General features: G+C 66.9%; 100 protein-coding genes, 1 tRNA gene and 1 pseudogene (3 of these 102 cut by a window edge). 41 read left to right on the forward strand and 61 right to left on the reverse strand.

Features of this window, described 5'->3' with window-relative positions:
* Positions 1–6, forward strand: partial view of a hypothetical protein gene (locus tag NZL82_RS13425; RefSeq protein ID WP_261270261.1) — the final stretch only. The gene continues 420 nt to the left of window position 1, outside the view; the window shows 6 of its 426 coding nt (coding positions 421–426); its start codon lies beyond the left edge, outside the window; its stop codon occupies positions 4–6.
* Here NZL82_RS13425 and NZL82_RS13430 read toward each other — a convergent pair.
* From NZL82_RS13430 to NZL82_RS13445, 4 genes are all read right to left on the reverse strand, one after another.
* On the reverse strand, positions 1–755 hold the 5' portion of the coding sequence (locus tag NZL82_RS13430; RefSeq protein ID WP_261270262.1) for a sulfite exporter TauE/SafE family protein. The gene continues 4 nt to the left of window position 1, outside the view; the window shows 755 of its 759 coding nt (coding positions 1–755); it begins with the start codon at positions 753–755; its stop codon lies beyond the left edge, outside the window. The two genes, NZL82_RS13425 and NZL82_RS13430, sit on opposite strands and share 10 nt — an antisense overlap.
* A gap of 250 nt (positions 756–1005) precedes the next feature.
* Positions 1006–2190, reverse strand: a complete 1185-nt coding sequence (gene rlmN, locus NZL82_RS13435; RefSeq protein WP_261270263.1) for a 23S rRNA (adenine(2503)-C(2))-methyltransferase RlmN — start codon at positions 2188–2190, stop codon at positions 1006–1008.
* A gap of 127 nt (positions 2191–2317) precedes the next feature.
* A complete protein-coding gene (locus tag NZL82_RS13440) occupies positions 2318–2791 on the reverse strand; it encodes an invasion associated locus B family protein (RefSeq protein ID WP_261270264.1) in 474 nt (157 codons plus the stop codon).
* Complete coding sequence (locus tag NZL82_RS13445; protein WP_261270265.1) at positions 2788–3447, reverse strand: histidine phosphatase family protein; 660 nt, start codon at positions 3445–3447, stop codon at positions 2788–2790. Before NZL82_RS13445 ends, NZL82_RS13440 begins: the two co-directional genes overlap by 4 nt.
* 141 nt (positions 3448–3588) lie before the next feature.
* Between NZL82_RS13445 and NZL82_RS13450 the strand changes: the two genes are divergently transcribed.
* From NZL82_RS13450 to NZL82_RS13475, 6 genes are all read left to right on the forward strand, one after another.
* Positions 3589–4197, forward strand: a complete 609-nt coding sequence (locus NZL82_RS13450; protein ID WP_261270266.1) for an outer membrane protein — start codon at positions 3589–3591, stop codon at positions 4195–4197.
* 151 nt (positions 4198–4348) lie between these two features.
* Positions 4349–5464 carry a DNA polymerase III subunit beta gene (gene dnaN, locus NZL82_RS13455; protein WP_261270267.1) on the forward strand — a complete coding sequence of 372 codons (1116 nt, stop codon included), beginning with the start codon at positions 4349–4351 and terminating at the stop codon, positions 5462–5464.
* A gap of 219 nt (positions 5465–5683) precedes the next feature.
* A complete protein-coding gene (gene recF, locus NZL82_RS13460) occupies positions 5684–6727 on the forward strand; it encodes a DNA replication/repair protein RecF (protein ID WP_261270268.1) in 1044 nt (347 codons plus the stop codon).
* A 353-nt stretch (positions 6728–7080) separates the two neighbouring features.
* Positions 7081–9573: a DNA topoisomerase (ATP-hydrolyzing) subunit B gene (gene gyrB, locus NZL82_RS13465; protein ID WP_261270269.1), complete on the forward strand. Its 2493-nt coding sequence runs from the start codon at positions 7081–7083 to the stop codon at positions 9571–9573.
* 133 nt (positions 9574–9706) lie between these two features.
* Positions 9707–10468 carry a class I SAM-dependent methyltransferase gene (locus NZL82_RS13470; RefSeq protein WP_261270270.1) on the forward strand — a complete coding sequence of 254 codons (762 nt, stop codon included), beginning with the start codon at positions 9707–9709 and terminating at the stop codon, positions 10466–10468.
* Between the two features lie 68 nt (positions 10469–10536).
* A complete protein-coding gene (locus NZL82_RS13475; RefSeq protein WP_261270271.1) occupies positions 10537–11022 on the forward strand; it encodes a DUF1440 domain-containing protein in 486 nt (161 codons plus the stop codon).
* Between the two features lie 40 nt (positions 11023–11062).
* Here the strand turns inward: NZL82_RS13475 and NZL82_RS13480 are convergent, their stop codons facing one another.
* The 8 genes from NZL82_RS13480 to thiD form a co-directional block, all read right to left on the reverse strand.
* Positions 11063–12097 (reverse strand): sensor histidine kinase, encoded by a 1035-nt coding sequence (locus tag NZL82_RS13480; RefSeq protein WP_261270272.1) that lies wholly within the window; start codon positions 12095–12097, stop codon positions 11063–11065.
* A 14-nt stretch (positions 12098–12111) separates the two neighbouring features.
* Entirely contained in the window at positions 12112–12555 is a 444-nt protein-coding gene (locus NZL82_RS13485; RefSeq protein ID WP_261270273.1) for a response regulator, read from the reverse strand.
* Positions 12556–14055, reverse strand: a complete 1500-nt coding sequence (locus NZL82_RS13490) for an ATP-binding protein (protein WP_261270274.1) — start codon at positions 14053–14055, stop codon at positions 12556–12558.
* A gap of 51 nt (positions 14056–14106) precedes the next feature.
* Positions 14107–14868, reverse strand: a complete 762-nt coding sequence (locus NZL82_RS13495) for an exonuclease domain-containing protein (protein ID WP_261270275.1) — start codon at positions 14866–14868, stop codon at positions 14107–14109.
* A gap of 40 nt (positions 14869–14908) precedes the next feature.
* A complete protein-coding gene (folP, locus tag NZL82_RS13500) occupies positions 14909–15964 on the reverse strand; it encodes a dihydropteroate synthase (RefSeq protein ID WP_261270276.1) in 1056 nt (351 codons plus the stop codon).
* Between the two features lie 139 nt (positions 15965–16103).
* Positions 16104–17243 (reverse strand): DNA methyltransferase, encoded by a 1140-nt coding sequence (locus NZL82_RS13505; RefSeq protein ID WP_314732891.1) that lies wholly within the window; start codon positions 17241–17243, stop codon positions 16104–16106.
* 260 nt (positions 17244–17503) lie between these two features.
* Complete coding sequence (locus NZL82_RS13510) at positions 17504–18100, reverse strand: ribonuclease HII (RefSeq protein WP_261270277.1); 597 nt, start codon at positions 18098–18100, stop codon at positions 17504–17506.
* A 123-nt stretch (positions 18101–18223) separates the two neighbouring features.
* Positions 18224–19051 carry a bifunctional hydroxymethylpyrimidine kinase/phosphomethylpyrimidine kinase gene (thiD, locus tag NZL82_RS13515; RefSeq protein ID WP_261270278.1) on the reverse strand — a complete coding sequence of 276 codons (828 nt, stop codon included), beginning with the start codon at positions 19049–19051 and terminating at the stop codon, positions 18224–18226.
* Between the two features lie 311 nt (positions 19052–19362).
* Here thiD and NZL82_RS13520 point away from each other — a divergent pair, with 311 nt between their 5' ends.
* Positions 19363–20247, forward strand: coding sequence for a bestrophin family protein (locus tag NZL82_RS13520; protein ID WP_261270279.1), 885 nt, complete (start codon positions 19363–19365; stop codon positions 20245–20247).
* Between the two features lie 19 nt (positions 20248–20266).
* On the opposite strand, the gene NZL82_RS13525 is transcribed toward NZL82_RS13520, so the two are convergent.
* Positions 20267–21688, reverse strand: coding sequence for a sigma-54 dependent transcriptional regulator (locus NZL82_RS13525; RefSeq protein WP_261270280.1), 1422 nt, complete (start codon positions 21686–21688; stop codon positions 20267–20269).
* Positions 21689–21888: 200 nt separating this feature from the next.
* Here NZL82_RS13525 and NZL82_RS13530 point away from each other — a divergent pair, with 200 nt between their 5' ends.
* From NZL82_RS13530 to NZL82_RS13555, 6 genes are all read left to right on the forward strand, one after another.
* Positions 21889–22071 (forward strand): aa3-type cytochrome c oxidase subunit IV, encoded by a 183-nt coding sequence (locus NZL82_RS13530; protein WP_261270281.1) that lies wholly within the window; start codon positions 21889–21891, stop codon positions 22069–22071.
* A 4-nt stretch (positions 22072–22075) separates the two neighbouring features.
* Positions 22076–23203, forward strand: coding sequence for an NAD(P) transhydrogenase subunit alpha (locus tag NZL82_RS13535; protein ID WP_261270282.1), 1128 nt, complete (start codon positions 22076–22078; stop codon positions 23201–23203).
* Between the two features lie 104 nt (positions 23204–23307).
* Complete coding sequence (locus tag NZL82_RS13540; protein ID WP_261270283.1) at positions 23308–23658, forward strand: endonuclease domain-containing protein; 351 nt, start codon at positions 23308–23310, stop codon at positions 23656–23658.
* A gap of 1 nt (position 23659) precedes the next feature.
* Positions 23660–23959 carry a proton-translocating transhydrogenase family protein gene (locus tag NZL82_RS13545; RefSeq protein WP_058745330.1) on the forward strand — a complete coding sequence of 100 codons (300 nt, stop codon included), beginning with the start codon at positions 23660–23662 and terminating at the stop codon, positions 23957–23959.
* Positions 23960–23979: 20 nt separating this feature from the next.
* Positions 23980–25518, forward strand: a complete 1539-nt coding sequence (locus NZL82_RS13550; RefSeq protein WP_261270385.1) for an NAD(P)(+) transhydrogenase (Re/Si-specific) subunit beta — start codon at positions 23980–23982, stop codon at positions 25516–25518.
* A 143-nt stretch (positions 25519–25661) separates the two neighbouring features.
* Complete coding sequence (locus tag NZL82_RS13555; RefSeq protein WP_261270284.1) at positions 25662–26582, forward strand: winged helix DNA-binding protein; 921 nt, start codon at positions 25662–25664, stop codon at positions 26580–26582.
* A 1-nt stretch (position 26583) separates the two neighbouring features.
* Here NZL82_RS13555 and NZL82_RS13560 read toward each other — a convergent pair whose 3' ends face one another.
* Both NZL82_RS13560 and dapF read right to left on the reverse strand, forming a co-directional pair.
* Positions 26584–27408, reverse strand: coding sequence for an oxygenase MpaB family protein (locus tag NZL82_RS13560; RefSeq protein WP_261270285.1), 825 nt, complete (start codon positions 27406–27408; stop codon positions 26584–26586).
* 164 nt (positions 27409–27572) lie between these two features.
* The gene (gene dapF, locus NZL82_RS13565) at positions 27573–28508 is read right to left on the reverse strand and encodes a diaminopimelate epimerase (RefSeq protein ID WP_261270286.1); all 936 of its coding nucleotides are present in this window, start codon (positions 28506–28508) and stop codon (positions 27573–27575) included.
* A 106-nt stretch (positions 28509–28614) separates the two neighbouring features.
* Here dapF and NZL82_RS13570 point away from each other — a divergent pair, with 106 nt between their 5' ends.
* From NZL82_RS13570 to NZL82_RS13580, 3 genes are all read left to right on the forward strand, one after another.
* Positions 28615–29178, forward strand: a complete 564-nt coding sequence (locus NZL82_RS13570; protein WP_261270287.1) for a helix-turn-helix domain-containing protein — start codon at positions 28615–28617, stop codon at positions 29176–29178.
* Complete coding sequence (locus NZL82_RS13575; protein WP_405051378.1) at positions 29175–29969, forward strand: glutaminyl-peptide cyclotransferase; 795 nt, start codon at positions 29175–29177, stop codon at positions 29967–29969. The genes NZL82_RS13570 and NZL82_RS13575 overlap by 4 nt, the downstream gene beginning before the upstream one ends.
* Before the next feature lie 276 nt (positions 29970–30245).
* The gene (locus NZL82_RS13580; protein WP_261270288.1) at positions 30246–30725 is read left to right on the forward strand and encodes an Rrf2 family transcriptional regulator; all 480 of its coding nucleotides are present in this window, start codon (positions 30246–30248) and stop codon (positions 30723–30725) included.
* Here the strand turns inward: NZL82_RS13580 and NZL82_RS13585 are convergent.
* The 7 genes from NZL82_RS13585 to NZL82_RS13615 all read right to left on the reverse strand — a co-directional run bounded on the left by NZL82_RS13585 (position 30675) and on the right by NZL82_RS13615 (position 40175).
* A complete protein-coding gene (locus tag NZL82_RS13585; protein ID WP_261270289.1) occupies positions 30675–31886 on the reverse strand; it encodes a DUF1501 domain-containing protein in 1212 nt (403 codons plus the stop codon). The two genes, NZL82_RS13580 and NZL82_RS13585, sit on opposite strands and share 51 nt — an antisense overlap.
* A gap of 9 nt (positions 31887–31895) precedes the next feature.
* Positions 31896–33407, reverse strand: coding sequence for a DUF1800 domain-containing protein (locus NZL82_RS13590; RefSeq protein ID WP_261270290.1), 1512 nt, complete (start codon positions 33405–33407; stop codon positions 31896–31898).
* Between the two features lie 157 nt (positions 33408–33564).
* Positions 33565–34659 (reverse strand): phosphatidylinositol-specific phospholipase C1-like protein, encoded by a 1095-nt coding sequence (locus NZL82_RS13595; protein WP_261270291.1) that lies wholly within the window; start codon positions 34657–34659, stop codon positions 33565–33567.
* Complete coding sequence (locus tag NZL82_RS13600) at positions 34659–37328, reverse strand: TonB-dependent receptor (protein ID WP_261270292.1); 2670 nt, start codon at positions 37326–37328, stop codon at positions 34659–34661. The genes NZL82_RS13595 and NZL82_RS13600 overlap by 1 nt, the downstream gene beginning before the upstream one ends.
* A gap of 173 nt (positions 37329–37501) precedes the next feature.
* Positions 37502–38263: a Crp/Fnr family transcriptional regulator gene (locus NZL82_RS13605; RefSeq protein WP_261270293.1), complete on the reverse strand. Its 762-nt coding sequence runs from the start codon at positions 38261–38263 to the stop codon at positions 37502–37504.
* Entirely contained in the window at positions 38260–38643 is a 384-nt protein-coding gene (locus tag NZL82_RS13610; RefSeq protein ID WP_261270294.1) for a response regulator, read from the reverse strand. The genes NZL82_RS13605 and NZL82_RS13610 overlap by 4 nt, the downstream gene beginning before the upstream one ends.
* Positions 38640–40175, reverse strand: coding sequence for a sensor histidine kinase (locus NZL82_RS13615; RefSeq protein WP_261270295.1), 1536 nt, complete (start codon positions 40173–40175; stop codon positions 38640–38642). The genes NZL82_RS13610 and NZL82_RS13615 overlap by 4 nt, the downstream gene beginning before the upstream one ends.
* Before the next feature lie 272 nt (positions 40176–40447).
* Between NZL82_RS13615 and NZL82_RS13620 the strand changes: the two genes are divergently transcribed.
* Together NZL82_RS13620 and NZL82_RS13625 are read left to right on the forward strand one after the other, a co-directional pair.
* The gene (locus NZL82_RS13620) at positions 40448–42916 is read left to right on the forward strand and encodes a DUF3772 domain-containing protein (protein WP_314732892.1); all 2469 of its coding nucleotides are present in this window, start codon (positions 40448–40450) and stop codon (positions 42914–42916) included.
* Positions 42917–43024: 108 nt separating this feature from the next.
* Positions 43025–45445 carry a TonB-dependent receptor gene (locus NZL82_RS13625; RefSeq protein WP_261270296.1) on the forward strand — a complete coding sequence of 807 codons (2421 nt, stop codon included), beginning with the start codon at positions 43025–43027 and terminating at the stop codon, positions 45443–45445.
* Positions 45446–45509: 64 nt separating this feature from the next.
* Here the strand turns inward: NZL82_RS13625 and NZL82_RS13630 are convergent, their stop codons facing one another.
* Together NZL82_RS13630 and NZL82_RS13635 are read right to left on the reverse strand one after the other, a co-directional pair.
* Complete coding sequence (locus tag NZL82_RS13630) at positions 45510–46850, reverse strand: HAMP domain-containing sensor histidine kinase (protein ID WP_261270297.1); 1341 nt, start codon at positions 46848–46850, stop codon at positions 45510–45512.
* Positions 46851–46870: 20 nt separating this feature from the next.
* Entirely contained in the window at positions 46871–47551 is a 681-nt protein-coding gene (locus NZL82_RS13635; RefSeq protein WP_261270298.1) for a response regulator transcription factor, read from the reverse strand.
* 215 nt (positions 47552–47766) lie between these two features.
* On the opposite strand from NZL82_RS13635, the gene NZL82_RS19790 reads away from it, so the two are divergent.
* Genes NZL82_RS19790 through pelF form a run of 8 tightly spaced genes read left to right on the forward strand, consistent with a single transcriptional unit; the run spans position 47767 to position 59946 of the window.
* Positions 47767–51123, forward strand: a complete 3357-nt coding sequence (locus NZL82_RS19790) for a M10 family metallopeptidase C-terminal domain-containing protein (protein ID WP_314732893.1) — start codon at positions 47767–47769, stop codon at positions 51121–51123.
* A gap of 21 nt (positions 51124–51144) precedes the next feature.
* Positions 51145–52542, forward strand: coding sequence for an exopolysaccharide Pel transporter PelG (gene pelG, locus NZL82_RS13650; RefSeq protein ID WP_261270299.1), 1398 nt, complete (start codon positions 51145–51147; stop codon positions 52540–52542).
* Entirely contained in the window at positions 52539–53411 is an 873-nt protein-coding gene (locus NZL82_RS13655) for an endo alpha-1,4 polygalactosaminidase (protein ID WP_261270300.1), read from the forward strand. Before pelG ends, NZL82_RS13655 begins: the two co-directional genes overlap by 4 nt.
* Positions 53408–55135 (forward strand): hypothetical protein, encoded by a 1728-nt coding sequence (locus NZL82_RS13660; protein ID WP_261270301.1) that lies wholly within the window; start codon positions 53408–53410, stop codon positions 55133–55135. The genes NZL82_RS13655 and NZL82_RS13660 overlap by 4 nt, the downstream gene beginning before the upstream one ends.
* Positions 55132–56610 (forward strand): bacterial transcriptional activator domain-containing protein, encoded by a 1479-nt coding sequence (locus NZL82_RS13665; RefSeq protein WP_261270302.1) that lies wholly within the window; start codon positions 55132–55134, stop codon positions 56608–56610. The genes NZL82_RS13660 and NZL82_RS13665 overlap by 4 nt, the downstream gene beginning before the upstream one ends.
* 53 nt (positions 56611–56663) lie before the next feature.
* Positions 56664–57611 carry a hypothetical protein gene (locus NZL82_RS13670; RefSeq protein WP_261270303.1) on the forward strand — a complete coding sequence of 316 codons (948 nt, stop codon included), beginning with the start codon at positions 56664–56666 and terminating at the stop codon, positions 57609–57611.
* Positions 57608–58465, forward strand: coding sequence for a hypothetical protein (locus tag NZL82_RS13675; RefSeq protein ID WP_261270304.1), 858 nt, complete (start codon positions 57608–57610; stop codon positions 58463–58465). The genes NZL82_RS13670 and NZL82_RS13675 overlap by 4 nt, the downstream gene beginning before the upstream one ends.
* Positions 58438–59946 (forward strand): GT4 family glycosyltransferase PelF, encoded by a 1509-nt coding sequence (gene pelF, locus NZL82_RS13680; protein ID WP_261270305.1) that lies wholly within the window; start codon positions 58438–58440, stop codon positions 59944–59946. Before NZL82_RS13675 ends, pelF begins: the two co-directional genes overlap by 28 nt.
* Before the next feature lie 74 nt (positions 59947–60020).
* Here pelF and NZL82_RS13685 read toward each other — a convergent pair whose 3' ends face one another.
* The 4 genes from NZL82_RS13685 to NZL82_RS13700 form a co-directional block, all read right to left on the reverse strand.
* Positions 60021–61610, reverse strand: a complete 1590-nt coding sequence (locus tag NZL82_RS13685) for a TolC family outer membrane protein (RefSeq protein ID WP_261270306.1) — start codon at positions 61608–61610, stop codon at positions 60021–60023.
* Positions 61600–62946 (reverse strand): HlyD family type I secretion periplasmic adaptor subunit, encoded by a 1347-nt coding sequence (locus tag NZL82_RS13690; RefSeq protein ID WP_261270307.1) that lies wholly within the window; start codon positions 62944–62946, stop codon positions 61600–61602. The genes NZL82_RS13685 and NZL82_RS13690 overlap by 11 nt, the downstream gene beginning before the upstream one ends.
* The gene (locus NZL82_RS13695) at positions 62943–64700 is read right to left on the reverse strand and encodes a type I secretion system permease/ATPase (protein WP_261270308.1); all 1758 of its coding nucleotides are present in this window, start codon (positions 64698–64700) and stop codon (positions 62943–62945) included. The genes NZL82_RS13690 and NZL82_RS13695 overlap by 4 nt, the downstream gene beginning before the upstream one ends.
* A gap of 67 nt (positions 64701–64767) precedes the next feature.
* Positions 64768–66003, reverse strand: a complete 1236-nt coding sequence (locus NZL82_RS13700) for a histidine-type phosphatase (RefSeq protein ID WP_261270309.1) — start codon at positions 66001–66003, stop codon at positions 64768–64770.
* A gap of 201 nt (positions 66004–66204) precedes the next feature.
* On the opposite strand from NZL82_RS13700, the gene NZL82_RS13705 reads away from it, so the two are divergent.
* Positions 66205–69009, forward strand: a complete 2805-nt coding sequence (locus NZL82_RS13705; protein ID WP_261270310.1) for a TonB-dependent receptor — start codon at positions 66205–66207, stop codon at positions 69007–69009.
* Between the two features lie 187 nt (positions 69010–69196).
* On the forward strand, positions 69197–69952 hold the full coding sequence (locus tag NZL82_RS13710; protein ID WP_261270311.1) for a DeoR/GlpR family DNA-binding transcription regulator: 756 nt from the start codon (positions 69197–69199) through the stop codon (positions 69950–69952).
* On the opposite strand, the gene NZL82_RS13715 is transcribed toward NZL82_RS13710, so the two are convergent.
* A complete protein-coding gene (locus NZL82_RS13715; protein WP_261270312.1) occupies positions 69910–71214 on the reverse strand; it encodes an MFS transporter in 1305 nt (434 codons plus the stop codon). The two genes, NZL82_RS13710 and NZL82_RS13715, sit on opposite strands and share 43 nt — an antisense overlap.
* A 117-nt stretch (positions 71215–71331) precedes the next feature.
* Here NZL82_RS13715 and NZL82_RS13720 point away from each other — a divergent pair, with 117 nt between their 5' ends.
* Entirely contained in the window at positions 71332–72267 is a 936-nt protein-coding gene (locus tag NZL82_RS13720) for a glutaminase (protein ID WP_261270313.1), read from the forward strand.
* Here NZL82_RS13720 and NZL82_RS13725 read toward each other — a convergent pair.
* From NZL82_RS13725 to NZL82_RS13735, 3 genes are read right to left on the reverse strand one after another with little or no spacing between them, the layout of a single operon-like run.
* On the reverse strand, positions 72173–72547 hold the full coding sequence (locus tag NZL82_RS13725; RefSeq protein WP_261270314.1) for a DUF3325 family protein: 375 nt from the start codon (positions 72545–72547) through the stop codon (positions 72173–72175). The genes NZL82_RS13720 and NZL82_RS13725 overlap by 95 nt on opposite strands.
* Entirely contained in the window at positions 72540–74105 is a 1566-nt protein-coding gene (locus NZL82_RS13730; protein WP_261270315.1) for a PepSY domain-containing protein, read from the reverse strand. The genes NZL82_RS13725 and NZL82_RS13730 overlap by 8 nt, the downstream gene beginning before the upstream one ends.
* Positions 74102–74431 (reverse strand): hypothetical protein, encoded by a 330-nt coding sequence (locus tag NZL82_RS13735; RefSeq protein ID WP_261270316.1) that lies wholly within the window; start codon positions 74429–74431, stop codon positions 74102–74104. The genes NZL82_RS13730 and NZL82_RS13735 overlap by 4 nt, the downstream gene beginning before the upstream one ends.
* Before the next feature lie 98 nt (positions 74432–74529).
* Here NZL82_RS13735 and NZL82_RS13740 point away from each other — a divergent pair, with 98 nt between their 5' ends.
* The 4 genes from NZL82_RS13740 (at position 74530) to NZL82_RS13755 (ending at position 81488) form a co-directional block, all read left to right on the forward strand.
* A complete protein-coding gene (locus NZL82_RS13740; RefSeq protein WP_261270317.1) occupies positions 74530–76806 on the forward strand; it encodes a TonB-dependent siderophore receptor in 2277 nt (758 codons plus the stop codon).
* 85 nt (positions 76807–76891) lie between these two features.
* Positions 76892–77704, forward strand: coding sequence for a ferredoxin--NADP reductase (locus tag NZL82_RS13745; protein WP_261270318.1), 813 nt, complete (start codon positions 76892–76894; stop codon positions 77702–77704).
* 195 nt (positions 77705–77899) lie between these two features.
* Positions 77900–80779, forward strand: coding sequence for a TonB-dependent receptor (locus NZL82_RS13750; RefSeq protein WP_261270319.1), 2880 nt, complete (start codon positions 77900–77902; stop codon positions 80777–80779).
* 211 nt (positions 80780–80990) lie between these two features.
* On the forward strand, positions 80991–81488 hold the full coding sequence (locus NZL82_RS13755; RefSeq protein WP_261270320.1) for a hypothetical protein: 498 nt from the start codon (positions 80991–80993) through the stop codon (positions 81486–81488).
* A gap of 6 nt (positions 81489–81494) precedes the next feature.
* Here NZL82_RS13755 and NZL82_RS13760 read toward each other — a convergent pair whose 3' ends face one another.
* The 15 genes from NZL82_RS13760 to NZL82_RS13830 form a co-directional block, all read right to left on the reverse strand.
* Positions 81495–81800: a hypothetical protein gene (locus tag NZL82_RS13760; RefSeq protein WP_261270321.1), complete on the reverse strand. Its 306-nt coding sequence runs from the start codon at positions 81798–81800 to the stop codon at positions 81495–81497.
* Complete coding sequence (locus NZL82_RS13765) at positions 81797–82810, reverse strand: chemotaxis protein CheB (protein ID WP_261270322.1); 1014 nt, start codon at positions 82808–82810, stop codon at positions 81797–81799. Before NZL82_RS13765 ends, NZL82_RS13760 begins: the two co-directional genes overlap by 4 nt.
* Before the next feature lie 47 nt (positions 82811–82857).
* Positions 82858–83301, reverse strand: a complete 444-nt coding sequence (locus NZL82_RS13770; RefSeq protein WP_261270323.1) for a chemotaxis protein CheW — start codon at positions 83299–83301, stop codon at positions 82858–82860.
* Positions 83302–83318: 17 nt separating this feature from the next.
* Positions 83319–83696, reverse strand: coding sequence for a response regulator (locus tag NZL82_RS13775; RefSeq protein ID WP_261270389.1), 378 nt, complete (start codon positions 83694–83696; stop codon positions 83319–83321).
* A gap of 44 nt (positions 83697–83740) precedes the next feature.
* Positions 83741–84304 (reverse strand): chemotaxis protein CheD, encoded by a 564-nt coding sequence (locus NZL82_RS13780; RefSeq protein ID WP_261270324.1) that lies wholly within the window; start codon positions 84302–84304, stop codon positions 83741–83743.
* Between the two features lie 20 nt (positions 84305–84324).
* Positions 84325–85338: a chemotaxis response regulator protein-glutamate methylesterase gene (locus NZL82_RS13785; protein ID WP_261270325.1), complete on the reverse strand. Its 1014-nt coding sequence runs from the start codon at positions 85336–85338 to the stop codon at positions 84325–84327.
* On the reverse strand, positions 85338–86207 hold the full coding sequence (locus NZL82_RS13790) for a protein-glutamate O-methyltransferase CheR (RefSeq protein WP_261270326.1): 870 nt from the start codon (positions 86205–86207) through the stop codon (positions 85338–85340). The genes NZL82_RS13785 and NZL82_RS13790 overlap by 1 nt, the downstream gene beginning before the upstream one ends.
* Positions 86204–88399, reverse strand: a complete 2196-nt coding sequence (locus tag NZL82_RS13795; protein ID WP_261270327.1) for a chemotaxis protein CheA — start codon at positions 88397–88399, stop codon at positions 86204–86206. The genes NZL82_RS13790 and NZL82_RS13795 overlap by 4 nt, the downstream gene beginning before the upstream one ends.
* Before the next feature lie 13 nt (positions 88400–88412).
* Positions 88413–88682 (reverse strand): STAS domain-containing protein, encoded by a 270-nt coding sequence (locus NZL82_RS13800; RefSeq protein ID WP_261270328.1) that lies wholly within the window; start codon positions 88680–88682, stop codon positions 88413–88415.
* Positions 88683–88798: 116 nt separating this feature from the next.
* Positions 88799–90229 (reverse strand): methyl-accepting chemotaxis protein, encoded by a 1431-nt coding sequence (locus NZL82_RS13805; RefSeq protein ID WP_261270329.1) that lies wholly within the window; start codon positions 90227–90229, stop codon positions 88799–88801.
* A gap of 164 nt (positions 90230–90393) precedes the next feature.
* Positions 90394–90906: a lactoylglutathione lyase gene (gene gloA, locus NZL82_RS13810; RefSeq protein ID WP_261270330.1), complete on the reverse strand. Its 513-nt coding sequence runs from the start codon at positions 90904–90906 to the stop codon at positions 90394–90396.
* Positions 90907–90980: 74 nt separating this feature from the next.
* Positions 90981–91406: an organic hydroperoxide resistance protein gene (locus NZL82_RS13815; protein ID WP_261270331.1), complete on the reverse strand. Its 426-nt coding sequence runs from the start codon at positions 91404–91406 to the stop codon at positions 90981–90983.
* A gap of 85 nt (positions 91407–91491) precedes the next feature.
* The gene (locus NZL82_RS13820) at positions 91492–92883 is read right to left on the reverse strand and encodes an efflux transporter outer membrane subunit (protein ID WP_261270332.1); all 1392 of its coding nucleotides are present in this window, start codon (positions 92881–92883) and stop codon (positions 91492–91494) included.
* Positions 92880–94052: an HlyD family secretion protein gene (locus tag NZL82_RS13825; RefSeq protein ID WP_261270333.1), complete on the reverse strand. Its 1173-nt coding sequence runs from the start codon at positions 94050–94052 to the stop codon at positions 92880–92882. The genes NZL82_RS13820 and NZL82_RS13825 overlap by 4 nt, the downstream gene beginning before the upstream one ends.
* Positions 94053–94055: 3 nt before the next feature.
* Positions 94056–95702: an MFS transporter gene (locus NZL82_RS13830; protein WP_261270334.1), complete on the reverse strand. Its 1647-nt coding sequence runs from the start codon at positions 95700–95702 to the stop codon at positions 94056–94058.
* A 218-nt stretch (positions 95703–95920) separates the two neighbouring features.
* On the opposite strand from NZL82_RS13830, the gene NZL82_RS13835 reads away from it, so the two are divergent.
* Entirely contained in the window at positions 95921–97363 is a 1443-nt protein-coding gene (locus tag NZL82_RS13835; RefSeq protein ID WP_261270335.1) for a sensor histidine kinase, read from the forward strand.
* Positions 97364–97392: 29 nt separating this feature from the next.
* Here NZL82_RS13835 and NZL82_RS13840 read toward each other — a convergent pair whose 3' ends face one another.
* Positions 97393–99918 (reverse strand): PAS domain-containing sensor histidine kinase, encoded by a 2526-nt coding sequence (locus NZL82_RS13840; RefSeq protein ID WP_261270336.1) that lies wholly within the window; start codon positions 99916–99918, stop codon positions 97393–97395.
* 275 nt (positions 99919–100193) lie between these two features.
* Here NZL82_RS13840 and acs point away from each other — a divergent pair, with 275 nt between their 5' ends.
* On the forward strand, positions 100194–102146 hold the full coding sequence (gene acs, locus NZL82_RS13845; RefSeq protein WP_261270337.1) for an acetate--CoA ligase: 1953 nt from the start codon (positions 100194–100196) through the stop codon (positions 102144–102146).
* An 83-nt stretch (positions 102147–102229) separates the two neighbouring features.
* Here acs and NZL82_RS13850 read toward each other — a convergent pair whose 3' ends face one another.
* Positions 102230–103099 (reverse strand): peptidylprolyl isomerase, encoded by an 870-nt coding sequence (locus NZL82_RS13850; RefSeq protein WP_261270338.1) that lies wholly within the window; start codon positions 103097–103099, stop codon positions 102230–102232.
* A gap of 95 nt (positions 103100–103194) precedes the next feature.
* Between NZL82_RS13850 and NZL82_RS13855 the strand changes: the two genes are divergently transcribed.
* The 3 genes from NZL82_RS13855 to NZL82_RS13865 all read left to right on the forward strand — a co-directional run bounded on the left by NZL82_RS13855 (position 103195) and on the right by NZL82_RS13865 (position 105556).
* Positions 103195–103285 (forward strand) — tRNA-Ser (locus NZL82_RS13855).
* Between the two features lie 156 nt (positions 103286–103441).
* On the forward strand, positions 103442–104746 hold the full coding sequence (locus NZL82_RS13860) for a phage integrase central domain-containing protein (protein WP_261270339.1): 1305 nt from the start codon (positions 103442–103444) through the stop codon (positions 104744–104746).
* 123 nt (positions 104747–104869) lie between these two features.
* Positions 104870–105556 (forward strand): hypothetical protein, encoded by a 687-nt coding sequence (locus tag NZL82_RS13865; RefSeq protein ID WP_261270340.1) that lies wholly within the window; start codon positions 104870–104872, stop codon positions 105554–105556.
* On the opposite strand, the gene NZL82_RS13870 is transcribed toward NZL82_RS13865, so the two are convergent.
* The 12 genes and pseudogenes from NZL82_RS13870 to NZL82_RS13925 form a co-directional block, all read right to left on the reverse strand.
* Positions 105553–106242, reverse strand: a complete 690-nt coding sequence (locus tag NZL82_RS13870; RefSeq protein WP_261270341.1) for a hypothetical protein — start codon at positions 106240–106242, stop codon at positions 105553–105555. The genes NZL82_RS13865 and NZL82_RS13870 overlap by 4 nt on opposite strands.
* A gap of 11 nt (positions 106243–106253) precedes the next feature.
* Positions 106254–106457, reverse strand: coding sequence for an AlpA family transcriptional regulator (locus NZL82_RS13875; protein ID WP_261270342.1), 204 nt, complete (start codon positions 106455–106457; stop codon positions 106254–106256).
* On the reverse strand, positions 106454–106660 hold the full coding sequence (locus NZL82_RS13880) for a hypothetical protein (protein WP_261270343.1): 207 nt from the start codon (positions 106658–106660) through the stop codon (positions 106454–106456). The genes NZL82_RS13875 and NZL82_RS13880 overlap by 4 nt, the downstream gene beginning before the upstream one ends.
* Positions 106657–106941, reverse strand: coding sequence for a hypothetical protein (locus tag NZL82_RS13885; protein WP_261270344.1), 285 nt, complete (start codon positions 106939–106941; stop codon positions 106657–106659). The genes NZL82_RS13880 and NZL82_RS13885 overlap by 4 nt, the downstream gene beginning before the upstream one ends.
* Positions 106938–107168 carry a hypothetical protein gene (locus tag NZL82_RS13890; RefSeq protein WP_261270345.1) on the reverse strand — a complete coding sequence of 77 codons (231 nt, stop codon included), beginning with the start codon at positions 107166–107168 and terminating at the stop codon, positions 106938–106940. The genes NZL82_RS13885 and NZL82_RS13890 overlap by 4 nt, the downstream gene beginning before the upstream one ends.
* On the reverse strand, positions 107165–108046 hold the full coding sequence (locus NZL82_RS13895; protein WP_261270346.1) for a hypothetical protein: 882 nt from the start codon (positions 108044–108046) through the stop codon (positions 107165–107167). The genes NZL82_RS13890 and NZL82_RS13895 overlap by 4 nt, the downstream gene beginning before the upstream one ends.
* An 83-nt stretch (positions 108047–108129) precedes the next feature.
* A complete protein-coding gene (locus tag NZL82_RS13900; RefSeq protein WP_261270347.1) occupies positions 108130–108624 on the reverse strand; it encodes a hypothetical protein in 495 nt (164 codons plus the stop codon).
* A gap of 17 nt (positions 108625–108641) precedes the next feature.
* Positions 108642–109823 (reverse strand): annotated as a pseudogene (locus tag NZL82_RS13905) (ATP-binding protein); the annotation flags it as partial.
* The gene (locus NZL82_RS13910; RefSeq protein ID WP_261270348.1) at positions 109823–110893 is read right to left on the reverse strand and encodes a DUF6551 family protein; all 1071 of its coding nucleotides are present in this window, start codon (positions 110891–110893) and stop codon (positions 109823–109825) included. The gene NZL82_RS13910 and the pseudogene NZL82_RS13905, both read right to left, overlap by 1 nt.
* A 68-nt stretch (positions 110894–110961) precedes the next feature.
* On the reverse strand, positions 110962–111354 hold the full coding sequence (locus tag NZL82_RS13915) for a hypothetical protein (protein ID WP_261270349.1): 393 nt from the start codon (positions 111352–111354) through the stop codon (positions 110962–110964).
* A gap of 183 nt (positions 111355–111537) precedes the next feature.
* On the reverse strand, positions 111538–112137 hold the full coding sequence (locus tag NZL82_RS13920; protein ID WP_261270350.1) for a LexA family transcriptional regulator: 600 nt from the start codon (positions 112135–112137) through the stop codon (positions 111538–111540).
* Positions 112138–112281: 144 nt separating this feature from the next.
* Positions 112282–112431: a hypothetical protein gene (locus NZL82_RS13925; protein ID WP_261270351.1), complete on the reverse strand. Its 150-nt coding sequence runs from the start codon at positions 112429–112431 to the stop codon at positions 112282–112284.
* Positions 112432–112448: 17 nt separating this feature from the next.
* Between NZL82_RS13925 and NZL82_RS13930 the strand changes: the two genes are divergently transcribed.
* Together NZL82_RS13930 and NZL82_RS13935 are read left to right on the forward strand one after the other, a co-directional pair.
* Positions 112449–113474, forward strand: coding sequence for a CHC2 zinc finger domain-containing protein (locus NZL82_RS13930; protein ID WP_261270352.1), 1026 nt, complete (start codon positions 112449–112451; stop codon positions 113472–113474).
* A protein-coding gene (locus NZL82_RS13935; protein ID WP_261270353.1) for a DnaB-like helicase C-terminal domain-containing protein crosses the window boundary here: on the forward strand, positions 113471–114578 show its 5' portion. Its footprint extends 338 nt past the window's final position; only the first 1108 of its 1446 coding nucleotides appear in the window; it begins with the start codon at positions 113471–113473; its stop codon lies beyond the right edge, outside the window. The genes NZL82_RS13930 and NZL82_RS13935 overlap by 4 nt, the downstream gene beginning before the upstream one ends.

The following is a 114578-nucleotide window of genomic DNA, read 5'->3' on the forward strand; positions in this document are numbered from 1 at the left end:
GCATAACCCCGCCAGAAGAACACCGCCGTCGTCACCGTCGTCAGCAGCAGCGTCCACCCCCGGATCAGCCCGGCGGGCAGTCTGCGCCCGATCAGGGCACCGCTCCACCCGCCCAGCACGCCGCCTGCCAGCATCGGCAGGCATTGGGCCCAGGCGACCATGCCGGTGGCGATGAAGACCAGGGTCGCCGCCGCATTGGCGGTCGCCAGCATCAGCGTCCGGGGCGCGGCCAGTTGGGCCGGGTTGCGTCCCGACAGCAGCCCCCAGGCGGCGGTCAGCATCATGCCGATGCCGCCGCCGAAATAGCCGCCATAGACGCCCAGCACCGCCTGCGCCGCCATCAGTGCACGCGGGCCCGGTCGGGCGATCCGCGCCAGCCAGTCCGAGGCGTGGCGTCCTCCCGCGATCGCGATCGTCGCGGTCAGCAGCAACCAGGGCACGATCAGGTCGAAGGCGCGGGGCGGCGTCAGGAACAGCAGCACGCTGCCCAACAGCGCGAACATGAAGGTGATCGTCGCCATCCGCCGCATCGACACCCCCATCACCGGCTCCAGCCCATGGCGATAGGCCCAGACGCTGGCCATCGCCGCGGGTTGCAGCGCGACGTTCGAGGTGGCGTTGGCGATGGTGGAGGGCAGGCCGAGCGCGATCAGGGTCGGCATGGTCGAAAAACTGCCCCCGCCCGCCAGCGCGTTCATCGCACCACCGACAAAGCCCCCGGCGGCGGCGAGGGCGAGGAAGGTCCAGTCGATCATCGGGGCGGGTAACGCATGGTGCGGGGCTTCCGTGCCTCAGCCGAAGCCGGGGGGCAAGCACTTGGGCATTCCTCCCCTGCAAGGGGAGGGGGGCCATGCGACGCATGGCGGAGGGGAGTGGCAGGTCAAACCCGCCCCGCGGGTTTGAGGATTGCCGGGGGCAATCCAGCCTGCCACTCCCTCTCGATAGCGCGACACCCCTCCGTCAGGCCTGACGGCCTGACACCTCCCCTTGCAGGGGAGGATCAGGTCACCCCAGCGCCGCGAACTTCTCTTCCGCCTCGCGGTCGAGCTGCGCACGGCTCTTCTTCTCGGCGGCGGTCTTGAGCTGGCCGCAGGCCGCATCGATGTCGCGCCCGCGCGGGGTGCGGACGGGTGCGGAGATCCCGCCCTCGAACACGATGTCCGAAAAGCGGCGAATCCGCTCCGGGGTCGAACATTCGTAATCCGCGCCGGGCCAGGGGTTGAACGGGATCAGGTTCACCTTGGCGGGCAGCTTGTACTGGCGCAGCAGCCGGACCAGCTCGTGGGCATCGGCGTCCGAGTCGTTCTTGTCCTTCAGCATCACATATTCGAAGGTGATGCGCCGGGCATTGTTGGCGCCGGGATAGTCGGCACAGGCCTGAAGCAGTTCCTCGATGCCGTATTTCTTGTTGAGCGGCACGATCTCGTCGCGCACGTCCTTGGTCACCGCATGGAGTGAGACGGCGAGGTTCACGCCGATCTCTTCGCCCGCGCGCGCCATCATCGGCACCACGCCGCTGGTCGAGAGGGTGATGCGCCGCTTGGACAGCGCCAGCCCGTCGCCGTCCATCACCAGCTTCAACGCATCGCGCACCGCATCGAAATTATAGAGCGGCTCACCCATGCCCATCATGACGATGTTGGTCAGCATCCGCCCCTCGGGCTGGCTGGGCCATTCGCCGAGCGAGTCGCGCGCCAGCATCACCTGCCCGACGATCTCGCCGGCGGTCAGGTTGCGGACCAGCCGCATCGTGCCGGTGTGGCAGAAGCGGCAGTTGAGCGTGCAGCCGACCTGGCTCGACACGCGCAAGGTTCCCCGATCGGCGTCGGGGATGAACACCATCTCGTAATCCTGCCCGTCGGGCGAGCGGAGCAGCCATTTGCGCGTGCCATCGTTCGACACCTGCGCCTCGACCACATCGGGGCGGCCGATGACGAAGCGGTCCTCCAGCCAGGGATGCTGCGCCTTGGAGATGTCCGTCATGTCGGCGAAGCGAGTCGCGCCGCGATTGTAGAGCCAGTGCCAGATCTGCTTCGAGCGCAGCTTGGCCTGCTTCAACTCCATGCCCGCCGACAGCAACGCCTCGCGAAGCTGGTCCTTGGTCAGGCCGATCAGGTCGACCCGGCCATCGGGGCGCGGTTGCACGCCGCGCGGCACGGGCACGGGATCGATGTGCCCGGGGATGGGCATGGGGGCGGCCGAAACTGTCTGCATGGGCTCGCCCATAGCGCAAAATCGCGCCTAATACCACTGGCTCGACGCGGATCGCTTCACGCTCCCCCGGAGGGGAGCAATGGAAGTCAATCGGCATTCCCCGTCACACAGGCCCCGTCACACAGGCCAGCGTCGCGGCGTCGATCGCGGCGGCCGCGCCCGCCAGCGCATAGGTATCGGCGAAGGGACGGCGGCGGGTGTCGACCGCCGACACGCTCATGCTGCGGCCCGATCGCATCGCCATGACCAGCGCATGGTCGGTCGCGGCATCGGGCGCCCAGACGTCCTGGGCTGTGCCGACCAGTGGAAAGCGCCGCTCGCCGATGACCAGCGTCACCGCCGCCGCCCGGTCGCGGGGGATGGTCAGATGCAGGTGGAAGGACTCGCGCAGTCGCCTGGCGGGCCAGGTCCCGACGCTGGCGAAACCGCCGGTCCGCCCGTTCGCCAGCACCGGCTTGGCGATGGCGTAGCAGCGATCGGGGTCGCGGAACGCGCCCCAGCCCTTGTAGATGCCGATCGTCTCGCGCGCGAACGTCGGACCGGCGGTCAGCGCCAGGATCAGGAAAAGGCGCTTCATGGCGAGGGGCGGTGGATCAGCGTCTCGCGGCCGCCCGCGATCATCACGATCGACCCTTGCGGCAGTCGCTCGGCCACCGGTACGCCGCAATGCGCATCGTCGGGCAGGTCCAGCATCAGCCCGCGCAGCACCCGACTCGACAGGCCGTGCATTAGGATCAACCGGTCGCCGTCATCATCCTGCGTATCGGCCAGCCATGCCGACAGGCGCGCCGCCATGGCGGGATAGCTCTCGCCATCGGGCGCGCCCACCGCCATGCCGTGCGGATGAACTATGGGTCCATGCACCGCCGCCAGATCGGCAGAAATCTGTCCGCCCCAACTGCCGAAGCCGAGTTCGATCAGGCGCGGATCATGGTGGGTCGCGTGCCAGTCGAGCGCGATATGCTCCGCGATCACCGCCAGCGTCTGAAGCGCGCGGCCGGTGGGCGAGGACCATAGGGTGACCGCGGGCGTCGAGCCCAATCGCGCTTGCAGAACCTGGCCGATCGCCTCGGCCTGGGCGAAACCCCGGCGGGTGAGGGGGGTGTGCAGGTCGATCCGGTCGCCCTGGATCTTGCCGATCCGATTGAACACCGTCTCGCCATGCCGGGCGATGAAATCGCGGCCCCGGCGCGCTTGGCGCGGGCGTGAGGGCTGAGGATCGGGCGTCGCCATGGCGTCATCCCTGTCGCGGCTGTTGCGCCGATGCAACGCTTTTTCCTGTTTAGCTGAGGTTCATGCAACGTCGGCGGTTTCGCGCCATTTAAGCCCCCGACCGCCAATGTAACGGCGGCCGGTACAGTAATGGAGTAAGTTATGCGTAAGCTCATGCTCGCCGCTCTGGCGACGTCCGCGCTGGCAGCAGCGGCGGCCCCCGCCGCCGCCCAGACCGCGCAGCCTTTCACGGGTTTCCGCGTCGAAGGGCTGATCGGTTATGACAGCCTCAACGATCGTCATGGGCAGGACGGCAGTTCGAGCGACGGCGTGCTTTATGGCGCAGGCATCGGCTATGACATTCCCGCGGGCCCCGTCATCCTGGGCGCGGAAGGCGAGATTACCGGCTCCAGCTCCGACACGCGCAGCAACGGCATCCGCGTGCCCGGCGACGAATTCCGCCTGGGCGCGGGCCGCGATCTCTATGCCGGTGCGCGCGTCGGCTATGTCATCTCGCCGGTCGCGATGGGCTATCTGAAGGCGGGCTACACCAACGCCAAGTTCGATGCGCGCTACACCACGGCGGGCGTCACCACCGCCAACGAACAGGAAGTCGGCGGCTATCGCCTGGGTGCGGGGCTCGAATATGCGATCAGCCCCAACACCTTCGTAAAGGGCGAATATCGCTATTCGCACTATGACGAAATGGATGGTGTCGGCATCAACCCGAACCGCCATCAGCTGCTTGCCGGATTGGGCCTGCGCTTCTGAGCCGGGATTCTTTTCCACATTAACGGTGGTTTTACTACCAGTGGTGGAGGGGTCGAAGCCTTGCTTCGGCCCCTTCTTGGCGGGTAGGAACCAAGGCCATTTATCACACTCGGACTCCGGCCATGCGGTCGTTCCGGCGGGGGATCAGGAAATGAAGGCGACGATCGAACGCGCAACGCTGCTCAAGGGTTTGAGCCATGTCCAGTCGGTGGTGGAGCGGCGGAACACGATTCCGATCCTCTCCAACGTCCTGCTCGAGGCGACGGCCGAGGGCCAGCTTCGCATGATGGCGACCGACCTGGACCTTCAGATCAACGACAGCGTCGCCGCCGCGGTCGACCAGCCGGGTTCGACCACCGTGTCGGCCCACACCCTGTTCGACATTGCGCGCAAGCTGCCCGAGGGTGCGCAGGTGCAGCTGACCGCCGCCGAGGGGCGCATGACCATCGTGGCGGGCCGGGCGCGCTTCTCGCTGGGCACCCTGCCGCGCGACGATTTCCCGGTCATCGCCGAGGGCGAACTGCCGACCCAGTTCGAGCTGTCGGTCGAACTGCTCAAGCAGATCATCGACAAGACCCGCTTCGCCATCTCGACCGAAGAGACTCGCTATTACCTCAACGGCATCTTCCTGCATGTCGCCGAGGACAATGGCGCACCGGTGCTGAAGGCCGCCGCCACCGACGGCCACCGCCTCGCCCGCGTCACCATCGAGCGTCCCAATGGCGCCGAGGGCATGCCCGACGTGATCGTGCCGCGTAAGTGCGTCGGCGAGTTGCGCAAGCTGCTCGACGAGGTGGACGGCTCGGTTGGCGTGTCGCTGTCGGGTACCAAGATCCGCTTCGATCTGGGCCAGGCGATCCTGACCTCCAAGCTGATCGACGGCACCTTCCCCGATTACAGCCGCGTCATCCCGACCGCGAACGACAAGATCCTGAAGCTGGACCCCAAGGCGTTCATGCAGGGCGTCGACCGCGTCTCGACCATCGCGACGGAGAAGACCCGCGCGGTGAAGATGGCGCTGGACCGCGACCGGATCACCCTGTCGGTGACCAGCCCCGAAAACGGCACCGCATCGGAAGAGGTGCCGGGCGAATATACCTCGCTCGGTTTCGAGATCGGGTTCAACAGCCGCTATCTGCTCGACATTCTGGGACAGATCGACAGCGACCTGGTCGAAGTCCACCTGGCCGACGCCGCCGCGCCGACCCTGATCCGCGAAAATGACAAGGCGCCTGCGCTCTACGTGCTGATGCCGATGCGGGTGTAAGCCGACCCTATTCCTCCCCTGTAAGGGGAGGTGGCAGGCCGCAGGCCTGACGGAGGGGTGTCCCGCTATCGAGAGCGAGTGGCAGGCCGGATTGCCCCCGGCAATCTTCAAACCCGCGGGGCGGGTTTGACCTGCCACTCCCCTCCACCAGCTTCGCTGGTCCCCCTCCCCTTTCAGGGGAGGATGTAATGAAAGCCGATACCTTCTAAGGCGGACGCAATGCTCACCCGCCTCGTCCTCACCGATTTCCGCAATCACGCCGACCTCGTGCTGAACCCCAGCGCGGGGTTCGTCGTGCTGACCGGTGAGAATGGCGCGGGGAAAACCAATGTGCTGGAGGCGGTGTCGCTGCTCGCGCCTGGTCGCGGCCTGCGCCGCGCCGCGTTATCGGCGATGGCGCGACAGGGAGGCAAGGGCGGGTTCGGCGTCGCGGCGACACTCGATGGCGATGTCGAGATCGCAACCGGCGCGCTGGCCTCCGCGCCCGAACGGCGGGTCGTCAGGGTACAGGGGGCGGCCACGAGCGCCAATGCGCTCGCCGACTGGCTGTCGGTGCTGTGGCTGACCCCGGCGATGGACCGGTTGTTCGTCGAGCCCGCGTCGGAGCGGCGGCGATTCCTCGACCGGCTGGTGCTCGCGCTGGCCCCGGCGCATGGGATGCACGCGACCCGTTACGACGCGGCGATGCGCGAGCGCAACCGACTGCTGGCGAGTAACGGCCCTGTCGATCCCGACTGGCTGACCGCGCTGGAGGCGCGAATGGTCGAGCATGGCGCGGCGGTGGATGCCGCGCGGGTGGCGGCGGTCGCGGCGCTCGACCAGCGGCTGGAGGAGGTGCCCGACAGCGTCTTCGCGCGCGCCTCGTTGGCGCTGGAGGGTGAGGCGGTGGACCCGCCCGCCTTTGCCCATGCCCTCGCCATGGGGCGCAGGCGCGATGCGGCGGCGGGACGGACTTTGGTGGGGCCGCACCGTGCCGACCTGATCGTCACCCATGTTGCCAAGGAGCAGGCGGCGGCGCTCTGTTCGACGGGCGAGCAGAAGGCGTTGCTGCTCGGCATCGTGCTGGCCCATGCGGACCTCGTGACCGATCGGCGCGGCACCGCACCGGTGCTGCTTCTGGACGAAGTCGCCGCGCACCTCGACCCCTCTCGCCGCGCCGCGCTGTTCGAGCGGCTGGCGGGGCGTGGGCAGGTGTGGATGACCGGCACCGAAACGGCGCTGTTCACCGACGTGCCGGGGGAGGCGACGCGGGTCGCGTTCTAAAAGCAGTGAAGAATCGAACGATCTCCACGCCGCCGCGCGGAGGCGATGCTGTCGGCCAATGTTAAAGCCGGGATAATCGCGCCGCACCGACTGGGCGGATACCGTTCCGGCGGCCAGCCTTGCCGCGATGGCCGTGAGCATGACGGATTTTCCAATCATCCCATGTCTCCTTGCTCGCTCGCCTCGAAAGACGCGCTAGATCGGCCAAGGCTTCCGGCGCGACGGGTGAATTCGGGGTCTCGATCGGCTGCCCTGGCCCGGGCCGTGCGACAGGGGCGGAAAAGGGGGGTGAAACGGCCCCGGAGCCGTCCATTTCGCTTTCCCTTGGGGCCCGCAATTCCTATATACTCGCTATGGCAGATACCCCCCAGACGAACGAATATGGCGCCTCCTCGATCAAGGTGCTGAAGGGCCTCGACGCGGTGCGCAAGCGGCCGGGCATGTATATCGGCGATACCGACGACGGCTCGGGCCTGCACCATATGGTGTTCGAGGTCAGCGACAATGCGATCGACGAAGCGCTGGCGGGGCATTGCGACCGCATCGACATTCAGCTGAACGCCGATGGCTCGGTCAGCGTCACCGACAATGGTCGCGGCATCCCGACCGGCATCCACCCCGAAGAGGGCGTGTCGGCGGCCGAGGTCATCATGACCCAGCTCCACGCCGGTGGTAAGTTCGAGAATACGTCGGACGACAATGCGTACAAGGTGTCGGGCGGCCTGCACGGCGTCGGCGTGTCGGTGGTGAACGCGCTGTCCGAGTTCCTGGACCTGACCATCTGGCGCGATGGCGAGGAGCATTATATGCGCTTCGCGCACGGCGATGCGGTCGCGCCGCTCAAGGTCGTCGGCAAGGCCGAGCCGGGGCAGAAGGGCACCCGCGTCACCTTCCTGCCTTCCCCTTCCACCTTCAAGATCACCGAGTTCGACTTCGACAAGCTGGAGCATCGCTATCGCGAGCTGGCGTTCCTGAACTCGGGCGTCCGCCTGTTCCTGACCGATGCGCGGCATGACGAGCCCAAGACCGTCGAGCTCTATTACGAGGGTGGCATCGCCGCCTTCGTGAAGTGGCTGGACCGCTCCAAGTCGCCGCTCTTCCCCGAACCCATCGCCATTCATGGCCAGCGCGATGCGATCGGCATGGACGTCGCGCTGGAGTGGAATGACTCGTACTATGAGAACGTCTTGGCGTTCACCAACAACATCCCCCAGCGCGACGGTGGTACGCATATCGCGGCCTTCCGCGCCGCGCTGACCCGCACGCTCAACAATTATGCCGACAAGTCGGGCCTTCTGAAGAAGGAGAAGGTGACGCTGACCGGCGACGATATGCGTGAGGGGCTGACCGCGATCGTCTCGGTCAAGCTGCCCGATCCGAAGTTCAGCAGCCAGACCAAGGACAAGCTGGTCTCGTCCGAGGTCCGCCAGCCGCTGGAAGCGCTGATCGCCGACAAGCTGGCCGACTGGCTGGAGGAAAACCCGCAGAACGCCCGCGCGATCGTCGCCAAGATCATCGACGCCGCCGCCGCGCGCGAAGCCGCCAAGCGCGCCCGCGAGCTGACCCGGCGCAAGGGCGTGATGGACATCGCCTCGCTCCCCGGCAAGTTGGCCGATTGCCAGGAGCGCGATCCCGCCAAGTCCGAACTCTTCCTGGTCGAGGGTGACTCGGCCGGTGGTTCGGCCAAGCAGGGGCGCAATCGCCATTTCCAGGCGATCCTCCCCTTGCGCGGCAAGATCCTGAACACCGAGCGCGCGCGCTTCGACCGCATGATCTCGTCCAAGGAGATCGGCACGCTCATTCAGGCGATGGGCACCGGCATTGGCCGCGACGATTTCAACGCGGACAAGCTGCGTTACCACAAGATCGTCATCATGACCGACGCAGACGTCGACGGCGCGCATATCCGCACGCTGCTGCTGACCTTCTTCTACCGCCAGATGCCCGAGCTGATCGAGCGCGGGCACCTCTATATCGCCCAGCCGCCGCTCTACAAGGCGACCAAGGGGCGGTCGGAGGTCTACCTGAAGGACGACACCGCGCTCGACGAATATCTGGTCGAGGCGGGCGTTTCGACCATGGTGCTGGAAGGACCGGGCGGCGCGCGGTCGGGCAACGACCTGAAGGCGCTGGTCGATCATGCGCGGCGGATGCGTACCCTGATGCGCTACGTGCCGCGCCGCTATGACGCGTCGATCATCGAGGTGCTGGCGTTGGCCGGTGCACTCGACCCCGTGCTGACCCGCGAGCAGCGCATGGCGACGGTGGTCGAAACCACGCGCCGTCTGGAGTCGGGCGATCACGAGGCGCGCTGGTCAGCGCGTCTGACCGAGGATGGCGGCGTCCATTTCGAGCGGCTGTGGCGCGGCGTGACCGATCACCACATCGTCGAGGCCAGCTTCATCGCCTCGGCCGAAGCGCGCAAGCTGCACACTCTGGCCGCCGAACAGGCCGAGAGCTTCGCCCAGGCGGGCAAGCTGGTGCCGCTGCGCAACGCCGCGACCGAGCCCTCGGCCGATGTCGTGCCGACCGACGAGGAAGGTAACGCTACGACGCTGGCGCGCGGTGAAACCCGCGTCGCGCGACCCAGCCAGTTGCTGGAGGCGATCCTGACCTCGGGCCGCAAGGGGCTGGCGATCCAGCGCTACAAGGGGCTGGGCGAGATGAATGCCGAGCAGCTCTGGGAAACGACGCTCGACCCGGCGGTCCGCTCGATGCTGCGCGTGACCTCGGACGATGTCGCGGCGGCGGACGAGGTGTTCAGCCGGTTGATGGGCGAAGTCGTCGAGCCGCGTCGCGAGTTCATCCAAGACAACGCGCTGAACGTGGCGAATCTGGACGTGTAATCGGGACTATCCATTCCCCCGCTCCGTTCAGCCTGAGCGAAGTCGAAGGCCACGCGAATCCCTTGGGCTTCGACTACGCTCAGCCTGAACGGCGGTTAGGGATGACGGCATCAGAACATAGGAGAGAGCAGGCATGAAGGCGATCGCACTGGGATTGATGCTGACGGCGGCAGCGACCGTCGCGGTCGCGCAGCAAAAGCCTGCCGCGTCCACCAAGTCCGCTGCCGTCCCCGCGTACGTCACTGCCGCGCTGGCCGATCCCGCGCGCGCCGATCAGGCTGCCGATGACGAACGTCGTCAGGCCGCCGCCGTCCTCGCTTTCTCGGGCGTGAAGCCCGGCGACACGGTCATCGATTACCTGCCGGGCAAGGGCTATTGGACGCGTATCTTCTCCGGCATCGTCGGGCCGAAGGGGCATGTCTATGCCTATTGGCCCGCCGCCGGACAGAAATATGCCGAGAAGGCGTTGGGTACGATCCAGGGCTGGAACCTGCCCAATGCGACCGCGCAGGTGCAGACGGTCAACCTGCCCGTCTCCGACAAGCCGGTCGACCTGTTCTGGACCGTCCAGAATTACCATGACGTCGCCAATAAGGATGCGGGCGAACCCGCGCTCCGTGCCTTCGACCAGGCGGTGTTCAAGCTGCTCAAGTCGGGCGGCACCTATGTCATCATCGATCACGCCGATGCGGTGGGCAAGGGATTGGCCAACACCAACACCACGCACCGGATCGACCCCGATTACGTGAAGCGACAGGTCCAGTCGGTGGGATTCCGTTTCGTCGGTGAGAGTCGGGTGCTGCGCAATCCCGAGGACGATCATTCGAAGAACGTCTTCGATCCCGCCATTCGCGGGCGCACAGACCAGTTCGTCTACAAGTTCCGCAAGCCCTGACGCGCCTGCCATGAACCCTATTCCGATCGGCCCGTTGTTGGCGGATCGGAATGGCTGGAGTGGCGCAGATGGCGAAGACGAAGCACGGCCTGGGTTGGGCGATCGGCGCCGGCGTGGTCGGCGGGCTGGTCGCCTCGCTGGCGATGAACCGGTTTCAAGCCGTGGCGGCGGGTGCGTTCGGCCAAAAGGGGAGCAATGACGACCCCGCTACCGTGAAGGCCGCCGATACGCTCGCCAGAATGGCGACCGGCGAGCCGCTGACCCAGAAATATCGCGAGACCTCCGGCGTGATCGTCCATTACGCCACGGGCGCGGTGCTGGGTGGGCTCTATGGCGCGCTGGCACATGAACGGCCTGAGGCGACGTTGGGGCTGGGGGCACCCTATGGGCTGGCGACGATGCTGGCGGTGGATGATCTGGCCGTGCCCGCCTTTGGTTGGGGCGCCGCGCCGCAGGACGCGCCCCCCGCGACCCATGCCTATAGCGCGGCGTCGCATCTGGTGTTCGGGATGGTGCTGGAGGGGGTTCGGCGATTGACGATGCGAATGGTGTGAAAGGGAGGGGCCGGCAAACCGAGCGCCCCCGCACGGCACGCTAGACCGGCACCCTCAGCATCGCGCGGACACCCTGATGCGCGGGGTCATATTCCACCACGGTCTGCAGGCTCTGGGCCATCGCGCGGATCAGTTTCGCGCCAAGGCCCGTCCCCTTGGGAGCCTGATCGACCGCCATGCCACAGCCATCGTCCTCCACCACCAGCAGGCAATGCTCTTCGCCGCGCGTCAGGGTGATGCGCACCTCGCCCACGCCGTCGGGATAGGCATATTTACAGGCATTGGTGACCAGTTCGGTCACGATCACGCCGATCGACACCGCCCGGTCGGTCTTCACGCGGATCGGTTCGGCGACCAGCGTCAGGGTGCGGGGGCAGGCATCGCTCGACCAGCTTTCGCCCAATTCCTCGATCAGCGCGCCCAGATAGTCGCGCAGATCGACCTGATCCACGTCATTGGCGGTGTAGAGGCGCCGATGCACCTGTGCGATGGCGCGGATGCGGCGCTGCGTATCCTCCAGCGCGTCGCGCGCGCGGGCGTCGTCCAATCCGCCCTTTTGCAGTCCGACCATCGCCGACACGAGTTGCAGCGAGTTGGCGACGCGGTGATTGACCTCGCTTAGCATCGCTTCCAGCCGCGCATTGGAGGCGCGCAGTTCGGCTTCGGCGGCGGCCTTGGCGCGTTCCAGCCGGGCGCGGTCGAGCACCTGCTCGAAACTGGCGGACAGCAGGTCGAAGAAATCCTCGCCCACCGTCTTCACCACGTAATCGGCTGCCCCCGCCTTCAACGCGGCGACCGCGATCCGCCCTTCGTCCGACCCCGTGACATAGACGACCGGCGGCGGATCGGGCAGCGCGGTGATCGCGGCCAGCGTTTCCAGTCCGTCCATGCCCGGCATATAATGGTCGACCGCGACCAGATCGAACTCGCCTTCCGCGGCCAGCGCGATCCCCTCGGTCCCCGACGCCGCGCACGATACCGAATAGCCATGGCGGCTCAGCGCACGCGACACCAGACGGCGCAGCGCGTCGTCATCGTCGATATACAGGATGCGGGGCGGGCCGCCGGTCGTCATGGGCAAGCGGGCGATCAGCCCTCTACCTCGGGCACCTGGATCACCGACAGGAACAGGCCGAGCTGGCGGATGGCCTGGGCGAAATTCTCGTAATTGACGGGCTTGGTGATGTAGACGTTGCAGCCCAGATCATAGCAGCGCTGAATTTCCACCTTGTCGTCGGTGGTGGTCAGCACGACGACCGGCGCCCGGCGCAGCGGGCTGCTATCGTCCTTGATCTTCGCCAGGATGTCGGTGCCGCTCATATCGGGCAGATTGAGGTCGAGCAGGACCAGCGACGGGCCACTCTTGGCCGGGCCGTCGGGCGCGTTGAACAGGAAGTCGAGCGCGGTGGTGCCATCGGTGAAGTGCCGAATATCGTTCAGGATGCCGGCGCGCCGGATATTCTTCTCGATCAGGCGGGCATGGCCTTCGTCATCCTCGATCATGACGATACCCACGGAGCGATGGTCGTTCATTCAGGCGCCTTCGATGGAAAGAGTGGGGGGTAGCGACAGAAAGAAGGTCGCGCCTTGACCCAGTTGAGACTCGACGGAAATCGTACCGCCCAGACGATAGGCCAGCGCGCGGACATGGGCCAGACCGATCCCTTCGCCCGGCTGGTCCTGCTGGCCCGACCGGCGGAACAGGTCGAAGATACGCTGATGGTCGCGCGGGTCGATGCCGCGGCCATTGTCGCGCACCGCCACGATCACGCGCCCCGGCGTCTGCTGCACCGAGACATGGACCTCGGCCGGGCGCGTCGGATGACGGTATTTGGTCGCATTCTCGATCAGGTTGGAGAGGATCTGCTCCAGCGCGATCCGGTCGCTGACGATCACCGGCATCGGCCGTTCGATCGTCACGGCGACGCCGCGATCGTCGATGACATGGCGGATCGAATCGGTGATCTGCTCGACCAGCTGGTCCAGCGCGATCATTTCGGGGGCCAGCACCCGGCGTCCCTCGCGGCTGAGCTTCAGGATGGCGTTGATCAGCCGGTCCATCTTGGCGGTCGAGGTGCGGATGAAGCCGATCGCCTCGGGCAGATCCTCGCGCGCGGCGAGGCGGGCCTCTTCGGTCACGATCTGCGGCGCTTCGGCTTCGGCGCGGTCGATCAGTTCGGCCAGCGGCTGGGTCGCGGCGGAGAGTTCGGAGGTGAAGCCCATGACGTTGACCAGGGGCGAACGCAGGTCGTGACTGACGATATAGGCGAAACGCTGAATCTCTTCGTTCGCCAGCGCCAGATCGGCGGTACGCTCCTTGACCTGATCCTCCAGCGTCGCGTTCAGACCGGCCAGCGCCATGCGCGAGGCGTGCAGGTCGCGGGTATAGCGGCGCACGGTCAGGAAGGACACGATCGACACCAGCACGAACAGCAATGCCGCGACCGCCACGACGATCGAGAAGGTCCGTCGGCTGGCGCTTTGTTCGGCATCGCGCAGCGCGAGCAGGCGGCGTTCCTCGCGTGCCATGCCGTCGAACACCATGCGCAGCTTCTGCATCCGTTGCAGCCCGCTGTCCGCGCGGAACAGACGAAGCGCCTCGGCCCCGCGCCCTTGCCGTACCAAGGCGTTGGTCGCGCGCTGCGCCGCGTCGAGTTCGGCCAGCCGCTCGCCGACCTGCCGCATCGGTTCGCGTTGGCGGGGATTGTCGGCGGTCAGCCGCCGAAGCTCGGCCACCTGCGGGATCAGCGCAGCATGGGCCTGCTGGAAGCTTTCGAGAAAGGCCGGCGTGCCCGCCAGCATATAGCCGCGACGGGCGGTTTCCTTTTGCTCGGCCAATCGGCGTGCCTCAATCAGCTCGCTTTCGACGCGATAGGTGTGGACGACCCAATCGCTATGTCGATTGCCCTGCCGGATGGCATAGCCCGCCGCGATGGCAGCGGCCAGAAGCGCCAGAAATCCCGTCGCCATGGCGGCGATCAGGATACGACCGATGGGATTTGCGCCGCTGGGCGCGCTACTCAACCCCTGCATAACGAACGCCTTATCGAAGGATGCGTAGCGTTACCAGCGGTTGAGTCCCGATCACAGCAACAGTTCCTGCGGGGTAGGACGTCCGACATGACCGCCGCCGCGCCGCCGCGCCATCTCGGTCTCGGCGGTGAAGCGGACATCGGGATCGCGATCGGTCAGGAATCCCATCAGCGAATCCTCGTCGATCTCGCGCCAGTCCTTGCCGCGATCGGGTCCATAGCGGACGCGCGGCAACAGGCCGGGGCTGCGCGACCATTCCAGCAATTGCGCCAGGCTCGCCTCGTTCAACTGGTCGCGCAAATGGTGCGCGGTGACATAGGCGTCGGGAAAGGCGCGGTGGATGGGCAGGCCACGTTCGTGCACCAGTCCCTCCGGCTTGCGCCAGTACCGCAATACCTGGTTGGAAAAACTGGGACTGTCGGGCCAGAGGCGAAGCGCGCATTTCCAGGTGCAGATCCAGTCGGCGGACCGGGTCATGGCGGGGGTACAATATTGCTGCTCGAAATCCGCACGATGCGCCGCCAGCGCCAGGCGGCGCGGCCATGGGTCGAGCACTCGGCGTGCGACGTCATGCCACCAGGGCGCGTCGGCGACCTGTTCGTCCAGAATATGATGGATCGCCTGGGTGATGGGCGGGATGGGGCGGCCCGGATTGACCAGGATGCTGCCGCCTTCGCCCTCCAGCTCCCAGCGGCCGTCCTTGCCCAACGCGACGTCCTGCCAGCCGATCTCGCACACGCCGTGCGTCGGCGGGGCCTGTCCGGTCGTCTCCAGGTCGATGACGCGGATGATCTGGGGCTGGGGACGTTGCATCGGCCCTATGTGGGCGTTTGGCCCGCGAAAAGCGAGGGGGTTATCCCATCAGCGCGCGGTCGCGAAGGCCCCGCCAGACATGCAGGGCCTGCACCGTCTCGGCGACGTCGTGGACGCGGATGAGCTGGACGCCCGCCTCCGCACCCTTGAGCGCCAAAGCGAGCGAGCCGCCCAGCCGCGCATCGACCGGGGCCTCGTTCGACAGCGCGCCGATCATCCGCTTGCGGCTGGCCCCCAGCATGATCGGGCAGCCCAGGCCATGGAAAATCGCAAGCCCGTTGATCAGCGCCAGATTGTCCGCCAGCGACTTGCCGAACCCGATGCCCGGATCGACCATGATCCGCGAACGGGGAACGCCCGCCGCCTCGACCGCCGCGATCCGCGCCTCGAGCCAGTCGAACACCTCGGTCAGCACATCGGCATAATCGATCCGGCCATGCCCACCCTTGGCCGGATCGGGAGAGTGCATCAGGATGACCGGGCAACCGGCCTTCGCCACCACCTCCAGCGCGCGGTCGTCCCACAGCAAGGCCGCGACATCGTTGACGATCCCGGCTCCGGCGGCGAGCGCGGCTTCCATCACGGCGGCCTTGCGCGTGTCGATTGAGACCAGCGCGCCGCCGCGGGCCAGCCGTTCGATGACGGGGGCGGTGCGGGCGACCTCGTCGCCTTCCCAGACGGGGGCTGCGCCGGGGCGGGTGGACTCCCCGCCCAGATCGATCACCGCCGCGCCCTGGGCGGCCATCGCCATGCCGCTGTCGGCCGCCGCCGCCGGATCGCCGATATGCTTGCCGCCGTCGGAGAAGCTGTCGGGGGTGACGTTCAGGATCGCGGCAAGCTGGGGGTGGTCGAAGCGCAGGGTGCGTCCGCCCATGGTCCAGGGCGCGCGGGGGGTGGTGAAAGCGGCGTGCAGCGCCCGGGCGCGGGGGGAGCCGCCCAGTTCCTCCGCGAAGCGCGCGACGGGGACGATGCGGCGGCTTGTGCCTTCGCGGACCTCATAGGCCGCAAACCACTGCATCCCGCCCGCCAGCCGCGTGACGCTGCCTTCCTCCAGCCCGATAGGAGTGTCGACAAACTGGACGGGGCGCAGATGCATGGGGAGCCTTCTCAATTCCTCCCCTGCAAGGGGAGGGGGACCAGCGAAGCTGGTGGAGGGGTATCACCCCCCTCGATAACGGGACACCCCTCCGACGCGCTAAGCGCGCCACCTCCCCTTCCAGGGCAGGAATATGGGGTTACGGCTGCGTTGCCAGCAGCCAGGTCTGGCGCATCGCGTCGATGGGCTTCAGCGACCCTTCCATCTCATAATGCCAGAAGGTCCAGCCATTGCAGGTCGGCCGGTTCTGAAGCATCGAGCCAAGCCGGTGGATCGACCCGGCCTGTCCGCAGTCCGACAGCAGCGAGCCGTCCGCGCGCACCGTCGCGCGCCATTTCCGCTTGGCGTCCATCAACGGCATGCCGGGGGCGAGATAGCCATTCTCGACCAGCGTCCCGAACGCCACCTTGGGCTGTGCCTTGGGGCTCTGCATCGTGGCGAGCGCGCTTTCGTCCAGGGGCAGGGCGGCCTCGATCCGTTCGATCGCGGCGGCGCAATAGGCCGGTTCGCGCTCGATCCCGATCCACTGGCGGCCCAGACGCTTGGCGACCGCGCCGGTCGTGCCGGTGCCGAAGAACGGGTCGGCGATCACGTCGCCCGGCCGGGTGCAGGCCAGCAGGATGCGATAGAGCAAGGCCTCCGGCTTCTGGGTCGGATGGACCTTGTGGCCGTCCTTCTTCAACCGCTCCTGACCGCCGCAGATCGGGAATTCCCAGTCCGAGCGCATCTGGATCTCGTCGTTCAGCGTCTTCATCGAGCGATAGTTGAAGGTGTATTTCGCCTTCTCGCCCTTCGACGCCCAGATCAGCGTTTCATGGGCGTTGGTAAAGCGGGTGCCCTTGAAATTGGGCATGGGGTTGGACTTGCGCCAGATGATGTCGTTGAGGATCCAGAAGCCCAGATCCTGCACCGCGGTCCCGACGCGGAAGATGTTGTGATAGCTGCCGATGACCCATAGCGAGCCATTGTCCTTCAGCACCCGGTAGCATTCGGCGAGCCATAGGCGAGTAAAGGCGTCATAGGCGGCGAAGGTGTCGAACTTGTCCCACGCATCGGTGACGGCATCGACATGGCTGCCATCGGGGCGGAACAGCTCGCCGCCGAGTTGCAGATTATAGGGCGGGTCGGCGAAGACCATGTCCACCGACTTGTCGGGCAGCGAGCGGAGCGCCGCGATACAGTCGCCCATCAGGATCTGGCCCAGCGGCAGGTCGCTTTCGCGGTGCGCCGATACCGGCCGCGTCCCGATCGGCCTTCCTACCGTCTGGATGACCCCCATCGTTAACCGTTCCTTCTACCCTCGAACCCTCGCATCCACCCGGAATGAGTCGGTCGTCAAGAGGCGATTCGCACGCGCGACTCGCGGGATTCCGCCAGATTCGCGGAAATATTGCGTCGTCATGGCAGATATTGGGGGTGTGGATAACTTGGCCCCCTAGGGAGTGGGGGTGTGGCGAGAGCGACTCGGGACGCATGAAATTCCTTCTTCGTCACGGCCTGCGGACACTGTCCCCTTTCACGACTGCGATGGACGGGATTTCAGAGATCGAGATAGCATTGCGCCACGGGGGCGAAGCTGCGCCGGTGGAGCGGGGTGGGTCCGTGTTCGCGAAGCGCCGCCAGATGGGTGGCCGAGCCGTAACCCTTGTTGGAATGCCAGCCATAAGCGGGCCATTCCGCCGCCGCCGCGATCATCATCTCGTCACGGACATGCTTGGCGACGATCGAGGCCGCGCCGATGGCCAGCGACTTGGCATCGCCGCCGACGATCGCGGTCGCGGCATAGCCCCATTTGGGCAGGCGGTTGCCGTCGACCAGCACATGCGCGGGGTGGCATCCCAGCGTCGCGACCACCGCGTCGACGGCCAGCGTCATCGCCTTCATCGTCGCCCAATAGATGTTCAGGCGGTCAATCTCCTCGGGATGGACCACTCCGACGCCGACGACCGCGCAGACGCGGATCTCGGCGCAGAGGCGCGCGCGGGTCTTCTCGGTCAGCTTCTTGGAATCGTTGATGCCGCCGGGGCAATCGCGCTCGGGCAGGATGACGGCGGCGGCGACCACCGGCCCCGCCAGCGGCCCGCGCCCCGCCTCATCCACGCCGCACAGGGGCATGGGAAAACCGGTATCGACCATGGGACGGGCATTATCGGGGTGGACGCAATTTGCAAACGCCCATCGCGGCGGAGGTTCGACCATACGCCGTCATGTGCCAACCCCCTTGGCGCAAGTGGGAGGAGAGGAGGGGAAGGGCGGCGCCTATCCCCAGCGCGCGGCGAAGGCGGCGGCATCCCAGCCTTCGCGGCTGATCGCGGCGAGCAGGTGATAGAAGGGGACCATGCCCAGCCCGTGCCCCATTGGGCCATGCCCCTGGCCCAGCCCTGGCGCGGCGGCGAGCGCGGCCTGGACGAAGGCGATGGCGCGGTCCACCGAGTCCGCCAGTGACAGGCCCTGTCCCAGCCCGGTGGCGATCGCGCTGGCGAGCGTGCAACCCGTGCCATGGGTCGAGCGCGTGTCGAGCCGGGGATGCTGCCAGCGTTGTTCGCCCTGCGGTTCGACCAGGCGATCCTCGATCACCGGCCCTTCGCCATGCCCGCCCTTGACCAGCAGCGCGCTTGTTTGGCGGCGGACCATCGCCTCTCCACCCAGCGCGGCGAGTTCGGGCAGGTTGGGCGTGGTCAGGCTGGCCAGCGCCAGGAACCGGCGAAAGGCGGCAATGACATCGGCATCGGCCAGCACCGATCCGCTGGTCGCGATCATCACCGGATCGAACACGACGGGCAGGTCCAGCGTCTCCAGCCGGTCCGCCAGCGCATGCGCGGTCTGCGCCGATCCGATCATCCCGATCTTGATCGCGTCGGCGCCGATGTCCGCCAGCACGCTGTCGATCTGTGCCATTACCATCTCGGTCGGCACGGGGTGGACCGCCTGCACGCCCAGCGTATTTTGCGCGGTGATGGCGGTGATCGCGGTCATGGGGTGACCGCCCAGCATCGCCACCGTCTTGATGTCCGCCTGTATCCCCGCGCCACCTCCGGAATCGGAACCGGCGACGATCAGGATGCGGGGCGGGGGAGGCACGGTCATGACAAATGACCCATGCCTGTCCCGATCCCGGCGGGCAAGCGGTGACGCCCAAACCGGCCTGTGCAGCGCCCCCCTGTATCGCGGGAAAGGGACGGCGATGGAATGGCTTGGCATTTCGCAGCCACGGCCAAGGCCTCGGCGATTTTATGGCACCTTCGTAATCTTTCGTTGCCGAAAGGGGGCAGGGGTTCTCCCGCTGCGCCGCACTATTATTTCGGAGGCGCATCCAACCGCCAATTACAGGCGTTTCTGCGCCTTGAAATCGCGGCTGGGCCAAGACCGGCCGGCTGGCCGTATGAGGGAGACCCGTTTTGATCGTCGATGCCGTACCCCGTACCCGCATCATCATAGCAGAAGTCTGGCGCCCGTTGCTGGCGCTGTTCATCTGGGACGTGATCGTCACGGTCGCCTATTATGTCCTGCCGTTCAAGGCGCCCTCGCTGCCGCTGACGCTGTTCGGCACCGCGCTGGCGCTGTTCCTGGGGTTCCGCACCAACTCGGCCTATCAGCGCTGGTGGGAGGGACGGCAACTCTGGGGCCTGATGATCAACGCCTCGCGCAATATCGCGCGTAGCGCGCGTAACTTCCTGCCCGATCCCGAGGCGCACGACCTGAAGCGGTCGATCGTGCTGCGCCAGATCGCCTATGTGAACGCGCTGCGCTGTCAGTTGCGCAAGCAGCCGGTGGATGGCGAAGTCCTGCGCTTCCTGTCGCGCGGCGAGGCGGAGCCCGCGCTCCAGCGGACCAACACCGCCAACGGCCTGCTCGACGGCACCGGCCGCCGGATCGACGATGCGCGGCGCAAGGGCTGGATCGACACGATTCAGCAGACGCAGATGGAATCGGTGCTGGTCGACATCGCCAATTCGCAGGGCGGCATGGAGCGGCTGAAGAACACGCCGCTGCCCAACCAGTATCGCTTCATCCCGGCCTTCTTTACCCGGCTGTTCTGCGTGTTGCTGCCGATCGGGCTGGTCGAGACGCTGGGCTTCGCCACGCCGGTCGGGTCGTCGATCGCGGGGCTGATGTTCCTGGCCGCGCTGCAGATCGGTGACGACCTGGTCGATCCCTTTTCGGACACGGTCCACGACCTGCCGCTGAGCGCGATGTGCCGCACGATCGAGATCGACCTGCTCCAGTCGATCGGCGACCCCGCGCCAGAGCCGATGAAGCCGGTTGACGGAGTGCTCTGGTAAGTCGGCCGCCGATGCGGGATCAGGCGGCGTTGTCGATGCCCAGTTCGCCCAGCTTGCGATACAGCGTCGAACGCCCGATCCCCAGCCGCCGCGCCACCTCGGTCATCCGCCCGCGATAATGGCTGATCGCCAGGCGGATGACGTCGGCCTCGATATCTTCCAGCGGGCGCAGATTGCCGTCGGGGCGGAACAGGTTGATCCCGCCGCTATGCGTCGCCCCGGCATTCGAACTGCCGACCGAGGGGCGGTCGCCCAGCGACGCGATCTGCGGGAAATCGGCCGGGGTCAGCGCGTCGCCCTCGCACAGCACGGCGGCGCGGAAGAGCGCGTTCTGCAACTGGCGGACATTGCCCGGCCAGTCATAGCGGCTCAGCAGGTCCAGCGCGTCCTCGGTGATGTCCAGCGCGCGCAGGCCCGGCTGTTGCGCGATGCGGCCCAGCAGATGCCGGGTCAGCGCGGGTATGTCCTCCGCCCGGTCGCGCAGCGCGGGAACCGCGACATGGACGACGTTGAGCTTGTAATACAGGTCTTCGCGGAAGCGTCCCGCCTCCACCGCCTCCAGCAGGCGGCCGTCGGTGGCGGCGATGATGCGCACATCGACCTCGCGCGCATGGCGGGCGCCCAGCGGAACGATCGTGCCGGTTTGCAGCATGTCCAGCAATCGCGCCTGGGTCTCGGGCGGCATGCCCGATACTTCGTCCAGGAACAGGGTCGACCCGTCGGCCTCGACCATCTTGCCGATCCGCCGTTCGAAGGCCCCGGCAAAGGCGCCTTCCTCATGGCCGAAGATGATGCTGTCGAGCAGATTGGCCGCCGTCGTGGCGCAGTTGACGCGGATCATCGGGCGTTCGGCGCGGGGCGAGGCGACGTGGATCGCCTCGGCCAGCGATTCCTTGCCGACGCCGCCTTCGCCCTCGATCAGTACCGCCACACGGGCCCGCGCCGCCTTGGCGGCGACGGCGAGCGCCGCGCGGAATTCGGGTGCGTCGCCGACGATCTCGTCAAAGGCGAGGAGTGCGGGAATCTTCTCGGTCAGCGGGCGAAGCTCGCCGCTGGTCTGCCCGGCGACGCAGGCTTCCAGTGCGGCGAGAAGCCGTTCGGGGGCCAGGGGCTTGACCAGGAAGTCGGTCGCCCCCGCGCGTATCGCCGCCACCGCCTGCGCCACCGACTCATTGGCGGTCAGCATCAAAATGGGCAGTTCGGGGCGCAAACGGTGGCAGTCAGCGATCAACTGGGTCGCGTCGGCACCGGGGGCCCAATGGTCGATCAGCACGGCGTCCAGCTCACGCCCCTGCGCGGACCCCAGCACCGAAGCCGCCATGTCCGCATCGGTCGCGAACAGCGTGCGCCATCCGCCGCGCTGCGCCAGCGCGGCGATCAGCCGACGCTGTGCAGGTTCGTCATCGATCAGCAGCAGCAAACGTTGACCGTTGCGCGTCATATCATGTCCCATACACCCTGTTGACGGCGCTATAGCGCAACTTTGTTAAAATCTGCCTTAATTCGGGACAGTGGTGACACTGTCTGGTTAAAGAGGTCTTTCTATCGATGGCGTCGGGTTGTGGCCGTGGATTCGTGGACCCGGGATGAACGTTTCGGGGTTGATCCCCCTGTCCCGAGGAATAAGCTTGGGAGATGGTCATGACGGCGGGACCGACCGCCATAAGGCCGATAGCGGAGGTGAGGATCATGGCGGCCAATGACACCGGCACCGGCGGAATGAAGGCGCATGTCGCCACGTACGACCTGATGATCGCGATGCTCAAATGGGGTGCGGTCGTTGTCGCCATTTTGGTCGCAATCGTCCTCTGGCTGATCGCCTGATTCCATGGGCACGCGCATCGCGGTCCTGCGCGAAACCGTTGCAGGCGAAGCCCGGGTCGCCGCCACGCCGGAGACGGTACGAAAGCTGATCGCGCTGGGCGCGACACTGCTGGTCGAAGGTGGGGCGGGGGCAGGCGCAGGGATCCCCGACGCCGATTACGAACAGGCGGGCGCGACGCTCGGCGAACGGAGCGATGTGCTGGCTGACGCGGAGATCGTGCTGGCGGTGCAGGCACCGGATGCGGGCATGCTGGGCGGGGCCGCGCCGGGGGCCTGGGTGATCGCGGCGTTCGACCCGTTTCGACGCGGCGAGGCGGTGGCGGCCTATGCGGCGGCGGGGCTGGAGGCGCTGGCGATGGACTGGATGCCGCGCATCACCCGCGCCCAGTCGATGGACATTCTGTCCTCCCAGTCCAACCTGGCCGGGTACAAGGCGGTGCTGGAGGCGGCGGGTGCCTATGGCCGGGCCTTTCCGATGATGATGACGGCGGCGGGCACGATCCCGGCGGCGCGGGTCTTCGTCATGGGGGTGGGCGTGGCCGGGCTTCAGGCGATCGCGACCGCGCGGCGGCTGGGCGCGCAGGTGTCGGCCACCGACGTCCGCTCCGCCACGCGCGAACAGATCCAGTCGCTGGGCGCCAAGCCGATCTTCGTCGAAGGCGTGGCGGGGATCGAGGGCGAGGGCGCGGGCGGCTATGCCGGCGAGACGAGCGAGGAATATCGCGCCGCGCAAGCGGAACTGGTCGCCGGGCATATCGCCAGGCAGGATGTCGTCATCACCACCGCGCTGATCCCCGGCCGCCCGGCGCCGCGCCTCGTCACCGATGCGCAGGTCGCGACGATGCGGCCGGGCAGCGTCATCGTCGATCTGGCGGTCGAGGCCGGGGGCAATGTCGAAGGCGCGATGCCGGGCGAGGTCGTCCAGCGGCACGGCGTCACGATCATCGGTCACCGCAACATGGCCAGCCGCCTGGCGGCGGACGCCTCGGCACTGTTCGCGCGCAATATGTACAATTTCCTGGCGGCGTTCTGGGACAAGGAGGCCGGAAGGCCGGTCCTCGACGCCGAAATCGGCGACGCGATCCGCCTGACGCGAGGCGGGCAGGTGGTGAATCCGAGGTTGCGGTCGTGACGATCCTCCCCGGAACGGGGAGGGGGACCGGCGAAGCCGGTGGAGGGGGCGCGCGGCAGAGGCTGCGTCCTGAAGTATCGCTGGCCCGCAAATTGCGACGGCGTATGACCCTGCCGGAGGTCATGCTTTGGCAGCAACTTCGCGGCTCGCCCGGCGGCGTCCGATTTCGCCGGCAGCATCCCATCGGGTGCTATGTCGCCGATTTCTTCTGCGCGAGCGCTCGGTTGATCATCGAAGTCGATGGCGCCGTGCACAGTCTTGAGGCACGCCCAATCCGCGATTTCGCGCGCGACCGATTTATGAACGAAAACGGGTACAGGGTCATGCGGGTCGGGGCCGCCGACATCATGCGCGACGTCGAGGCGGTTGCCGCTTCGATCGTCTCGCTGGCGGCGGCCCCCCTCCACCACTCGCCTTCGGCGAGCGGTCCCCCTCCCCGTACCGGGGAGGAATAGCATGGACTTCATAGCGATCCTGTCGATCTTCGTACTGGCGTGTTTCGTCGGCTATTATGTCGTCTGGTCGGTCACGCCCGCATTGCACACGCCGTTGATGGCGGTGACCAACGCCATTTCCTCGGTCATCATCGTCGGTGCGCTCATCGCGGCGGCGGCGTCTTCGGGGGCGACCGGCTCCGGTGTCGCCAAGTGGCTGGGTCTGGGCGCGGTGGTGCTGGCCAGCATCAACATCTTCGGCGGCTTTGCGGTGACGCAGCGGATGCTCGCCATGTACCGCAAGAAGGAGAAGCGCTCGTGATCGCCCCAGTGTCACCCGCGCTGCCGCCTGCGCCCCTTGCCCCTGCGGTCGAGGCCGTTGCCGCGAACCCCTGGGTGTCGCTCGCCTATCTGGTGGCGGGGGTGTGCTTCATCCTGGCGCTGCGCGGGCTGTCCAGCCCGACGACCAGCCAGCGCGGCAATCGCTTCGGCATGATCGGTATGGCGATTGCCGTCGTCACGACGTTGGTGACGCATATGCCATCGATAGGCTCCGGTTGGACGGCGGCATGTGAAATCGGAGAGGCCGTTTGCCCCTTTGGTTCTCAGATTGATTGGGTCGCCGTTCTCGAAATTCTCGCCGCCATCGGCCTGGGCGCGCTGATCGGCATCACCACCGCCCGCCGCATCGCGATGACCGCGATGCCGCAGCTGGTCGCCGCCTTCCACTCCCTCGTCGGCCTTGCCGCGGTCGCGGTCGCCTGTGCCGCCTTCCTCAATCCGGTCGCCTTCGACATCGCCGACATGGTGGTGCCGATGATCGGACAGCCCTTTGCCAGCATCCATGTCGTCAGCCGGGTGGAGATGGCGCTGGGCGTGGCGATCGGCGCAATCACCTTTTCCGGTTCGGTCATCGCCTTCCTCAAGCTCAACGGCAATATGGGGGGCAAGCCGATCCTGCTGCCCGGCCGCCATGCGCTGAACGCAGGGCTGCTCGGCGCGATCGTCATTCTGGTCGCGATGTTTACCCGGGATCAGGCGCCGTGGATCTTCTGGACGATCACGATCCTGTCCTTCGCGATCGGCTTCCTGTTGATCATCCCCATCGGCGGCGCGGACATGCCGGTCGTGGTGTCGATGCTGAACAGCTATTCGGGCTGGGCCGCCGCGGCGATGGGCTTCACGCTGCACAATACGGCGATGATCATCACCGGCGCGCTGGTGGGCAGCTCGGGTGCGATCCTGTCCTACATCATGTGCCGCGCAATGAACCGCAGCTTCATCAGCGTCATCGCGGGCGGCTTCGGCGCGAGCGATGCCGGGGCGAGCACGGGCGGCGCGGGCGTGGACCGGCCCTGGAAGCGCGGCAGTGCGGAGGACGCGGCCTTTCTGATGAGCCAGGCCGAACAGGTCGTCATCGTCCCTGGATACGGCATGGCGGTGGCCCAGGCGCAGCATGTCCTGCGCGAGATGGGCGACCTTCTCAAGAAAGAAGGGGTGCGCGTCAAATACGCCATCCACCCGGTCGCAGGGAGGATGCCCGGCCATATGAACGTCCTCCTGGCCGAGGCGAACGTCCCCTATGACGAGGTGTTCGAACTGGAGGACATCAACGCCGAGTTCGCGCAGACGGATGTCGCCTTCGTCATCGGCGCCAACGACGTGACCAATCCGGCGGCCAAGACCGACCGCTCTTCCCCCATTTACGGCATGCCCGTGCTCGACGTGGAGAAAGCCAAGACGGTGCTCTTCATCAAGCGGTCGATGGGCGGCGTCGGCTATGCGGGTGTCGACAACGAGCTATTTTATCGTGACAACACGATGATGCTGCTGGCAGACGCCAAGAAGATGGTCGAGGAGATCGTCAAGGCGCTCGGCTGAGTGCCCGATTCGGACTGACGTCGACTCCCGGACGTCATTTCAATCGCTGGATCGACGGGGCGGCGTAAACTATTTTCACGCCCGCCCGGTCCGTGCGATCCGGCGATGGACGAGCCTTTTCCAGAGGCGGCGGGGGGAAGAGAGTGGACGGACAAGAGCTTTACGGCGGCGGCTTTGGAGCCGTGGTGATCAGCGCACCTGCGCTTTCCGTAGCGGCAAGCGACGCCGTGCAGCAGGCCGGGGGGCGGGTGCTGCGTACGATCGCATGGACGGAGGTCGCGGATCAGATCGGACACCAGGCAGGCCGTCCGCTGCTTCTGGTCGACACGCATGGCGCGGAGCCCGCCGCGATGGAAATCGCGCTGGCCCGGATCGACGCGGTGGCGACCGCGCTGGACCTGCCCATTGTGGTCAGTCTCGCTTCGGCGGAGATCGATCTGGTCGCCGCCATGCTGCTCGGCCCGCGCGTCGCGATGCTGTGCGACGCCAGCCAGGTCGAACTGGTCGCCGCGCTGGCCATTGCGGGAACGAGCATCAGCGCCCCCTCGCTGCTCCACTCGCATTTCCGCGAGGGAGAGTCGGAACGGCTCCGGCGGCTGAACGCCGAAGTGGCGCGCATCGCCGAGGCGCTGGCGCGGCTGTCGGTGGAGGAGGAGCAGAGCCGGCGCGGTGGCGTCGGTGATCGCCATCAGAGTTTCCACGCCGCTCCGGCGCGGGTGCATCCCGGCGATGCCGAACTGGTTCGCCGGATGATCCGCGCGCGGCGTCTGCGCGACGGCTTTTTCGGGGCGGGCCTGTTCGAGGAACCGGCCTGGGACATGCTGCTCGATCTCTACGCGGCCAGTCTGGAGGGATCGCAGGTGTCGGTGTCCAGCCTGTGTATCGCCGCCGCCGTCGCGCCGACGACCGCGCTGCGCTGGATCGGCAAGATGACCGAGGCGGGGCTGTTCGCGCGCCAGCCCGATCCGGGCGACCGCCGCCGCGCCTTCATGGTGCTGACGCCCCGCGCACTTGACGGGATGCGCGCTTATCTAGATGCGGCGCGTCGGCTGGGGACGCTGTAACTCAACCGGCGAGCGCCCAGCGGATCGCTCCGCCCAGCCGCCTCGTCCCCGCCCGAATGGCGGGACGGATCGCGGCGGGGCCGTCCAGCCCATGCAGCCGCGCCGCCCAGTCGGGCAGCAGGGCGATTCCCGCCTGGGTCAGCCAGGTCGCGACCGGGGCCAGCGCCGGACTGGGCGCGGGCTGGTTCAGCAATGTGCGCGCGACCAGCCGGGTGCGCGCATCGACGCGTAGTTCGGGACGGATCGAATCGAGGAAGCGCGCCAGTTGATGCCGGTCCTCGGGCACGTCACGCGCGCCCAGCCGATAGGCGATGGTCGCCATTTCGGCCAGATAGCGGTCGGCCTGCGCGTCGGAGAAATCGGGATCGCGATAGGTGCGGTGCGCGCGCAGAAAGGCATCGACCTCGGCGGCGTGGACGACGCTCAGCAGATGCGGGTCGTTGGCGGAATAGGGCGTGCCATCGGGCAGCGTGCCGCTGACCCGGTCATGGACCTGCCGGACCCGCGCGATCATCGCTTCCGCCGCCTCGGTCGAGCCATAGGTGGTCACCGAGATGAACCCCGCCGTGCGCCGAAGCCGCCCGGACATGTCGCGGCGGAAATTGGAATGGTCCCACACCCCCGCCAGCGCGGCGGGGTGCAGCATCTGGACGAGCAGTGACGCAATCCCGCCCGCCATCATCGCGGTGAAGTCGCCATGCACCGCCCATGTCGCGGAACCCGGTCCGAACAATCCGTCATCACCCGGTGGCCGCGTCAGGTCCAGCGAACGGGAACCGACCACGTCACGTATCTGGTCGGCGATCTGGCGGCGGACGGGAAGCATGACCGGTCAACGCTCCGCTCCGCCAATGCGTTGCGCGGGAAGCGGTCCAAGGGCACGCCCGTTCGGCTCGAACCAATGGGAAGGGCCCGCCCCCTGCCATGCAGGGCGGATCCTATGCCGCGACGTCGCTCAGTACGAACGGGCGCAAAGGCGGATCGAACCCGTCATCCGCACTTGGCGGCCTCCCATGCGGCGATCTCGTCGAGAAAATGCCGATCAACCACCAGATCGCTGGCGGTTTCCGTCGTCAGGTCGACCTCGACCGAGCCCGCCCACTCATAGGTCGCGTTGCCGGACAGCGTGACCATCCCGTCCGCCCCCGCAAAGGCGCGGACCAGGCCGCCGCGATTGAACACCACGGTCGGTACGTCCCAGCCGATCCGCCCGGTCAGGCAGGCCGCATAGGTGGAGGCCGCCATCGCGCTGCCGCAACTGTCGGTCAGGCCCACCCCGCGCTCGAAGGTGCGGACGAACAGCGCATCGCCGCGCACCTCGACGAAGGACACGTTGGCGCGGTTGGGCAGCCAGTCGGGGGCCGCCTCGCAGATCGTGCCCAGCCGGACCAGCGCCGCCTCGTCCACCGTCTCGACGAAATGGACGAGATGCGGGTTGGGCATGGTGACCGCGGTGAAGCGTCGCCCGGCATCCAGCATCGGCAGGACCGCATCGACCAGCCGCTCGGGCGCGCCGTGGATCGGCCAGGCGGTGGTGGACAGGCCCGCCGGCCCCGCCGTTTCGCGAACGGTATAGACGCCGGGCGCGAGATCGGCGTCGTGCCGGGCATCGGCATAAGAGGTCTTGAGCTTGACGGTGGCCGCGTCGATCGCCAGCGCCTCGAACCCCGCCCGCGCGACGCAGCGGACGCCGTTGAGACAGGTTTCCGCCTCGCTGCCGTCGCTGTTGCGCATCACCATGCCGAACGCCGCGCCCTTGTCGCCCGGCACCAGCAGGAGGATGCCGTCGCCACCCACGGGCCCAGCCCGGTCGGCCAGCGCCCGCGCCACGCCTGCCCACTCCGTCTCGCTCAGGGACAGGTCGCGCGCGTCGATCATCGGGAAATCATTGCCCGATCCATGGCATTTGACGATCGCGAACCGCATGGCGATAACTCCGACAGCTAATAGGTCAGGCGCTTAGCCCAGCCGGACCGGCTTCGCCAGCCGGGCAGGACGGATGCGATCGCATGGATGGGAAGGGACAAGGGCGATGATCACCGCGATCCGCGAAGTGCGCCGCGCCAAGGGCATGACGCTGGACGATGTCGCGCGCGCCTGCTGCCCGCCCACCACGCCGCAGACGATCGGGCGGCTGGAGATGGGGACGCGCACCGTGTCCCTGCCCTGGCTCAACCGGATCGCCGCCGCGCTGGGCTGTACGACCGCCGATCTGGTCACGCTGCCGGTGCGCGAGACCTTGCCGGTCGCCGCGCTGCTCGGCCCGCGCGGGGCGGTGGCGCCGCGCAGCGCGCGCGTAATCTCTCCGCCCTGTGCGACGCCGGGGATGATGGCGGTGACGGTCACGGGGGCGATCGGCGATTATCGGGCGGGCGATGAACTCTGGTGCGAGCCGCTGGGCCCGGATAGGTTCGCCGACGCCATGAATCGCGACATCCTCGTGCCCCGCCCCGCTGGTGGCTATGTCTTTGCCCGGTTATCCGCCGTGCTGACCGACGCACTGCACCTGTTGCCGCTGGAGCCGGGGACGGCGGGGGTGACGGTGCCCGCGCCCGCCTGGATCGCGCGGGTCGCGCGACTGGTGCGCACGCTGTGATCCGGCTCGTCCTGCCGCTGATCCTGGTGCTGGCGCTGCCCGCCGCGGCGCAACTGGTTCCGGCCCCGGCTGCCGTCCCTGCCCCGCCGCCGGTCGAGAAGCCCGAGCTGGTCCATGCCTATCCCCACGATACCACCGCCTTTACTGAAGGGCTGCTGATCGCCGACGGCGCGATGTACGAGAGCACCGGGCGCGAGGGGCAGAGCATCATCCGCCAGGTCGACCTCGCAAGTGGCAAGACACTGCGTCAGGCGACCGTGCCCAACGGCCTGTTCGGCGAGGGGATCGTTGCCTGGGGCCCCGAATTGCGCAGCGTGACCTGGCATGGTGGGCGCGGCTTTCGCTGGAGCCGACCCGCGCTGAAGCGCACCGGCGAGTGGCGCTATGACGGTGAAGGCTGGGCGATGACCGATGACGGGCATCACATCATCCTGTCCGACGGCACGCCCCGGCTCCGCTTCCTCGACCCCGCGACGATGAAGGTCGCGCGGACGCTGGACGTGACGGTCAATGGCCGACCGCTCAAATATCTCAACGAACTGGAATATATCGACGGGCAAATCTGGGCCAATGTCTGGATGACGCCCTATATCGTGCGGATCGATCCGGCGACCGGCATGGTGGCGGGGGTGGTCGATCTGAGCGATCTGGTGAACCGGGTGGGTCTGAGCGATCGGGATTCGGTGCCCAACGGCATCGCCTATGACCGGGCGAAGCATCGCATCTTCGTGACAGGCAAGAACTGGCCCCAATTGTTCGAAATCCGCCTGCCCTCGACGAAGCCGCACTGAGGTCTCGACGCGTTCGCCCTGGGATAGGCCGGCGTTTCGGAGGCGATTGCGCGGCTCCCTAGGGGCCTAGGCCTATGCCACGGGCTTATTTCGTCGTCGGTGGGAAATTTGCGGGATACGTTCCGATGGTGGAACGTTGTCGAAATAAGATGTTGTGAAATAACATGGATTAGTAATTGCAAAGCCATCATGATCCATTCATGGGGGCCGTTGGGATTCACCGGGATCGCGTCCGTCGTGATCGGTTCGGGTCCGCGCAGCGAGGAGCGTAAATAGTTGCCGACCAGCACCCGTTTTGTCGTGTCGCTTCACATGCTGGCCCTGATGGCCGACCATGGCGACACGCCGCTGCGCTCCGAGGACATCGCGGTCAGCGTCAATTCCAATGCGGCGGTGGTCCGGGCGCTGCTGTTGCGACTGGCGGCGGCGGGGCTGACCCGGTCGCAGCTGGGCAATCGCGGCGGCGCGATGCTGGCGAAACCGTCGTCCGACATTCGGCTGCTGGAGGTGTATCAGGCGGTCGAGGATCGTAACTTCTTCGCCTTCCACCGCCAGCCGCCCGACGGCGACGGGATGATCGACCGGCACATCACCTCCAGCCTGGAGACGATGCTGACCCCCGTGCGCGAGGCGCTGGAGGACAAGCTGGCCGGGCTGACGCTGGACGATGTATTGGACGACATCCGGACGCGCGCCGCGATGATGTCAGATCAGTCGCAGGTCGGTCGTTCGGCTGTTCGGGAACAGGGGCGCTAGGCGGTCGGCTGACAGGCCGAACTGCCGCCCGACCAGCCCGCCGATCAGCGCGCGATAGTCGGTCAGCACGGGCAGATCGCGATCCTGGTTGAGCGTCGCGGCGGATAGGGCGACCTGTTCGCCCGCCATGCGTCCGCCCGAGACGCCGCCGCCCATCACCCAATAGATGCTGCCATGGCCATGATCGGTGCCCCGGTCGCCATTCTCGCGAAAGGTGCGGCCGAACTCCGACACCACGACGACGGTGGTGCTGCGCCAGGCCTCCGGCCCGATCGCCTGGGCGAAACCGGCCAGCCCGCGTCCCAGCTCCCCGATCCTGTCTGCCAGATAGCCGGTCGCGCCGCCCTGATTGACATGGGTGTCCCAGCCGCCGACATCGACAAAGGCCAGGTTGAACCGGTCGCGCATCAGCGTGCCGATCCGCTGCGCCGACAAGGCAAAGCCCTTGGCGGAGACCGCACCCCGGCTGGCGGCCTTCATCTCTTGGTCCAAGGTCCTGTAGACCGTGTCGCGCACCGTGAAACCTTCGCTGACCGACCGGGCGAGGTCGGGGTGGCCGGTATACATGCTCTGGATCAGCGAGGCCTGGCGCTGGTCGATGGGCTTGCCGACATTGGCGAGCGCGAGATTGGGGATGGGGTCCTCGCCCCCGCGAAAGCATAAGGGCAACTGGTCGGTAAAGGCTATCGGCCGCTCGCCCGCCCCCAATATGCCCGCCAGCCGCGCCATGAAGCCCGATCCGTAATCGCGATGCCCGCCGACCGGCTGGCCCAGCTCGATCGTGTCCTGCGTCTCGAAATGGCTGCGGCTCATATCGTCGGTCCCCGCAAAGGGGACAAAGGCGATCTGTCTGGCCTGCCAGAGCGGCAGGATCGAATCCTTCAGCGCCGGGTGCAGGCTCCAGTCGGCGTCGAGCGGAATGGGCGCATTGGGATCGGCCGGATTTGGCCGGGGCAGCGCGATGCTGGGGCGCGACTCGTGATAGAAGTCGCTGCCGCTCGGTACCACGATGTTCACCGCGTCATAGGCGCCGCGCAGGAAGACGACCAGCAGGCGGCTGCCCGCCTGGGGCGCGGCGAAGGCGCGGCCCGCCACGACCATGGGGGCCAGGATGGCGGCCCCGCATAACAGGTCGCGGCGATGCAAATGGGGGATCGTCATGCCATCCTCCTATCGGTGCATGAATTCGGGCGAGGAGAAGTAAAGCGCATTCCACTCGGCCGGGGAGCGGGCCTGGGCCAATGCCGCCTGGGTCGGCTTGCCCAGCATGGCCATCCGCGCCGCGATGACGGGCGAGTCCTTCAGCACCGGTGGCGGAGAGGGCGGCGGTGCCGTGCCGGGCGGTGTGTCGGGCGACTGGAACAGCCGCGCCGCACCGCCCCCGATCTGGCGCGCTATGTCGAAGCGCGTCGCCATCTGTCCGGGCCCCGACCATGCGGCGCTGGACAGGTCATAGCCATCGGGCGTCTCATGCTCGTACAGCCCTTCGCCCATCTGCCGGATCCAGTTGATGATCGGCCTGGTGTTCGTGATGTCCCGATCGCCATAGGCCAGCCGCACCGCCGACAGGCTATAGCCGACCGGCTCCTTGAAGCTGCTGCCCAGCGATGCCGAAAATTCGCGCGAGCGGATCATGGTCTTCATCACCTGAGCGATGTCGCCATGGCTCTGGCGGAAGGTCGCCGCCATCCGGTCGACCAGCGCGGCCGGTGGGGTGTCGCCCATGAAATAGGTCGCGATCCGAAGCGAGACATGATGCGCCGTCGCCGGGCTGTCGGCGATCAGGTCGAGCGCCTGTTCGACCTCGGCAAAGCCCGATCCCTGGATGGTGTGTCCCAGGAAATGCTTGGTGCAGAAATCATGGCGCGCGGGATTGAATTCGAACAGCCCGGCACGGACGTAAAGCGGTTGAAGCGCGGGTTTCAGCTTGGGGGCATCGGGTTTCTGGTCGACCCCGACACCGGTCAGGATGCGCGCCAGTTCCTGCACATCGGCCTGCGTATAGCCCGAGCCCACCCCCATGGAATGCAATTCCATGATCTCGCGCGCGTAATTCTCGTTGATGCGCTTGGCGGCGTTCTGATCATTGTCGAGATAGCGGAGCATCGCCGGGTGGCGCAGCGTCGCCTCCAGCAGGTCGCGGAACCGCCCCAGCGCATGGGTGCGGACCGTCTCCTCATAATCGCCGACCATCGCGCGAATGTCGCGCTTGCTCGCCTGCACGTTGAAATGGTTGAACCAGAACCAGGTCATCCGTTCGCGCAACTGGTCTGGGGAATATAGCGCGCGCAGGATGAAGCGCTCCCGCGCCTCGTCGGCCAAATCGTTCATCGCCTGTTGATAGGCCTGGCGGGCGAGCTTCTTTCGCTCGGGGTCGGCGATCGCCTTGAAGTCGCGCTGCATCGCATCGGTCTCGACGACCAGAGCGGCGACCGGCTCGCGGGTGATGCGCATCGCGTCGATCCGGGCCTGGACCATCGGGGGCAGGGGGGCGGGCCGATCGTCCAGCTGATGCCGCAGCCACGCATCGCTACCGGGGGCGGGGCCACTCGACGGCGCGGCAGAAGACCCCCAGCCGAGCCGATCCGCCCAGGCGGCGTCGCGCGCGGGATCGGCGGCATGAACGGGCATCGCCGTCAGCAGCGCCGGAGCCACGATCGTCCAGGAAGCGATCCGCGCCATAGCTCGCCCTCCGTTCCCGCCGGCCGCCAACGGATCGGGCGCAGGCTTCGTCGGAGATTATAGTGCCGCCCGGCGGCTGAACCCCGCCTTGCCCGGACATGAAAAGCGCGTCAGTGGCCCTCCACCTTTTCCTCCCCTGGAAGGGGGAGGAATGGTTTTACTTGGGCAGCTTGCAGCCCGTCGGCTGCGTCACCGGGTTGCAGCGTTCCATCGCTCCGCCGGGCAGGGTCACGGTAAAGCCCGTGTTCCACCCCCGCATCGGCGCGCCGGGATAATAATCGGTCGATACCGCCTGCGCCCCGCTGTCGATCGCCGCCTGCTGGCGGCCATGGTCGTTCGACCGCGCTTCGACCGTGTCGGCGTCGCTGCGGGTGCGGACGATGAAGCCCTGCTTCACCCATTCCCTGATTTTCGCGCCATCGGTGCGCGGATCGCCGACGATCTCGACAGAACCCTCGGGCTGGTCGGTGTCGTACCAGCCGAAAATGGCCCGCCCCTTCAGCGAAGGGTGCCCCGCGCGGTAAAGATCGGACACATCCGCGGGCGTATCGAGCACGAAATATATCTTGCCCCGCGCGCGCGCCAGCGTCGGCCAGCCCTTGGTGGTCACCGCCTCGCGCAGGGTCGCCGCATTCCCGCGTACGTCGTCGGGCGTGATGATCCGGCCGGGCTTCAGCACGTCGCGGATTTCCGCATCCAGCGCGTCGAGCAGCGGCGCGGTCAGGGGAAGGGGATCGGTCACGCCGGGCTTGTTGATCGGCCGGTCGGCGGCATTGATCGTCACCATGATCGGCAGGTGACGCGGATGCGCCCGCGACCAGGCGTCGATCTGGCCGATGCACTGTTTGAAGGTGCCGCAGGACCGGTAGTCGACTTCCGGAATGTGGAAGACCTTGAAGCCGGGCTTCATCATCGCGGTGCGGTCGAAGCCGGTCCGCTCGCCTGCCGCGTGGGCCATTGCCTCGCCCTTGGGATCGGTGAAGCGGCCGCCTTGCGGATCGGCGAAGATGTCGATCTCCAACTGCCGCACGCCCCGGTCGAGCTGCTCCGCCAGCGTCAGATGATCGTAATCCAGCGCGGCGGCCAGTCGGGGATCACGCCGCTCCAACTCTGCGAATACGGCAGGCGCGATCCGCTTCTTGTAGCTGTTGTGCGAGCCGACGACCTGAATGTCGTTCATCCGAAGCGGCGCGCGGGGCGCCGGAGCGGCGGCGGTCGCAAGGACCGCTGCCAGGGTGAGGATGACTGTCATCAGAACTCCGCCCGCACGCCGAACAGGATCGTCCGGCCATAATAGTTGATTTCGCCGAAGCGCAGGTCGTTGTCGTTATACGTATCCTGATGCGCGCCCGCGATATTGATCGCCTCCAGGCTGAGCGTCAGATTGTCGGCGGTGCGCACCGAAAGCTGGCCATCGAGCGAACCGAAGGCCGCGACATAGGTTGGCGCCTGTACCGTGCTGCCCGTGCTCGACAGATATTTGTCGCGCCAGACATAGGAGAGTCGCGCCGACAGCGGCCCCTTGTCGTAGAAGCCGACCAGGTTGAAGCTGTTCTTCGACAGGCCGATCAGCTGATCCTTGATGGAGCGCGAACCCGCCATATAGTCGGCCTGTACCTCGGTATGGGTGTAGGACCCTTGCACGCCGAAGCCGTCGAACGGTTCGGGCAGGAAGGTGAAGACCTGGCTGTACGCCGCCTCCGCGCCATACACCTTGGCATCGCCGCCGTTCACCGAGCTGGAGAGGCGGACGATGCCGCGGCCCGGGATGTTGATCTCGGTATTCGACTGGGTGATGTAATCGTCCATCGCCTTGTAGAAGACCGCGCCCGACAGCATGCCCGAGGGGGCGAAATACCATTCCAGCGAGCCGTCGAACTGGGTGGCGAGGAAGGGGACGAGCTGCGGATTGCCGCCACTGGCGGTCGGCGCATCGGTCGACACGGTGATGCGCGGGGCGGTGTCGGTGACGTTGGGACGCGTCAGCACCCGGCTGGCGGCCAGGCGACCGACCAGCTTGGGCGTCAGTTCGGCGCGCAGGTTGAAGCTGGGCAGGACGTTGTTGAACGTCTTGGGATAGCTGACCGGGGTGGCGACGCTGCCGCTGGTCAGCGTGCCGCTCGCCACCTGGTCGGTGTGGACGTAGCGGACGCCGACATTGCCGCTGACCGGCACCTGACCGGCGTCGAATTGATAATCGGCGCGGACATAGGCGGCGGCGATCTTCTCCGACACCACGAAGGACGAGCGCAGGTCGCTGTTGGTCAGCGGCTGGGCCTGGATCGCGGGAGTGAAGAAGTTGCCGACATAGGCCGCCGTCACCGGCACCAGCCAGTTGCGGAAGGCATTGCCGCCGACGCCCGACAGGAAATCGTCATAGGGCAGCTGTTGATAGGCGCCCGCCCCCAGATTGGTCAGCGGCTGATTGGTCGCGGTGTCGATCAGGTAATCGCGACGGAAATAGTCGCGCTTGCGCCAGTGATATTCGCCGCCCGCCGCCAGCTTCGACAGGAAGCCGTCAAAGTCATGTGCGATGTCGAGGCGCGAATAGAAATCCCAGTCCTTGCTGTTCTTGGGTGCGATGTTGAACTGGAACAGCTTGTAATTGGCCGGGTTGGTCACATCGACCGGCGTGGTGAAGGTCGGCATCGTCTGATAGCCCGCCGACGCGTCATAGGTCAGCGGCGCGACGAAATAAGCGCGGCTGCGTACCGTGCCGGTGCGGTAATCGGGGTGATAGCTGTGCGCCGCAGACCAGTTGACATTGGCGGTGACGTGCCAGCGATCCGGATTCCACGCCTGCTTCAGCCCGACGGTGATCAGGTCGTGGCGGTTGAGGCTGTATTCGCGCGTGCCCATGAAGCGGACATTGTTGATCGTCGCCTTGGTGATCGTGTCGCCGACGACGGTATAGCCGGGCTGGATCTGCGCGGGTGGCCCGCCATTGGTACCGCCGTCATCGGGATAGATGTCCAGGCCGAACTCGTCATAGGCGACGTCCAGCCGGGTCGCGATCACGTCCAGTGTGGTCTCCAGCTCGGCGCTGGGCTGCCACTGGGCCGAGACGATGCCCGAGATGCGCTTGCGGTCCTCGGTCTCGACGGTCGGGCGGGTGCGGGTGGGCGAATAGAGGCCGGCGGGAATGCCGCCCTTGTTCGCGGCGGTGTAGCGGTTGGTCAGCCAGCCGAAATTCATGAAGCGGTCGTTGCGGACCGCCTTGCCCCAATATTGCGCGCCCGCCAGGATGCCGAAGGTGCCGCTGTCGTTTTTCGCGCTGGTCAGCACGGTGACGTTGGGACGCACATTCTTGGTCTGGGTCGTATAGGTGCCGCGGATGTTGACGGTCGTCTTGTTGCCGACCTCCAGCGGGCGGAAGGTCTTGACGTCGATATTGCCGCCCAGCGCGCCCTCGCTCATGTCGGCGGTCGGGGTCTTCACCACGTCGATGCTGGAGGTGAATTCGGCGGGCAGCATCTCGAAGCGGAATTGACGCCCGGCCGCGCCGCCATTCTCGATCAGGTCATTGAGCGCGATGGTGCGGCCGTTCATCAGCGTGTTCTGGAACTGCGGCCCCAGGCCACGGACGCTGACATACAGGCCTTCGCCGCGCGGGCGGGTGATCGCGACGCCGGGGACGAGCTGAAGCGCTTCGGCGACATTCTGGGTCGGGAATTTGCCGATGTCGGTCGAGCTGATCGAATCGACACCATAGGCCGCGCGGCGCTTGGTCTCGATCCCGGCGGCCAGGCTGCGGGCATAGGTGCCGTTGACGATGATCTCGTCGCTCTGACCTTCGGTGCCTTCGGCGGCCTGCGGAGCGGCCGCGGCGATGGCGGCGCTCTCCTGCGCATGAGCGACCATCGGGTCGGTGGCCAGGATGAGCGAAGCCGATGCCTTCAACAGGCTGCGGAACGTGAGCATGTAATAAATCCCCCATTGGCTGTCTTGCCAATTCGGCGGGGGCGTTAGGGGGCGTGGGTGTCAGCTTGGCGAAAATTTGATGACATTACGGTGAAACGGGCCGAGGCTAACGGAAAGCGGTCAGAATTCGGGGGAGATTGTGAAAGGGGGCGGTTCATGCCCCCATTGGGGTGCTATTGCCCCGAACCGGCCTCTGGCTCGGTTTGCGCGCCGGAGACCTGCGGGCTGGACCGTCCGATCGTCCGTGCCAGGCGCTCGGGATCGCGCAGCAGGACGCGGCCCGATTTCCACATCAGATCGCCGTCGCGCCGCGCCTGCTGGATCATCCGGTTGACGTGCACCGGGGTCAGCCCCAGCGCATCGGCCAGCATTTCCTGGGTGAGCGGCATTTCGAAACTGCCGCTGACGGTCAGCCCGGCGAGCGACAGCCGCTCATGGATTTCGAGCAGGAAATCGCCGATCCGCTCCTGCGCGTTCAGCCGCCCGAGCTGGACGACATGGCCGAGCAGATAGGCCTCGTCGAGCGCCTCGCCGATCGCATAGGCCTGTGCCAGCGACGATCCCGGCGTGGCGGTCGGGGCGGCGCAAACCATGCATTCGGTCAGCGCGACCACCGTGGCGGAGGCGATCGGCATGGCGTGATGCGACGCGCCGATCACGTCTCCGGGCAGATAGAAGCTCATGAACTGGCGACGCCCATCGGGCAGGACGCGAACCCGTGCCGCCCAGCCGTTCAGGACCAGCAACGGTTCGGTGACGGGGCGACCGATCGTCAGGAAGCTGTGACGCACGGCATAGGATCGCGCCTGTTCGGCGGCCCGGTGCAGCATCGTCTGGTCGTTCGCATCCAGCGGGGTCAGCGCGGACAGCCGGCGGATCGCGGCGGCGGCAACACTCTCTCGCGAGACGGCCGATTTGGCGGAAACAAGGGTCATGCGCATCCTTTGTCGGGCATCAGCGCCCCGATCGCGCGGATGATGCGGTCGGCCTGAAACGGCTTGGCGACGATCGAGGCGGAGCGATAGGGCGCCGGCAATGCCCATTGGTCATAGCCGGTCAGGAAGGTCCAGGGCACATCCCGCGCGGACAGGCGGTCGGCGATCTCGAAGGCGCGCTCGCCCGCCAGATTGACGTCGAGCACGGCGGCATCGAGCGGCTGGCTTTCCGCCAGGTCCAACCCCTGTTCCAGAGTCGCGACAGGGCCGATCACGATCGCATCGGCCGCGCGCAGGGCCCGTTCCAGATCACGGGCGATGAAATACTCATCTTCGACCACAAGAATCCGCTTGTCGGCGAGTGGCGATTGGTGGTTCATCCCTCGGCGCTCCGGTTCACAGGGTCGGCATTGTCCACATGCCATGGTAACGATACCACGCACAAGACGCCGCCACCGCGAAAGTCCAATCTGGTCCGCGCGCCCAACCCATAGGGCAAAGCCTCGCGGATGAGTTCGGTTCCGAATCCCTGACGTACAGGCGGAACCGGCATCGCTGGTACACCTGTTTCGTCCCATTTTACAATCAGTTCACATTTATTATTTGATTTATGTTCGATTCCCCATGCGATCGACAGCCGTCCGGTGGGGTGGCGCAGTGCGCCATATTTGAGCGCATTGGTGGTCAGTTCGTGGATCGCCAGCCCGATCGACTCGGCGGTATCGGCGGGCAGCGCGACGTCGGGCCCCTCGATCGACAACCGGTCATCCTCGATCGCACCGACACCCAGCAATTCGTCGCGGATCAGGTTTTCCAGGTCCACCTTGCCCGACCGCGTCTGGGTCGCGACCACCTGCGTCCGTGCCAGCGAATCGAGCCGCCCGCGGAAATGGTCCGAAATTTCATCGATCGGCCCGCCGCTTTCCACCGTCCGGGTGAAGATCGAGCGGACGATGGTCAGGATGTTGCGCACCCGGTGCTGCAACTCGGCGACCAAGGTCTCCTGCCGCTCGCGCAGGCGGCGCAGCGTGTCGATGTCGGTCGATGTCCCGAACCATTCGACGATCCGACCATGATCGTCATGGACCGGCGTCGCCCGCGTCTTGAACCATCGGTAGCGGCCGGTCTGGGCATGACGCAGCCGTCCTTCCATCCCCAGATTGCCATTCTCGCTCGCGCTTTCCCAGAAACGGCGCGCGGCCTCGCGGTCCTCCGGGTGGACGGCGGCCAGCCAGCCATCGCACAGGCTTTCCTCGACCGACAGGCCGGTCATCGCCACCCATTGTGCGCTGGCCCAGGTCCATTGGCCCTCGCGCGTCGCGGTCCAGACCAGTTGCGGTATCCCCTCTATCAGCGACCGCAGACGGCGCTCGCTGGCGCGGGAGGCCATCTCGGCGCGTTTGCGCAGCAGCGCCTGGACGATGGCGGGGGCCAGTTCCTCCGCGATGGCCCGCTCGCGCTCGGTGAAGCCGGTCGGGTGATTGCCGAGCGCGAACATCGCAAAGGTCTCGCCGTCACGCCGCAGGGGCACGCCCAGGAAGTTGCGCAGGCCCGGATGCCCGTCCGGCGTGCCTACCCGGTCCGGATGGCTGGCGGGATCGTTCACGATCAGGCTGCGATCCTGAAGGATGACCTGCCCGAAAATGCCATGGATCTTCATCCCGTTGGGAAGCTGGCGCTGTTTGAAGTCGGGATCGTCGCCGCCATAGGCGGCCCAGCCGCGCTCGCTGATGGCGATATGGTCCAGCCGATCGTGCGACTCGCGGCGTTCGCCGAAGAAGCTGAATTCCGCCCCTGTGAGGTCCTCGGCCACCTCCAGGCAGAGCTGGCCAAGCTCCTCTTCGGTCGAGGCGCGCAATGCCTCCTGAAGGATGCGGTTGATCCCCGCCAGCACATGCGCGTCGCGGTGCACCGGGCCAGATGGCGTCGGCGCGGGCGTTGGCTCAGGCGTTGGCGGAGCCGATGAGGGAAATTGCCCGTTCATGGAGGCCAAATCAGTCATGCGCAAAAAATCCCGAGCGCCTTCAACGATCCCCGTCGATACGGGCTCCCCGATACACAGGATTTCGGATCGACTGGCAAACCGATCGGACAGATAGCGGCAAATTCCTTGCGCCCTGTCCCCCCTCGTCGGACGCGCGATCGGGAGCTATGAGCCGGGGTTCAGCAATTATGGCCCGGTTCATGCCCCGATCCTTCGCGTCGTCCTCCACCGCCCTGCGAACCGCCATTCGCAGCTGGGCCGCCCTGATCGCGGCGGCATTGATCGGGTGGGTCGTCATGGTGATGCCCGCAGCGGCGCAGGGCAATCCGGCGGCGGAATCGGCCACCCGCATCGCCCAGGCCGAGGTCGATGTGCGCGGGGTAGACCGTGCCTTGGACGCCCAGGTCGATGACGCGGACCGCGACGCTCTGCGCAAACGGGCGCAGGCCGCGCAGGACGCCACGACCCAGGCGGTCGCCGACCTGACCGAGCAACTGGCACTGGTCAATGCGCGGATCACGGGTCTGGGCACCGTCACGCCGGGTGAGGTGGAAGCCCCCGAATTGCGGGCCCAGCGCAAGACCCTGACCGCGCTTCGCTCCTCCATCGATGCCGCGATCAAGCGCGGTCGGCTCGCCGGGGTCGAGGCGGGGCAGCTTGTCGATGAGATCGATCAGGGCCAGGCCGAACAGTTCAGCCAGAAACTTTCGTCGAAAGTGCCGTCGCCGCTCAGCCCGGCCTTCTGGATCCTGGTGCTCGACCAGGCACCGCGCGACCTGCGCCGCATCGGCCTGTTCCTGCAACAGGGCGGCGAGCAGGTGGCGCAGCAGTGGCGCGGCGGGGTGCCGTGGCACGCGATGCTGGGCTTTGCGCTGGCGATCATCCTGCTCGGCCCGGTGCGGCTAGGCGCGCATCGGCTGGCCCAGCGCCGCCTGATCGCCGAAGCCCCGCCCAGCCGGGTGCGCCGGTCGGCCAATACCTTCTGGCGGGTCGCGGTGGGGACATTGTGCCCGCTGGCGGCGGCCTTCATCTTCGTCCAGGGGCTGCGCTGGTCGGGACTGTTGCCGCAACGCTGGACCGGTTTCCTCGACGGTTTCGTCTTCGCCTCGGGCGTGGCGGGATTCACGGCGGCGGTGACCGGCGCGGTCCTGATGCGCAGCCAGCCGAGCTGGCGGATCGCGCCGATCGACGACGAGACGGCCAGCCGCCTGCGACCCCTGTCCTGGGGGCTGACCATCCTGACCTTCGCCACAGCGATGATCGCCTCGTTCGAAGGCGCGATCGGCAGCAGCCGCAGCGCGGTGATCGCCACCCAGGCGACCGAGGCGCTGCTCCACCTGTTGCTGATCGTCGCGACGCTGGTAGTGTTGGGCCAGATTCGCGCGCGCCGCGCCGCCACGCAGGAGATGACGAACGCCGGGGTCAGCGCGGGGTTGAGCATCGTGACGCTGCTCGCCTGGATCGCGGTCGGGGTCGCCGGACTGGCTCTGATCATCGGTTATATCTGGTTCAGCTGGTTCGTCGCCCTCATGATCGGCTGGACCGTGCTGCTCGGTTCGGCCCTGTATCTGATGCTGGTCGCCGCCGACGATATCGCCACCACCATCTTCGTGCGCGACAGCAAGGTCGGCATGACCCTGACCCGCGCGCTGGGTATTCGCGGGTCGATGGTCGACCAGTTCGGGCTCGTCCTGTCGGGGGTGGTGCGGCTGGCGCTGATCCTGATCGCGCTGGGCATGTTCCTGCGTCCGTTCGGGGCGAGCGGCAGTCCCGGGGCGATCTTCGACCAGCTGGCCAATGTCGCCGACGGGATCAAGGTCGGCAATGTCTGGATCTCGCCGGGGACGATCCTTCAGGGGCTGGTCGTGCTGTTCGTCGGCCTGGGGCTGGTGCGCCTGTTCATGCGCTGGCTCGAGCAGCGTTATCTGCCCGCGACCGATCTGGATGGATCGGGCCGCAACTCGATCAGCCTGGTCGCACGCTATATCGGCATCGCGCTGGCGGTCATCTGGGCGCTCGCCTCGCTGGGGATCGGGGTGGAGCGGATAGCGCTGCTGCTCTCCGCCCTGTCGGTCGGTATCGGTTTCGGTCTTCAGGCGATCACGCAGAATTTCGTGTCCGGCCTGATCCTGCTGGCCGAGCGGCCGATCAAGATCGGCGACCTGATCCGCGTCGGCACCGATGAGGGCGATGTGAAGCGGATCAGCGTGCGTTCGACCGAGATCGAACTGGCGGACCACTCGACGCTGATCGTCCCCAATTCCGAACTCATCACCAAATCGGTGCTCAACAAGACTCTGTCGGGCCCGCTGGGGCGGGTGCAGATTCAATTCTCCGTGCCGATCGAGGAAGACGCGGACGTGGTGCGCAAGGCGGTGCTGGATTGCTTCGCGGCGGAGTCGGCGGTGCTGGACGACCCGGCGCCCAAGGCCTTTATCGACTCGATCGTCGACGGCCGCATCCATTTCAACTGCTTCGCCCATGTCGAAAGCCCGCGCGCCGCCTATGGCACGCGTAGCGCCGTGCTGTTCGCGCTGCTCTCGACGCTCAGGGACAAGGGGATCGAGATCGGCACCGTGCCCCAGAAGATGGAATTGGTGCGCCAGTCCGGGACATCCGCCGCACCGACTCCCCCGTCGCCAGCCGAAGATGAAACGAAAATGAAATGAACAAGTCCAGGCTGGTCATGGAAAGGTAACACCAGCTTCTTCGATGGCCCCTATCCGCGCGGCCAGCGACGACCTGACGGGTCGATCGGGGGATAGGACCATAATATCATGACCACCAATTTCATTCGCGCGACACTGCTGGGCGGCACCGCGCTTCTCGTTCTGGCGGGGGCCCCGGCCTTTGCCGCGGACACCAAGCCGGCCGATCCGGTTCCCGCGACGGCCACGGCCGCGGAACCGACGGCGGAGCCGACCGCCGACAGCGGCGAACTGAAGGAAATCGTGGTCACCGCCACCAAGCGCGAGACCAGCCTTCAGAAGACGCCGATCGCGATCTCGGTCATCGACCCCGCGATGATCAAGGACCGCCACGTCCAGAGCCTGCTTGACCTGGCCGACGGCACGGTGCCGTCGCTCCGCGTCGCCACCTTCGAGGCGCGCCAGTCGGCGCTGACCGTCGGCATCCGTGGCATCGTTCCCTTCGACCAGAACCAGACCGCGCGCGACACCGGCGTCGGCGTCTATTTCGACGGCGTCTATATCGGCCGCTCGCAGGGCCTGAACGCGGCACTGTTCGACATCGAGCGCGTCGAAGTGCTGCGCGGACCGCAGGGCACGCTGTTCGGCCGCAACACCGAAGGCGGCGCGCTGTCGATCGTCACCGCCAAGCCGACCGGCAAGTTCGGTGGCTCGCTGACCGCCGGCTTCGGCAATTATGGCGCGTACAACACCGCCGCGCATATCAACCTGCCCGAATTCAACAACATCGCGATCAAGCTGGACGGCGTGATCCAGCACCAGAACCCGTTCGTGAAGAACCCGCTGCCCGGCAGCGTGGGCTGGGGCGCGTTCAACCGCGTCGGCGGCCATGTCGCCGCCGTGTGGAAGCCGGTCGACGGCTTCTCGGCCGAGCTGTCCTATGACCAGGCGAAGGACGAAAATACCCCCTTCTACAGCCAGCTCGTCAACTACAACCCGCGTGGCCTGCCCGTCGCGACGCTGGCGCAGATCAATGCCAATGGCGGCAAGTTGCCCTCGGGCACCATCGCGCCGCTGTCGCCGCTGGTCGTCGTGTCGGGCGACAACCGCATGAAGACCGCCGATATCGGCGTGCCGCAGCAATACAGCCTGGACCGCTCGCACGGCTTCTCGGCCAAGCTGAGCTATGATGTCGCGCCGGGCCTGGAACTGCGTTCGATCACCGCGTGGCGCGGCGTTTCGACCGACCAATGGGACAATTCGGGTGGCGCGCATCGCACCGTCTTCCTGCCGAACGGCAAGTTCAGCCGCTACAGCCTGTCCTTCATGCAGCAGCACCAGTTCAGCCAGGAATTCCAGGCGGTGGGCAGCCTGCCGCAGCTCGATTACGTGGCGGGCCTCTATTACTTCACCGAGAATGCCCGCGAAACGGCGGCGACCCCGTCGACCAACCAGTGGAATGCGGACGGCACCGGCTACACCATCCTGTCGCAGACCGTGCTGGGCACCATCTCCTCGGGCAATCAGGGCTGGGCGCCGGGTTCGTTCCTGTATCAGCGCGGCAGCTTTGCCCGTGCGTACAGCTATGCCGCCTTCGCACAGGCAACCTATACCCCGGCGGGCTTCGATGCCTTCCACCTGACGCTGGGCGGTCGCTACACCCACGACAAGCGCAACGGCACGCTGTATCTGGTGCAGGGCAAGTCGACCAACTTCCCCTTCACCTTCGACAACAACCGGTTCGATCCGATGGTGACGGCGGCGTTCGACGCGACCAACACGATCCATCTCTATGCCAAATACTCGACCGGCTACCGCGCGGGCGGTGCCAATGACCGGTCGCAGACCTTCGCGGCTTTCGGCCCCGAAGCGGTCAAGTCCTATGAGATCGGGTCGAAGATGGACCTGTTCGATCGCCGCGTTCGCCTGAACCTGGCGGGCTACATCATGGACCGCACCGGCACCCAGATCGACTTCGACAATGTCGACACCAATCCGTCGAGCCCGACCTACAATCTGCATACCGAGGAAACCCGCAACGCGCCGGGCAAGTCCAAGATTCGCGGGATCGAGGCCGACATCACGACCAACCCGGTTGATGGCATGACGGTCGGCGCGTCCTATGCCTATACCTACACCAACGTTCCGGCGACGCCGAACCCGTTCCTGAACAACGCGCTGACCCAGGTCTTCGTGGTGTTCACCCCGCGCAACGCCGCCTCGGCCTATGTTGATTACGAAGTGCCGCTGGCGGGTTCGGAGGCCAAGGTCCGCTTCCATCTGGACGGCAATTATGCCGATCCGGTCTACAGCTTCCAGAACGAGACGACCCGCACGGACAAGAGCTTCGTGATGAATGGTCGCATTGCACTGGCCGACCTGCCGCTGACGGGGAACGGCACCAAGATGACCGTGTCGCTGTGGAGCCGCAACCTGCTCAACAACACCTATATCTATCGCCGTTCGGCTGCCAACGCCGCGACGCTGGGCGACTATGCGAACTTCAACCCGCCCCGGACCATCGGTCTGGAAGGGACGGTTCGCTTCTAATCCTTATCGAATACCCCAACTTATGGGCCGTCCTTCGGGGCGGCCCTTTTTTATGGGCGCGCGATCAGGGGGCGGGAAATCGCAGCGAGGCGCAAAGCCCAGGCCCCGCATCGCCCAGTATCAGCCGTCCGCGATGCAGCCGGGCGATCGCATCGACCAGCGGCAGGCCCAGGCCATGCCCCGATTTCCCCCGCGCCTGGTCGAGCCGCCCGAACCGGCGCAGCGCGTGGGCGCGATCCGCTGGCCGGATGCCGGGTCCGTCATCGGTAACGCGCAATTCCCACATGCCCTCCAGCGGCTCGAGCGCGACGCGGATCGCACCCCGTGGCGCGCCATATTTGATCGCATTGCCGATCAGGTTGACCAGCGCCTGGATCAGCAACTGCCGGTCCCCGACGAACGTCGCCGGGCCCGGCATGACCGAGACGCTCAAGCGCTGCCCGGCGTCTTCGGCGACGGGGATCATCATCGTCGCGGTGTCCTCGACCAGTTCCGCCAGATCGACGGGGGCGAAGCCCGCCTGTCTATGCCCGGCCTCGATCTCGGCGATGCGCAGCAGCGCGGCGAACATGGCGAGCAGCGTGTCGCACTGCGCCAGCGCGGCGGTGGCGCGCCCGGCCTGAACCGGATCGGCCGCCTCCTCGACGATCCGAGCCAATTGTCCGCGCAGCCGGGCAAGCGGGGTGCGCAGGTCGTGCGCGATGTCGTTGGACACGCTGCGCAGGCCCTCCATCAACCCGGCGATGCGGTCGAGCATCTGGTTGAAGGCGGCGGCCTGCCGGTCGAATTCGTCGCCCGACCCGGTGACGGGGACGCGGTGGCGGATATGGCCCGCGACGATCGCCTCGACCGTGCGCCGCTGGTCGCCGATCCGGCGGCTGACCAGCATCGAAAAGGCGATGAGGCCGCCCAGAACGATCAGGATGATCGACCCGAAACCGATCAGATAGATATGCGTGCGTGTCGTGCGGTAGCTGTCGAACGGCTCAGTTTCCGCGATAACCGCCAGCCGCCGCCCCGCGCCAGCCTCGCGGACCAGCGCACGGCCATGCGACAGGCCGACGATCCCGTCTCCCTCGCGCAGATCGGACCCGCCAAGGGGCAGGCGACGGCGCAATGTGATATTGCCGCCCAGCGGCTGCCCCGCGGAATCGAGCAGCGCCAATCCGACATCGCCGGTGTCGCGCTGCTGCGACAAACGGGTGATGCGGGCCAGCAGTTCGGCCGTCGGCACCATCGCCTGCCCGGCCTCGCGCTCCAGTACCAAGTCGCCGATCGCCTCGATCCGCTGGTCGACCAGCCGGGCCACGGTCACGCGGTTCGCGGCCAGGATCGACATGCCGGTGCCGATCGTGGCGATCAGGAACAGGATCAGGACACAGGCCGTCAGCCTGGGCAAGCTCATCCGCCGGATCGTCCGTTCGATCATGGCTTCAGCGAATAACCGATCCCGCGCACCGTCTCGATCGGATCCTCGCCGCCATCCTCGGTCAATTTCAGGCGCAACCGCCGGATATAGACGTCGACGATGTTGGTCTCCGGCTCAAAATCATAGCCCCAGACGCGCTCGATCAGCATTGCGCGGGTCAGCACTTCGCCGGCATGGCGTGCCAGTTCGGCCAGCAGCTTGAGTTCCAGATTGGCCAGCGTGATCGGATGCCCGCCGCGCCAAGCGCGAAAGCTGGTCGGGCTGACCACGATGTCGCCGGCGCGGATCGTATCGGTCTCGCTGACCGTCCAGCGCCGCCCGCGCATCACCGCATGGATGCGGGCGTTCAGTTCCTCGGCGGCGACGGGCTTGACGACATAGTCGTCGGCGCCCCCCTCCAGCCCGTCGATCTTGTCCGATGCCATAGACAGCGCGGTCAACATGATGACCGGCACGGTGATTCCGCGCGCGCGCAGCGTTTCGACCACCGACAGTCCATCCAGCCGCGGCATCATCCGGTCGAGGATCACCGCATCATATTGCTCGCGGTCGAGCGCGGCGAGCGCCAGCCGCCCGTCGCCGACCCGCTCCACCCGGTGGCCCAGCGCGGCCAGTTCGGCCGTCAGGCTCCGCGCATAGTCTTCGTCGTCCTCGACCAGAATCAGATGCAGACTCATCGACAGCTTTCCAAAAGGCCTCCGCATTGCCCTATCGAGCCGAAACAGGGTGGCAAGATCGTCCCGGTCGTATCGTGATGGAACAAGTGGGACGGCGCAACGCGGACTCCGTGGATGCATGACCCAAACGTCATGCGTAACACACGGCAAAACAGGGAAAAGGCGCAGGCCCCGTCACGGGTTCGTCATGCTGCCCCTGGGGCGACGAGGGAAACATGGCGACCACGATCACGATCGACGGCAATCTGTCCGACTGGAACACGGTCGACCGCATCGATACGGGGCTGGGCGAGGGCTATTCCATCTATGCCAAAAGCGACGGCAGCGATTTCGTCTTCGCGATGACCGCGCCGATGGCGATCGGGGCGAACACCACCGCCTGGTTCAACACCGATCGCAACGCTTCGACCGGATACCAAGTGTTCGGCTTTGCGGGCGGCGCGGAATATAACGTCAACTTCAACGCCGACGGCACCGTCTCGCTCTACACGGGCGGGGCGGGCGAGACGCTGGTGCAGGCCAATCTACAGGCGGCCTGGTCGGCGGATCGCCAGACGGTGGAGTTCCGCGTGCCCAAGGCGGCTATCGGCAATCCGCAGGCGATCGACACCCTCTACGACGTCAACGACCAGGTGTTCTTGCCGGGCAATTATTCGGCCAAGCCGTTCACCGTCTTCAATGACACCGGCATCACCGCCGACCCGGCCCACCGCATCGCCATCGTCTGGTCCGAGACGACGGCCAATGCCTATTTCAGCAAGACCGCCTATTCGCAGCTGTTCATGGCGGCGCAGAGCCAGGCGATGCAGGCGGGCACGCCCTTCGACATCATCACCGAAGACGACCTGACCAACCTGTCGACGCTGGCCAAGTACGACTCGATCGTCTTCCCGTCGTTCCGCAACGTCCAGGCGGACAAGGCGGACGAGATCGCCCATACGCTGGAACAGGCGACCAAGCAGTTCGGCATCGGCCTGATCGCCGCGGGCGAGTTCATGACCAACGCCGCCGACGGCAGTGCGCTGGCGGGTGACAGCTATGCGCGGATGAAGCTGTTGTTCGACGCGACCCGCGTGACCGGCGGCTGGCCCGCCGACGTGACGATCAAGGCGGCGGACGCCAATCACAGCGTCCTCGACGGTTATACCACCGGCGAGACGATCCGCGACTATAAGGGCGTTGGCTGGAACGCCTTCACCAGCGTCAGCGGCACCGGAGAGACGATCGCGACCCAGACCGTCAATGGCCAGGAATATGCCGCCGCCATCGCGACGAAGACCGGCGGCCGCAACGTCATCTTCTCGACCGAAGCGGCGATGGCCGACGACAATCTGCTGCAAAAGGCGATCGACTATTCGGTCCATGGCTCGGCCAGCACCGGGGGCCTTCGCGTCGGGCTCCAGATGACCCGTGACACCGGCCTGTTCGCGTCCCGCGTCGATATGGACCAGAGCCAATATTCGGACGAGGTAAAGCCCGAGGACGGCTCGGCCGGCATCTATACCAAGCTGCTGCCCATCCTCGACCAGTGGAAGACGCTCTACAATTTCGTCGGCAGCTATTACGTCAATATCGGCAACGACCCGTCGCAGCAGCGTTCGACCGACTGGTCGGTCTCGGCGCCGATCTATGCGAAGATGATGGCGGCGGGCAACGAGATCGGCCTGCACAGCTATACCCATCCCGAGGACACCAATGTCCTGACGCCCGATCAGATCGCCTATGAATTCGGGGCGGAGCGTGCCGAGCTGGAAAAGCAGATGAGCGCCTATCTGGGCCGTCAGGTATCGTTGGGCGGCGCGGCGGTGCCCGGAGCGCCGGAGACCATCGCGACCAGCCAGGAAATCCTGAAGTACGTCTCCTATCTGTCGGGCGGCTATACCGGTGTCGGGGCGGGCTATCCCAACGCCTTTGGTTATATGACCCCGGACAATGCGGCGGACGGCAAGGTCTATCTGGCGCCCAACACCATGTTCGACTTCTCGCTGATCGAGTTCCAGAAGAAGACGGTTGCCGAGGCGGAGGCGGAATGGGCCAGGGAACTGGCGACGCTGACCGCGCATGCCGATGCGCCCGTCATCGTCTGGCCATGGCATGATTACGGCCCCGCCATGTGGACGGGCGACGCGACCCAGAGTCCCTATGTCACTGCGATGTTCACCAACTTCATCGCCAAGGCGGCGGCGGCGGGCGTCGAATTCGTGACGCTGGCGGACCTCGCCAGCCGCATCTCGGCCTTTCACAAGGCGTCGATCACGACGACCGTGTCGGGCGATACGATCACCGCCAATGTGTCGTCGGCGGAGGCGCTCGGGACCTTCGCGCTCGATGTCGACGGGCAGAAGGCGGGACAGGTCATCAAGAGCGTCGCGGGCTGGTACGCCTATGACGCGAACAAGGTCTTCCTGCCCAAGGCGGGCGGCACCTATACCATCACCATGGGCCAGGCGGCGGACGATGTGACCCACATCACCGACCTGCCGATGCGCGCCTCGCTGATCTCGCTGAGCGGCGACGGGCGCGACCTGAGCTTCTCGGTCGAGGGCGAGGGCAAGGTCGTGGTCGACCTGAAGGCGCCGGGCACCGACTGGACCACCGTGAAGGGTGCCGCGGTCACCAGCCTGGTGGGTGAAATCCTGACCCTCGACATCGGCGCGATCGGCCAGCATGACGTGTCGATCGGCCATGTCGCCAATAGCGGCCCGACCATCACCTCCTTTGGCGGTGCGGATAGCGGCCGCATGACGATCGCGGAGAATGGTATGGCGGTGACCACGATCGCCGCGACCGACCCCGATATCGCGCTGGGCGACTCGATCCACTATTCGATCGCGCAGGGCGGTGACGGCGCGGCCTTCACGATCGATGCGACCAGCGGCGTGCTCAAGTTCATTGCCGCGCCGGATTATGAGAATCCGACCGACGCCAATCGCGACAATCTTTATGACGTCACCGTGATCGCCACCGACGCCAAGGGCGCGATCGACACCCAGACGCTGTCGATCGGCGTGACCGATGTGATTGGCATCACCAAGACCGGCACCATCTTCGGCGATACGATCAACGGCACCGGCGAGCAGGACGTGCTCGACGGCGGCTGGGGCAATGACGTGCTGAACGGCCTGGGCGGCAACGACCGGCTGATCGGTGGGTGGGGCGACGACACGCTGAACGGCGGCGACGGCAATGATGTGTTGATCGGTGGCTGGGGCCGTGACATCCTGACCGGCGGCGCGGGCAAGGATGTGTTCCGCTTCGAATCGACGCTGGACAGCCCGGCCTCGTCGCTGCGCGATGTCATCACGGACTTCCGGTCGGGCGAGGACAAAATCGACCTGTCGGCGATCGACGCCAACACCTCGCTCTTCGCGCGCGGCGATCAGGCCTTCACCTTCCTGAATACGGCCGGCGCCCGGTTCACCGGCGCGGGGCAGTTGCGCTTCAGCTATCAGATGATCGGCGGCAAGGAATATACCGTCGTCGAGGGCAATACCGACGCGCTGGGGCTGGCCGATTTTTCCGTGGCGCTGCTCGGCCACCACAATCTGACCGCGAACGATTTTTATTTATAATTGGCGGTTAGGACCGCCATCATGGCGGGTATCGGGTTCCAACTGGCCAAGATGGCACGCGAGGGCGGTGTCGGCGGTATCGCCGGCGCCGCCCTTCACGGTGCGCTGATCAGTTCCGGCCCCTGGCTGATCACCGCGATCGCGATGATCCTGCTTCACCATTGGGCCCCCGGCGCGATCGGCGCGGGCGAGGCGGCCATGGTGCGCACCGTCCTGATCTATGGTTTCAGCCTGTCGGCGCTGATCGCGGGACCGATCGCGATCCTGGCGACCCGGCTGGCGGCGGACCGGCTGTTCGCGCGCGATGCGGGCGGCGTGCCGGGTATCCTGCTGGTCGCAATGGTGGCGGGTGGGGGGCTTGCGCTGGTCATGGGGGCGGTGGTGTTCGGCGGGCTGGCCGGACTGCCCTTCGTCCGCGCAGGGCTTGCCAGCCTGTTGCTCGGCTGGCTGACTCAGATTTGGATCGCCTCGCCGATGCTGACCGCGTTGCGGCGATACCGTGCGGTGCCGGTCGCCTATCTGATCGGGATCGCGGTGGCGGCGGTGGCGCTGATGCTGTTGCGGCATCCGGGCGGGACGCTGGTGCTGGCGGCGGTGACCGGGGGCGTGGGCGTGACCTTGGGTGCGATCCTGGTGATCCTCCACCGCTATTTCACCGCATCGCCGGTCCTGCCGTCGCGCGACCTGATCGGCTGGCGGCTGGCGCTGATCGTCGCGGCCGCCGGGCTGGCGGGGGCGGTGGCGATCTGGATCGACAAATGGTTGCTCTGGAGCGGGCCGGGCAGCATCGCGGCGCTGGGGCGGTTGCGGCTCAACCCGATCAACGATGCGGGCAGCTTCCTGGGCCTGCTGACCATGGTGCCCGGTCTGACCCTGCTCCTGATCGTCAGCGAGACGCGGTTCGACCGGGGTTTCGACAATGTGATGGCGCGCTGCACCGGCACCTCGACGCTCGCCCGGATCGAGGAGGCGCGCGGCGAACTGATCGAGACATTGTTCGACGGTCTGCGGCTGCTGGTGCTGATGCAGGCGCTGGTCGCGGCGCTGGCCTGGGTCTTGGCGGTGCCGTTGTTCGAGCTGATCGGCGCCGATCCGCGTGGCATCTTCGCCTTTCGCCACAGCGCGGCGGGGGCGGTGTTCCATCTGGTGGCGATCGGGGCGACCATCGTCCTGTCCTATTACGACCTGTTCGCGCGGATCGTGCTGATCTGGGCGAGCTTTGCGGTGGCGAGCGCCCTGGCGGTCTGGCTGCAATGGGATGCCGGATCGGCGGCGTTCGGCTGGGGCTATATGGCGGGGGCGGTGGTCGCGGCCTCGGTCGGGATCGCCCTGGTCGCCGATGCGACGATCCGCCTGGTCTATCTGCTGTTCGTCGGAAACAACCCCGCCGTGGTCGGGCGGGAAGGGCGTTGGGCATGACGGGTGAGATGATGGGACGCCGCACTATCCTGGGGCTGGGGGCGGGCGCGCTGGGGCTCGCGGTGGCGTCGCGGCACGGGATGGCGGAGGAAAGCGGCGCCTGGAACTGGGGCGTCGATTATGGCGCGGCGACCGACCCGGCACTGGCGCGGCGATTCGAGCTGCTGGTGTTGGAGCCGCATCACGCCCGGCCGATCGCACCGCTGCGGGGGCCCGGGAGCCGCCTGCTCGGCTATGTCAGCCTGGGTGAAGTCGAGCACAGCCGACGCTATTTCGCCGCGCTCGACCGGGCGGGGGCGTTGCGTGCACCCAATCCCAACTGGCCCGATGCGCGCCATGTCGACCTGCGCCATCCCGAATGGACCCGGATCCTGATCGAACAGGCGGTGCCCGCGATCCTGGCGCTCGGCTATGACGGAATCTTCATGGATACGCTCGATAACGCCGAGGCGATGGAGCGACAGAACCCGAAGCAGAACAAGGGCATGGTGGCCGCCGGTGCCGCGCTGGTCGCGGCCCTGCGCGCGCGGTTTCCCGCCATCTCGCTGATGCTCAACCGGGGCTATGCCGCCTTGCCCGAGGCCGCGCCGCATATCGATTATCTGCTGGGTGAATCGATGGCCTCGCGTTGGAGCTTCACGCAGAAGCGGTATGAGATGCTGTCCGACAGCGACTGGCAGTGGCAGGCCGAGCGGCTGCGCGCAGCCCGGGTCCGCAACCCCCGCCTGTCGCTGACCACGCTGGATTATTGGGATCCCGGCGATCGGCGATCGGTCGCGGCACTCTATGCGCGGGAGCGGGCGGCGGGTTTCCACCCCTATGTCGCGACGTTAGCGCTCGACCATCTGGTGGCGGAGCCCGCGGGATGACGCGCACCGGCTCGAAGCGCTGGATGGCGATCGCGCTGCCTGTGGGAGCGGGGGGCGCGGTGCTGGCGCTCGGCCTGTTCCTGATGCCCAGCACGCGTGAGGTGGAGCAGGCCGGACGACGCGCGACCGCGCCGGTCGCGGCGACCTTGGCGGTGCCATCGTCTCCTGCGGTGCCGGTCGCGAGTCCGTCGCGCGCGCCCACGCATCCCGATCTCACCGCCGTGCTGAACACCGCAGACGCCGGTACGCTGGCCGCGCTGACCCGCACGCTTGCCGGGCAGGGCGTAACGGTCGCCAGCCTGCAGGTCGCCTATGACTTGGTCGCGGCGAACCGGCCGGCGGTGGCGCTCGACTATCTGGCGGCGATGCCCGACGGCGCTACGCCCGCGACATGGCCGCTCCGGGTCGAAACCCTGCGCAAGCTGGGCCGTCGCGCCCAGGCCGAGGCGCTGCTGGAGCAAGCCGTCCGGCGGCCGGGCGGCGTGGCCCCGTCCGCCATCGTCGCGGCGGGCTATGCGCTCGATCGCCCCGACCTCGTCATTGCGGCGGCGGCGTCCGGCGCGATTCCCCCTCCCGATGTCAAACTGGCTCGCGACCTGGCCCAGCGGGCGGAGGCGAAGCAGCGGTTCGACTGGATCGCGCGACTCGATCATACGCCTGCCGCCGACTGGCGCGCGGTCGACCCTTGGCTGGCCCTGCGCATCGCGCTGCGCCAGGGGGACAGCGCCGCCGCCCTGCGGGCGATCACTGGCCTGCCCGACGACGAGAGGGACGCGGCGCAAGCCCAGTTGATGACCCGCACCGGCGATCGGGAGGGGATGCGGCGATGGCTGCTCGCCCGGGCCGAGCGGCCGGGCGCGGTGCTGCCCCCATTGGCCGAACAGCTGCTGGTGCTCGGCGCGCGCGACGATGCCATCGCGCTGCTGCGTCGCGCGGCGAGCGGGCAGCCCGCGACCGCGTCGGTCAGCCAGCGGCTGCTCTATCTGATGGGTCCGCGCCCGGCGGCGGCGGACCGCGAATGGTTGCGGCAGCAGGCCCTGTCCGGCGCGCCGTCCGAACAGGCCCGCTGGTTGTCCGCCTATGCCGAGCGCGAGGCGCCGGGTGCGGCCCTCGCCTTCGTCCAGCGGCATCCGCTGGCGGACAGGACCGAGACGTTGCTGCTGCGCCTGCAACTGGCGCAGGCGGCGGGTGATCGGGGCGGTGCGCGGCAGGCGATGGCGGCCCTGCTCGACGGGCGGTCGCTGGAGTCGGGGCTGTTGCGTCGGATGACCGCCCTGGCCGACGGTCTCGATCCCGCGCAGAGCCGGGCCCTGGCCGAGCGCCGGGTCGCCGCCGGGGTGGCGGGGCCACGCGATCGGCTCGATCTGGCCTGGGCGGCATGGAATGCGGGCAATGCGGCCCGGACGCGGGACTGGCTGCGCGAATATCTGGTCGCGGCCCCCGCCGACCTGCCCGCGCTGCGCCTGATGGCGGATGCGCAGGCGCGATTGGGCGGCGCGGCGGCGGCGCGGCCCTGGCTCGAGCGGGCGCTTCTTCAGGCGCCGCCGGGTGGACGGACCCGTGCCGAGTTGCTCGACCGGCTGGGGCGGCAGGCCGAGGCGCTGGAACTGGTGAGCACGCTACGCCGGGAATCGCCGCGCGATCCCGAACTGGCGGCGTTGCAGGCGCGGTTGCTGATCGCCTCAGGCCAGCCGGGGCGCGCCCGCGCGGTGCTGACGCCATGATCGCGGTCGATCCTTCCGTGGCGGGCGCGGCGCAACTGGTGGTGCCCGACACGGTCTTCATCGACCGCCGGATCGTCGCATCGGGCGAACCGCGTCTGATCTGGCCGGGCGGCACCCTGTTGTCGCTCGATCGGCACGAAGGGGAGTTGATCGTCACCTTCGATCGCCCGCCGACCGAGGACGCGATCGCCCTGTTCCGCGATCTGGCAGGGGCGGCGATCGGCGAGCTTCGCTGGAATGATGTCAGCCTCGTGCTGCGCCCTGCGATCGGATGGAGCATGGATGCGCGGACCGTCGGCACGATGCTGACGGTCGATTTCCGCCCGGCCACCATTGCCGCCACCGGTTCGGAAGGCAACGGGACGGAGCCGAGGCGAGAACTGGCACGCACCATGATCGAGGCGGATCTCGCCGCGGGTTATCCGGGGCGCGGCCGTCGCGAGGCGCAGGCGCTACTCGCCAGCGATCCGGCGGACCGGCGCGCGCGGCGATTGCTCGGCGATGCACGGGCGTTGGACGGCGACGTGGCGGGCGCGGCGCGCGCCTATCGGGATGTCGGGGCGAACGATCCGGCGGCGCGTCGCGTGATCGCGGCATCGGGCGGCACCGCCAGTGCCGGGATCGTCGCGCGTGAAGGCGGCGATCTGGGCCAGTTGGAGGCCAGCGTCCGGGTCGAGGCACCGGTGGCGGATAGGGTGGCCGTCCAGGCGGCGGCCCGTCACCTCGTCAGCCGGGTCGATGGCTCCGCCGGGCGGCGTGAGGCGGCGGCGTCGGTCGTTGAGGCCGGGCTGGGCGTGGCGCTGAGCGATTCGGTGCGACTGTCACTGATCGCCTCCGCCGCGCTGGACGATGGCGTGACCGGCGGCGGCGCGCGGATCACCTATGGCCCCGCCGAGGCGCAGTTGCAGGTCGGCCTGACCCGTCACATGCCCGATTATGCCGCCCCGGCGCAGGTGCTGGCGGGCGGCTATCTTTCCCGCGCCGCACTGGGCGGGGTGTATCGGATCAACTCCGGGCTGGTCGGGCAGGCGGATCTGGGCGTCAATCGCTATGGCCTGGCGGGGGAGCGCGGGGCAACCGACACGATCACGCTGGCCGCCGGAATCGAATATCTGATCCGGCGGCGCTATCCGCTGCTCGGGTTGAGCTACCGGATGGAGGCCGAATATGTCCGCCGTACCGCGCTCGACCGGGACGGCAATCCGCTGATCGCGCTGGCGGATCGCGAGAATCACACCGTCCAGGCGATGCTGGGCGAGGCGGTGGGCTCGGTTCAATTGACCGGGCTGGCCGGATGGACGGTCGACCGGTTCGGCGGCGATGGCCCCAATGCCAGCCTGGCGGTGGCGGCACCCATCGGACTGATGTGGCGCGTCGAGGCATCGGGCGGCCTGACCTCGATCAGCCGTCCGGGCTTTTCGGGTCAGCAGCTGTTCGGCCGCGCCGTCCTGACGCGCAGTCTGGGCGGGCTGTGATGCAGGAGGCGCCACCATCCCAGGTCAAGCCGCCGCGTAACTGGCGACGCGGCGTGCGGATCGCCCTGGAGATCGCGATCCTGTTCGGCCTGTTGGCGGCGATCGACCACGGCCTGACCGGTGGCACGGGTTTCGCCGATGTCCGTCCCAGCCCCTATTGGATGCCGGTTCTGGTCATGGCGCTGGTCTATGGCACCGGGCCGGGGGTGGTCGCGGCGGCGATCGCATCCGCCTTTTGGCTGGTCGCGGCGCATGGCGATGGGCAGGATAGGGACTATCTCGACACGCTGCTTCACCTGTCCCTGCCGCCGCTGCTCTGGGGCGTCGCGGCGGTGACGATCGGCGAGGTGACGTTGCTGCGTCAGCGGCGGCTGGCCCGGGCCGTGCGGCGCGCGACCCAGGCTGTCCGCGACATGGGGCGGATGGCCGATGCGCATGACCGGCTGACCCGTACCAACCGCATCCTGCAACGCCGCGTGGCGACCGACCCCCGGACCATGGGCCATGTCGTGGCGATCGCGACCCGACTGAGCGCCGTCGATCCCGCCGGGCGTCACGCGGCGATCGCGGAGCTGATCGAACTGGCGGCATCGAGCGACGACTTCACCTGTTATCGCCTGGGCCCCGACGGGGCGCATGGCTGGCTGCGTGGCCGGGGGGTGCAGGGGCATAGCCTGGGCCGTCCCGACACGTTGCCGCCGGCGATGACGGAGGGGCTGGCCGACAGGCCGGGCATCCGCCATGTCGCGCGGCGATCGGACCGCGAATGGCTGGCGGGGCTGGGCGTCGCGGCAGTGCCGCTGGCCGATGCCGCCGGGGCGGTGCGGGGCCTTTTGCTGTTCCATTCCATTCCGATCGAGGCGTTCAACGCGCACCGCATCGCGGAACTCGCCGAAATCGCCGGCTGGCTGGGTCCCTTGGTGTTCGACCAGGGGCAGGGCGGCTTGCGAGCCGTCCGCACGACGCGGGGCGAGGATCATCCGGCGGGGCGGGTCGCATGACCGCGCGCTACACGGCGCTCGCCATTCTCGACCTGGGCTGGATCGCCGTGTCGCTTCAGGGCGGGCTTGGCGTGGCGGCGGCCTTGCTGGGCCATGCGGCGCTGACCCTGTGGACCTGCGTCATCTGGCTGCGATCCGATCCCCATGGCGGTTTCGCGGCGGCGGTTCTGGGACTGGCGGGGCCGGTCGGCGTCATGCTGGGACAGAAGCTGGGGCGGATCGCCGATCGCCGGGCGGCGCGGACGCCGTTCGACCCCGTGGCGGGAACGGAGCGCCACGGGGCGCGGCGCAAGGGAGCCGCGCTGGAAATGGCGCGGCTGCTCGATGGGCGGGTGCATTATCCCGCGCCGGAGGGGCTGGACTCGCTGGTCGCGGTCCTCCGCCACGGATCGGTCGCGGCCCGCCGGCGCGCGCTGGAAACCGTGGTGCGCGCCTTCGAGCCGGGCCTGTCGCCGTTGGTCGCACGGATGCTCGACGATCCGGACCAGACGATCCGCGCGCTGGCCGCCGCCGCCTCCGCCCGGATCACCCAGAATCTGGCGGAGCAACGCGCCGCGCTGGAGGCGCGGATCGCCACCGGGGATGAGGCCGCGGCCGAGATATTGGGGCATTTGCTGGCCGAGCATGGCCGCGCCAATCACCTGCTGTCCGATACGCAGCGCCAGAAGCTGCGCGACGATGCGGCGCGCCTGCTCGAGCGGCAGGGCCTGGGCCAGGAGGCGGCGCGACTGGCGGTCGAGGCGGCCTGGCGCGCGCGCGACTATGCCGCGATCGACCGGATCCATGCGGCATCTTCCGGCCCGGAGGATGAGGACGACATGGCACCATGGTGGCGGGCCGAGGCGGTGCGATGAATGCGGCGCCGCATGGCGAGGTCGAGGCCGATGTCTGCCTGATCGTCGAGGGCGCCTATCCCTATGTCATCGGGGGCGTGTCGGGCTGGCTTCAGGATCTGATCGCCAACCTGCCCGACATCCGCTTCGCCATCGCCGCAATCAAGCCGAGCCCCGCCGAACTGCCCTTTCGCATCGCCCCGCCGCCCAATGTGGTGGCGATCACCGAGATCGGCCTCGCCCCCGCCGCCAGCGCGCCTCGTCGCATCCCCGAGGCGGTGGCCGTGCGGATCGCCGACGCACTGATGGTCTTCGTCGCCACCGGGCGGCAGGAGGCGATCGCCACGCTGCTCGACCTGTTCGCCGGGCTCGATCCCATGCCCGCGCCGGGCGACATATTGGCGCATCCGGCGACCTTTCAGCGGTTGCAGCGCCATTATCGCGCGATCCTGCCGCGTGCGTCCTTCCACCATTATTTCTGGGCGATGCGCACGCTGCTGGGCGGGTTGCTGGCGGTGCTGACCGCGCCTTTGCCGCGCGCGCGGGTGTATCACACCATCTCGACCGGCTTTGCCGGGCTGCTCGCGGCACGGGCACGGCACCAGACCGGGCGGCCCGCCTTCATCACCGAACATGGCATCTATCTGCTTGAACGCCAGATCGAGGTGATGATGGCCGAATGGATCGGCGACCAGATCGATACCGGGCTTCAGATGGAGCGAAGCGTGCGCGATCTGCGCGACCTATGGGTGCGCGCTTTCACCAGCTATGCCGAGGCCTGTTACGACGCCTGCGACCCGATCGTCGCCCTATATGGCGAGAATAACGCGGTGCAGCGGCGGCTGGGCGCGAAGCCGGACCGGGTGCGGGCGATCCCCAATGGGGTCGACGTGCACCGCTTCGCGCATCTGGCCGACGCGCGCGATCCGGCGCGGCCGGTGGTGGCGCTGCTCGGGCGGGTGGTGCCGATCAAGGACGTGAAGACCTATATCCGCGCCGCCGCGATCGTCCATGACGCGCGGCCCGACATCCGCTTCGTGGTGCTGGGGCCCGAGGACGAAGACCCGGAATATGCCGCCGAATGCGCGGCGCTGGTCGCCGAGCTGGGGCTGGGGGATGCGCTGTCGTTCGAGGGGCGGGTGCGGATCGAGGACTGGATGGCGCGGATCGACCTGCTCGTCCTGACCAGCCTGTCCGAGGCGCAGCCGCTGGTGATCCTGGAAGGGGGAGCATGCGGCATCCCCGTCGTCGCCCCCGATGTCGGCAGTTGCCGCGAGATGATCGAGGGGCGCGGCGGATCGGACAGCGGCCATGGTGGAATCGTCACGCCATTGGTCAACCCGGCCGCCACCGCCGCGGCGATCCGGCAGATCCTGGACGACCCGGCCCTGCGCGACCGGATGGGCGAAACGATGCGCGAGCGGGTGAAGCGCGACTACGACCACCCGACGATCATCGGGGCGTATCGGCGGCTCTATGGGGAATTGGCGGCGCGGGGGTGATCCTGTCCGGCCTGGGCGGGGTGGGCACATAGCCCAACCTCTCACCCTGAGTGGTGCGGGATCGGCTCCGTGACCTAGCGTGAGCCGCCGGTCACCACCGTGTCGCTCAATTCGGCGAAGGACGGCATGGGCAGTTTCGGGATCGGTGCGACGGGCAGGGCGGTGCCGAGCGGCCCCGTGACGGCGGGCGTGGCCGTGTCGCGGAGTGCGGGGGCCGCCGCCGTTGCCAGAACGGGGGCGGGACGCGCCGTTGCATCGGGGCGTGACGCGCGGTCGATCGGTGCGAGCAGCGGGTCGAATGGCCCGAACACCTGCTTGCGCACCTGACGGATATTGGCGGACGCGTCATAGACGGGCACGCCCGCCTCGATGATCCCGGCCTGCAAACGCCCGAGCGTCGCCAGCAGCCGGGCCTGTGCGACATAGCCTGAATAGCGCGCATTGGTCGCCACGATCTGGGCGTTGAGCAGGCGTTGTTCGGAATCCAGCACTTCGAAATTCGACCGGAACCCCTCCTGGAACCCCCGCCGCACGCCGGTCAGCGCGGCTTCGGCCGCTTCGGTGGCGCGCAGGCCCGAATCCTGTTGTTCGGTGGCGGCGACCGCCTGGTTCCAGCTTTCCTGCACATCGGCAAGTGCCTGTCGCCGTGTCCCCTCCGCCTCGAAGCCCAGTTGCTGGCGTTCGGCGACGGCGGCCCGGATGCGCGATCCGATCAGCCCTCCGGCGAGCAGCGGCATGGTGACGCTCAGCCCTCCGCTCGCCTGGCCGCCCATGTCGCGCACCTGATAGGAATAGGGACTGGTATAGCCATAGCCGCCGGTCAGCGCGACGATGGGCGCGCGTTCCGCCCGCTGCGCCGCGATGCGCGCGTCCCCGGCGCGTGCGGCCATCGTCGCCTGCCAGATGGCGGGACTTTCCTTCTCGGCGATCTGAAAGGCCGATTCCAGCGAAACGGGCATCCCCGGCAGGCGCGGCGGCGGGGCAAGGCGACCCGGATTGCGCCCGACCAGCGCGGCGAAGCGCGCGCGGCTAGCCTGGAGATTGGCCTGGGCCTGGGCCAGTTGCGCTGCGATGATCTCGCGCTGTGCCTGCGCCTGGGCGATGTCGGTGCGGGTCAGGTCGCCGCCGCGCTCGCGCGCGACGGCCTGATCGACCTGCCGGCCATAGCTGTCGAGCGAGCGCGTCTGGATCGCGACCAGCGCCTGGTCGCGCAGGACGGACGAGAAGGCATCGACCACCGCCAGCAGGATCGCATTCTCCGTCTCGCGCAAACGCTCGCGCCCGGCGAGCACCGTCGCCTCGGCGGCGGAGACCTGCGCGGCGGTGCGCCCGCCGTTCAGCAGGATCTGCGAGGCGGAAATGGTCGCGCCCATCGTCCGCGCGCGCACGGTGCCGAACTGGTCCAGGATGTTGCGCTGGTCCTGCTGGCGATACTGTAGATTGACGTTGACCCCGACGGTCAGCCGATAGGGGGAGCCCGCCTGGACGATCTGTTCGTCGAGCACGCGAAGCTGTGCCCGTCCCGCCTCCAGCGTCGGGTTGGTGCGATAGGCATCGGCGATCGCGCGGTCGAGCGTGTCGGGATCGTACAGCTCCTGCGCCGCCACGGGCGCGGCCGCCAGCGCGACGAGCGGCAACAGGGCGAGACGGGACCTAGCGTTCATGGAAGGACCGCGAAAAGGCTTCGGTCAGCGGATCGAACAGATATTGCAGCGCGGTCCGCTTGCGCAGCGGCACCATGACCGCGACCGGGACGCCCGCCCGGATACCGGTATCGCCGCCGCGCACCGCCGCGATCCGTGCAATCTGGTCGTGCGGCACCGCGATCTCCGCACTGAAATAGCTGCGACCCGAGGCTTCGTCGCGCAACGCATCGGCGGAGACGGAATGGACCCTGCCCGTCAGGATCGGCAGCCCCCGGTCGTGCAGCGACAGGAATTTCACCTCGGCGGGCCGTCCCGCGACGACGCCGTCAATGTCGCCCGGCGCGAAATTGGCGCGGACGATCAGGGGCGCGGCATCGGGCACGATGTCGAGGATCGGCTGACCGGCCTGGATGACGCCGCCCACGGTGAAGACCCGCAGGCCGACCACCCGGCCCGATACCGGCGCGCGGATCTCGGTCCGCGCCAGCTGTTCGCGCGCGGCGGCCCATTTGGGCAGCATCTCGTTCAACTGGAACTGGGTGTCGCGCAGCGAGCCGGCGGCTTCCTCCACCTGATGGCGGCGGGTCTGGACGATCTGGGCACGGCTCTGGCCGATCTGCTCGCGTGCGGCGGCGGAGCGGGAACTATAATCTGCGTCCGCTCCTTCGAGTTGCTGGATCGACCGCTCGATCGCGCGGACCGTGTTGCGCGAGACATAGCCTTCGTCCGCCAGCCGCCGGGTGCTTTCCAGTTGCTGGGCCAGGCTGGCGCGCTGGCGGGCGCTGGCCTGTGCCTGGGCGTCGAAGCCGGAGGTCTGGCGACTCGCTTCGGCCGCCTGCTGGCGAAGCACCTGATCCCCGGCGGCGAGCGCGGCGGAGCGGCTGCGCATCTGCGCCAGTTGCAGGCTCTGCGCCCGCGCGATCAGGCGGCGGTCGTCGCCCGTGGCGCGTGCGAAATCGGCGGGCCAGACGATCGCATGTCCCGCCACCTCAGCCTCCAGCCGGGCCCGCTGGGCCTGAAGATCGATGACGCTGGCGGCCAGCGCGCGCTCGCTGGCGGCGACCTCGGCCCCTTCCAGGCGGAACAGAATCTGCCCGGCGCGGACATGGTCGCCGTCGCGGACCATCATCGCCTTCACGATGCCGCCGTCGCGGTGCTGCACCGTGCGGCGATTGCCCGATACCGTCACCTGCCCCTCGCCAGCGGCGGCGGCGTCGAGCCGCGCGAACGCCGCCCAGCCCAGCCCGACGACGAAGAACAGGATCGCGACCAGCACGCCGACCCGGATCGCGCTGCGCGGCGAATCGTCCAGGTACAGCCGCTCGGCCAGATGCGCGCGGGCCGCGGCGGTCATCGTACTCCTCCGGCGGTGACGATGTCGTCCCGGGACGGAGAGGGGGTCTGCTGGCGGATCACCTTGGCGCGGTCGTCGAACAAATGCACCTTGCCGCCGCGCAGCAACAGCACCTTGTCGACCGTCTGGAGCAGGCCGGTACGGTGGGTGGACACGATCACGGTCGCGTTGCGCGCGCGCAGCGACTGGAGCGTCTGCGCCAGCCGCGCCTCGCCATCGCTGTCGAGATGGGCGTTGGGTTCGTCGAGGAACAGCAGGCTGGGCTGTCCGAACAACGCGCGGGCCAGCGCGATCGCCTGTCCCTGTCCCGCCGACAGGTCTGCTTCGCCGCGATCCAGCATGGTGGCATAGCCCTGCGGCAGGCCCAATATGACGTCATGCGCCCCCGCTTCCTGCGCGGCGGCGACGACCTGGGCATCCAGCGCCTCGCTTTCGCCGTCCAGGACGCTGCGGAAACGCGCGATATTGGTGTGGACCGTGGCGGGGAACAGCGTCGGGGCCTGGGGCATGAAGCCCAGATGGCGGCCCAGTTGCTCGCGATTCCAGTCGGACAGCGACGCGCCGTCGATCCGCACCTCGCCCGAATCGGGGGGCATCGCCCCCGCCAGCACGCGCAGCAGCGTCGATTTGCCCGCGCCGCTGGGCCCGACCAGCGCGATCACCTCGCCGGGGTTCACGGTGAAATTGATGTCGGACAGGATGGCGCGATCGCTGCCGGGGGCCTTTACCTCCAGCGCGCGCACCTCGATCCGACCCTTGGGGGCGGGCAGGGTGGTGGTCGTCCGTTCCGGTCCGGGACGGCGGCAAAAGGCGTCGAGCGAGCGCCAGGCCTGACGCGCCGCGGTCAGCGGTTTGATCGCGCCGAGTATCTGTTCAACCGGCTGCAGCGCGCGACCCAGCAGCAGCGAGGCGGCGAAGATCGCGCCGCCCGAAATCTCCTGCCGAACCGCCAGCCAGGCCCCCAGCGCCAGCGCCAGCGATTGCAGCAACTGGCGCAGGAATTTGGTGACCGCCAGGAACTGGCCCGACCTGCCCGACAGCGCCGCCTGCCGCCGCGCCAGATCGGCGCGTTCCAGCAGATGGCGCGTGACGAGCGCGTCGCGCATCCCCAACGCCTGCGCCACGTCGGAGGCTAGGATCGAGGCGTCCTGCTCCCGCTGCGCCAGCGCGGTGCGGCCACGAAGGCTGGCGACGGCAGCTTCTGTCACGCGCTCGCTGGCGATGGCGATACCGCCGAGCAGCAGCGCGCTGACCAGGGTCAGCACGCCGATCCAGGGATGCAGCAGAAAGGCGATCAGGATGTAGATCGGGGCCCATGGCGCATCGAACAGCGCGATGACCGGCGCACCGGTCAGGGTCGAGCGCACCGTGTCGAAATCGCGCATCGCCTGCGCGCGCTCCGCGGGCGAGCCGCTGGGCGACCCCAGGATGCGCAGCAGGATCGTCGGGGCCAGCCGCCGCTCCAGCCGGATGCTCGCCCGCAACAGCAGCCGCATGCGCACCGCGTCGAGAATCGCATAGACCGCCAGCGCCGCGACCAGGATCAGCGTCAGTAGCGCCAGCGTCGGCACCCCCCGCGTCGGGACCACCCGGTCATAGACCTGGAGCATGAAGATCGAGGGCGCGAGGTTGAGGAGGTTGATCAGCCCCGAAAAGGCCGCCGCCGCCAAAAGATGCGGACGGCATCCGCGCACCACCGGCATCAGGCCGGCGGCGGATGCTTCATCGGTGGACACGGTTTGGCGGGTGGACATGGCGCCCGCTCTACCCCCGAAAGGGTAAGCGAAGCGTTCACGCCGACGATCCCCGCACCGCGGCGGATCAGTTGGCCAGCGGCGCCAGCCGATTTCCGAACAGCGTCACGAACCGGTCGAGCGGGCAGGGCGCATCGGCGGGGCATCCTGGCACCTGTACCGGGGTCAGCGTGACGGCATCGGACTTCGTGCGTATCTGGTCGGGCGACTGGGTGCGATAGGCCAGCGTCACGAATGTCTTGCCCGCCCGGTCGTGCCAGCGCCGGATCAGGATCGCGCCGCCTGGTGCCGCGTCGTTGACGGCATAGCCCGGCGCGACCAGGTCGAAGCCGAGCAGCGCCGCCAGCGCGGTGACATTGGTGTCGTGACCGACGAGAAGGTCGATCCGGGCGCCCTTCGGATCGGTCAGCGCGGCGATCATGTGGCGGCCGAACGCCGCCAACTGGTGCGCGGCCATATAGGGTGAGCGCGAATAGACGTCGAACAGTGCGGCATGCACCGCGCCCAGCCGGGCCAGCACCGCGGCATCGACCGGTAGGCCGCCGACCGAGGGCGACAGGCCTTCGGCATATTGCAGCAGCAGCACTTGTGCGGTGCCCGATGCGGTGCGGATCGGCCCGCTCAGGTCGATTCCATGGCCATCGGCGGACGGGGTCAGGCGCGGCGGCCCCGCCGGATCGCAACCCTCCGGGGCGCCACAGCCCAGCACCGTGTCGAGCAGCCGCAGCGCATCGCGGTGTCGCGCGACCAGCGCGGCCATGCCGCCGGTGAACCGGTCGATGTCCGCCACCGCCGCCGCCGCATCGAAATGCGTGGCACGGGCGCGAAGCGGCTCGAACAGGGGATCGACGTCTCCCATGGGTTTGTGTCCGACGGCCAGCGGACATTCGGGGGTCAGCCCCCGGGCATAGGCCGTGCCGCTGGCGATGGTGCGCGACGAACTGTTGGTCCAGATGCGGATCGTGCCGGGCGCGGGACAGCCATTAGCGGGCAGCAATCCTTGCGTGACCCAGTCGGCGCGGTCGGCACGAGCCTCGGCCGCCAGGGCGTCGGCGCCGCTCGGTGTCAGCGCGCTTTCGGGGGTGGACCATGTCGGCCAGGGCTGGGCGGTGCGAGTCCCCTTCGGCACCTCACCGTCCAGCGGCGCGCGGACGCCGTGGCGCATCAGCATCACCACCCGGTCCAGCGTCATTCCCCTGGGAGCCTCCCCCGATTGCGCGGCCACCGGCGCGGCGACGGCGCCGATGAGGATTGGAGCCAGCATCAGGGCGAGGCGGCGGGCGGGTGCAAGCATGATGGACATGGCGCGGCTCTGCCAAGTTTCAGGGTCAGAACTGTGACATTCGGTCGGCCATTCTCTGCCGCCGGTGCCACGCGCGACCGAATTTTCAAATGTCATCAAAAAACGGTCAATAAGTCATCGGATTGTCACAGCCCATCTCTAGCGGGGCCGTCGAAGGCGCCTGGGGGCGTCGCCATCACGATTTGATCCAGGGGGAATTCCATGACCGCTTCGTTCAAGCGGGCGCATGTCGTGCGCCTGTTGTGCGGCACCGCCGCCACGTTCCTGATCGCCGGACCGGCGCTGGCCGCCGATCCGGTCGCGCCTGTTGCCGTCGAGCCTGTCACCACGGCCGAACCCGATCCGCAGGTCGGCGAGGAAGTGGTCGTGAGCGGTCATCGCCAGGCGGTGGTCGACGCGCAGGACGAACAGTTGCGCAGCCAGTCGCTGGTTACCGTCGTCTCGGGCGAGGAATTGCGGCTTCAGCCGCAGCAGAATCTCGCCGACCTGCTGACCCGCCTGCCGGGCATCAGTTCCTCGGTCGATCAGTCGCGCAACGCGGCGGCGACGGGCGAGGCGCAATATGTCTCGATCCGCGGTCTCGACACCTCGTACAATGCCTATTCGCTCGATGGCGTCCGGCTGGCGCAGACCGATGCGCGCACCCGTGCCATCTCGATGAACCTTTTGTCGCCCTTCTCGCTTCAGACGGTTCGGGTGGACAAGGCGCCGACCGCGCGGTTCGACGGCGATGCGATCGCGGGCATCATCGACATGGTGCCGATCACCGCCTTCGATCTGCCCAACCACCGCACGCAGATCCGTCTCCAGGGCCAATTGGCCGGTCGCGCCGATGCCCGCCGCCAGGACCCATGGGGCGGCACCGTACAGGTCGAGACCGCGCAGCGTCTGGGCGATCTCGGCGTCTATGCCTCGGCCTATTACGGGCTGAAGCATGTGCTGGGTGAATCGACCGCGATGCAGCACGACTGGGAGAAATATAACACCAACATCCCCGGCATGATCCGCGACAATCTGGACAATATCTTCCCGCGCGGCGTGCAGTGGCAGTCCTTCCGCAACCGCATCGAGCGGATGGGCGGTACGCTCAACTTCGACTGGAAGGGTGAGGGGACCGATCTTTACTGGCACTCCACCTATGGCCGGTACAACCTCAAGAGCTGGATGGATCAGACCGCACTCCGCCAGACCAGCCTCGCGCCCGACCAGATCAATCCGAACCCCAATAAGGGTTCCTACGATTCCGCCGGCTATCGCGCCGATTACGGCCTGACCGCGACGCATTATTTCCGGACCGAGCATAGCAAGCAGGAGCTTGTGACGACCAAGGTCGGCGGGCAGACGCGTTCGGGCGACTTCACCTTCGACTATCACGGCGCTTTTTCGCGCGGGTCGCAGGATTATCCGTTGCGTATCCAGTCGGGGTTCGCGGGCCGTCCCTATATCGGCACCGCCGACAATAAGGGTACGGCGGCTTACCGCATGGTCACCTCGATCGGGAACCGCACCTTCCCGCAGGTGGTGCTGACCGACGCGGCGCGCGCCTATCTGACCGACCTGTCGAAGCTGAAGCAGTGGTACGTCACCCAGCAGTTCGAGAACACCTGGGAACGCCGCCTGGAGGGCCAGTTCGACACCGTATGGCACCATGCCGACCAGGGTCTGGTCTCGATCGCGGCGGGCGCCAAGGTCGAGGATGCCAAGCGTTACGCCAATGCGCTGGGCGATGACGGCGCGCTGCAATATACGTTCCCCAATGCGGATGGCAGCAACTCGCCGCGTTACGCCGCGACCGGCCCCGCGCTGACCTCGCTGCCGGGACGCTTGCTGGGCGGGTTCATGAACAACGCCGCGCAGGTGCCGATCTACATGATCGACACCGACTATATCGAGAATCAGGTCGCACAGCTCTCCACCCCGAAGATCGCCGGGCTGGACCCGGTGAAGCTGAAGGAAAACCGTTTGGACGGGCGCGAGAACCGGTTGGCGGGCTATGTCATGGCGACCCTGCAGTTCGGCGATCTGCAAATCGTGCCGGGCGTCCGTTACGAATATAACCGGTTCAAGGGGACCTATTGGCAGGACCAGGGCAACGACACCGGCAAGTTCGTGACATCCGCCCGCCATTACGACCAGTGGCTGCCCAGCGTCATCGCCAATTACCGGCCCAATGACGATGTCGTGATCCGCGCCTCGGTCCGCAAAAGCTATTCGCGGCCTGCATTCGACCTGCTGCTCGGCCCGACGAGCGTGTCGCGCAACGATCTGGGCGAAGTGACCGGGGTATTCATCCCCAACCCGAACCTCGATGCGCAGACGTCGTGGAACTACGACACCTCGCTGGAGATCAAGGGGCAGGGCACCGACTTCTTCTCTGTCAGCCCCTTCTACAAGTCGCTGAACCATGTGCTGTTCGCGACCGGCACCACCAATGCGGGGGGCGATTACAATATCTGGGGCAATCCCCAGTCGGAACAGCAGGGCGGGGTCGAGGTGTCGAGCCTGACCACCAATGCCACCGGCCAGATCTATGGCGTCGAGTTCTTCGCGCGCTATTCGCTCAAAGGCCTGCCCGGCCTGCTCGACGGCCTGGGGATTCAGGCCAATGTCACGCTGCAAAAGGCCAAGGCGAATGTCTTCGTCAACGGCCAGAATCGCGAGCAGCGCATGACCCAGGCGCCGGAGGTGATGTACAATGCCGCGCTGTTCTACAGCCATGGCGGGTTCGCGGCGGAATGGAACTATAACTATACCGGTGATCGCCTGTACGACCTGCGCTCCAGCCGGCCGGACACCTATATCCAGCCGACGACCATCTCCAACCTGATCGTCAACTATACGTTGCCGTCGGGACTGACGGTGGGGGCCTCGATCCAGAACCTGTTCAACGAGCACAGCTATTGGGCGACCACCAGCGAGCGTAAGGCCTATCTCTCGAACGACCGCAAGGGCGGCTATGTCGAGACGGGGCGCATCTACATGCTGAACCTGACCTACGCCTTCTAACCTTTACCCCTCCCCCGATCCGATGCCCGCCCCCCAGCGGCATCGGATCGCACCTTCGCGCCGATGGCCCCCAACGGCCATCGGCGTCCTTGTGTGGGGCATGTGGCGATTCTGGCCGAATGCCCGAGGCGATTGACCGAAACGCGACGACGGTTAGCATCGCGCCGATAATGGGAGCTGTAACGCCATGATGAAACGCCAGCGCCGCCAGGACGAGATCGTGGCGCTATTGGGAGAGGGCGGCTTTCGCGGCATCGGCGAACTGGCCCAGGCGCTGTCCGTGTCCGAGGAGACGGTCCGGCGCGAATTGCGCGTGCTGGAGGCGTCGGGCGCGGTGGTGCGCGCGCATGGCGCGGTCCGGCTGGCCAAGGTGGAGACGGAGGGGTCCTTCGCCACCCGCCTGCAACGCCATGCCGAAGCCAAGCAGAAGATCGCCGCGGCGGTCGCCCAGTTGGTCGCCGATGGGCAGACTATCTATATCGATGCCAGCACCACCGGCCATTATGTCGCGCGGGCGCTTCGCGATCATCAGGGGCTGACCGTCGTCACCAACGCGGTCGGGGTCGCCGCCGAACTGGGCGGGCGCAACGACAACCGGATCATGCTGGCCGGGGGCGAGCTGGATTACGAATATCACGCCTGTTTCGATTCGACCGCGCGCGACTATCTGGCGATGTTCACCCCGGCGCTGGCGATCATGTCGGTGGAATCGGTCAATCTCGACCATGGCTTTGCCGATTATCACAGCGGCGAGGCGGCGGTGTGCCGGATGATGATCGCCCGCGCGCGCCGCACGCTGATCGCGGCCGACCAGAGCAAGTTCGATCGCCCCGGCACCATTCAGGTCGCCGCGCTCGACGCGGTGGCGATGTTGGTGACCGACGTGGCGCCGCCCCCGGCCTATGCCGAGGCGTTGGCGGCGGTGGAGGTGGTGGTCGCCTGACCGCGCGGGATGGCGAGCGCGACGCCCGCCCCCGCCAGCGCCAGGCCGACATGGATCGCCCAGAAACCCGGTTGCGCCATGCCGGGATACAGCGCGCCCAACTGTCCCACCGCCAGATGTGCGACGAAGCCGTGCAGATAGAATAGCCCCGTCATCAGGCCCCGGCGCGCGGGCGGCGCGGCGGCGTTGACGATCGCCAGCGCCGAAGGCCAGGACAGCACCACCCCGATGTCGAGCAGCAGGATCGCCCCCAGCGGCCCGCCCAGCGCCACCGGTCCCACCCCGCGCGACAGCATCGCCAGCAGCGCATAGCCCGAAGCGATCGCCACCCCGCCCAGCGCCAGCTTGGCGGCGGCGCTCGGATCCCGCCCGCGCCGGGCCAGCCAGGGCCATAGCCGATAGGCGATCAGCGCGAGGACGATGGTGAAGGCTCCGTCGGCCGCCGCCAGCCAGCTTGGCGGGATCGCCCACCCCCCGATGGTCAACGCCACCCGTGCGCGGGCCCAGACCAGCACAATGTTGGTCAATTGCTCATAGGCGCAAAAGCACAGGGTGACGGCCAGGATCGCGGGCACCGCGCGCGACCAATTGGTGGCCGCCCCGCCCATCGGCACGGCCGCCACGTGGGCGACGCGCGGCGCGGTACGAAGCAGCAGGATCGCGATCGCCATGCTGCCCGCCATCGCCACGAAGCTCGCGCCGAATCCGGCATGCAGGGCCAGCCAGCCGCCGATCAGCGGCCCGAGCAGCGTCCCGCCGTTGAGAAAGGCCAGATAGGCCGCGAATAGCCGCTCGCCCCCGGCCCGGCCACGCAGCGCACCGACCTCCGCCGCCAGATTGCCTTTCAACAGGCCGATGCCGCCGATCATCAGCACCAGTCCGCCGAGCGCCCCCTGCCGACCGGCCAGCATCAGCAGGCCCGATGCCATCAGCACCGCGCCGATATACATCGCCGGTCGCCGCCGCCCGCTGCAATCCGCGATCCAGCCCCCCAGCGGCAGGACCAGATAGGTCATCGCGCCGTAAAGACCGTAAAGCTGCGAGGCGAAGGCGATGTCGCCATGCGCGCCGGTCACCGCTTCGACCGTGCGGCGCAGCGCGGCCATGCCGGCGACCGAACCGGCGGGGCGGACCAGCAGATCGGTCAGCAGGAACAGGGTGAGCAGCGACTTCGCGCCCTGGATGGCGAATCGCTCCCATCCCTCGACGCTGGCGAGCGTCCAGAATCCGGGGGCGGGCGGGGGCGTGTCCGTCTCGCGCATTATGGTGAATTGCGGTCCGTGGTCGGGCTTGGGAGGAAGCGCTGGCTCCCTAGCGGCGGTTTGTGACGGGTTCGCGGCGGCTCGACAAAGGCGGGGCGGCAGGGCACGACCTGTCCCATGGATCTGTCCGCCATCGTTGCCGACATCGCCGCCGAAATGGCCGAGGCTCCCGATCGGGGCAAACCCGCCGACTATATCCCGGCGCTGGCGGGGATCGATCCGCACCGATTCGGCATCGCGATCGTCGAGGCGGACGGCCAGTGCCATCTGGCGGGCGATGCCGAGGAAAGTTTCTCGATCCAGAGCATTTCCAAGGTCTTCGCGCTAACCCTGGCGCTGGGCGCCGTCGGCGACCAGTTGTGGCGGCGGGTCGGGCGCGAGCCATCGGGCACGGCATTCAACTCGATCGTGCAACTGGAGACGGAAGGCGGCATCCCGCGCAATCCCTTCATCAATGCGGGGGCGATCGTGGTCGCCGACGTGCTGCTCGGCGGCTATGAACCGCGCGAGGCGATCGGGGAAATGTTGCGCTTCGTCCGCGCCCTGGCGGGAGAGGACGACATCGTCATCGATGCCGCCGTGGCGCAGGCCGAGATGGAGACGGGACACCGCAACCAGGCGCTGGCGCATTACATGCACGCCTTCGGCAATCTCCATCACCCCGTCGACCGGGTGCTGGGCGTCTATTTCCACTTCTGCGCGCTGGCGATGAGCTGTCGGCAACTGGCGCTGGCGGGCCGTTACCTGATGGCGCGCGGGGTCAATCCGGGGACGGGGCGCTCGGTGGTGTCACCGCAGCGCGCGCGGCGCATCAACGCGCTGATGATGAGTTGCGGCCATTATGACGGGTCGGGCGAGTTCGCTTTCCGCGTCGGCCTGCCGGGGAAATCGGGGGTGGGCGGCGGCATCCTGGCGATCGTGCCCGGCCGGGCCTCGATCGCCGTCTGGTCCCCCGGCCTTAACGCGCGCGGGAATTCGCAGCTTGGTACGCTGGCGCTCGAACGGCTGGTGCAGCGGACCGGCTGGTCTGTGTTCGACCCACAAGCCGGTTGACGGCGCGAAGCGGCGCGAAGGCGGCCCCCGCACGCACCGACAGCAGCAGGTTCAGCGCGATCCCCGCGATCGACGCCGCGCCCAGCAACCGCACGATCCGCTCGCCGGTGATGCCCGTCCCGCATCCCGACAGCGCCAGCAACAGCACCGCCACGCCCAGCAGCTTCAGCCCGCCACGCAGCCGGGCATCGTGCATCGTCCCGGCGTCGCGGGCATGGCGATAGGAACCGGCGGCGAGCAGCCAGAAGCCGACAAAGCACACAGCGATGGTATCAAGCATGGGCAGGCTCCGAAAAGCGGCGGGACCGCGTGGGGGCTCGGGGGGCGGGGCGGGCACTGACCCGGGCGGCGACGGCGAAGCCGACCCCGATGAGCAGCGTCGCCAGATCGAAGGCGAGGAAGACCCGGTCGCCATCGAGCAGAGAGGGGAGCAGCCAGCGCGCGGTGGTCAGCGCGTTGACGAGCGGGATGGCGGTCCACAGCGCGGCGGCGACCACGAATAGAACCGTCCAGGCCCGGCGCGCGGGCAGGCCGCACTGTGCCACCGCCAACAGGCCCCAGGTCCAGAACATCGCCGACACTTCCATATCGGCGCGGCCCTCCATCCCGGCGGGGATCAGCCGGTTGGCGAGCAGATAGGCCGCCATGCCGCTGGGAAAGGCCGCGATGGTCGCGATGTTGATCCGTTCGGCCAGGGTGAGCCCGAAAAACGGCGCGGCACCGGGCTTGCGCCGCTTGGCGGTCCAGAGCAGCAGGCCGGTGCCGACCATCGCCGCCCCGGTCAGCCCCATGACGAAATAGGCCCAGCGCAGGGCGGGGCCCGCAAAGGTCGCCAGATGCAGGCCCAGCAGCACACCCGCGGTCCCGATCGCCGAGCTGAGCTGGCCGGTCTGGGCGACGAAACGACCGGTCGCCCCTTCATAGGTGACGGTCGGCGTCCGCGCGCTGATCGCGCCGCGTCCTGCCTGGGCGATGGTCACGCGCGCGGCGCTGTCGCCGGGATTTTCCACGATGACGCGCGTTGCCGGGCCGCCCAGCCGCCGCTCGGCATCGCGCATCAGCGGCGCGATCTCCACCATCGGGGCCCGAACGCCGGTGGCGACGACATCCTCCGGGGTGCCATAGGCCACCTGCATGAACTGCGCGGGCTTGGCATAGTTCATCAGCACCGGCCACGGCATGTACATGGTGACCAGAGTGATGAGCCCCGTATAGGTGATCATCGCATGATAGGGCAGGCCGAGCACCGCGGTGACGTTGTGCGCATCCAGCCAGCTGCGCTGCCCCTTGTTCCAGCGCAGCGTGAAGAAGTCGGCGAAGATGCGCTTGTGCGTGATGACGCCCGAGATGATCGCCCCCAGCATTGCCATCGCGCACAGTCCGGCCAGCCAGCGGCCCCAGGGATACGGCAGTTGAAGCTGGAAATGGAAGCGATAGAAATGCTCGCCCCCACGCGTTTCGCGCGCGGTCAGGGGGGCGCCGCTGACGGGATCGAGGTCGAGTTCACCACCGCGCCGCTTGCCCTCGGGCTTGGCGGGGATGCGGAAGACGCGAGTGGCGGTGGTCCGGCCATCGGGCAGATAGATATACCATTGCAGATCGTTCGATCCGATCCGCTGCAGATACCGCACCGCCGATTGGGTCGCCTGTTCGGGAGAAGCGGCCGAGGCGCAGATTTCGGGCTGCATCCACTGGGTGATCTCGGGCCGGAAATAGGCCGAGGTGCCGGTCAGGAACATGGTGAACAATATCCACCCGGCGATCAGGCCTAGCCAGCCATGCGCCCAGGCCATGGTCTGCCGCCAGCCGCGCTGGCCGTTCGTCGTCGCTTCGCTCATGCCCGCACGCCCAGCCACCAGATCAGCGCCGCCATCGCCAGTGCGCCGCCCCAGATCACCGCGCTGACGCGCCGCAACCGAATCTCATGCAGCGCCCAAAGCCCGATCCCGACATAGACCAGGAAGGACAGCAGCATCGGCCAGCCCGTCACCTCGACCCGCGTCAGGACATCGGGGGCGGGCAGGAGCCGCGCGGTCAGCATCGCGGCGGCGACCGCGAAGCCATAGCCGCCGACGATCGCGGTGAACCAGCGCCACGCCATTGCGAATCCGCCGCGCCACCCCGTGGCGGCGGCATGCGAGGACCCTCCGGCCTTGTCGTCCATGGCTTGGCGTGACGCCACCCGCGCTTTCCCCTTGTCAATCCTTGGACACGGTCCTAGCAGAGTTTGAGAGTCACTATCAATAGCAGGGAACGAAATTTATGCGCAGGCTGAGCGGAGCGCTGTTGGCGGCTTGCGCCACCGGGGGGATGTTGGGGGCTGCCGTTCCGGCCTTCGCGTCGCCCCGCGACGCGATCGAGAATGACGATCAGCAGCGGTTGCGCAATGAGGAGATCGTGGTCGAAGGCGAACGCGAAAAGAAGGGCGCGGCCTCCGGCACCAAGACCGACATTCCCCTGATCGCCACGCCGCAGAGCATCACGGTCATCGACCAGGCGGAACTGACCCGGCGTAACGCGCTGTCGATCAATCAGGCGCTGGGCTATGTCGCGGGTGTCGCCCCCAACCAGCGCGGCAATGTCGCGACCCGGTACGACCAGTTGTACCTGCGCGGTTTTTCCCCCGGCGTGTTCATGGACGGGATGCGGTTGCTGGGCGGGGTCTATGCCATCCCGCAGGTCGATTTCCATCTGGTCGAGACGGTCGATGTCGTGAAGGGGCCGGCGGGCGTCACCTATGGCTCGGGCACGCCGGGCGGGTTGATCAACCTGACCAGCAAGCTGCCCTATGCCGGGTCGGGCGGGCGGATCGAGCTGGCCGCCGGCAATTACGCGCTGCTGCGCTCCAGCATCGATGTGAACCGGCCGCTGGATGCCGACAATCGCTGGCTGTTCCGGATGATCGCCGGCGCGGAGGAATCGGATGGCTTCATCCGGTCGACCGCCAACCGGCGCTATTATGCGCGACCGATGCTGACCTTCGCGCCCGACAAGGCCACCAGCATCACTTTGATCCTCAATTATCAGCGCGACCCTGAATCGGGATCCTATAGCGGGGTGCCCGCCTATGGATCGGCGCTGCCCAATCCATCCGGGGTGCTGCCGGTCGATTTCAACACGTCCGAGCCGTCCTACGAAGCATTCGACCGGACGCAAAAGTCGGCGACCCTGTTGTTCCACCACGACCTGACCGACCGGCTGAGCTGGACGACCAGCGCGCGCTATCTGGCGATCGGGCTGCATTATCGGCAGATTTACGGGTCGGGGTTCGTCACGCGTGGCACCGGCGCCAATGCAAACAGCGACCTCTCCACCCTGCAGCGCGGCGGCGGCGGATCGGACGAGGCGTTCCAGACCTTCACCGTCGACAATCACCTGGTCGGCAAGCTGGACACCGGTCCGATCCGCCACACCATCCTGGGCGGCATCGACTGGCAGCATAATCGCGGCGAGAACTATCAGGCCTTCTTCACCGGCACGAACGCGAACCCGGTGTTCAACATCCCCAATCTCAGCCTGTTCGCGCCGGTCTATGGCGTGCCGTTGCCCAGCTTCCCGATCACCCAGACGCACAATTACACCAAGCGCGATCAGGTTGGTGTCTATCTGCAGGACCAGATTGCGATCGGCGGGCTGCAACTGATCGCCAGCGGGCGTTGGGACACGTACAATCAGACGACGCAGAATCTGAACACCAATGCCGTCAGCCGTCTGAACCAGACGGCGTTCACCACGCGGCTGGGCGCGTTGTACGAGACGAAGATCGGCCTTTCGCCCTTTGTCAGCTATTCGGAAAGCTTCGAGCCGCAGGCGGGCAGCACCTGGGACGGCAACAACTTTATCCCCGTTACGGGCCGCCAATATGAGGCGGGGCTGAAATACCAGCCGCGCGGCACGACCGCTTTGTTCACCCTGTCCGCCTTCGACCTGCGCCGCCGCAACGTGCCGGTCGCTGATCCGCGCGCGGGCACGGGCAACATCCCCAGCAATTCGCAGGTTCAGATCGGCGAAGTCTCGGTGCGCGGGATCGAGCTGGACGGGCGCGGCACCGTGGCCCCCGGATTCGATGTGGTCGTCGCCGCCACCTATAGCGATCCCTATGTCCGGCAGGGGACACCCGTGGTCGGCACCGGCGACCAGCTGAGCGGGGTTACCGGCACCCGACCGCTGGGTGTGCCGCAATGGAGTGCCTCCAGCTTCCTGTCCTATGATCTGGGCAAGGCCGGTGTCGCCAATGCTCTTGGCGGGCTGAGCCTGGGCGCTGGCGTGCGCTATGTCGGCGAATCGGAAGGGACGGCGACCACCGTGGCGGCGGGCCGTACCGTGGTCCGGCGTTTCCAGTCGCCCGATTACTGGCTGGCCGACCTGATGCTGGGCTATGACCTCGGCCGGGTCAGCCCGGCGATGGAGGGGTTGAGCTTCACCGCCAATGTCGCCAATCTGTTCGACAGACGCCACATCACCAGCTGTTTCTTCAACAACGGCTGCTATTATGGGGCATCGCGGACCTTTGTAGGCAGCCTGCGCTATTCTTGGTAAGGGCGCATCCGATTCATTCGCACATGACGTATCCGCCCGCCCCGCCGACCGATTGGCGGGCGCGGGGCGCAAAGGAGTTTTGAGGTTGTCGACCGATACTGCCCTGCCCGAACTGACCCCGACCGCGGCGCTGAGCGTCGAGACGGTTCAGAGCGTCCATCACTGGAACGAGCATCTCTTCTCCTTCTCGGTCTCCCGCCCCGACAGCTTCCGTTTCCGTTCGGGCGAGTTCGTGATGATCGGGCTGCAGGGCGACAACGGCAAGCCGCTGCTGCGCGCCTATTCGGTGGCCAGCCCGTCCTATGACGAAAAGCTCGATTTCCTGTCGATCAAGGTCCAGGACGGCCCGCTGACCAGCAAGCTGCAAAAGGTACAGCCCGGCGACCAGATCTATCTGGGCCGCAAGCCGACCGGCACGCTGGTCGCCGACGCGCTGCTGCCCGGCAAGCGGCTGTTCATGCTGTCGACCGGCACGGGCCTGGCGCCCTTCCTGTCGGTCGCGCGTGACCCGGACATTTATGACATGTTCGACGAGGTCGTGATCGTCCACTCGGTCCGCCGGGTCAGCGACCTGGCCTTCCACGACGAACTGGCGGGCAAGCTGTCCGACGATCCGCTGGTCGGCGAGGTCGCGGCGGAGAAGTTCCATTACGTCCCGACTGTCACGCGCGAGCCGTTCCACACGTCGGGGCGCATCGACGCGCTGATCGACGATGGCCGGTTGTTCGCGGGGCTGCCCAGCGCGCACGGCTTCAACCCGGAAACCGACCGGATCATGATGTGCGGCAGCATGGAGATGATCAAGTCGCTGGGTGCCAAGTTCGAGGACATGGGCTTCCCCGAAGGCTCGAACGCGCAACCCGGGGCCTATGTGATCGAAAAGGCCTTCGCCGGCTGATCCCTTATCCGTCGCCCCAGCGAAGGCTGGGGCCTTGATCGGGCGGACCCCCTACCTCGCCGTCATCCCGGCTTTCACTGGGATGGCGGCGGAGGCATAATCCCCAATCCGCGACATTTGGCACGTCGCGCGGCACATTTGTGCGACATTTGCGTCCTAACGCCCGAAACCCGAACATAGGGAAAAGGGACGGACATGCGGCTTTGGGCGGGTTTGATGCTGGCGAGTGCGATGCCGGCGATCGCGCAGGCGCAGATGGCGGCCACCCCCGCCACCCCCGCTACTTCCGCCCCCACGCCGCAGACGCCGGCCACGCCGGAGGCGGCGGCCTCATCCTCCCCGTCCGCCACCGCGGCAGCCGCGCTCCAGGGGACCCCGTCCGCCACTTCGCGCACCCAGCCCGAGCCGGAGGCCGATGAGGAAGAGGGCGAGGAGGGCGATGTCGTCGTCACCGCCCGGCGTGAGCCGGGTCGGGTGCCCGGCGACATTCCCCCCGACCAGCAATTGAGCCCCGCCGACATTCGCAGCTATGGCGTGTCGAGCGTTGCCGACCTGCTGACCGAACTCGCGCCGCAGACGACCAGCGGGCGCGGCGGATCGCCGGTGATCCTGCTCAACGGTCGCCGCATCGCGGGCTTCCAGGAAATTCGCGACCTGCCGACCGAGGCGATCCTGCGCGTCGACATCCTGCCCGAGGAAGTCGCGCTGAAATATGGCTATCGCGCCGATCAGAAGGTGGTCAACTTCGTCCTGCGCCCCCGCTTCCGCTCGCTGGCGGTCGAGGCGATCGGCAAGGTGCCGACGCAGGGCGGTTCCGCCATGGGGCAGTTGCGGCTCGACCAGTTGCAGATCCGGCGCGACCGGCGGCTGAGCATCCACACCGATTATTCGGAAACTTCGCGACTGACCGAGGCGGAACGCGGGATCATCGCGCCCTCGTCCAACGCATCGCTGGGCGGCAATATCGTCACCGCCGACCCCGGCCTCGCCGCGCTGACCGGCACCAGCTCCAGCGTGGTCGGGCTGCCGAGCGGGTTGAGCGCGGCACCCAGCCTCGCGCAACTGGCGGGCAGCCCCGCGACCAGCACCGACGTGACCCCCTATCGCACGCTGCAATCGGCGCAGCGGCAATGGGACGCCAATATCGTTTATGCGCGCAACATCTTCGGCAAGGTGTCCGCCTCGTTCAACGCCGAGGTGCAAACGACGCAGAGCAACAGCTGGAACGGCCTGCCATCGGCCAATCTGGTGGTGCCTGCGGGCAATCCCTATTCGCCCTTCGCCACGACCGCCACGGTCAGCCGCCTCAGCGATGCCTATGGTCCGCTGGTCCAGAACAATACCGGACTGACCGCGCATCTGGGCACGGTGTTCAACGGTGACATCGGCAAGTGGCGCTGGTCGCTGACCGGGGCCTATGACCGGGCGGAGAGCCGGGTCGCGACTGATACCGGGCTGGACGTCACCGGGTTGCAGGCGCGGTTGGACGCGGGCGATCCGACCGCCAATCCCTATGGTCCGCTCGATGGGCTGGGGATGGCGGCGCGCAATTTCGCCCGCTCGACCTCCTCCTCGGGCGAAGTCGATGCCCTGCTCAATGGCCGGGTCTTCGCGCTTCCGGCGGGCGATGTGCAGGCCAGCGTCAAGCTGGGCGGGCAGACCAGCGATTTCTCCAGCAGTTCGACGCGGTTCGGGCTGGTCCAGACCGGCGACGTGTCGCGCGACATCGTCAATGGCCAGGTCAATCTGGACCTGCCCATCGCCAATCGCGATCGCCAGATCCTGGGTGCGATCGGCGACCTGTCGCTGAACGTCAATGTCGGGGCCGATCACCTGTCGGACTTCGGCACGCTGACCACGGTGGGATATGGTGCCAACTGGTCGCCGCTGGACGGCGTGCGCGTCATCGCCTCCTGGACCGATCAGGAGGACGCCCCCACCGCGCAGCAACTGGGCAATCCGACGATCACCACGCCCAATGTCCGCCTGTTCGACTATGTGCGCGGGACGACCGCGACGATCACCGCCGTGACCGGGGGCAACCCGGCGCTGGTCGCGGACAATCGCCATGTCATGAAGCTGGGCCTGACGCTGAAGCCATGGCGTGAGCGGGACATCAACCTGACCGCCAACTATTATCGGATCAACACCGACGATCCGATCGCCTCCTTCCCCACGCCGACCGCGGCGATCGAGGCGGCGTTCCCGGATCGCTTCTCGCGCGACGCGGCGGACAACCTGCTCCGTGTCGATTCGCGCCCGATCAACTTCGCCCAGACCGAGCGGTCGCAGCTTCGCTGGGGGATCAACTTCTCACGGCCGATCAAGTCGAAGATCCAGAAGGAACTGGAGGCGTTTCGTGCGGGCACCGGGCCCAATCCCTTTGCGGGCATGAATTTCCCCGGCCGGGGCGGCGGCCAGCGCGGCGAGGGGCAGGGCGGTGGACAGGGCGCGCCCGGTGCGGCAGCGGGCGGCCCCGGCGGCCCCGGTGGCCCCGGTGGTCCGGGTGGTCCGGGTGGTCCGGGTGGTCCGGGTGGCGGAGGTTTCCGGGGGGGCGGCGGCTTTGGCGGCGGTCGTGGCGGCGGCGGCGGGCGGATGCAGTTCGCGCTCTACCACACCTGGACCTTAGCCGACCGGGTGACCGTGGCGGATGGCGGGCCCGTGCTCGACCTGCTGCGCGGCGATGCGATCGGGTCGAGTGGCGGCACCTCGCGCCATCAGCTGGAAGTGCAGGCGGGCTATTCCAACAACGGCGTCGGTGTCCGGCTGTCGGGGGATTGGCGTAGCGCGACGCGGGTCAATGGCGGCACCCCCGCCAATCCGCAGGCGCTGAACTTCGGCAGTCTGGCGACGATCGATCTGCGCCTGTTCGCCGATCTGGGTCAGCGGCTGGACCTGGTCCGTGCACACCCCTGGGTCCGTGGGACGCGGATCAGCCTGTCGGTCGACAATCTGTTCAACCAGCGCCAGAGGGTCACCGATGGTACGGGCACGGTGCCGATCGGTTACCAGCCCGGTTATCTCGATCCGCTGGGGCGCACGATCCGGCTATCGATCCGAAAACTCTTTTTCTGACGCCGCATAATAGCAGAACATGAAATTACTCCGGATCGGGACGAATTCCGGATCACAAACTTAAGTTTTTGGTTAACCTACCCTAATTTCGGCGTCATCATGGCCAGTGAAGAATTGCGACGGCGCAGCGGAATCGGAATACCGATCGAGTTGCCGTGCGGACGCAAGCTTTCTGACGGTGGGGTTTAATATGGGTCGGAGAGTGGAGGTCATGGATGACCGCTACGATGCAGGGGTAGAAGCCGGACTGCCGGGCATCGACGATCGCCTTCGTCGCATTCGCGATGAACTGGCCTTGGTCGAGTCGATGGTGCGTCAGGAGAATGAGACGCGGATCGTACCGTCCGATATTGGCCGGGTCATCCGTTCCGCGCGCGAGGGGGTCGGTCAGTTCTTCGACGCCAGCCTGTTCGCCGATCCGGCGTTCGACATGCTGTTGTTCGTCTTTCTGGAGGAAGAGGCGGGACGGCCGGTGGAAACCAGCGCCTGCTACCGCGCGTCCGGCGTACCCCGCACCACGGCGGTCCGCTGGATCAATATGCTGATCTCGCTGGGGATGTTCGAAAGTGCGCCGCACCCGACCGATCGCCGTCTGGCGCTGCTCAGCCTGAGCGAGTCGACGCGGGAGGGCGTGCGCCAATGGCTGGCGTCGCTGCGCCCGCTGATCGAGCGGATGACGCTGCGCGAGCCTCTGCCCGGTACGATCTGATCCGGGTCAGCGCGCGTCGGCGATCCGGGTGCGCAGGCTGTCGGCCAGGGTCTCCAGCGTGACGCCGTCGATCCGATCGGACAGCGGCGCATCAGATCGCAATATGTCGGCGATCGCCAGTTGCACCTGGGTGATCCGGTCGACCGACTGGATGCCCACCATATGGCGGCGCAGCGTGTCCGCATCGCTCGCCAGCTCATAGGCGAGGTCGGCGAGCGAGCGGGTCAGTTCGACCAGCTCCTCGGCCAGGGCATGGGCCAGCGGGCGGTCGACACCGCCCGCCGACACCATGCCGGACATGTCCTGGATCATTTGCTGCACAGCTTCAGGATATTGGCGGCGATCGCATCGCCCGCCACCGGTTGCGACACCGCACCCTTGGACAGGGTGAAGTCGGTGCCGTTCCGCCCGATGGCATAGGCCCCGCCCGCCAGCATGGCCCGCAGGCCCGCCGAGCCGTCCTCATCGTCCAGCGCGACCAGCACGCCCAGGCCGTTGCTGCCCGCCGCCTTGGCGACCGACGCGAAAAGCAGCGAGATGGACGGACGCTCGCCCGCCACGGGTTCGCGGGCGAGCAGGCGGATCGTACCGGCGGGCCAGCTGTCGACCACCATATGCGTCTCGCCCTGCGGCGCGAAATAGATGGTGCCCTGTTCCACCTTCATGCCGTCGGTCGCCTCGACCACCTTCGGCGCGATCTGATCGCGCAACTGCTCGACCATCGGGGTCAGCAGGCCATCGGTCATCTGCTGCACGACCAGGGTGGGCGGGCAATTGGCGGGGAAGGCCTGGAACAGGTTGAACAGCGCCTGGGTGTTGGCGGCGTCCGCCCCGATCGCTAGGATACGGCCGTTCCAGTTCATGGCGGCGGGGGGCGCCTTTCGGGCGTGGCCCAGTGCGCCCGCCTTGGTCCGCTTCAGATCGGCATTGCGCGCCGACTTGATCCGCTTGCCCAGCTTGCCGATGATCGCGTCGAGTTCGGCCTGAACCGCCACCTTGGGTTTGGGGAAACAGTCGATCGCGCCCAGCCGCAGCGCCTCGATCGACTCGGCGGCACCGGCGGCGGTGCGGGTCGAGAACATGATGACCGGCATCGGCCGATTCTCCATGATCTCCGCCAGATAATCCAGCCCGCTCATGCCCGGCATCTCGACGTCCAGCGTCATCACCTCGGGCCGATACTGATCGACCATCGCGCGCGCTTCCGCCGCGCCGTCGGCGGCGCCGACCACGGCCACCCCCTTGATGCGTTCGAGCGCCCCCGAGATGAGGACCCGCATCGTCAGCGAGTCGTCGACCACCAGAACCTTTACGTCGGCCATTACGCAATACCTTCCAAAACGGATACGCCGTCACGTCACTTGAGTTGTTACGCCGCCTCGGCGGTGAGGTGGGTGCTGTCCGACAGCCGGTCGAGCGCCAGGATCAGGATCAGCCGCTGTTCGATGGTCGCCAGCCCTTCCAGGAAATGCGCCGCCGTCGCCTCGCCCATGTCGGGCAGCGGCTGCATCGATTCGGGGGGAACCGAGACGATGTCGTTGACCGCATCGACGATCAGGCCCTGAAGCTGGTCGCCGATCCGGACCACGATGATGACGTGACGCGCGCTGGGATCGGTGATGCCCCAGCCCAGCCGGTGCCGCAGGTCCAGGACCGGCAGGACGATGCCGCGCAGGTTGACGACGCCGCGCACATGGGCGGGCACGTTGGGCAGCGGGGTGGCGGGCGACCAGGCGCGGATTTCGCGGATCGCCATGATGTCGACGCCCAGTATCTGGTCGCCGAGCTGGAAGGTGATGAGCTGACGCGACATGGTCCTGTCCTCCGGGATCAATGCAGCACGCGACGAATGGCCGCGGCGAGCTTTTCGGGGTTGAAGGGCTTGACGATCCATCCGGTCGCCCCGGCCTCACGCGCGCGCGCCTTTTTCTCGTCCGAGCTTTCGGTGGTCAGGACGAGGATCGGCAGGTTGCGATGCCCCGGCTGGCGGCGCAGCGCCTCGATCAGGCCGAAACCGTCCATGCGCGGCATGTTGATGTCGGTGATGACCAGGTCGGGCGCGGTGTCGGGCGTCACGCCGTCCAGCGTGTCGAGCGCATGGACGCCGTCCTCGGCTTCCAGAACCCGATAGCCCATGTCGGTCAGCGCGGCACGCAGAAGCATCCGCATGCTGGGCGAATCATCCACGGTCATGATGGTCTGGGACACGAACTGGCCTTTCGTCTTCGAATTCGGGAATGGGATGATGGTCATCAAAAGAACTCCACGTCGCCGGTCGCAGCGGGCGGAGGGGTGGGGCGGGCGATGCGCGGTGGCGGCAAGGGCGCGTCGGTGACATGGCGGCACCGGGCGAGGCCGAGCGCGGGACGGAATTCGACGCGGCGCGCGCTGATCCCGCCGACATCCTCGCCGACCAGCGCGATCCGCTCGTCCGCCAGGAAGCGACGCGCGAATTGCGCATTGGCCTGTCCGATGTCGCGAAAGCCGTCGCGCATCATCGCGCCGCCGAACAGCCGCGCCTTCAGGCTATGCCGTTGCGCTCCCACGGCCATCATCGCGTTGATCAATACTTCCATCGCGTAGACACCATAACGCTGCATAGATTTAGGATCGGTATCCGCGACGCCCGGTTCGGCCAGCAGAAAATGATTGAGCCCGCCCACGCCCGCGATCGGATCGTAGAGGCAGGCCGAGATGCAACTGCCCAGCACGGTGGTCAGCACGACATCCTTTTCCTGGCTGACGCGGGTTTCGCCCTGGATCACATTGATCCGGCGAAGGCCGTCGCGCTGCGCCATGCGGGGGATGGGCGGCATTGGGGGGCTGGTGGCGACCATCATGCGCGACACCCGTCGATCAGGGCGGGCGCGATCCGGGCGAGCGTCAGCTGCCGGCTGACCGCGCCGATCTCGTGCGCGACGCCGGGCATGCCATAGACGACGCAGCTGTCGCGGTCCTGCCCCACGGTCAGGCAGCCCTGTCCGCGCATGGCCAGCAGCCCTTCGGCCCCGTCGCGGCCCATGCCGGTCAGAATCGCGCCCACCGCATGCGCGCCCGCGACCTTGGCGACGCTCTGGAACAGGCGATCGACGGAGGGGCGGTGGCCGCTGGTCGGATCGTCGGGGATCAGCCGGGCGCGATACTGGCCCGCCGTGCCGCCGATCTCCAGATGATGGGTGCCGCCCGGTGCCAGATAGACATGGCCGGGAAGCAGCGGCTGGCCGTGCCGTGCCTCGGCCACGGTCGGCTTGGACAGCCGGTCGAGCCGCGCGGCGAAGCTGGTGGTGAAGGTCGCGGGCATATGCTGGACGATGACCGTCGGCGGGCAATTGGCGGGAAAGCCGCTCAGGACCTGGATCAGCGCCTCGACCCCGCCGGTCGATGCCCCGATGGCGATCATGGACTGGGGGCGCGGCTGGAAATTCGCCATCGACACCGGTGCCGGCGGCAAGCCTATGGGACGAGGGCGGCGGCTGCCCGCCGCGGCCTTGACGCTGTTGATCAGGCTGCGGTCGACGCAGCCGGCAGCGGGCTTGGCGCAGCAGTCCACCGCGCCCAGCTCCAGTGCGCGGATCGTCACTTCCGCGCCCGCCTGGGTCAGCGTCGACAGCATCACCACCGGCATCGGGCGCAACCGCATGATGCGTTCGAGGAAATCGAGCCCGTTCATGTCGGGCATTTCGACATCCAGCGTCAGGACATCGGGGTCCAGCGTCTTGATCATGTCGCGCGCCTGATGCGGCCCTTCGGCGGCACCGACCACCTCGATCTCGGGGTCGCGGCTCAACATCCCCGCGATCAGCGCGCGCATGGTGGGGGAATCATCGACGATCAGCGTGCGTATGGCCATTAGGAGACCTTCTGAAAAGCGGTGCGACCGATGCAGCGAAAGCGCGCCGATACTTCCGGCGGAACGCGTTCGGCATGGCCAATGTAAATGATGCCGCCATCGACCATCTGGTCGGCGAAGCGCGACAACAGCCGGGCCTTGGTCGCTTCGTCGAAATAGATCATGACGTTGCGACAGAAGATGACGTCGAACGGCCGCTTCATCGGCCAGCCGCGCAACAGGTTGAGTTCGCGAAACGCGATCGGCGCGCGCAGTGCGGGGTGGAGTTCGTCCTGCTCCCCGACCCGGCGGCACCAGGCCTGGCGCATCGAGGCGGGCATGGCGCGCGTCGTGTCGAGCGGATAGCGCCCCGCGCGTGCCGTCGCGATCACGCTGGGCGACAGGTCTGTCGCGAGCAGGCGGAAATCCTGGTTGGCCAGCTTCTCGGCGGCGCGGACATCCTGCCCCGCGATGGTCATCATCAGCGAATAGGGTTCCTCGCCGCTCGAACAGGCCGCCGACCAGACGCGCACCCGCCCGCCACCCGCCAGACGCTGGAGGAAAGCGGGCCAAAGCTCGTCGCGGAAATGCTCGAAATGATGATTTTCGCGGAAGAAGGCGGTGTGGTTGGTGGTCAGCGCATCGACCGCCCGCGCCTTTTCCTCCGGATCATGCTCGATCATCGCCAGATAGGTCGGAAAGTCCGACAGCCCGCAGGCGCGCAGGCGCCGGGCCAGCCGCCCATAGATCAGCTTCGCCTTGCTATCGGGCAGCAATATGCCCGATTCGGCATAGATCATGTCCGCGATCGCGCGGTGGTCGGACGCCGAGAAGGCGAACTCCATCTCGCGGTCGTTGCCCTGGGGGACAATGGCGGACAGTGCGCTCACGCGGCGAGATCTTCGATGAATGCGCTCGGGCCGCGCCCGTCGCGCCGCCAGCGTCCGATCAGCGCATCGACGTCGAGGATCAGGGCGACCCGGCCATCGCCCAGGATAGTCGCGCCGGCCAGCCCGTGAATGGCGCGGTAATTGGCCTCCAGGCTCTTCACCACGACCTGACGCTGGTCCTGGATCGAATCGACCATCAGGACCGCCTGCCCCTGGTCGCTTTCCACCACGATCAGCACCGCATCCTCGGGCCGCGCCTTCGCGCCGTTCACGCCGAGCTGCTCGCCGACGCGGTGAACGGGAACATAGGTGCCGCGCACGTCGAGCAAGGGCGACTGGCCGCCCACCACATGCACCTCGTCGATGCCGGGACGCAGGCTTTCGACGATATGGGTCAGCGGAATGACGAAGGTCTGGTCGCCCACGGTCACGATCATGCCGTCGAGCACCGCGAGGGTCAGCGGCAGGCTGAGCGAGAAGCTGGACCCCTTGCCGAGTTCGGACTGGATGCCGATGCGCCCGCCCAGCGCCTGGATATTCTTGCGCACCACGTCCATCCCGACCCCGCGACCGGAGATGTTGGAGACGACGGCGGCGGTCGAAAAGCCGGGGGCGAAGATCAGATTGTCGATTTCCTCCTCCGACAATTGCGCATCGGGGGCGATGATGCCGCGCTCGATCGCCTTGGCCTTGACGCGCGCCCGGTCGATGCCGCGCCCGTCATCGGCGACGGTGATGACGATCCGGCCCGACTGGTGCGCGGCGGACAGCGTCACCACGCCCTCGCCATCCTTGCCCACCGCCTTGCGATCGGCGGGGGTTTCCAAGCCATGGTCGACGGCGTTGCGGATCAGATGGGTCAGCGGCTCGCCGATACGCTCGACCACGGTCTTGTCGACCTCGGTCATCTCGCCCTCGACTTCCAGGCGGACGCGCTTGCCGGTCTCGACCTCCAGTTCGCGGATGATGCGCGGCACGCGGCTGAACACCGTCTTCATCGGCTGCGCGCGGATCGCCATGGTCGAATCCTGAAGCTCACGCGTCAGGTGGTCGAGGTCGGACAGTTCGGAGATCGAGCCCATGTCGTTTTCGGACAGGCGCTGCGCCAGCATCGCCTGGGTGATGACCAGTTCGCCGACTAGGTTGACCAGCCGGTCCAGCTTGTCGAGATCGACGCGGATCGTCTGCGCTGCGGCCGCCGCGACGCGCGGGCCGCTCGCCGCTTCGGTCACGGGGGCGGCGGCGACCGGCGCGGGTGCCGGCGAAGGGGCGGGGGCAGGGGCGACCGGGGCGGGCGCGGCTGTCTCGACGATGGCGATCGGCGTCGGGACTGGCTCGACGGGGATCGGCTCGGCGGGGGACGGCGTCTCGACCGCGATCGCGCTGTCGCGCACGATGGTCAGGCGGCATTGCGGATCGGCAAAGTCAAAGACCGCGCGGATGTCGTCTTCCTCGACCGTGCCGGGCACCGCCATGGTGAAGCCGATATAGGCGCGTTCGGCATCCAGCGTGTCGAGCGGCGGAAGGGGGGACAGATCGACCCCCAGCGTCCGCCCGCCCATCCGCACCAGTTCGCGCAGCGTGAGCATCGGTTCGGCACCATGATCGAAGGCGCGCGGACCGGGATGGATGGTGACGATCCACTCGGCGGGACCGGCTTCCTCCTCCACCTCCTCCGCTGCCGCGGCCTGCAACGGCGCGGGGTCTTCGAGCATCGCGAACAGCGCGTCGAAATCGTCGAGCGCGGCGGCGGCGGCGGGCGAGGTGGGAGCGGGATCGGCAGCGACCTCGGCTTGGGTCGCGCCGCCGGGTATCTCGCCCTCGGCGGCGGCGGCCAGCCGATCGAGCATGGCTTGGTCGGCGGGGACGGATGCTTCGCCCCGCGCGGCGGCGACATGGTCACTCAACGTATCGAATGCCGCGACGATCAGGTCGATCAGTGGTTCGCTGAGTGCCAGGCTGCCGTTGCGGATCAGGTCGAGCAGCGTCTCGTAATGATGCGAGAAATGCTGGAGCCGCTCATGACCGAACGCCCCCGCGCCGCCCTTGATCGAATGGACCGCGCGGAACACGGTATTGATCGTCTCGTCGTCATGGCGCCCGCGCTTCAGATCGGCAAAGGCGGTTTCCAGCGTGCCGAGCCCTTCCTCGCATTCCTGGAAGAAGATTTGCTGGATCTCGTCGAGATTCATCGGATCGGGCCTTTCAGGCGACAGCGACGAGGGCGTCGAGCCCCGCCAGTGCGATCATCGAAGCCAGCGGCTCGGATGGTGCGTTCAATTCGAAATCGATGTTCAGCGTCGCGGCCATCGCCTGGGCTCCGGCCAGCACCTGAAGACAGGCCTGGCCGGTCTGGACCACCTGCGACCCGTCCAGGATGACGGCATCGCCCGATGCGATCAGGTCGAGCAGCGTCTGGCGCAGCGGAGCCGCGGCGGCGGTGTCGAGCACGGGGGCGAGGGGAAAGGCGGTCAAGGCTGAACTCCGGGGAGGTTGGTGGGCCACGTCATGGTCGGCGGGTCGGAAAGGGCGATGCAGGTCCCTGATCGAGCCGAAGCCCCCGCCCCATTACGGGGCGGGAGCGCGACCGATCAGAATTCGGTCCAGTCGTCCTCGTTGACGGCCAGGGCGGCGCTGCCCGCCGACTGCGGCACGGCGCGCGAGGCCTGGACGATGCGGCGGCCCGCGGCGGCGGCGCGCTGCTGCATCTGGTGGACCGGCTGGGGTGAGACGAAGCTGTCGCCCGGCGGGTTGTTGATGCGGAACCGGGCGATCTCGCGTGCCAGCCCGTCGGCCTCGACCGCCAGCGACCGCGCGGCGGCGGTCGCTTCCTCGACCATCGCGGCGTTCTGCTGAGTCACGCCGTCCATCGCGGATACGGCGGTGTTGACTTCCTGAAGCCCGATCGCCTGCTTCTCGGCCGAGCTGGCGATGTCCTCGACCAGCGTGCTGATCTCGGCGATCTGGACGATGATCCGCTCCAGCGCCTTGCCGGTGTCGCTGACCAGGCTGACGCCCGATTCGACCTGTTCGGAGCTGGCGAGGATGCGCGACTTCACATCCTTGGCCGCGTCGGCCGAGCGCTGCGCCAAGGCGCGCACTTCGGAGGCGACGACCGCGAAGCCCTTGCCCGCATCACCGGCGCGGGCCGCCTCGACGCCCGCATTCAGCGCGAGCAGGTTGGTCTGGAAGGCGATGCCGTCGATGACGCTGATGATCTCGGAGATCTCGCTCGATGCGCGTTCGATCCCGGCCATGGCGTCCACGGCCCGGCGCACGACCTCGCCCGACTGTTCGGCCTCGATCCGGGCGTCGGAGACCGCGCGGTTGGCACGGTTGGCGCCCTCGGCGGTCTGGCGAACGGTCGAGGTGATCTCGTCCATCGCGGCGGCGGTTTCCTCCAGGCTCGCGGCCTGCTGCTCGGTACGCTGCGACAGGTCGTCCGATGCCTGGCGAATGTCGTTGGCACCCGCATTGATGCCGTGCGTCGCGACCGTCACCGTGCCCATGGCGCGGGCGAGCGTTTCCATCGCGCGGTTGAAGTCGGTGCGCAGCTTCTCGTAATCTGCGGGGAAGGGTGTGTGGATCGTCTCGGTCAGATTGCCATCGGCCAGCTCGCTCAACCCCTTGCCCAAGGCGCTGACGACGACCTGCTGCGCCTGTGCGGCCTGCTGCACATGGGCGGCATTCTGGCGGAACACCTGAACCGCCTTGGCGATGCGGCCGATACAGTCGCGATATTCGGTATAGGGGACGTCGCCCTCGATCCGGCCCGCCGCCAAATTTTCCATCGTCACGACGCTGCCGACATAGGGATCGCAGATCAGCTTGCGGCTGACGCGCGACACGATCAGCGAGGCCAGCAACGCCACGCCCGCCGCGATGATCGGTGGGGTGGGGGCGATGCCGCCGCTGGCGACGATCGTCGCCGCCAGGCCGGTGGCCGCGATCGCGCCATAGACGATCGTCAGGACGTCGAACTTCAAGCGAATCGGCGCCGTCTTGGCAAACCAGGACAACATTACGGCAAACCCTCCAACGACCGGCCGGACGAGCAGGAAGAAGCTCGTCTTCGGGAAGACGGAGGGTCGGCGCGTACCAATTTCCTCCGGCTTGAATGCCCATAATGGTCACAAGCCGTAAATATCCGGTTTCGATAATCGCAGGTTTTGAAGGTAATATTTAATTAAGGATTGGTCCCGACACTCTCGGTCATCCCGCTCGCCGACAGGATTTCTATCCAATAGCCGTCGGGATCGGTGATGAAGGCGATATCCTTCATCTTACCGTCCTGGGGACGCTTCTTGAAGGGCACGCCCAGCGTCTCGAACCGGGCACAGGCCTCCGCCACGTTGGCGACGCTGATCCCGATATGGCCGAAGCCGCGCGGTTCGCTATTGCCGTCATGATAGCCCTGGAACGCGGGATCGGACTCGGTACCCCAATTATGGGTCAGCTCCAGCGTGGTTTCGCGGTTGAAGATGAAACGGGCGCGTTCGGCGGGATCCTCGGGAATCGTCTCCCCCTCCGCCAGATAGGCGAGGAAGTAGAGCGAGAATCGCATCTCCTCGAAATCGAGCCGCTGCAGCAGCGTCATGCCCAGCACCTGCTGGTAAAAGGCCAGCGAGGGCTCGGGATCGCGGATACGCAGCATCGTCTGGTTGAGCGCGAAGGATTCGGTGCCGGTGGGGCGGGTCATGATCGGGTCCTTTGAACGGCAAAGCCCCCCGCCTGGGTAGAGGCGAAGGGCTTCGAGTCGGTGAATGGCGGGGCTCAGGCGAGCGTCAGGCCGACATTCACATTGTTGCGGGTGGCGTTGGAATAGGGGCAGACCTGATGCGCGGCGTGCATCAGGCGCTCGCCGTCCGCGCGATCGACACCCGGCAGGCTCACCGCCAGATCGACGGTGATGCCATAGCCGCCTTCCTCGCGCGGGCCGAAGCCGACCTCGGCGGTGACGGTGGCGTCCGGCGGCACCTTCACGCCTTCCTTGCCCGACACCGCCTTCATCGCGCCCAGGAAGCAGGCCGAATAACCCGCGGCGAACAGCTTTTCCGGATTGGCGCCTTCGCCGCCCGGTCCGCCCATTTCCTTGGGGACGACCAGCTTGACGTCGACCGAGCCGTCTTCCGACCGCGCCGCGCCGTCGCGCCCGCCGGTGGCGGTCGCCTTGGTCTTGTAGATCACATTCACAGCCATATCGAATCTCCCATTGGCGATTTGGTTCAGAATCGGTTCGATGGCGTCAGCGCGTCAAGGTCGCGTGCGTTCCATGACGGACCGATTACCGTCCCGTCGCGCGGATCGCATCGGGGGACCAGCCGCCACCCATCGCCTGATACAGGGTGATATAGGCGGTCAACTGGCTGGCCTGCGCCTCGGCCAGTGCGAGTTCGGCGTTGAGGAGGCCGCGTTGCGCATCGAGCTGTTCCAGATAGGAGGAATAGCCCGCGCGATAGCGGTTGGAGGCAATGCGCAACGCATCGGCCTGCGCATCGCGCTGCCCCGCCAAGGCCACCGCCTGCTCCCCCGATCGGCGGACCGAGGCGAGGCTGTCATCCACCTCGCGAAAGGCGGTCAGCGCGGTGCGGCGATAGGCATAGGCCGCCTGATCGCGCCGCGCCGCGCTGGCATCCGCCTGCGCGCGCAGGCGCCCGGCGTCGAAAATCGGCGCGAGCACGCTGCCGCCGATAGAGAAGATGGTGATCGGATTGGCGAGCGCGTTGGACAGAACCACCCCCGCCGACCCGGTCAGCCCCAGGCTGGGCAGCATCGCCGCGCGCGCGCTGTCGAGTGAGCGGTCGGCGGCGACCAGCGCCTGTTCGGCCTGGAACAGGTCGGGACGGCGGCGCAGCAGATCGGCGGGCAACCCGTCGGGGATGGCGGGGCGGACGAGCCTGTCGATGGGCAGCCCGCGCGGAATCGGACCGGGGGTGCCGCCGATCAGGACGCTCAGCGCATTTTCCTGCCGCGTGACCGCCAGTCGGGCGGCGGCGACCAATTGCTCGGTCGCACGATACTCGCCCTGCGCCTGCCGCAGTTCGAGGTTGGAGGTATAGCCCGTCTCCGCCCGCCGCCGCGCGATACGCAGCGCATCGGCGCGTGCCGCCAGCGTTTCTTCGGCGATATGCAGACGGTGGTCCAGAGCACGAAGCGAGACGTAACCGCTGGCGACCGAGGCGGCGAGCGCTAGGCGGACGGTATCGCGAGCGGCCTCGGTCGCCAGCAGTTGCGCGCGTGCCGCCGCGCGCGCGTTGCGCAACCGGCCGAACAGGTCGAAATCGTAACTGGCCTGCACCACCGGCTGCGACCCGAACTGGTCGAGCCCGGTGCCGAAGGCGGTGACGCTGCGCCCCTCGGTCAGCGGCAGGCCCGCCGTCACATTGGGCGAAAGCTGCGCTCGGGCCAGCCGTTCCTGCGCGCGCGCCTCTTCCACGCGGGCCGCGGCGCTGCCCAGATCGGGGCTGTTGGCCAGTGCCTGTGCGATCAGCGCGGTCATTTGCGGATCGCCGAAGGCCTGCCACCAGTCGGCGGCGATCGGGCTGCCGGGCCCCAGCGCGGTGCGCCAGGCGGGCGGAGGCACCACGGCGGTATCGGCGGGGCGCTCCGGGCGCGGGCCGATACAGCCCGCCAGCGCCAGCGCGGCGGCGAGGGGAAGGGCGATGCGGGTCCTCATCGCACGCTCGGCCCGCCAGCCGTATCGACGCTGGCCTGCACCGACATGCCGGGACGCAGCCGCGCCGCCAGCGGCTGGCCCGGATCGATGCGGATGCGCACCGCGATACGCTGCGGCACCTTTGTGAAGTTGCCGGTCGCATTGTCGGACTTGAGCACCGCGAACTCCGAACCGGCGGCGGGGGAGATGCGCTCGACATGTCCCTTCAGCCGGGCATTGTTCAGGCCGTCGACGGTGAAGCTGGCGGACTGTCCGACCGCCATGCGCGCGGTCTGGGCTTCCTTGAAATTGGCGATGACCCAGGTCTCGGGCGGCACCAGGAACATCAATTGCGACCCCGCCGTGACATATTGGCCCAGCCGCACGCCGACTTCGGACAGGCGACCGTCCTCGGGCGCGCGGATGACGGTGTTGGCCAGGTCGATCTGCGCCAGCCGCCGTGCGGCCTCCGCCCCCGATACGCCCGCTTGCTGCCCGCCGCGCCCGACCTGCACCGTCCGAATGTCCTGTCGCGCGATCTCGCGCGCCGCCTGGGCCTGCCGCAGTGCTGCCTGCGCTTGCCGCAGGGTCGCCAGCGTCTGGTCGCGTTCGCGCAAGGACACCGATCCGTCGGTGACGAGGTCGTTGACCCGCGCCATATCGGCCCGGGCGCGCATCAGCTGCGCTTCGGCATTGGCGACAGCGGCGTCCTGCGCGGCTAGGCTTGCGGTGCGCGAGGCGGCCGCCTGTCGGCTGTTCGCCAGGGTCGCCGCCTGCGCCTCGACTTGTGCGGTCGCCTGATCGACGCGCTGGCGATAGATTCGGTCGTCGATGCGGACCAGCGGCTGGCCGGCGCGGACCGTCTCGAAATCCTTGACCAGCACGGCGGTGACATAGCCGCTGACCTGTGGCGCGATCACCGTGGTCCGCCCGCGGACATAGGCATTGTCGGTTGACTGGCGATCGGTCGCGAAGGGCGGCAGCCGCCACGCCGCCAGCACCGCCGCCACCCCGCCGATGACGAGCAGCGCGATCAGCGTGCGCGACCGCCATCCGCCCGATGGCGGCCGCCAACTCGAGGCCGGGGCGGGCGGGGGAACTGGTGCGGGGACGGGCGGCGGCACGCCCGCTTCGGCGGCGGCCTCCTCGGACATGGGGGTGGGGGAGACGGGCGATCGTGTGTCGGTCATGGCTTATGCCTTGGCAGCGGCGCGCGTGCGCCGGGCACGTCGCCAGGTCAGCAGCGCGAGGAACAGGGTGACGGCGGCGGCCAGCGCCGCGACCAGCCGGAAGACATCGTTATAGGCGCGGATATTGGCCTCGCGCGTGGCGGCCTGCGACAGCAAAGCGGCTCCTTCGGCGCGGGCGAGCGTCGGATCGCCGACCACGCCTGAGACTCGCGCGCCGCCCGCCTGGATACGCTGCGTCACTTGCGGGTCGGTGGGGTCGATATTCTGGACGATGGCGGCGCTATGCGCCTTTTCGCGGATCACCTGATAGGTACCCAGCAAGGCGGTGCCGCCCAGGCCGCCGACCGAATTGAGCACCCCGAACAGCGCGATGAAGCTGATCACATGACCCGCGCCCTGTTGCAGGGCGCGGGTCATCCCGAACAGCAGCGACGGGCCCAGGAAGAAAGTGGTCGAGAAAGCGATCAGCGCCTGGGTCGCGTACAGCTCTGGCGCGCGGGTGAGGTTGGTCGAAAAGCTGTCGGCATAGGCGGCGATGGCGACCAGCCCGATCGCGAACATCACCGGATGGGTCAGCCGGTTCACGTCCAGCGTCACCGCGCTCATGATCACCCCCGCGATCGAGGCGAGGAAGGCGATGGTGAACAGCGTCCCGAACTGGTCGTTATTCTGGCCCAGCGCGGTCAGCAGCCCGACCGCGCCGAAATTCTGTTCGGACAGGACGATGCGCGCCATGATCGTGACGATGGCGAAGCGGATGATGTCCATCGACCCCAGCCAGCGGGTGTTGAGCAACGGGTTGGCGCGGTGGTGCTCGATCCAGAGCGCGACGGCGAGCAGCGGAATGGCGATGGCGAGCGCCCAGCCTATCCAGGCCGCCTGGGTCCACCACACCAGCCGACCCTGGCCCAGCACCGCACAGAACAGTCCGATGGCGGGGGCGTAGAGCGCGAAGGTCAGGAAATCGAGCGGCTCGAACGCCTTGACCCGCTGCGTCGGCGGCAGGCGCAACGCGATGATCGCGGCAAGGCTGACCGCCGCCAGGCCGAACTCGAACATGTAAAGCGTCCGCCACTGCGACATGGCGAGCAACTCGGGCGAGAAGAGCCGCGCCAGCGGCGTCGCGCATTGCGGCACGCCGATGCCCAGCACGATCGCCTTCAACCGCCACTTCGCCGGCAGGGCCTGCATCATATAGTATAGCCCCAGCGACGACAGCGCCGCCGCCGCCATGCCGCTCGCCGCGCGCACCGCGATCGCGGTGGAGAAGTCGCGCACGAACAGATGCGCGAAGGTCAGGATCGTGTAGAGCCCGGCGAACAGCAGCGCGAAGGGGCGCAGCCCGAATTGCTGGCGGAACTTGATCAGCAACAGATTGATCGAGGCGTTCGTCATGACATAGACGATGGGCAGCCACGCGATCTCGGTCGGGTCCAGCCCCAGTGCGCCCTGCAACTGCACCGTATTGACCTGGACCAGCGCATTGCCCAGCCCGCCGGTCAGCCCGATCAGGACGGCGATGACGCCATAGGCGATGCGCCGGCGGTGGGGATGGTCGAAATTGCCGGGCGATCCGGGAATGGTCGGCCGCTCATGCGGGGCGAAGGACCAGTCCTCCTCGCTCCAGAATTGCCAAAACCGCGATGCCATCCCCATCCTTTCATCCCGTCGCGCCAAACGCGCAAGCGGGCGACTCGGGTGCGTGGGGCACGCGGACTGGCGCAAAAGCGCGCCATCGGAGATCGTCGCGGCCCTGCGAAGGCCGGGGCCGATCCGACATATGTTCGTTACGGCGCCGACCGCCCCTGCTATTCTCTGTCCCGGTGCGGCGGGCATTCGCGGCGCGCACCAACGTGGATGAGGAAGCCATGGATAAGCGTAAGCCCGGATTGCCGGTGAGCCATGACCTGCTTCAGGCGACGATGGATGCGTCGACCGACATGATCCAGGTGTTCGAGGCGATCCGGGACGATGCGGGGCAGATCGTCGATTTCCGTTGGGTGCTGAACAACCATACCTCCGAAAGCCTGTACGGCGATGTCCGCGGCCAGAGCCTGCTTGAGCGCAATCCCGGCGTGGTGGTGGAGGGGATTTTCGACACCTTCCGGCGGGTGACGGAGACCGGGATCGCCGAGCAGAACGAACGGCATTATGTCCATGAGCAGTTCGACGGCTGGTTCTATCAGACGGTGGTCAAGCTGGGTGACGGCGTGGCGACGACCACGCGCGACATTACCGAGTGGAAGACGTCGCAGGCCGAACTCATGCGGCTTCGCGAGGAGATGGTGCGGATCAAGCTGGCCGATAGCGAGAGCCAGTTGGCGGCGATCTTCGCCACCGCACCGGTGGGTCTGTCCGTCATCGCGCCCGATGGCCGGTTCCTGCGGGTCAATGACGAGCTTTGCCGGATCGTCGGGCGGCCGCGCGAGGCGGTGCTGGCATTGGGCGTTGCCGACCTGACCCATCCCGATGACGTCGGCCCCAGCCTGGACGCGATGGAGCGGGCCGCCGCGACGGGAATGCCCGGCGCGCTCGACAAACGCTATCGCCGCCCCGACGGGACGCTGGTCTGGGCCAGCAGCACCATTTCGTTGCTGCCTTACGGCCAGGATCGGGCCAACCGCTTTCTGGTCGTCACCTCCGACCTGACCGAACGGCGCAAGGCCGATGCGTTGCAGCGCGTACTGATCGCCGAGTTGCAGCATCGCACCAGCAATCTGATGGGCGTGATCCGATCGATCGCGAATGACAGCGTGCGGGCGAACGACGATCTCGTGGGTTTCCACACCCAGTTCAACGACCGGCTGGAGGCGCTGTCGCGGGTGCAGGGCCTGTTGTCGCGGCTGAGTGAGCATGACCGGGTGTCGTTCGACGACCTGATCCGCGGCGAGGTGGATGCGATGGGGGGACGTGCCGACCGCGTCACGCTGGACGGGCCCGCCGGGGTCCGCCTCCGCTCCTCGACCATCCACACGCTCGCCATCGCGCTGCATGAACTGGCGACCAATGCGGTCAAATATGGCGCGCTGGGGCAGTCGGGTGGCCGCCTGTCGATCCGGTGGACGCTGGAGGCGGACGGCGAAGGGGGAAAGCCGTGGCTGCATATCGACTGGCAGGAAAGCGGCGTCGATATGCGCGCGACCGACCCGGCGCGGCATCGCGGCGGGCAGGGGCGCGAGCTGATCGAGCAGGCGCTGCCCTATCAACTGGGTGCCCGCACCACCTATGTGCTGGGGCCGGAAGGCGTTCACTGCACCATCGCCATGCCGGTTTCGAACAGCATGGCCATGGGCACGGATGGCGCGGCGTAGGAACGGCCGCCCGCCTCCGGTCCGTCTCGTCACTCGTCCAGCATCGCCCGGATGCGCGCCGCCAGATCGGCGAAGTCGAACGGCTTGGTGATCAGCGCCACGCCGGCGTCCAGTCGTCCGCCATGGACGATCACGTCACGGGCATAGCCGGTGGTGAACAGCACCTTCAACTGCGGGTGAAGCGACCGCGCGGCGGAGGCCAGGTCCGCTCCGGTCATGCCCCCCGGCAGCACCACGTCCGAGAACAGCAACGCGATCCGGCACGCCTCCGGCGCGTCGAGCAGCGCGAGCGCGGATGCGCCGTCATCGGCCTCCAGCACGTCATAGCCGAGTTCGCGCAAGGCCTCGGTCGAATAGGCGCGGACATCGGCATCGTCCTCGACCACCAGGATCGTCTCCGAGCCCCGCGTCGGGCGGGTGGCGGCAGGGGCCTCGACGATCGGGGCCGCCTCGCCATGGTGGCGGGGCAGGAAAAGCGTGACGCAGGTGCCCCGACCGGGATGCGAATCGATATGAACCTGCCCGCCCGATTGCTTGGCGAAACCATAGACCATCGACAGGCCCAGGCCGGTACCCTTGCCGACCTCCTTGGTGGTGAAGAAGGGCTCGAACACCCGGCCCAGCGTCGCGCGGTCCATGCCGATGCCGGTGTCGCTGACGTCGATCGCGACATAGTCGCCGGGATCGGTCGGATAGGGGACGGGCCCCGCCGCCATCGTCGCCAGCCCGTCCAGCGTCGCATTGCGCATCCTGATCGACAGGGTGCCGCCATGCGGCATGGCGTCGCGCGCATTGACCGCCAGGTTCAGGATCGCGCTTTCGAGCTGGTTGGGATCGGCCTCGACCGTCCACAGGTCCGGGGTGGCCTCGACCGCCAGAGACACTTGCTCGCCCAGCGTCCGGGTCAGCAGATCGGACAGCCCATCGACCAGCCGCACCGTATCGACCGATTGCGGGGCGAGCGGTTGCCGCCGCGAAAAGGCGAGCAGCCGCTGGGTCAGCGTCGCGGCACGCTTGGCCCCTGTCATCGCATTGATCGCGGCCCGCTTGGCGCGGGGATGCTCGTCGATCGGCAGGAAACGGTCGAGCATCTCCAGATTGCCGACCACGACCTGAAGCAGATTGTTGAAGTCGTGCGCGATGCCACCCGTCAACTGGCCGACCGCTTCCATCTTCTGGCTCTGGCGGAGCTGCGCCTCCATGTCGGCCAGCCTTTCCTGCTGCGCCAGTCGTTCCGAAACGTCGGTCGCGAACTGATAGGCGCCCAGCGGGGTGCCGTCCGTGGAGACCAGCGGGCTGAAGCGCAGTTCGTAATGCCGCCGCGTGCCGTCCATATCGTCCAGCGCCTGGATGACCGAGAAATCCTCGCCCGCCAGCACGCGCGTCCAATAGCCGCGCATGATCGCCAATATGTCGGGCCGACGCGCCATCGCGTCGCTCTTGTTCTGGCCGATCTGGGGGCGGATGCCGAAGATACGCTCGAAATCGTCGGCGGCGGCGCGATTGATCGCCAGATAATGATGGTCGAAGCCCAGGACCTGAACCATCGTGCCGGTCGAATCGATGATGTCGGCGAACAGCTTGCGCTCGGACAGCGCCTCGGCCACACGCCGCTCCAGCTCCGCATTGACGTCGCGCAACGTCTCTTCGGCGCGGCGGCGCTCGTCGATGTCGAACACCGAACCGACCATGCCCAGATAGGTGCCGTCCTCGTCGATGCGCGGGATCGCGGTCACCATCGACCAGCGATAGCCGCCGTCATGGTGCAGCATGCGGAATTCGAGGTTGAACGCTTCGCGCCTTTCGCTCGCGTCGCGGAATGCGGCCTCGAGCGTGGCGCGGTGGTCGGGGAAGATCGCCTTCAGCCATTGGAAGTCGAGCCCCTGCTCGATCGGCAGGCCGGTCTGTACGGTCCAGGCGCGGTTGACATAGACGCAGTGGCCGTCCGCCCGCGTGACCCACATGATGATCGGCGCATGGTCGGCGACGTTGCGGAACCGGGCCTCGCTTTCGCGTGCGGCGGCGATGGCGGCCTCACGCTCCTGCCGGTCGCGCATCCGGGCGCTGCTGTCGATCACCGTCGCCATGATACCCGCGGGCCGCCCGCTCTCGTCCGCGACCGGCGTATAGTCCAGGTCGAGCCAATGCTGCTCGGGCACGCCCCGGTGTGCCAGCAACATCGCCTGGTCGCGATAGGCCAGCGGTTCCCCGCCCAGCACGGTCGCGATCACCTGCGCATTGAAGACCGCGGCTTCCGGCCAGCTGTCGACCAGTTTCTGCCCCAGGATCGCGGGGTGCCGGTCCCCGGAAAAGGCGGCATAGGCGGCATTGTAGATCAGAATGCCCTGGGGCCCCCAGATCGCCGCGGTCGGAATCGAGGATGCCAGCGCGATGCCGATCGCGGTCAGGCGGCTTTGCGGCCAGCCGGCGATGGGGCCCAGCGGCGTCTCGTTCCAGTCGAAGCCCGCGATCAGCCGTCCCATTTCGCCGCTGCGCGCCAAGATGGCGGCAAACCCGGCGGGAATGTCGGCTGGATCATGGGCAGTCGCGATCATGCTCGGTCCGTCCCCCCTCGAAACCTGGCCCAAGTGACGCTGTAGCGTTGCTTTGACCTGAGGAACAGGGAAAGCTGCCCGCATCTTGCTCGGAATGGAGTAATTTTTTGTAAAACCTCGCCTGCTCTTTGTCGGCGGCGTCGTTACGTTTTTAACCTTTGACGTATTGCGTACCCGATCCGGCGAGCCGCTGCGGCGCACACTTTGTCACGGACCCGATAGGCATTTGCCATGTTGGACTGCTAAAGATTGCTGCAAATAGGAGAGAGACAGGCATGAGCGCACAACTTCACCCTGTACCCGATTGGGCTGCCAGCGCGTCGATGGACGCCGATGGCTATGCCCGCGCCTATGACGCGGCGCGGACCGATTCGGACGGCTATTGGCGCGAACAGGCAGGGCGGCTGGACTGGATCACGCCCTTCACCACCGTGAAGGACACCAGCTTCGCCGAGGCGGATTTCCGCATCAAGTGGTTCGCCGACGGGCAGTTGAACGTCGCGGCCAATTGCATCGACCGCCATCTGGAGACACGCGCCGATCAGGTCGCGATCCTGTGGGAAGGCGATGCCCCCGGCACCGAGCGGCGGATCACCTATTGCGAGCTTCACGAACAGGTCTCGCGCCTCGCCAATGCGCTGAAGGGGCTGGGCGTCGCCAGGGGCGACCGGGTCACCATCTATCTGCCGATGATCCCCGAAGCCGCCTTCGCGATGCTGGCCTGCGCCCGGATCGGTGCGATCCATTCGATCGTGTTCGGAGGCTTCTCCCCCGAAAGCCTCGCCAATCGCATCGTCGATTGCGACTCGCGCATCGTCATCACCGCGGATGGCGGCTGTCGCGGGGGCAAGGCGGTGCCGCTCAAGGCCAATGTCGATGCCGCGCTGGAGCATGACGGGGTGGTGGTCGATCATGTCGTAGTGGTCCGCCACAGCGGCGTCGATGTGACGATGAAGCCGGGCCGCGACGCCTGGTATGGCGATCTGGTCGAAGCCGCCGCCACGGACTGTCCGCCGGAGCCGATGGGGGCGGAGGACCCGCTGTTCATCCTCTATACCAGCGGCTCGACCGGCAAGCCCAAGGGCGTGTTGCACACCAGCGGCGGCTATCTGCTTTGGGCGTCCTACACCCACCAACATGTCTTCGACTATCGCGAGGGTGAGGTCTTCTGGTGTGCCGCCGATGTCGGCTGGGTCACCGGGCACAGCTATGTCGTCTATGGCGCGCTCGCCAATGGTGCGACGACGCTGATGTATGAGGGCGTGCCCAATTACCCCGATTTCAGCCGCTTCTGGCAGATCGTCGACAAATATCGGGTCGCGACCTTCTATGCCGCGCCGACCGCGCTTCGTGCCTTGATGCGCGAGGGCGACGAATGGGTGAAGAAGACCGATCGGTCGTCCTTGCGCGTGCTGGGGTCGGTGGGCGAGCCGATCAATCCCGAAGCCTGGGAATGGTATTATCATGTGGTCGGCGACGGGCGCTGTCCGATCGTCGACACCTGGTGGCAGACCGAGACCGGTGGTCACATGATCGCCCCGATCCCCGGTGCGATCCCGCTGAAGGCCGGTTCGGCAACCAAGCCGCTGCCCGGCATATTGCCGCAGATCGTCGATGCCGAGGGCAAGGTGCTGGACGGCGCGGTGGAGGGCAATCTGGTCATCGCCGATAGCTGGCCGGGACAGATGCGCACCGTCTGGGGCGATCACGACCGCTTCTTCCAGACCTATTTCACCACCTATCCGGGCAAATATTTCACCGGCGACGGGTGCCGGCGCGACGAGGACGGCTATTACTGGATCACCGGCCGCGTCGATGACGTCATCAATGTCTCGGGCCACCGCATGGGCACCGCCGAGGTCGAGTCCGCGCTGGTCGCCCATGTGAAGGTCGCGGAGGCGGCGGTGGTCGGCATGCCCCATGATGTGAAGGGGCAGGGCATCTATGCCTTCGTCACGCTGAATGCCGGTGTCGAGGAAGACGAGGCGCTACGTGCCGAGTTGGTCCAGTGGGTCCGTCGCGAGATCGGACCGATCGCCACCCCCGACGCGCTGCAATTCGCGCCCGCTCTCCCGAAAACCCGCTCGGGCAAGATCATGCGTCGCATCCTGCGCAAGATCGCCGAGAATCAGGTCGATGCGCTGGGCGACACGTCGACGCTGGCCGACCCCGCGGTGGTGGACCATCTGGTCGCCAACCGGATCGAGCCGGGGAAGAAGGCGGCGTGATGCCGGATGGGGCCGCTTCGCGGTAAGCGGCCCCATTTCGCCCATGGGCCTTCTGGCCACACCCAACGCTCAAACCAAACCGATCAAGGCGCCTTTCGAACCGGCGGCAATGCCGCACAAATATCCACACCCCCGGCCGGCACGGTGAAGAAGTCGTTCTTCCGATTCTCCCGTCCCTTGATCCAGGCGGCGAAGCGAGGGGACGCCGTCTCGCGATACTGATAATGCGGCCGCTCGGCGGCGGGCAATTCGCTCGCCAGCCGCGCCGACACGATCGGCAGACGCTGCCCCTCTTCCTTGTAGAAACCCAGATCCCCCGTGCCGCGCGGCAGGGTGGACAGCGCCTCCATCCCATCGATCACGCGCCCCGCGACCGCGATATTACGGTCCAGCCCGCGCGGCGAATGGCCGATGATCGTGTAAAGCTCCGCCCCCGTCCCGGTGCTGGGCGCCAGATCGCGCGCGACGCCGACCATGCCATAGCAATGCGGTATCCATTCGGACGAAGCATCCCCTGCCAACGGCCAGCCATCCCGGCTATAGCCCGCCCAGGCGGCATAGGGATCGGGCTTGCTCAACCGCGCCACCGCGCTGTTGCCGGCGCGGACATATTCCGCCGGCGGATTGGCGACGATACCGGGCGGCAGCGGCTTCTTCTCGGTCGCATCGCCCCATTGGGCCACATAGTTTTCCTGCACGCGATAGACGCTGGTCTCCGCATCCCACCAATGCGCCCGCGCCAATGCGCGGATATTGGCGACATGCACCGGCGCCTGGGCGACAGCGAGCCGTACCGTCACCATCTTGCCGTTCGACAGGGTGAAGATCAGCACCTCGTCATCGGGAACCGCGATCCAGTCGCCGGGCAGGGGATCGCCCGGTGGCGCGGCGGCCGGGGCGGGAGCGGGCGAGGCCTGCGCAAACAGCGCGGCGAGCAGAAGCGCGATCGTCATGGCGGAACAGACTGCCTCACCCGCTTCCCCCACGCAATCGCTTGCGCGCCGGGCAGAAGCGCATTAGGGGCCCGTGCTCCAGGCATGATTTCAGCGGAGCGGTGGCCGAGTGGTCGAAGGCGCTCGCCTGGAAAGTGAGTATACGGCAAAACCGTATCGAGGGTTCGAATCCCTCCCGCTCCGCCAATTTCCCAAATCATTCAAACGCGATTAGGCCCGCAAGGGCTGATTTTCCGTGCGTTTTCGGCTATGGGTTCTCCCAATCGAACCCGTTTTGTTCCCGCCAAGCGCGGGGGTATCGGGGGCATAATGTGGGGTATCGACTGAAAGGGTCGGGGTACGATGCTGACAGATACGGCGGTCAAGAAGGCGGTGGCGCGCGACAAGCCCTATAAGATGGCGGATGCAGGCGGCCTGTTCCTGTATGTCGCACCGTCCGGGCTCAAGTCGTGGCGAATGAAATTCCGCTTCGACGGCAAGGAAAAGCTACTGACGTTCGGGCCATACCCCGACATGAAGTTGTCGGAGGCGCGCGAGCGGCGCGACGCTGCCCGGCGACAAATCCGCGACCATATTGACCCGTCGGGCGCACGGAAGCGCGCCCAGGAAGCGCGCGAGCAAGAGCGGATGGAGGAAGCCCGCCAGATCACGTTCGAACAGGCGGCGCGGGCATGGCACGAAATGCAGAAGGGGCGGTGGGCCCCGGTCCATGCCGAGGACGTGATTACCAGCCTTGAGCGCGACGTGTTCCCCTCCATCGGAGGCAAAGCCCTATCGGCGATTGACGCGCCGACCGTGTTGAAGGTGCTTCGCGCGGTCGAGGATCGCGGCGCAATCGAAACGGCGCGGCGGCTGCGCCAGCGCATTTCTGGCGTGTACGCGCTCTATATCTCCGAAGGCGTCGTGACGCTCGATCCGGCGGCGGCGGTGTCCAAGGCGCTCAAGCCGCTGCCGAAAAAGGGGCGGCAGCCCGCTCTGACCGACGTGTCAGAGGCGCGGCAGGTGCTGATTGCTGCCGAATCGTCCGGGGCGTCGCCGGTGACGAAGCTGGCATCCCGGCTGTTGGCATTGACCCAATCCCGGCCGGGTATGATCCGTGGGGCCGAATGGTCGGAGTTCGAGGGGATCGATTGGGCTGGGCAGCGCTACGGCCCCGACCTGGCCCTGTGGCGTGTACCGGCGGCGCGCATGAAACTGGTGATGGACCTCAAGGGCGAGGAAGAGTTCGAGCACCTCATCCCGCTTTCCTGGCAGGCGGTGGACGTGCTGCGCGCGGCGCATCGTCTGACCGGGCGCGGACGGCTGGTATTCCCCGGCCAGCGGCATAGTCACCGACCGCTCAGCGAAAACGCGCTCGGATACCTCTACAACCGCGTTGGCTTCCACGGGCGGCACGTCCCGCACGGCTGGCGGTCGTCATTCTCGACCACGATGAATAGCTTGGCCGTCCGGCATAAGCGCGTCGGCGACGAGGCGGTTATCGAGTTGATGCTGGCGCACGTTCCCGAGAACAAGGTCAAGGCCGCATACGATCGCGCTGGGCACATGGAGCGGCGGCGCGAACTGTCGCAGGAATGGTCCGACCTGCTGATGGATGGGATGGTACGCGCGAACGACTTGCTGGAGGGGCCGCGACGCGGCGGGTGACGGGGACAGGGTATCGCGACCGCGATGCCCGTATGGCCGTCATTCACATTAGCATATAATCTTGCGCACGATATTGCAATTTCATGCGTAGATCATAGATATTGTGCGCAAGGAGAACGTATCATGGCATTCCGCGCAGATGAAGCCGCAGCCGATCGGTTAGCGAAAACGAAAAATTATCTGATCCCCCGCACTTTGCCGGTGGATGTCCGCGCCCGCTCCGAAGAGGTGTTTGCCGATATTGTTGAGCAGTGCGGACCAGCAGTTGACGACTATCCAAGCTGGCACCCACTAGTGAGCGGGCACGAACAGAGGCATCCATGCACTACCCCTGGGAAATTTCAGGGCTATGTCGGCTTAGATCATACCCGATATTTCACGCATGGATTTGTCACCTGTCCATATGGGGATGGGCAGGATGTCATCGATTCCGTCGAACAGTTAAGCCGTAAGCTGGTCCATGACTTCAAAGTTCCAGCTTACGTCACGGCGGAGGCACTCGACTGCAAGTTTTATAACGAGAGTACGACGGCGATCCTCGTACGCTGCGAGTGGAATTATGAGCTCGAAGAAAATCACACGATCCCGAAGCGGGTCGCGGTGGCGCTGATGATGGAGCGTGAGTTGCCCAGTTGGCGGTTTGCCGAGGTTGGAGAGACCTGGGAGACGATGCACCCCTACTTCCTCGGCTCGCCTCATGGAAAGCGATCGTCGCTCTTCGTCACCCAGGATACCGCTCTAGCTATGAAGAAGGTTTACGCGGCTATGAACGATGCGGGCGTTTTTGGCCCCATGTACGATCGGACTTAACGCAGGCTGGCGTGCATCCCGCCAGATGCAATCAATGCCTTGTGCGCGGCTGATCCCGCCCATGTCGGCGGGATCACCGTGCCGGGTATCGCACGGCACATCCGCACCATCCGATGAACGTCCGCAAGATAGCCCTCCAGTCGCTCCATCTTGAGGCCCATGACCGATTTCGACCCTCGGATGTCGGACGCCTGCAACACGTCAACTGGCGTTTCTGAAACCCACCACATGTCTGGATTGTCGCCAACATCCCGCGCGCTTTCGTTCAGTTCTCGCCCCTCGCCCGTGTGGTAACCGGGATGGCTGGGCCATGGCACGACGGGGATGTCTGACGTGCGGAACCCTAGGGCCATCCTGTTCATGACCAGCGCGGCGGCTGCATCCGGTCCAAGATCCATCTTCTTCGCTTCGCCGGTCTCGCGATCGGTGGTGTACAAGTCGAAATGCTGGAGGCACTTCGGCACGTTGATGTCGGAAGTGAACCACGCCAGCGCGGGGAAATCCTGCATTGGCCTGCGGAACCCGGCATCGGTGAATATCTCTCCGAAGGCGGGGTGCAGAACCCCCTTGGACCGCCCCTCAAGGTCGATCACACCCGACATCCATATCAGGTTCGTCCGAAGGATGCTGGTATGGTGCCACACCATGTTCGCCTGCGCTGCGCGCCGCTGCTTTGCCTCACCCATTTCCGCGCCCCTTAGGCTACTGCCCGCCAACCCATGGGGTTGGCGATCCATTCATTTATATCGGTTTCGTACCACGCGACCAGTCCGGCGCTGATGGGCGTCGATGGCGGGAAGGTGCCCGCCGCGATCCGGCGATAGATGGTCGTGCTGGATAGCTTCGTGCGCGCTTTCACGTCGCGAATGCGCAGCAGGTTATCACGACTGCGGTCGGTCATGAACGGCGGCTCCTGTGTGTTGCGGGTCCGACGGTCGCCACCTCTTGGCAGATGACGAAGGTGGAGCCGGGGTTTGCCTTGGCGAGGCGGAGGGCTTCGGTTTCGGCCTGGCCGAACCGATCGTGACGGATCGTTCGACGCTGGTTGACCGCTCGGACCGTGTAGCGCCCCGCGATGGGCAACACGTCGATAGGATGGGTCATTGCCGAGCACCTCCGGGTGCGCAGAAGTTCGTGCGGATATTGTCCGCGTTCATCGTGCCTAGGTCGGCAATCAGCGTTGCAGCAAGGTCGGGCGGCATTCTCGTGACGAGGACGCTGGCCGCAGCCTGCACCAAGACCTGAGCAGCGAGGATGTAGCCGGGGCCGACTTGAGCCATAGCTTCGGCGGCGAGCGATCCAGCAAGATCATTCCGCTGATCGTCCGTCGTCCGCGTTGCGAGACCGGACGAAATGTCAAAATTCGGGTTCTTGGGTTTCATCATAGCGGCACCTCGTTGCGGGACTGCCAGTCGCGGCAGAATCGTTCGGCATAGGTTCTTGGGAAAAGGCTGCCTGGGGCCCCTGTGGGGGTCAGAAAGGGCCATGGTGGGCGGGCGTGGCAGGTGCCAATATTGCTATCGACCGGGGTGTTCTCCGACCCGGTGGCGTTGATGTTGCCGTTCGGGTGCCACCACATGCAGTTGCGGCATTGCTCGCTGCGCTCGGTCATATTGAATACGCCTTCCGCACGAAGCCGTGGCCGCTGACGATGGTGGAGTTCACCCACGTCGTTCGATTGCCGGGCAGCCGCCTGATATGGCCGCGCCGCAGATGCGCCCGCCGCTCGCCCGCTGTGCTGCCATCGCCGCCGCCGATGCCGCCAAAGGCTTCGCCACCGCCAAGTTCGAGAACATGGAAATCCTTGAGGGGCAATTTGCCCGCTTTCAGGCGCTGGCGGTTAAGCGCGGGCGGCGCGTCGTGCCGTTTGAAGCCGACGTTCGCGCAGGACAGGGCGTAGCAGAGGTCCGTATAGGCGTTCACCTCGTCCATGTTGTCGGCCGCGAACAGGTCGGTCGTGGCAGCCGGTCCCGCAGTCGCGATCGTGGCTCCGATCACCTCGGGCAGGATCGGTACGATTGACATCTGCATTGCGGCCCCATCGAGAACCGGCCGCTTGATCCTGCCAGACGCTCGCATGGCATCGCGGAACGGCGATGAGGGCAAATCACGCCGCCATTCGGCATCGTAGGAAAGGTGCATTGCCGCCGAGATCGGCAACCATGCCTGATCCTTGTCATAAAAGGCGATCGACAGCACGACGACGCCGGGGCCCAGGTCACGGCCAGCATTCCAGCTTTGCAGGATCGGAGGCAGATCGTCCGACCATTCCCACGCAAGCGCAATGCGCCGAGAGCATTTGGCGGCGGTATAGTAACCCTCATCCCAATCGACCGGGTTCGCTTCGAATTCGAGCGCGACGACGGGGAAGGGTGGCTTGAAGACGAGCGCGGGCACCTCCGGGCGCGGCTTGTCGCGCTCCAGTAGCTGACCGGAGTTGCCCAAGACGAACACCTGCGCCTGCCGCAGCTTGTCGGCGACATAGCGCATCCCTTGAGCGCTGCCCGGCGCACCGGGGCACGGATAGTTGGCGAGAGCCTCTATCGCCTTCACGGTATAGTTGAGCGCCTGGGTCATGCCGCGCACCTCACCGGTTTGGCGGCGCGTGCCTGCTGGTTGCGCTCGCGCTCGGCGAGCTGGTCCGGGGTGAGATAGCGAAGATAGTTCTTCGCACCGCCCTTGTGCATCCCGAGGGCTCGGTCCACGTCGCAGAACCGTTGGCCTTGCGTCAGCATCTCGACTGCGACCCGGCGGCGCTCCAGCATCACGACAGTTCCGGCGCGGGTCTGCCCAGGCAGGCAGTCGGCGGGCCAGCTTTTGGCGCGGCTGTCGGCGCATCCATAGGGATGAAACCGATCCTTGCCGCATCCGCATTGCGGGTGCGTCCCGTTCAGCTTCATCAGTGCGAGAAATGGTGCCGATGCGCGGCGCACGACGTCGAGGTGGACGCTCAAGATGGAGGCGATGTCACGAAGGCTGTCGGCCGTCGGCAACAATTCGACCATCAGGGCAAGCTTTTCGGGCGTCATGACGCGGGTTTCGGTGGTGGTGGTGTCTGGGTGGCTCATCCCACGATCCTCAAGGCAGGAGGGGCCTTCGCCCCGTCGTCTTCGTCCTCGTCGGCGAGCATCAGGGACTGCATGGCTTCGGCGGTCAGGTTCGGAAGCGGGGTCAGCCCCTTTTCCGGCCCGGCCTTGCCCTGGGTCATGACGCTGCCGACCTTCACCTTTTGCGGCCGCCGGGCGATGGCTGGTCCGAGCCCGAGAAACTCGCCGCGGTTCAGGTTGCGAATGTCCTCAGCCTGGGCACGGGGAAGCCCGAGCAGATCGGCGGCGCGCGCAATGTCGATGTCGAGGAAGGTCCGTCCGAGCAGGAAGTTCGACGCCTCCGCCGCCACGTTCTTGTGCAGCTTCGACAGGCGCTGCGTCGCGATGATGCCCGCCAACCCGCGCTTGCGCCCGCGACACATGAGGTTCGCGACCGCCTGCTGGCTGGTCTTCCGCGTCTCCTTGTCCTCGCCATTGTCGCCGGTCGGCGCGAAGAGGTGCGCCTCATCGATCGCGACGAGGATCGGGTGCCAGTGCTCAGGCGGCGCATCGAACAAGCCGTTCAGGAGCGCCGACACGGCATCCATCTGCTGCTCGATTTCCATCCCTTCGAGGCTCAGCACGACCGATCCGCGCAGATGGCGGGCCTTCGTGGCGATGCTCAGGATGCGGCTTGCCGTGTAATCCTTGGCCTGCACCACGGTATGGCCGAACGCCTCGCCGAAGCTGACGAAGTCGCCCTCCGGGTCGATGATGACCTGTTGAACAATCCCGGCGCATTCTTCGAGCAGGCGGCGCAACAGGTGGCTCTTGCCGCTGCCGCTGTTGCCTTGGATCAGGAGCCGTGTGGTCAGCAGTTCTTCGAGATCCACGAACACCGGCTTGTCGAGATGCAGGCCGATTTCGAGGGCATTGTCTCCGGTCGGCTGAACCGGGGCGACATAGTCGACCTGGGCCTGTTCGGGCGTAATCAGCCCCGGCACCGCTGCCGAGGGAGCCGGGCGCCGCACCGGCGGCGAATAGCTTTCCTCGGCGGCGCGTGCCTTCGCTTCGGCGGAGAGGTTTTCGGGCAAGCCCTCGTCCTTCCGCCACGCAATGATGTTGTTGACCGAGGTGTGGTTTGCGTCAGCAATCTCGCGGTCGGTCTGCCCGGCCGCGTGAAGCGCCTGGGCCAGCATCTTCTGCATCGGCCCGAAAAACGATGTATGTTGGTGCAGCATTATTCTGCCTCCGCTTCGGCATAGGCGGCAGCGAGTGCCTTAAGCATCGATTCCGCCCGCTCCTGTCCGCTTTCGGCCCCCTCGACGGCTTCCTTCCAACCGGGGATGCCGACTTCGGCGAGAACCGTTTCCATCAGCGTCACGTCGATCGGCGTGCCTTCCTTCGCGCGCTGCTGGAGGATGGCGCACAGGCCCTCGAAAACCGCGCCGACGCCCGTCAGCACGAGCCCTTCGAAGGCTCGTCCGATCATGCCCAGGGCCATTTCGACCGTCGCCGCGCCCTGATTGTGCAAAGCGCGCTGAATCGCGGTCACGAAAACGACCTCGCCGGGCTTCCAATATTGCCATGCCTGGATGCGCCCGACGGTCAGCCCCGCCGCTTCGACCACCGTGTTGACCGCGACCGCCTTCGCGTCGCCAGCGATCACCGCCGCGTGGAAATCGTCCAGCTTGCTCATCGCCCGGCGGCTCCGGTTCGCCTGAACGAACAACTCCGCCTCCGCGCGTGGATCATCGAAATCAAACACGACCACCGGCAGGTCGCGAATGTCGCCGCGCAGCTTCGCCGCTTCGAGACGGTGCTGACCATCGATCACGTAGAGGCTGCCGTCGCGCCGCGACACGATCAGCGGCAGGCAAAGCCGCCAATCCCAATTCTCGGCAATCTTGACGATCAGCTTCTGCGACGCGCCACCTTCGATCGATCGTTGATAACTGTCATCGACCTGCAGGTGATTGACCAAGGCGAACTGCGGGGCGGGTGGTGAGCCGATCATGGCTTTCAGGCGCAGCGGCTTGTCGCCCGCGACCTTCGCGATTGGCGCGTGCCGCAACGTGGCGTTTTCGACGCGCTTGCGTTCGCGGGCCGCTTCCGTGCTTTGCGCCAGCGTGGCAACGACCTGATTGTCATCACCGGCGACGGCGGCAAGTTTATCCTGAACCATCTTCGGCGGACAGGCGAACACCCGCTCGCCACATTCGAAGACGGCAAACCCCGGTTCGACCCGAACGGTGCCGTCAGAGGCGGCAATGTCGAAGCTGCCATCTGCGGCCAGGTCGGCCGTCGTCATCCGCTCAACGACCCAGTCAGGGGCTTCCGCGCCTGCGACGCAAATCCAGATTTTCGAAGGCGTCGCCATCACGCCCCCCGGTTCTGGTCGGCGACGAGCGCTGTTACTTCGGCCACCGCCAGCGGCCCGGCCAGATGCAGCAGGGCTGCAAGCGCCTTGATTGCGCCGCTCTGCTCATCGGCATTGGACAGGGAAAATCCGGCATCGTGGATCGGAACAGCGGTCAGCCGGTCCACAAACGGACCGTAGGTCACCAGCTTGCCGTCTTCCGCCACAGCCGCGTTGCCACGGCAGGCCTGCCACAAAGTGACCCACGCCTCTGCCATGCTGTCGTCGCGGCCCGCTGCAATTGCGGCGGCGGCAGCCATGCTGCCCGGACGATTAGGGAAACGAGGTGGCTTTGCCTGGGCAAAGTTCGTCTGTTCGCGCCCGGATGGTGCGCGTGATGCTTCGGCGGCCATGAGCCAACCTCCCTACATGTGTGATGCAGGTGGATCGGCGGAGGCTGGCCCCAATCTGGCGGCTCAGCGCGTCTTTCCTATCCTGCCCGTATCAGGGTTGCGGCCCTAAGGCGCTCGTCTGATGGGCAAGAATTATCCCGAGCGGATAATTGGCGCAAGCCTCAAAATGTACAGACAGGAAATTTAGAGGCGCATAACCGCGCCCGTCGCCCGGCCGACGACCGTGAAAGGGTGGGTTCCCAAGCGAATCGCCTGATGGGTCGGGTTGGTTGAGCATGGTTCCAGCCGGGCCGGGTCGGAGCGGTAACGCTTTAGCGTGGTCTCGCCTTCGCCGTTCATGACGGCATAGACGCCGCCCTCGCGCAAATCGCGATCATGCGGATTGATGACGACGAAGCCGTCATCCGGCACAATTTTATTCATGCTGTCGCCAGCGGCGCGAAGGGCAAAGGCGTCCTTTGGTGCATTAACGACGTCGATCATGTCGCCATCTGCATCTTCAATCGCCTGTTGCCAATTACCAGCGGCGATCGCCCCAATAACTGGGATGCGCGATACGTCCGCATGGGGCATCCGCTCGGCGACGAGTTCGCTACGGTCGACCTCCAAGGCGGCGGCCAAGCGCTCGATCCATTCCAGGGTCAGCGGGCGCTGCGAGGTTTCCAGCTTCTGGATGTTGCTGGTCGTCGTCCCCGCGCGTTCGGCAACCTCGCGCAGTGTGAGGCCTTTGGCTTTACGCGCCGAGCGCAGTCGGGAGGCGGCGATTGTCGGCAATGTGCCCATGGGGAAGTCCTTTCGCCGTCGCTGTATCCGTAGCGGATACAGTGACGCAATTATTTTTCCTGTCCCCCTCTGGACCAAATTGTCCGCACAGGATAATTTTGGGACATGCAGCTTCGAGAATGGTTGGCTGAGACCAACACCCCCTTAGCCGCATTCGCTGGCCGGATCGGCGTTGCGAATGCCAGTGTCGTTGCGCGGTATGCAAATGGCCGCGTTCCCCGACAGCCGCAGGTGCGCGAAGCGATCGTGCGAGAAACCGAAGGCCGCGTTTCGCTGGCTGAAGTCTTCGGTCATGCCAAGGCAGAAGGTTAATGCGCGGCGGGCGGCGCGGAGCCCAGCGCTCCCCCGAACGCGAGGCCGAGTTTCGGCGGATCGTTGAGGACACCAAGCAGCGCTACAATCTGACTGACATCGTAGCCCGGACCCGCAAGCTGGTGCGCGGGTCGAAAGGCGAGCGGATGGCCCTTTGCGCATTTCATAACGAGCGCAGTCCATCGATGCAGATCAGCGACGCGAAGGGCGTGTTCTATTGTCACGGCTGCGGCGCGACCGGCGACCTGATCCAATATGTCATGCAGGTCGAGCGGTGCAGCTTCGTGGAAGCCTTGCGATGGCTCGGCGCGGCGGAACTCCCTGCGGTTGATCCGGCCCAGCGCGCCAAGGCCGCCGAAGAGGATGAGGCATTGCGGCTCGCGGCCATTGCCGACGCGCAACTCATTTGGGATCGGTCTATCGATCCGACCGGAACCCCTGCCGAACGGTATCTGCGGGACGTGCGTGGCATCACCATGCCGTTGCCGCCATCCGTGCGTTTCGGCGTCGTGCCGACGGGCCGGGACGATGATGGACGCTGGAAGCGTCCTTATCCCGCCGTCGTCTTCGCCGTGCGCAACCGTGCGAGCGAGATCGTCGGTGTTCAGCGGGTGTTCGTGACCGATGACGGATCGGCCAAGCGCTGGGGCAAGGCGTCGAAGTTGAGCCTTGGCCGACCCCGTGGTTCTGTGGTCATCCTCTCCGGCGGCGCGCCTGGCGAATGGGTGGTGACCGAGGGGCCGGAGGATGGGCTTTCCCTCGCGCAGGAAATGCCCGGTCGGACGGTCGCGGTTGCCTTGGGCACCGCCATGATGCCGGTTATCGACTATCCTCCGACCATCCGGCTGGTGACCATCGCTGGTCAGAATGACGCTCCTGGCCGCGCCGCCGTCGAAAAGGCGAGAGCCGCGCTCTTGGAACGCGGCCTTGCTGTCCGCCTCATGTTCCCGGCCGATGGCTTCAAGGATTTCAACGACCATCTGCTCGGTAAACGCGCGGACGCCCCGGCGGCGGTGCGGTCATGAGCGGCATGTTCGAAGAAGAGCTATCGGCGGCGGAGGGAATAGCCCTCGTCAACCTCGATGCCGAAATTGGGCTGCTGGGCGACCTCATCAACGACAATCGTCTGGTCGACCAAGTGGCCGATCGTCTGCGGGGGCGCGACTTTTCGGTGCCGCTCTACGGCCAGATTTTCGAACGGATCGTGGAACAGGCGGCGGGTGGCGCATCGGTCAACGCCGTCACCCTTGCCCCGTTCTTCACCAACGATCCGACCTGGCCGCGCGCCTATTCCGTGCTGTCGGCAGCGGCGCTCAACGCTGGGCCGCGCGCTCGGTCCAAAGCCTATTTCGATCAGATTTTGCTCTTGTCGAATCGGCGGCGCATGGTGGCCGGGTTGCAGGATGTCATTGTGTCGGCCCGCGACCTGTCCGTGCCGAAAGAGGAACTGGTCGCCAACGCTGACGAGGCGGTGGCCGAAATGGCGGAACAGGTCGCCAATGCCCAGGCGCCGGTTGGCACCTACGCGCAGGGCGTTATCGACAGCTTCGGCAAGCCGATCGTCGGCGTCCGCTGCGGTATCATAGGATCGCTTGATGAGGCGGTGGGCACCTTGCGGCCTGCAAACTTCGTCGTGGTCGGCGGGCGTCCGGGCATGGGTAAAACCAGCCTCGTCACGTCCTATTCAATCGGTGCCGCGCTACAGGGTCACGGCGTTCTCATATTCTCGTTGGAAATGAGCGCCGACGAACTGACCCGGCGGATGCTGGCCGACATGACGTTCAGCCCGAGCGGGGGCGTGCCATATGAGCATATCCGCGACGGGACCGTGCGTCAGCACGATATGGCGGCGGTTCTCAAGGCGAAGCATCGCTTTGACGAGCTGCCAATCGAGATCAACGAGACCTCGGGCCTGACGCTCGCTCGCCTGATCCGGCAGACACGGAGCCATAAGCGCCGCCTCGCCGCTCAGGGCGGTAAACTTGAACTGGTCGTGGTCGATTACCTTCAACTCATGGCCCACAGCCGCAAGGGCATGTCGCTGTATGAACATGCCACCGAGATCAGTTCGGGATTGAAATCCTTCGCCAAGGAAGAGGGGCTCGTCGTCATGGCCGTGGCGCAGTTGA

The organism is Sphingomonas sp. LC-1, from assembly GCF_025371035.1.
GTDB classification, from domain to species: Bacteria; Pseudomonadota; Alphaproteobacteria; order Sphingomonadales; family Sphingomonadaceae; genus Sphingomonas; species Sphingomonas sanguinis_E.

What these genes read in the sequence shown, in the direction of transcription:
- rlmN (WP_261270263.1), bottom strand. Translation starts at nt 2,190, where the DNA reads ATGCCCATCCCCGGGCACATCGATCCCGTGCCCGTGCCGCGCGGCGTG.
- NZL82_RS13440 (WP_261270264.1), bottom strand. Translation starts at nt 2,791, where the DNA reads ATGAAGCGCCTTTTCCTGATCCTGGCGCTGACCGCCGGTCCGACGTTC.
- NZL82_RS13445 (WP_261270265.1), bottom strand. Translation starts at nt 3,447, where the DNA reads ATGGCGACGCCCGATCCTCAGCCCTCACGCCCGCGCCAAGCGCGCCGG.
- NZL82_RS13450 (WP_261270266.1), top strand. Translation starts at nt 3,589, where the DNA reads ATGCGTAAGCTCATGCTCGCCGCTCTGGCGACGTCCGCGCTGGCAGCA.
- dnaN (WP_261270267.1), top strand. Translation starts at nt 4,349, where the DNA reads ATGAAGGCGACGATCGAACGCGCAACGCTGCTCAAGGGTTTGAGCCAT.
- recF (WP_261270268.1), top strand. Translation starts at nt 5,684, where the DNA reads ATGCTCACCCGCCTCGTCCTCACCGATTTCCGCAATCACGCCGACCTC.
- gyrB (WP_261270269.1), top strand. Translation starts at nt 7,081, where the DNA reads ATGGCAGATACCCCCCAGACGAACGAATATGGCGCCTCCTCGATCAAG.
- NZL82_RS13470 (WP_261270270.1), top strand. Translation starts at nt 9,707, where the DNA reads ATGAAGGCGATCGCACTGGGATTGATGCTGACGGCGGCAGCGACCGTC.
- NZL82_RS13475 (WP_261270271.1), top strand. Translation starts at nt 10,537, where the DNA reads ATGGCGAAGACGAAGCACGGCCTGGGTTGGGCGATCGGCGCCGGCGTG.
- NZL82_RS13480 (WP_261270272.1), bottom strand. Translation starts at nt 12,097, where the DNA reads ATGACGACCGGCGGCCCGCCCCGCATCCTGTATATCGACGATGACGAC.
- NZL82_RS13485 (WP_261270273.1), bottom strand. Translation starts at nt 12,555, where the DNA reads ATGAACGACCATCGCTCCGTGGGTATCGTCATGATCGAGGATGACGAA.
- NZL82_RS13490 (WP_261270274.1), bottom strand. Translation starts at nt 14,055, where the DNA reads ATGCAGGGGTTGAGTAGCGCGCCCAGCGGCGCAAATCCCATCGGTCGT.
- NZL82_RS13495 (WP_261270275.1), bottom strand. Translation starts at nt 14,868, where the DNA reads ATGCAACGTCCCCAGCCCCAGATCATCCGCGTCATCGACCTGGAGACG.
- folP (WP_261270276.1), bottom strand. Translation starts at nt 15,964, where the DNA reads ATGCATCTGCGCCCCGTCCAGTTTGTCGACACTCCTATCGGGCTGGAG.
- NZL82_RS13505 (WP_314732891.1), bottom strand. Translation starts at nt 17,243, where the DNA reads ATGGGGGTCATCCAGACGGTAGGAAGGCCGATCGGGACGCGGCCGGTA.
- NZL82_RS13510 (WP_261270277.1), bottom strand. Translation starts at nt 18,100, where the DNA reads ATGGTCGATACCGGTTTTCCCATGCCCCTGTGCGGCGTGGATGAGGCG.
- thiD (WP_261270278.1), bottom strand. Translation starts at nt 19,051, where the DNA reads ATGACCGTGCCTCCCCCGCCCCGCATCCTGATCGTCGCCGGTTCCGAT.
- NZL82_RS13525 (WP_261270280.1), bottom strand. Translation starts at nt 21,688, where the DNA reads ATGACGCGCAACGGTCAACGTTTGCTGCTGCTGATCGATGACGAACCT.
- NZL82_RS13530 (WP_261270281.1), top strand. Translation starts at nt 21,889, where the DNA reads ATGACGGCGGGACCGACCGCCATAAGGCCGATAGCGGAGGTGAGGATC.
- NZL82_RS13535 (WP_261270282.1), top strand. Translation starts at nt 22,076, where the DNA reads ATGGGCACGCGCATCGCGGTCCTGCGCGAAACCGTTGCAGGCGAAGCC.
- NZL82_RS13540 (WP_261270283.1), top strand. Translation starts at nt 23,308, where the DNA reads ATGACCCTGCCGGAGGTCATGCTTTGGCAGCAACTTCGCGGCTCGCCC.
- NZL82_RS13545 (WP_058745330.1), top strand. Translation starts at nt 23,660, where the DNA reads ATGGACTTCATAGCGATCCTGTCGATCTTCGTACTGGCGTGTTTCGTC.
- NZL82_RS13560 (WP_261270285.1), bottom strand. Translation starts at nt 27,408, where the DNA reads ATGCTTCCCGTCCGCCGCCAGATCGCCGACCAGATACGTGACGTGGTC.
- dapF (WP_261270286.1), bottom strand. Translation starts at nt 28,508, where the DNA reads ATGCGGTTCGCGATCGTCAAATGCCATGGATCGGGCAATGATTTCCCG.
- NZL82_RS13570 (WP_261270287.1), top strand. Translation starts at nt 28,615, where the DNA reads ATGATCACCGCGATCCGCGAAGTGCGCCGCGCCAAGGGCATGACGCTG.
- NZL82_RS13585 (WP_261270289.1), bottom strand. Translation starts at nt 31,886, where the DNA reads ATGACGATCCCCCATTTGCATCGCCGCGACCTGTTATGCGGGGCCGCC.
- NZL82_RS13590 (WP_261270290.1), bottom strand. Translation starts at nt 33,407, where the DNA reads ATGGCGCGGATCGCTTCCTGGACGATCGTGGCTCCGGCGCTGCTGACG.
- NZL82_RS13595 (WP_261270291.1), bottom strand. Translation starts at nt 34,659, where the DNA reads ATGACAGTCATCCTCACCCTGGCAGCGGTCCTTGCGACCGCCGCCGCT.
- NZL82_RS13600 (WP_261270292.1), bottom strand. Translation starts at nt 37,328, where the DNA reads ATGCTCACGTTCCGCAGCCTGTTGAAGGCATCGGCTTCGCTCATCCTG.
- NZL82_RS13605 (WP_261270293.1), bottom strand. Translation starts at nt 38,263, where the DNA reads ATGACCCTTGTTTCCGCCAAATCGGCCGTCTCGCGAGAGAGTGTTGCC.
- NZL82_RS13610 (WP_261270294.1), bottom strand. Translation starts at nt 38,643, where the DNA reads ATGAACCACCAATCGCCACTCGCCGACAAGCGGATTCTTGTGGTCGAA.
- NZL82_RS13620 (WP_314732892.1), top strand. Translation starts at nt 40,448, where the DNA reads ATGCCCCGATCCTTCGCGTCGTCCTCCACCGCCCTGCGAACCGCCATT.
- NZL82_RS13625 (WP_261270296.1), top strand. Translation starts at nt 43,025, where the DNA reads ATGACCACCAATTTCATTCGCGCGACACTGCTGGGCGGCACCGCGCTT.
- NZL82_RS13630 (WP_261270297.1), bottom strand. Translation starts at nt 46,850, where the DNA reads ATGAGCTTGCCCAGGCTGACGGCCTGTGTCCTGATCCTGTTCCTGATC.
- NZL82_RS13635 (WP_261270298.1), bottom strand. Translation starts at nt 47,551, where the DNA reads ATGAGTCTGCATCTGATTCTGGTCGAGGACGACGAAGACTATGCGCGG.
- NZL82_RS19790 (WP_314732893.1), top strand. Translation starts at nt 47,767, where the DNA reads ATGGCGACCACGATCACGATCGACGGCAATCTGTCCGACTGGAACACG.
- pelG (WP_261270299.1), top strand. Translation starts at nt 51,145, where the DNA reads ATGGCGGGTATCGGGTTCCAACTGGCCAAGATGGCACGCGAGGGCGGT.
- NZL82_RS13655 (WP_261270300.1), top strand. Translation starts at nt 52,539, where the DNA reads ATGACGGGTGAGATGATGGGACGCCGCACTATCCTGGGGCTGGGGGCG.
- NZL82_RS13660 (WP_261270301.1), top strand. Translation starts at nt 53,408, where the DNA reads ATGACGCGCACCGGCTCGAAGCGCTGGATGGCGATCGCGCTGCCTGTG.
- NZL82_RS13665 (WP_261270302.1), top strand. Translation starts at nt 55,132, where the DNA reads ATGATCGCGGTCGATCCTTCCGTGGCGGGCGCGGCGCAACTGGTGGTG.
- NZL82_RS13675 (WP_261270304.1), top strand. Translation starts at nt 57,608, where the DNA reads ATGACCGCGCGCTACACGGCGCTCGCCATTCTCGACCTGGGCTGGATC.
- pelF (WP_261270305.1), top strand. Translation starts at nt 58,438, where the DNA reads ATGGTGGCGGGCCGAGGCGGTGCGATGAATGCGGCGCCGCATGGCGAG.
- NZL82_RS13685 (WP_261270306.1), bottom strand. Translation starts at nt 61,610, where the DNA reads ATGAACGCTAGGTCCCGTCTCGCCCTGTTGCCGCTCGTCGCGCTGGCG.
- NZL82_RS13690 (WP_261270307.1), bottom strand. Translation starts at nt 62,946, where the DNA reads ATGACCGCCGCGGCCCGCGCGCATCTGGCCGAGCGGCTGTACCTGGAC.
- NZL82_RS13695 (WP_261270308.1), bottom strand. Translation starts at nt 64,700, where the DNA reads ATGTCCACCCGCCAAACCGTGTCCACCGATGAAGCATCCGCCGCCGGC.
- NZL82_RS13700 (WP_261270309.1), bottom strand. Translation starts at nt 66,003, where the DNA reads ATGTCCATCATGCTTGCACCCGCCCGCCGCCTCGCCCTGATGCTGGCT.
- NZL82_RS13705 (WP_261270310.1), top strand. Translation starts at nt 66,205, where the DNA reads ATGACCGCTTCGTTCAAGCGGGCGCATGTCGTGCGCCTGTTGTGCGGC.
- NZL82_RS13710 (WP_261270311.1), top strand. Translation starts at nt 69,197, where the DNA reads ATGATGAAACGCCAGCGCCGCCAGGACGAGATCGTGGCGCTATTGGGA.
- NZL82_RS13715 (WP_261270312.1), bottom strand. Translation starts at nt 71,214, where the DNA reads ATGCGCGAGACGGACACGCCCCCGCCCGCCCCCGGATTCTGGACGCTC.
- NZL82_RS13720 (WP_261270313.1), top strand. Translation starts at nt 71,332, where the DNA reads ATGGATCTGTCCGCCATCGTTGCCGACATCGCCGCCGAAATGGCCGAG.
- NZL82_RS13725 (WP_261270314.1), bottom strand. Translation starts at nt 72,547, where the DNA reads ATGCTTGATACCATCGCTGTGTGCTTTGTCGGCTTCTGGCTGCTCGCC.
- NZL82_RS13730 (WP_261270315.1), bottom strand. Translation starts at nt 74,105, where the DNA reads ATGAGCGAAGCGACGACGAACGGCCAGCGCGGCTGGCGGCAGACCATG.
- NZL82_RS13735 (WP_261270316.1), bottom strand. Translation starts at nt 74,431, where the DNA reads ATGGACGACAAGGCCGGAGGGTCCTCGCATGCCGCCGCCACGGGGTGG.
- NZL82_RS13740 (WP_261270317.1), top strand. Translation starts at nt 74,530, where the DNA reads ATGCGCAGGCTGAGCGGAGCGCTGTTGGCGGCTTGCGCCACCGGGGGG.
- NZL82_RS13750 (WP_261270319.1), top strand. Translation starts at nt 77,900, where the DNA reads ATGCGGCTTTGGGCGGGTTTGATGCTGGCGAGTGCGATGCCGGCGATC.
- NZL82_RS13755 (WP_261270320.1), top strand. Translation starts at nt 80,991, where the DNA reads ATGGATGACCGCTACGATGCAGGGGTAGAAGCCGGACTGCCGGGCATC.
- NZL82_RS13760 (WP_261270321.1), bottom strand. Translation starts at nt 81,800, where the DNA reads ATGATCCAGGACATGTCCGGCATGGTGTCGGCGGGCGGTGTCGACCGC.
- NZL82_RS13765 (WP_261270322.1), bottom strand. Translation starts at nt 82,810, where the DNA reads ATGGCCGACGTAAAGGTTCTGGTGGTCGACGACTCGCTGACGATGCGG.
- NZL82_RS13770 (WP_261270323.1), bottom strand. Translation starts at nt 83,301, where the DNA reads ATGTCGCGTCAGCTCATCACCTTCCAGCTCGGCGACCAGATACTGGGC.
- NZL82_RS13780 (WP_261270324.1), bottom strand. Translation starts at nt 84,304, where the DNA reads ATGCCGCCCATCCCCCGCATGGCGCAGCGCGACGGCCTTCGCCGGATC.
- NZL82_RS13785 (WP_261270325.1), bottom strand. Translation starts at nt 85,338, where the DNA reads ATGGCCATACGCACGCTGATCGTCGATGATTCCCCCACCATGCGCGCG.
- NZL82_RS13795 (WP_261270327.1), bottom strand. Translation starts at nt 88,399, where the DNA reads ATGAATCTCGACGAGATCCAGCAAATCTTCTTCCAGGAATGCGAGGAA.
- NZL82_RS13805 (WP_261270329.1), bottom strand. Translation starts at nt 90,229, where the DNA reads ATGTTGTCCTGGTTTGCCAAGACGGCGCCGATTCGCTTGAAGTTCGAC.
- gloA (WP_261270330.1), bottom strand. Translation starts at nt 90,906, where the DNA reads ATGACCCGCCCCACCGGCACCGAATCCTTCGCGCTCAACCAGACGATG.
- NZL82_RS13815 (WP_261270331.1), bottom strand. Translation starts at nt 91,406, where the DNA reads ATGGCTGTGAATGTGATCTACAAGACCAAGGCGACCGCCACCGGCGGG.
- NZL82_RS13820 (WP_261270332.1), bottom strand. Translation starts at nt 92,883, where the DNA reads ATGAGGACCCGCATCGCCCTTCCCCTCGCCGCCGCGCTGGCGCTGGCG.
- NZL82_RS13825 (WP_261270333.1), bottom strand. Translation starts at nt 94,052, where the DNA reads ATGACCGACACACGATCGCCCGTCTCCCCCACCCCCATGTCCGAGGAG.
- NZL82_RS13830 (WP_261270334.1), bottom strand. Translation starts at nt 95,702, where the DNA reads ATGGCATCGCGGTTTTGGCAATTCTGGAGCGAGGAGGACTGGTCCTTC.
- NZL82_RS13835 (WP_261270335.1), top strand. Translation starts at nt 95,921, where the DNA reads ATGGATAAGCGTAAGCCCGGATTGCCGGTGAGCCATGACCTGCTTCAG.
- NZL82_RS13840 (WP_261270336.1), bottom strand. Translation starts at nt 99,918, where the DNA reads ATGATCGCGACTGCCCATGATCCAGCCGACATTCCCGCCGGGTTTGCC.
- acs (WP_261270337.1), top strand. Translation starts at nt 100,194, where the DNA reads ATGAGCGCACAACTTCACCCTGTACCCGATTGGGCTGCCAGCGCGTCG.
- NZL82_RS13850 (WP_261270338.1), bottom strand. Translation starts at nt 103,099, where the DNA reads ATGACGATCGCGCTTCTGCTCGCCGCGCTGTTTGCGCAGGCCTCGCCC.
- NZL82_RS13860 (WP_261270339.1), top strand. Translation starts at nt 103,442, where the DNA reads ATGCTGACAGATACGGCGGTCAAGAAGGCGGTGGCGCGCGACAAGCCC.
- NZL82_RS13865 (WP_261270340.1), top strand. Translation starts at nt 104,870, where the DNA reads ATGGCATTCCGCGCAGATGAAGCCGCAGCCGATCGGTTAGCGAAAACG.
- NZL82_RS13870 (WP_261270341.1), bottom strand. Translation starts at nt 106,242, where the DNA reads ATGGGTGAGGCAAAGCAGCGGCGCGCAGCGCAGGCGAACATGGTGTGG.
- NZL82_RS13875 (WP_261270342.1), bottom strand. Translation starts at nt 106,457, where the DNA reads ATGACCGACCGCAGTCGTGATAACCTGCTGCGCATTCGCGACGTGAAA.
- NZL82_RS13880 (WP_261270343.1), bottom strand. Translation starts at nt 106,660, where the DNA reads ATGACCCATCCTATCGACGTGTTGCCCATCGCGGGGCGCTACACGGTC.
- NZL82_RS13885 (WP_261270344.1), bottom strand. Translation starts at nt 106,941, where the DNA reads ATGATGAAACCCAAGAACCCGAATTTTGACATTTCGTCCGGTCTCGCA.
- NZL82_RS13890 (WP_261270345.1), bottom strand. Translation starts at nt 107,168, where the DNA reads ATGACCGAGCGCAGCGAGCAATGCCGCAACTGCATGTGGTGGCACCCG.
- NZL82_RS13895 (WP_261270346.1), bottom strand. Translation starts at nt 108,046, where the DNA reads ATGCGCTATGTCGCCGACAAGCTGCGGCAGGCGCAGGTGTTCGTCTTG.
- NZL82_RS13900 (WP_261270347.1), bottom strand. Translation starts at nt 108,624, where the DNA reads ATGAGCCACCCAGACACCACCACCACCGAAACCCGCGTCATGACGCCC.
- NZL82_RS13910 (WP_261270348.1), bottom strand. Translation starts at nt 110,893, where the DNA reads ATGACGACGGCCGACCTGGCCGCAGATGGCAGCTTCGACATTGCCGCC.
- NZL82_RS13915 (WP_261270349.1), bottom strand. Translation starts at nt 111,354, where the DNA reads ATGGCCGCCGAAGCATCACGCGCACCATCCGGGCGCGAACAGACGAAC.
- NZL82_RS13920 (WP_261270350.1), bottom strand. Translation starts at nt 112,137, where the DNA reads ATGGGCACATTGCCGACAATCGCCGCCTCCCGACTGCGCTCGGCGCGT.
- NZL82_RS13925 (WP_261270351.1), bottom strand. Translation starts at nt 112,431, where the DNA reads ATGACCGAAGACTTCAGCCAGCGAAACGCGGCCTTCGGTTTCTCGCAC.
- NZL82_RS13930 (WP_261270352.1), top strand. Translation starts at nt 112,449, where the DNA reads ATGCGCGGCGGGCGGCGCGGAGCCCAGCGCTCCCCCGAACGCGAGGCC.